Consider the following 94,523-nt stretch of genomic DNA (forward strand, 5'->3'; position numbering starts at 1 on the left):
CGTCAGGCCTTCGCGCCACAGCGAGGCGCGGGCGAGCTGGCAGATGCCGTTGCCGGTGCCGACCACGGCGATGCGGCCCTGCATCGCTTCGCCGATGCGCGACATCGCGGCGAGCGCGCTGAAGATCGCGGTGATGCGGTCGACCTCGACGAGGCCGGCGCGGCGGAACGCCGCCGACAGTACCGGATCGGTCGGCTGCGCGGCGTCGTCGTGCGCGTCCGGCGTCTGCAGCACGACGACCGGCTTGCTGCGCGCGCAGGCGCGCGCCGCCGACATGAACTTGCGCGGGCTGTGGATGTGCGAGAGCTGCAGGACCACGGCCTGCGTGCTCGGATCGAGCGCGGCGTAGTCGAGCAGGTCGGCGACGTCGACGTCGGCCTCGCCGCCGGTCACCGCGATCCACGAGAAGCCGAGCGCATGGCCGGCCGCCCAGTCGAGCGCGGCGGCGGCGATCGAGCGCGACTGCGCGATCAGCGCCGTCGTGCCGGCGGCCGGCAGGCCCCAGGCCGACAGGCTCAGCGTGCGCGCGTGCGCGGCGCCGGAGCTGCCGGGGCCGAGCACGCGCAGCGTCTCGTCGCGACCGGCGCGCAGGATCGCCTCGGGCACTGGCGTGTCCGGCAGCCAGATCAGCGCGCGGCAGCCCTGCTCGGTCAGGCCGCGCACCAGTGATGGCGTCATCTCGGCGGCGTCGAAGACGATGCCGAGTTCGTAGTTGGTGGCGTCGCGGATCTTGCCCAGCGTGCGCCAGCCGTCGAGCGTGTGCGCGTAGAGCGCGCGATACGCGTCGGGCAGCGCGGTCAGGCGGCGCAGCATTTCCTCGGCCGGCACGTCGGCCGGACGGCCGATGCCGAGCACCGCCTTCGGGCGGAAGAAGGATTCGACGTGGCGGATCGTCATGCGGGCAGCTCGTCTCCGCCGACGAACGGCGTCAGGAACGATTCGACGCTGCGCGCCAGCGCCGTCAGGTCGTAGCCACCCTCCAGCGTCGCCAGCACGCGTCCCTGGGCGGTGACCGCGGCGATGTCGCGGATCAGCGTGCCGAGCCACTGGAAGTCGCCGTACTGCAGGCGCAGGTCGCCGAGCGGGTCGGCGAGGTGCGCGTCGAAGCCGGCGGAGACCAGCAGCATCTGCGGGCGCTGCGCTTCGAGCGCCGGCAGCCAGTGCTCGACGACCTTGGCGCGGAACGCCGGGCCGTCGGTATACGGCTTGAGCGGCACGTCGACGAGGTTCTGCGCGTGCAGCACGCCGCTCCAGTACGGATAGAGCGGATGCTGGTAGGTCGACAGCAGCAGCGCGCGCGGCTCGTCGAGGAAGCAGTCGGCGGTGCCGTTGCCGTAATGCAGGTCGAAGTCGAGCACGGCGACGCGCTCCAGGCCGCGCGACAGCGCGTACTTGGCGGCGACCGCGACATTGTTGAAGTAGCAGAAGCCCATCGCGCGCGTGCGCTCGGCGTGATGGCCGGGCGGCCGCACCGCGCAGAACGCGAGGCTGGTGCGGCCCTCGAGCAGCAGGTCGACGCCGAGCACACCGGCGCCGGCGGCGCGCAGCGCGGCGGCGACGGTGTGTTCGGTGACCGCGGTGTCGCCGTCGATGTCGTGCCGCACCGTGCCGGTGTCGCGCAGCGACAGGATGTGGTGGATGTGGGCGCCGTTGTGGGCGCGCGCGAGATCGTCGTAGCGCGCTTCGGGAGCCTCGTGATGTTGCATGAAGTCGGCGTAGCCGCAGGCGATCATGCGGTCCTCGATCGCCGCCAGCCGCCGCGGCGACTCCGGGTGATCGGGCGCGATCTCGTGGCGCCGGCATTCGGCGTGCGTGATCCAGGCGACGGGCAGCGAAGCGGGCATGGCGGGGGCGAGCGGGCTCTCTGGGGGCGGCGAGTCGCCCCATTCTGCCGGACTCGCGCCGGCCCGGCACTCCGTACTGGCCGCAATTCATGCGCCGTTTGAGGGGCGGCTGAAGCCCCGGGGCCAAGCCTATGCTCGGATCGACCTATCGCCGGAGATGACGATGCCGTCCGCCACGCCGCCGCTGCAGCTCGATCCCTACGATCATCGCTTTCACTGGGACCCGTATCCCACGTACGCGGCGCTGCGCGAACACGATCCGGTGCATTACAACGCCGCGCTCGACCTGTGGTTCCTGACCAAGTGGGACGACGTCTACCAGGCCTTCCGCGATTTCAGGACCTTCATCAACACCGGCGCGACTTCGCTCGAGAAGGGCTCGACCGAGAAGCTGCCGTATCCGATGTTCATCTTCAGCGATCCGCCCGAGCACACGCGCGTGCGCAATCTGTTCATGCCGCTGATGACGCCGGCGGCGGTGCAGACGATGGAGGCGTACATCCGCGCGCAGGCGCGGCGGCTGCTGCAGCGGCACGCGCCGGGCGGCCGCTTCGATTTCGTCGCCGATCTCGGCTGCTATCTGCCGATGGACGTGATCTCGACGCTGACGGCGGTGCCGGTCGAGGATCAGGACCGGGTGCGCGGCTGGGCCGACGACCTGATCGCCCGCGAGGACAAGCAGCACGATCTGTCCGAGCGCAACGTGCAGGGCTTCATCAGCATGGCGACCTATTTCGAGGGCCATCGTGCCAAGCATCGGGCGCTGCCGCCGGGGCAGGATCTGCTCGGCGTGATGCTGCGCGCCGAGCAGGACGGCCGCCTCACGCAGGCGCAGGTGGTCGGCACGCTGATCCTGCTGGCGATCGCCGGCAACGAGACCACGACCAAGCTGATCGGCAACATGGCCTACCGCCTCTGGCAGCATCCCGAGCAGCGCCGGCTGCTGGTCGAGAACCCGGCGCTGATCGCCGGCGCGGTCGAGGAAACGCTGCGTTTCGACGGCTCCTCGCAGATCATCGTGCGCCGCGTCGGCCGGGACGTGACGCTGCGCGGCAAGCCGCTGCGCCAGGGCGACCGCGTCGGCCTGTGCATCATTTCCGCCAATCGCGACGCCGACAAATATCCGAACCCCGACGTCTACGACGTGCGCCGCGGCGCGCGCGATCATCTGGCGTTCGGCCTGGGCATCCATGCCTGTCTCGGCTCGGCGCTCGCGCGCCTGGAAGCGCGCGTGGTGTTCGAGGAAATCCTGAAAGTGATGCCCGACTACGAGATCGACGAGTCGGGCCTGCAGCGCGCGCACAATCCCAACGTTCGCGGCTTCACGCACGTGCCGGCGCGCTTCGCGCCGCGCTGAGCGCTCCGCACCGCAGGCGCCGCGGAACGCCGGGTCCGCTGCGGCCGCCGCGATCGGGGATGGCGGCGGCGTAAGATGGCGGGCAAGCGCCTCGCTCCACGACCCGGGATCCCGCCATGCCGACGTTTCCGTTTCGCGCCATCCTCGCCGCCGCCGGCCTCGCCACGCTGGTCGCCTGCGCGGCAGTGACGCCGTACCAGCCCGCGCGCAAGGGCTATGGATATTCGGCGCAGATGCTCGAGACCAACCGCTACCGCGTGAGCTTCACCGGCAGCTCCGAGACGCCGCGGCAGACCGTCGAGAACTACCTGCTGTACCAGGCAGCGGAAGTCACGCTGAACAGCGGCAACGACTACTTCATCGTCGCCGCCAGCTCGACCAGCGCCAAGCCCGGCAGCGGGCCGAGCTTCAGCGTCGGGGTCGGCGGTTTCGGCTTCGGTTCGCACAGCGGCGTCGGCGTCGGGGTCGGCACCGAGACCGGCGGCAGCCAGAAGGCCGAGTACAGCGCACAGGCCGAGATCCTGACGTTCAAGGGGGCCAAGCCCGCCGACAATCCTCAGGCCTTCGACGCGCGCGAGGTCAAGGCCAATCTTGAAGCGCAGATCGTGCGGCCGGCGACGCCCTGAGACGCCGCTGGCGGGGGCACTCAGCCGCCGAAGTCCGGGACGGCGGCGAAGGCGATCGGCACCTGCGGCGGTTCCGCCCAGGGCTCGGCGCGGGCCTCGGCGAGTATCCACTCGCGGAACGCGGCGACCGAAGGCTCGTCCTGGTTCTCGCGGCTGTAGACCAGGTAGTAGCTGGCGCCGGTCGGCAGGCTCAGCGGGAACGGCGCGACCAGACTGCCTTCGGCGAATTCTCCGACCGCCATGATCGGGATGCCGAGCACCACGCCGAGGCCGTCGGCCGCGGCCTGCATCGCCAGCGTCACGTGATTGAAAGTCGGGCCGCGCCGCGTGTTGACGCCGCGCACGCCGGCGGCCTTCAGCCACGAGGTCCAGTTCGGCCGGCCGACGTCGACCATCGCGATGTCGTTCTCGTAGTGCAGCAGCGTGTGGTGGCGCAGATCGTCCGGCGTGCGCAGCGGATTGGTCCCTTCGAGCAGGCGCGGACTGCACATCGGCAGGGCATACGAGTCGAACAGCTTGTGCACGACGTAGCCCGGATAGTCGCCGTCGCCGAAGCGGATCGCGACGTCGCCGCCCTCGAGCAGATTGGCGCCCTGGTCGAGCTCGCCGCGCGCGCGATCGACCAAGGTCTGTCGCGCCGAGATGCGCAGGTCGAGGTCCGGATTGCGATCGCGGAAGCCGGCCAGCTTGGGAATCAGCCACTTCGAGGCCAGCGCCGGCGGCACGCTCAGCATCAGGCGGCCGGCATGGGCCAGGTGCTGCGCCGCCGCGACCGCGTCGGCCATCTGCGCGAACGCGGCCGTCAGCTTGGGCAGGCAGGCTTCGCCGGCCGGCGTCAGGGCGATGCGGCGCGGCATGCGCTTGAACAGCGCCACGCCCAGGTGTTCCTCGAGCGCCTTGATCTGGTGGCTGATCGCCGCCGGCGTGACGTGCAGCTCCTGCGCCGCCTTGTACACGCTGCAGTGGCGTGCGGCGGCTTCGAAGGCACGAAGCGCATTGAGCGGCGGAAGGCGCATGACGGGCGGCGGATCTCGACAGACAGGCGGGAACGACGGGGAGGGTGCCGGTGCGGTCGTCCGGTCGTCCGACGCCAGCATCGCGCCGCCTCACCGCAGCCGGCGTGCATGATGACGGAAAGCCTGCGCCGCTGCACGCGGCACGCGCCGGCGTTCTGCGATGCGCTGCGCAGTCGCGCGCGGCGCTATGCGGCGTCGGCCAGCGCGCTCGCCATCAGCTCGAAGCGGTCGTTGCCCCAGAACATCGCATCGCCGATGAAGAAGGTCGGCGCGCCGAACGCGCCGCGCTGCACCGCCTCGTCGGTATAGGCCTTCAGCTGCTCCTTGGCTTCCGGCGTCTGCGCGCGGGCCAGCAGATCCGGGCCATCGAAGCCGAGTTCGGCGGCGAGCGCGGCCAGCACCGGCGGCTGGCTGATGTCGAGATTGCGCGTCCAGTAGGCGTCGAGGCTGGCGCGCGCCCAGCGCGCGCGGTCCTCGCCGCCGAGCGCGCTGGCGATGCGCTGGGCATTCAGCGTCGACACCGGGAACGGGCTCGGCACCTGCAGCGGCACGCCGTAATGGCGCGCCCAGCGCTGCAGGTCGGCGAACATGTACTGGCCCTTGGCCGGAACCGTCAGCGGCGCGCGGTTGCCGCAGGCTTCGAACAGCTTGCCGAGCAGCACCGGCTTCCAGACGAGCGCGGCGCCGTGCTCGGCAGCGAAGCGCTCGATCCGCGTCGCGGCGAGGTAGGTGTAGGGACTGACGGCGTCCCAGTAGAACTCGATCGTCGCCATCGCGGCGGGCTCCTCTGCGCTTGTTCTTCCGTGCAGGCCGGTTTCAGGCAGTCTGTCACGCGTCGCAGCGGCGGCACAACTTGTGCTTCAGCCGTCGGCGGACGGGGCGTGACGAAGCCCTGCGGGCTGCCTACACTGGCGCCCCTCTGCAAGGTAGGAATCATGACGTACTGTTGTGCGATCAAGGTGAACGACGGACTGGTGTTCGCGGGCGATACGCGGACCAGCGCCGGCGTCGACGACGTGCGGACGTATAACAAGGTCCACGTCTTCGAGTTCCCGGGCGACCGCGTCTTCGTGCTGCTGTCGGCCGGCAATCTGGCGACGACGCAGGCGGTGCTGGCCCACATCAGGCGCGATCTCGAAGAGCCGGTGGTGCCGATGAGCCTGCGCCTGGCGCGCTACATGTTTGACGCCGCCGAATACATTGGCTCGCTGTCGGTGAGTGCGCAGAAGCATGTCGCCCAGCAGACGCAGTACAGCAGCGTCGACCTGCGCACGACCTTCATCCTCGGTGGCCAGATCCAGGGCGAGGAGCCGGCGATCTACATGATCTATCCGGAAGGCAACTGCATCGCCTCGTCGCCGGAGACGCCGTTCCTGCAGATCGGCGAGAGCAAGTACGGCAAGCCGATCCTCGACCGCGTGATCCGTCCGCCGGTGCCGCTCGAGGACGCCGCCCGCTGCGCGCTGGTCTCGATCGACTCGACGATGCGCTCGAACATCTCGGTCGGTCCGCCGATCGATCTGGCGATCCTGCCGCGCGACGCGCTGCGCATCACGCACCGGCTGCGCCTCGACCTCGACACGCCGTTCTACGCGCAGCTGCGCGAGTCCTGGGGGCGACAGCTGGTCGCCGCGTTCCGCAATCTGCCGAAATTCGACTGGGAAACGCCGGACGCGCAGGGGCGGCTGCTCGACGCCAACGACTGAGGCCGGCGCCCGCCGCGGAGCGGCGGGGTGCCCGGCGTGCGCGGGCTCAGCTGTAGGCCAGCTGGCGCTGCGTAGGCGCGGTGCCGGGATCGAGCTGGAAGTAGCTCTTTGCCAGCGACTCGTGCACGGCGCCGATGCCGACCTGGATCTCGTCGATCCACTCGTGCAGACCCTGATCGAGCAGGCGCTCGAAATTGGCGTCCTGGATCAGCGCGCGGATGCGGTCGATCGAGCGCTCGCTGGCGCGGTTGTGCGGCAGGTTCGGCAGCGTCCGGCCGATGTGATTGAGGCAGAACATCACCGAACGCGGGAAGTCGCGGTTCTGCAGCAGGAAGCGCAGCACGGCAGGGCCGCTGACGCGGATCTTCTCGTGCCGGCGATAGGCCTGGTAGGCCATCAGCGAGCGCAGCACGCTCATCCACTGGATCTGCACGAACGGCCGCAATTCCTCGGCGGTGCGGGCACGGATCAGGTCGACGGTGCGAACGTCGACGATGCGCGTCGTCATGTCGGCCTGTTCGAGGCTGAGACCGATCTGCAGGAAGTGATAGCCGACATCGTGCGTCATGTTGGCGGCCAGCATGCCGCGCAGCAGCAGGATGCCGTCGATGACGCGGTCGAGGCCGGCCTGCCGGTGGGCACGCGGCAGATGCTTCTCGCCCTTCTCCTGCAGGAACAGGTGCAGGGCGTTGATCTGCTCCCAGGCGTCGCGCGGCGTGCTGTCGCGAACGGTGCGCAGGATCTCGCGGGCATGGCCGACCGAGGCGGCGATCGAGCTGCTGTTCTCGGGATCGGTGATCAGAAAGCGCACGACCTGCGCTTCGGAGTCGTCGGCGTAGAGACTCTCGAACGCGTGGTTGGCGCCGAGGATGTCGACCAGCGGCGACCAGCCGAGCGCCATGCCGCGCGGCAGGTCGAGCAGCAGGTGCGAGTGGACGCTGACGAGGCGTGCGGTGTTTTCGGCGCGAGCCAGGTAGCGGCCCAGCCAGTACAGGTTGTCGGCGACGCGGGATAACACTTAAGCGGCCTCCAGATCGACGATCCAGGTGTCCTTGGCGCCGCCGCCCTGCGAGCTGTTGACGACCAGCGAACCCTTGGTCATCGCCACGCGGGTCAGCCCGCCGGTGGTGACGTAGGTGCTGTCGCCGCGCGACAGGATGAACGGGCGCAGGTCGAGATGACGTGGCTCGATGCTGCCGTCGGCCAGCGTCGGCGCGGTCGACAGCGCCAGCGTCGGCTGTGCCATGTAGTTGCGCGGGTTGGCGACGATCAGCTCGCGGAACTTGTCGCGTTCCTTCTTCGTCGCCCGCGGTCCGATCAGCATGCCGTAGCCGCCGGACTCGTTGGCCGGCTTGACGACCAGCTGGTCGAGGTGGTCGAGCACGTAGCTGCGGTCATGCTCGTCCATGCACAGGTAGCTCGGCACGTTCGGCAGGATCGGTTCCTCGCCGAGGTAATAGCGGATCATCTTCGGCACGAAGGCGTAGACCACCTTGTCGTCGGCGACGCCGGCACCGGGCGCGTTGACCAGCGCGACCTTGCCGGCGATCCAGGCCCGCATCAGGCCCGGCACGCCGAGGATCGAGTCCGGGCGGAAGGCCTCGGGGTCGAGGAACAGGTCGTCGACGCGGCGGTAGATCACGTCGACGCGCTTCGGCCCGTAGACGGTGCGCATGTAGACGCAGTTGTCGTCGCCGACGAACAGGTCCTGGCCCTCGACCAGCTCGATGCCCATCTGCTGCGCCAGCCAGGAGTGCTCGAAGTAGGCCGAGTTGTAGATGCCCGGCGTCAGCAGCGCGATCGACGGCGTGTCGCCGGGCCGCGGCGACATCGCCGCCAGCATGTCGTAGAGCTGGGCGGGGTAGTCGTCGACCGGCAGGATCGCGCCGGTCTGGAACAGCTCCGGGAACACGCGCTTGGTGACCTGGCGGTTCTCGACCATGTAGCTCACGCCGGACGGCACGCGCAGGTTGTCCTCGAGCACGTACAGCGTGCCGTCGAGGTCACGGACCAGGTCCGAGCCGCAGATATGGGCCCAGACGCCGTGGCGCGGCCGGATGCCGACGCACTGTGGCCGGAAATTGACCGATTCGGCGAGCAGCTCGGCCGGGAAGATCTTGTCCCTGACGATCTTCTGCGCGCCGTAGATGTCCTGGATGAACAGGTTCAGTGCGCGCACCCGCTGCTGCAGGCCGGCCTCGGTCCTGCTCCATTCCGTCTTCGGCAGCGTGCGCGGGATGATGTCGAACGGCCACGAGCGGTCGACGTTGCGGCCTTCCGAGTACACGGTGAAGGTGATGCCCATTACCTTGATCGCCAGCTCCGCGGCCAGGCGCCGCTCGGCGAGCTCCTCGGGCGTCAGGCTGCCGAGGTAATGGACGAGATGCTGCGCGGCGGGACGGGGCTGGCCGGGCGCGGCCATCAACTCGTCGTAATAGTCCTTGCAGCGGTACTGACTCCAGTCGATGGCCATGCGGTGGCTGAGCGTTTCCGTATCGAGTCGTGATGACAGCGATGAAGCAAAACGCGAGCCAACGGCCGCGATACGGCTGGAGGCGATCCGAACTGTGTAGAATTCCGCAATCTCTCTTGCAAGATCATGACGTCCATCAAAGCGCTGGAATTCAAGGGCCGCATGCTGTCGCTGACGCGCGCCCGCGTGCTCGATCCCGACCTTGCGGCCATCGGCGCCCAGCTGCGCGATTTTGCCCGGCAGATGCCGCAGGCCGTGCAGGGCATGCCGATCATTCTCGAAGCCGACGCGCCGATGGACCTCGGCGGCGTGCTGGCGGCGCTGCGCGGGGTGGGCATGCAGCCGATCGGCGTCGGCGACGGCCCGCTCGCCGAATCGGCGCGCAGCTGGGGCCTCGCCGTGCTGCCGCCGGAAGGCGCCAAGTCGCGGCCGCTGCCGGCCGCCGTCGCGGCACCCGCTCCGGCGCCCGCTGCCGCCGAGCCGGCGCCGGCGCCGGCCGCCGGCGCCCGCAAGCCGACGCGCATCGTCACCGATCCGGTCCGTTCCGGGCAGCAGATTTATGCCGCCGACGGCGATCTGATCGTCACCTCGACGGTCAGTCCCGGCGCCGAGGTGGTGGCCGACGGCTGCGTCCATATCTACGGCGCGCTGCGCGGCCGGGCGATCGCCGGCGCCCGTGGCGAGACCACCGCGCGGGTGTTCTGCCGCCGCTTCGAGGCCGAGCTGGTGGCGGTGGCCGGCGTCTACGCCGTCGCCGAGCAGATGCAGGGCGATCTGCGCGGCAAGCCGGCGCAGGTGCTGCTGGCCGATGGCAAGCTTAAGATCGAACGACTGGACTGGTGAGCCCGTCTCGCCGGTCCGCAGAACCCAACCCTTAGGGAAGACCCCGTGGCAAAAATCGTCGTAGTGACCTCTGGCAAGGGCGGCGTCGGCAAGACGACGACCAGCGCGTCGTTCTCGACCGGCCTTGCGATGCGCGGCCACAAGACCGTCGTCATCGATTTCGACGTCGGCCTGCGCAATCTCGACCTCATCATGGGTTGCGAGCGCCGCGTCGTGTTCGACTTCGTCAACGTCATCAATGGCGAGGCGAACCTGCGCCAGGCCTTGATCAAGGACAAGATGCACGAGAACCTCTACATCCTCGCCGCCAGCCAGACGCGCGACAAGGATGCGCTGACCGAGGCCGGCGTCGAGCGCGTGCTCAATGAGCTCGCCAAGGAATTCGACTACATCGTCTGCGATTCGCCGGCCGGCATCGAGCGCGGCGCGCATCTGGCGATGTATTTCGCCGACGAGGCTCTGGTCGTCACCAATCCGGAAGTTTCCAGCGTGCGCGACTCCGATCGCGTGCTCGGCCTGCTGTCGAGCAAGACGCGCAAGGTCGAAAAGGGCGAGGGCCGCGTCAAGGAGCATCTGGTCCTGACGCGCTACAACCCGGCGCGCGTCGCCAAGGGCGAGATGCTGTCGGTCGACGACGTCCGGGAGATCCTCGCGATCCCGCTGCTCGGCGTGATTCCGGAATCGCCGGCAGTGCTGACTTCGTCGAACGCCGGCTCGCCGGTGATCGTCAACAAGGAAACCGACGCCGGCCGCGCCTACGATGATCTCGTCGCCCGCTTCCTCGGCGAGGCGCGCGAGCACCGTTTCATCACCGCCGAGAAGAAGGGTCTGCTCGGCCGCATCTTCGGGACCTGACGCAATGGCGATGGACTGGCTGAAATTTTTACGCGGCGAGCCGAAGAACACCGCTTCGGTCGCCAAGGAACGGCTCAAGGTCGTCGTCGCGCACCAGCGCGATGGTCGCGCCAACGGCCCGGTCTACCTGCCGATGCTGCGCGAGGAGCTGCTCAACGTCGTGCGCAAGTATGTGCAGGTGCCGGACAACGCCGTGCAGATCAATGTGCAGCGCGAGGATGGCCTCGAAGTGCTGGAGATGAACATCACGCTACCCGAGACCGGCTAGACGGCAGTTTTCCACGCCGTGCAGGATGCGCGGCCGATGTTGCAAGCCGATGCCCGCCGCGTGCGGGCATCGTTGTTTGCGGCCCGGCACATGGCAGGCGCAACGGCGCGCATAAGCTTAGAAGCAAACGTTCCTTGAGCGGTGCGTCGCCGGCCGGCAGACTCGCGCGCCGCCTGTTGCCGGCCGCCCCGGTGCGGGCCGGCACGCGAAAAAATTCGGCGCGACTCACCCGGACGCAGGAGTGCGCCCCCGGGGGATTTTTCTTAAACTGCGCCGCCTTTGGTCGGCTTCTCCCGGGATTTTCGTCGAATGGTTGCTCTCGCTACTGAAACCGTGCTGTCGGTCCGGCACTGGAACGACACGCTGTTCAGCTTCACTTGCACGCGCGATACCTCGCTGCGTTTCCGCAACGGTCAGTTCGTGATGATCGGGCTCGAAGTCAACGGCAAGCCGCTGATGCGCGCCTACAGCATCGCCAGCCCGAACTACGACGAGAATCTCGAGTTCTTCAGCATCAAGGTCGAGAACGGCCCGCTGACCTCGCGGCTGCAGCATCTCAAGGTCGGTGACCAGCTGATCGTCAGTCGCAAGCCGACCGGAACGCTGGTGGTCGACGACCTCAAGCCCGGCAAGCACCTGTTCCTGATCGGCACCGGCACCGGCCTCGCGCCGTTCATGAGCCTGGCGCGCGATCCGGACGTCTACGAGCGCTACGAGAAGATCGTGCTGTTCCACGGCGTGCGCCACGTCAATGACCTCGCGTACTACGAGTACATCACCGAGGAGCTGCCGAACCACGAGTTCCTCGGCGAGCTGGTGCGCGACAAGCTGATCTACTACCCGTCGGTGACGCGCGAGCCGTTCCGCAACCAGGGCCGCATCACCGACCTGATCGAAAGCGGCAAGCTCTGCCAGGACATCGGTCTGCCGCCGATGAATCCGCAGACCGACCGCGTGATGATCTGCGGCAGCCCGTCGCTGCTGACCGATCTCTGCGGCGTGCTCGACCGCCACGGTTTCGAGATCTCGCCGCACATCGGCACGCCGGGCGATTACGTCATCGAGCGCGCCTTCGTCGAGAAGTAAACTCCGTCGGGAAGCGGGCGCCGCCCCGAGCGTCGGCTCGGGGCGGCATTCGCTGTGGGCGTCACTTCACTTCCGCGGCGGGATCCCGGCGTCTTCGTTCTGCGCTTGCCGCCGCACCGATGTGACACCCTTGCGGAAGGTGACTGGCGCGCCATGCTCCGGCGCCTGCGCGGACGGCGCGCATCCGCCGCCGCCCCGCAGCGGCCGCCCTATCGGGCGGCCGGCGGCGACGAGGTATCGATCGAGCGGCTCATCCGCAGCGCGATCAGCGTGACGAGCGCGCCCGACAGCAGGTAGAGCCCGACGTAGCCGACGCCGAGATGCGTGGCGATCTGCAGCGCGACCAGCGGCGCAAAAGCCGCGCCGAGCAGCCAGCCGAAGTCCGAGGTCAGCACGGCGCCGCTGTAGCGGAAGCGGGTGGCGAAGCTCGAGTTGACGATGCCCGAGGCCTGGGCGTGCGTGAAGCCGAGCAGCGCGAAGCCGGCGAGGATGAAGATGTAGGCACCGGTGGTCGTGCCCCTGAGGAACAGCGGCATCAGGCCGGCGACGCTGAATACGGCGATCAGCGCGGCGCCGAAGCCGAAAGTCGTGCGCCGACCGTAGCGGTTGGCGAATTTGCCGGAGATCAGCATCGTCAGCACCGCGAGTCCGGCGCCGCAGATTTCCACGATCAGATATTCGGCGACCGATTCCTTGGTGAACAGCGTGACCCAGGACAGCGGGAAGATCGTCACCAGGTGGAACAGCGCGTAGCTGGCCAGCGGCGCCAGCGCGCCGAGCAGGACATTGCGCCCCTGCAGGCGGAACAGTTCGCCGAGCGGCGAGGGTTCCAGCGCACGGGTTTCGAGCAGGTGCGCGAATTCCGGCGTGACCACCAGGCGCAGGCGCGCGAACAGGGCGACGACGTTGATCGCGAAGGCGACGTAGAACGGGAAGCGCCAGCCCCAGTCGTAGAAATCGGCGTCGGCGAGGTTGACGCGCAGGTAGGCGAACACGGCGGCGGCGATGATGAAGCCGATCGGCGCGCCGAGCTGCGGGACCATCGCGTACCAGCCGCGCTGGCTGGCCGGTGCGTTCAGCGCCAGCAGCGACGGCAGGCCGTCCCAGCTGGCACCGAGGCCGATGCCCTGGGCGATGCGGAACAGCGCCAGCAGCAGGATCGCGGTGCCGCCGAGCACGGCGTAGCCCGGCAGGAAGGCGATGCCGGCGGTGGCGGTGCCGAGCACGAACAGCGCGAAGGTCAGCTTGGTGCCGCGGCCGTAGCGGCGGTGGATCAGGCGGGCGAGCAGCGAGCCGAACGGACGGGCGATGAACGCCAGCGCGAACAGCAGGAACGAGTACACGGTGCCCTGGGTCGGATCGGCGAACGAGAAGAAGACCTGCGGGAAGACCAGCGCCGCGGCGATGCCGAACACGAAAAAGTCGAAGAACTCGGAGGTCCGGCCGATGATGACGCCGATGGCGATGTCGCCGGGATGGATGTCGTGGGCGCCGTGCGGCTGCGCCTCGATGGTGTCGGTCAGCGCGCCAGCCGGTGTGGCGGTCTGAAGGTGTGCGTTCATGGTCCTCCTTCTCCGTGAGCCCTCGAGGGCGTCTGTGTTATGGCTCCACTATGAACCGCCGGCAGGCCTTTTGCCAGCGCGTTTCCGGGCCGTGCGGAGCGCTCGTCGGCCCGTTGCCGCCGTCCGGAAATCAATCGCTTGGCGACGCGCAATGGGACAAAACGTCCAATCGAGTTTCGTGTCGCGAAACCGTAAAGTCGCGCTCCCGAAATCTCCCCTGAAGTGCATATGCCATGCCTGTGCGTCTCTTTCGCGGCCTGATAGCGGTTAGCCTGCTGGCGGTTCTCGCCGGCTGTCATTCGGATGTGCTGCGGCCGGCCGGCGACATCGCCCTGCAGCAGCGCGATCTGATCTACCTGTCGACCTTCCTGATGCTGCTCATCATCGTGCCGGTGATGCTGCTGACGCTGCTGTTCGCCTGGCGCTACCGCCAGTCAAACCAGGACGCCACCTACGATCCGGAGTGGAGCCATTCGACCAAGCTCGAGCTGGTGATCTGGTCGGCGCCGCTGGCGATCATCATCGCGCTTGGCACGGTGACCTGGATCGCGACGCACAAGCTCGACCCGTATCGCCCGCTCGACCGCCTCGACGCAGCGCGTGCGCTGCCGGCCGACGTCCAGTACCTGGATGTCGAAGTCGTTGCGCTCGACTGGAAATGGCTGTTCATCCTGCCGGAGCAGGGCGTCGCCACGGTCAACGATCTGGCACTGCCGGTCGACCGGCCGGTCCGTTTCCGGATCACCGCCTCGACGGTCATGAATACCTTCTACGTGCCGACGCTGGCGGGCATGATCTACGCGATGCCGGGCATGCAGACCGAGCTGCACGCGGTCGTCAACCAGCCGGTCGACACCACCGGCGTCTCGGCGCACTACAGCGGCGCCGGCTTCACCGACATGCGCTTCCGTTTCCGCGGCCTGCCGCAGGCCGAGTTCGAGCAGTGGGTCGCGCAGCTGCGCGCCGATGGCGGCGAGCTGAACCGCGAGGTGTATCTGCAGCTCGAGCAGCCGACCCGGGCCGAGCCGGTGCGCCACTATGCGAAGGTCGATCCGGCGCTGTTCAAGGCCGTGCTCAACATGTGCGTCGATCCGAACAAGATGTGCATGAGCGACATGATGGCAATCGACGCCAAGGGCGGGCTCGGCAAGGCCGGCATCTTCAACGTCTCGCAGCTCTCCTACGACGCGCAGCGTGCGCGCGGCCTGGAGCGCCCGCGTCCGAACTACGTGCTCGCCATGTGCGACACCGACACGCCTTCCTATCTCGCACGCACCTCGCTGTCGGGCGAGGCTGCCCCCCGTGCCGCTGGTAACACGCCATGATTCATCAAAGCGCTGAAACGACGTCGAACTTCCTGACCGGCCGGCTCACCTGGGAGTCGATCCCGTTCCATGAGCCGATCCTGCTCGCGACCTTCATCGGCACCGCCCTCGTCGGCCTCGCCGTGTTCGCCTGGATCACGGCCAAGGGCAAGTGGGGCTATCTCTGGAACGAGTGGTTCACGTCGATCGACCACAAGAAGATCGGCATCATGTACATGGTGCTCGGCTTCGTCATGCTGCTGCGCGGCTTCGCCGACGCAATCATGATGCGCCTGCAGCAGTCGATGGCCTTCGGCGACAACATGGGCTATCTGCCGCCGCATCACTACGACCAGATCTTCACCGCGCACGGCGTGATCATGATCTTCTTCGTGGCGATGCCGTTCATCACCGGCCTGATGAACTTCGTCGTGCCCAAGCAGATCGGCGCGCGTGACGTTGCCTTCCCGTTCCTCAACAACTTCAGCTTCTGGATGACGACGGCCGGCGCGATGCTGGTGATGCTGTCGCTGTTCGTCGGCGAGTTCTCGAAGGCCGGCTGGCTGGCGTTCCCGCCGCTGTCGGGCATCGACTACAGCCCGGACGTCGGCGTCGACTACTACATCTGGGCGCTGCAGATCGCCGGCGTCGGCACCACGCTGTCCGGCATCAACTTCATGGTGACCATCATCAAGATGCGTTGCCCGGGCATGACGCTCATGAAGATGCCGGTCTTCACGTGGACCGCGCTGTGCGCCAACATCCTGATCGTCGCCTCGTTCCCGATCCTGACCGCGGCACTGGTGCTGCTGTCGCTGGACCGCTACGTCGGCACGCACTTCTTCACGAACGACTTCGGCGGCAACCCGATGATGTACGTGAACCTGATCTGGATCTGGGGCCACCCCGAGGTCTACATCCTGATCCTGCCGCTGTTCGGCGCGTTCTCGGAGATCGTCGCGACCTTCTCGCGCAAGAAGCTGTTCGGCTACACCTCGATGGTGTACGCGACGGTCTGCATCACCATCCTGTCGTATCTGGTGTGGCTGCACCACTTCTTCACGATGGGCTCGGGCGCGAGCGTGAATACCTTCTTCGGCATCACGACGATGATCATCTCGATTCCGACCGGCGCGAAGTTGTTCAACTGGCTGTTCACGATGTACCGCGGCCGCATCCGCTTCGAGGTGCCGATGCTGTGGACCGTCGGCTTCATGCTGACCTTCGTCATCGGCGGCATGACCGGCGTGCTGCTCGCGGTGCCGCCGGCGGACTTCGTGCTGCACAACTCGCTGTTCCTGATCGCGCACTTCCATAACGTGATCATCGGCGGCGTCGTGTTCGGCGTGTTCGCGGCGGTCAACTACTGGTGGCCGAAGGCGACCGGTTTCCGCCTCGATCCGTTCTGGGGCAAGGTCTCGTTCTGGTGCTGGCTGATCGGTTTCTGGGTCGCCTTCACGCCGCTGTACGTGCTCGGCCTGATGGGCGTCACCCGCCGTCTGTCGCACTTCGAGGACCCGAGCCTGCAGATCTGGTTCCAGATCGCGCTGGTCGGCGCGCTGATCATCGGCTGCGGCATTTTCGCCAACATCGCCCAGATCGTCGTGTCGATCCGCAAGCGCGACCAGCTGCGCGACGAGACCGGTGATCCGTGGGACGGCCGCACGCTGGAGTGGTCGAGCTCGTCGCCGCCGCCGGCCTACAACTTCGCGTTCACGCCGGTGGTCCACGAGCAGGACGCCTGGTGGGACATGAAGAAGAACGGCTACGTGCGCCCGACCGAGGGTTTCATCCCGATCCACATGCCCAAGGGCACGACCGCCGGCATGGCGCTCTCGGCGCTGGCGACGATCTCCGGCTTCGGTCTGATCTGGCACGTCTGGTGGCTGGCGCTCGCTTCGTTCGTCGGCATGGTCGCCTACGCGATCTACCACACGTTCAACTACGACCGCGATTTCCATCTGTCGGCCGAAGAGGTCACGGCGGTCGAGAACGCGCGTACCGCGCTGCTGGCCAAGGCCAAGGGTTAACCACATGAGTTCTCACGCAATCACCAATATCGACCGGAAGACCTTCTTCCTGCGCGAGGAGCATCACACCGAAAACGGCACGATGCTCGGCTTCTGGCTGTACCTGATGAGCGACTGCCTCATCTTCTGCAGCCTGTTCGCGATGTTCGCGCTGTTCGGTCACAGCTATGCGGCCGGCCCGAGCGGCAAGGACCTGTTCGATCTCGAACTGGTCGCCGTCAACACCGGCCTGCTGCTGCTGTCGTCGATCACCTACGGCTTCGCGATGCTGCAGATGGCCCAGGGCAAGAAGAGCGGCACGCTGATCTGGCTGTTCATCACGCTGATCTTCGGCGCCGGCTTCCTCGGCATCGAGCTTTACGAGTTCCACCACCTGATCCACGAAGGCGCCGGTCCGCAGCGCAGCGCGTTCCTGTCGTCGTTCTTCACGCTGGTCGGCACGCACGGCGCGCACGTGTTCTTCGGCAGCATCTGGCTGGTGGTGCTGATGGTGCAGGTCGCCAAGCGTGGCCTGACCGAGGCCAACTGCCGCCGCCTGTCTTGCCTGTCGCTGTTCTGGCACTTCCTCGACGTGGTCTGGATCGGCGTGTTCACCTTCGTCTACCTGATGGGAGTCCTCTGATGAGCGCAGCGCACGACACCGCGCACGACGCGCACGGCCACGGTCATGAGCACGGCCATGGCCACGGCGGCGCGGCGCACGGCTCGCTGAAGAGCTACCTGACCGGCTTCATCCTGTCGGTCATCCTCACCGCGATTCCGTTCTGGCTGGTGATGGGCCACGTCTTCGAATCGCGCGACACGACGATCTTCGTGATCGTCGGCTTCGCCGCGGTGCAGGTCGTGGTGCACATGATCTACTTCCTGCACATGAACACGTCGTCGGAAGGCGGCTGGAACATGATCGCGCTGATTTTCACCACGATGCTGCTGGTGATCATTCTGGCCGGCTCGCTGTGGGTCATGTACCACATGAACGCCAACATGATGCCGACCGCCTCGCACGACATGCGGGATATGCCCTGAGTCGCGGCGCCGTCAGTGATCGGCAGGACCCCGCCGCGAACGCGCCGGCGGGGCGCAGCGCCGGCAGCCTCGTGCTGCTGGCGCTGTTGGCGTTATTGCTGTTCGCATTGTTCGTCACGCTGGGCCAGTGGCAGGTGCGGCGTCTGGCCTGGAAGCTCGAGCTGATCGAGCGCGTCGAGCGCCATCTGCAGGCCGAACCGGTCGCGGCGCCCGGGCGCGACACCTGGCCGGCGATCGCCGGCGGCGCGGTCGACGAGTATCTGAAGGTTCAGGTCGACGGCGTGTTCCTGAACGAACACGAGACCTTCGTGCAGGCGGTGACCGAGCGGGGGCCGGGCTTCTGGGTGCTGACGCCGCTGCGCAGCGCGGACGGCGCGCTTTATCTCGTCAATCGCGGCTTCGTCGACGCCGCGCACCGCGAGCCGGCGACGCGCGCGGCCGGGCAGGAGCCGGGCGAGGTGACGGTTACCGGTCTGCTGCGACGCACCGAGCCGCGCGGCGGCTTCCTGCGCCGCAACGACTCGGCCGGCGGCCGCTGGTACTCGCGCGACGTCGCCGCGATCGCTGCCGCCGACGGCCTGCCGGCCGCCGACGTGGCCCCGTATTTCATCGATGCCGACGCGCAGCCGAACGCCGGCGGCTGGCCGCTCGGCGGCCTGACCGTGCTGCGTTTTCACAACAGCCATCTCGTCTACGCCATCACCTGGTATACGCTCGCGCTGATGGTGGCCGGCGCGGCGGGGCTGGTCGGTCGCCAGGAATGGACCCGGCGCCGCGCGCGGCGCGCCTGATACCGCGGCGGCAGCCCGCCTTGACCATGCAGATGCTTTCCTCCGCCGGCCGACGCTCGCTGTTCGCCTCGCCGCGCGAGACGGTCGGCCAGCAGAATATGATGCAGCTGATCCAGCTGCGCTGGATCGCCGTCACCGGCCAGATCCTGACGATCGCCTACGTCACGCTGGCGTTCGACGTGCGCCTGCCGCTGGCGGCGATGTCGGCGGTGATCGGCGGGCTGGTGGTGCTGAACCTGTTCAGCCTGTGCCGGCCGCGCAAGCTCGGCGAGGTGCGCAACGGCGATCTGCTGGTCGGGCTGCTGTTCGACGTCGCCGCGCTGACCGCGCTGCTGTATCTCAGCGGCGGCGCCACCAATCCGTTCGTGTTCCTCTATCCGCTGCAGGTCACCGTCGGTGCGGTGATGCTGGAGGCCTGGTCGACATGGACGCTGGTCGGCGTCACCACGGCCTGCTTCCTCGGCCTGACGCGCTGGTATCTGCCGCTGTCGCTGCCGTACGGCGGCGTCACCGAACTGTTCCGGCTGCACATCATCGGCATGCTGATCTGCTTCGTGCTCGACGCCGGCCTGCTGGTGATCTTCGTCACCCGTATCAACCGCATCCTGCGTGCCCGCGATGCGCGTCTGGCGGCGCTGCGCCAGCGCGCCGCCGAGGAGGACCACATCGTGCGCATGGGCCTGCTCGCGTCCGGCGCCGCGCACGAACTCGGCACGCCGCTGGCGACGCTGTCGGTGATCCTCGGCGACTGGCGGCGCATGCCAGTGTTCCGCGACGACGCCGAGCTGCGCGCCGAGCTGGAGGACATGCAGGCCGAGGTGCAGCGCTGCAAGACCATCGTCACCGGCATCCTGCTGTCGGCCGGCGAGGCGCGCGGCGAGACGCTGAAAGTGACGACGGCGGTGCGTTTCTTCGACGAACTGGTCGCCGACTGGCGCGCGACGCGATCCGCCGCCGCGCTCGAATACGACAACGAGATCGACGAGGACGCGCGCATCGTCTCCGATACGGCGCTGCGCCAGATCATCTACAACGTGCTCGACAACGCCTTCGAGGCCTCTCCGGCCTGGGTCGGCATGCAGGTCGTGCGCGACGGCGAGACGCTGACGCTGACCGTCAGCGATCGCGGTCCGGGATTCGCGCCGGAGATGCTGACCCAGTTCGGCAAGCCGTATCAGTCGAGCAAGGGACGTCCGGGCGGCGGGCTCGGCCTGTTCCTGGTCGTCAACGTGGTGCGCAAGCTCGGCGGCCGCGTGCTGGCCGACAATCGTCCCGAGGGCGGGGCGCGCGTAACACTGCAACTGCCGCTCGCGGCGCTGGCGATCGGGGAAGACGATGAGCGAATCGACTGAAACGGAACTTCTGATCGTCGAGGACGACGCCGCCTTCGCGCGTACGCTGAAGCGCTCGTTCGAGCGGCGCGGCTACCGCGTGCTGCTGGCGACCAGCCCGGCCGAGGCGCAGGCGCTGCTGCAGGATTACGCGCCGCAGCGGGCCGTGGTCGACCTCAAGCTCGGCACGGCCTCGGGCCTGAGCGTGGTGCAGGCGCTGCACGAACACGATGCCGCCATGCAGATCGTCGTGCTGACCGGCTTCGCGAGCATCGCCACCGCGGTCGAGGCGATCAAGCTCGGTGCCTGTAACTATCTGGTCAAGCCGTCGAACACCGACGACATCGAGGCGGCGTTCGTGCAGCAGGCCGGCAAGGTCGACGTGCCGGTCGCGGCGCGACCGACTTCGATCAAGACGCTGGAATGGGAGCGCATCCACGAGGTGCTCGCCGAAACCGGCTTCAACGTCTCCGAGGCGGCCCGGCGCCTCGGCATGCACCGCCGCACGCTGGCGCGCAAGCTCGGCAAGCGCTGGGTGCCGGAGTCCTGAGGCGCGCGCCGGTTCAGGCCGGCGCGACGATCACCGCACGCAGCGGCGCGGGCCAGTCGAGCTCGGCAAGCCGCGCGTACATCGGGCTGTGGCGGGCCGCCGCCGCCATGCGCTCGAGCAGGGCGATGTCCTGCACCAGCAGCGCCGCATGCAGGCGGCGCACCGCCTCGGGTTCGTCGATGCTGTCGGCGACCGGCAGCAGCGCCGGCCACAGCTGATGTGCGTCGCTGAGCTGCACGATCTGGCGGATGCTGGCCTCGGCGCGCGACAGCGCGAGCTCGCCGAACTTGCGCCGCCAGCGCGGCTCCAGCTCGGCGATCAGGGACAGCGCTTCCGGCCACAACTCGCCGCCGCCGTCGAGCGCGGCATCGATGATGCCGCCGAAGCGGGCCTCCGGCAGGCGCTCGATCACGCGATCCAGACGCGTGCGGTCCTCGGCGTAGAACGCGACCTTGAGCAGCACGGCGTCGTCCGTCAGTCGTGCGACCGTCGCCAGCAAGGCGTCGAGGCCGAGAATGTCGACGAAGCGGCCCATCGTCACGTATTCGCCGCGGCGTGCGAGTTCCAGCGAGACCGCGACGCAGCGCTCGATCGGCATGCGCTCGACGACGGCGCGCGCGCGACGCGGGTCGAGCTCGAGGCAGAGATCGGCGAGGAACGCGTCCGGCAGGCGCCGGGCGATATCGAGCGCGGTATCCGCCGGCAGCAGGCCGGCGATGCGTGCGCACAGCAAGGGGCCGAGACTTTTCTCGGCGATCAGCGCGGCGATCGCCGCTGGCAGCAGCCGGGTCGCCGCGGCGATGCGCTGCAGGTGCTCGCGGTCGGCGTCGTAGAGCATCGCCGTGGCCCGCTCGCGCAGCTGCGCGAGCGGGCCGTGACCGACCGCCGCCAGCGCGTGCAGGCGTTCGCCGGGCACGTCGAGCAGGCGGGCGAGGCGCTGCAGTTCGGCGCGGGTGCGCAGGGTACTCATGGCGATCGGCTCCGGCTGCTACCGGATGCCGAGGATCTTGCGGACGGCGCCGCGCAGCAGCAGCGGCACATGCTGCAGCGCGCTGTCGGTGGCGGCCGCCATCTGCGCGCGCTGGCGCCGGCGCGCGTCGCGCAGCGCGTCGGCGAGCTGCTGCAGCGCGGGCACGTCGAGCGCGGCGAGGGCGTCCGGCGCGGGTGCGCCGAGTTCGCGGCTGACGATCTGGAGTTTGCTGGCTTTGCTGCTCATGTCCGGTCCGTGGGGCTTAAAAGAAGGCGGCCTTGCGGCCGCCGAAGAACACACATCCCCAACCTTTCATACTGCTTATCTGCTGCGCGCTTTGCGCTTGAGATTCGCCGGATCGAAATAAGAATCCGGGAAACGGATCTCGAAATCCGTGATCGCGTCCTCGTTGGCCAGCGTCGTCGCGAAGTAGCGCGTCGACTGCAGGTCGTAGATCAGTTCCGGAATGCCCGTCGTCGTCGGAATGAACGGCACCGTCAGCAGGTGCGCTTCCTGGACTTTCCAGAGCTGGCCGCGGCCATCGTAGCAATCCTCGGCGGCGATCGCCCAGCTGTCCTCGTCGATATAGAAGGTGCGCCGCGCGAAATTGTGGCGCATGCCCGGCTTGAGCGTCGCATCGACGACCCAGACGCGGTGCAGTTCGTAGCGGGCGAGGTCCTGGTTGATGTGATGCGGGCGCAGGATGTCGGCGTACTTCACCTTCGGCGAATTGATCTGGTACGAGTTGTACGGAATGTACATCTCCTTGCGGCCGACCAGCTTCCAGGTGTAGCGGTCGAGCGCGCCGTTGAAGACGTCGATCTGGTCGTTGTACTGCTCGTTGTCGGTACCGACCGCCGGATTGTCGTAGCCGACGTCGGGCGCGCGGTTGACGCGGCCGAGCCCCGGCGAATAGATCCAGGCGAGACGGCCGCCGGTCGACTGGTCCAGCGTCTCGTGCACCAGCGTGATCTGGCCGGCGACGCGCGGCGGCGAGACGACGGTGGACAGATAGTAGGCGAGCAGCTTCTGCGTGTTGGTGTCGCCCGGCTCATCGAGGTTCGCGTACTTGAACTTCACGTCCTCGATGATCTTCGTGATGATGTAGCTGCCGTCCGGTTTGACGATCGCCTGGTTGTTGAAGCGCTTGGCGGCCGAGCCCTTGTACTTGAGCTTGTGGTTCCAGACGACCTCGGCGCCCGACTTCGGGATCGGAAACGGAAAGCCGAGCCGTGCGTTCTTGATCGTGTCGGTGCCTTCGAGGCTGGCGCGGGTGGCGTTGTCGATCGTCGCCCGGTAGACGGCGTCCGGATAGAACGCCGTGCGCACCGACTTGTAGACGTTCATCTTGTACGTCGGGTACTTCTTCAGCAGCGCCTTGTGACCTTCGGTCAGTTTGTCGGCGTACTGCGCCATGTTGGCGGCGGTGATCGTCGCGACCGGCTTCAGATAGTCCGGCGCCATCGTGCCCTTGAACTTCGCTTCGAGCTCGTCGGGCTTGTTCTTGCGCAGGTCTTCAAGCTGGGCGCGCGTGTAGTGCTTGGTCTCTTCGGGGAAGTTCTTCTCGCCGGTCCAGCCGGGGATCGAGCCGTCGGCATTGCCCTGGCGGATCGCGCCAACCGGCGTCAGATCCTTGCCCAGATGCGCGGCTTCGTCGGGCGTGGCGGTGGCCCACGCGCCGGCGTTCACGGTCAAGGCGACGGCGGCCGCGAGCGCGGCCCGGTGCATCGGCTTCATCCCTCTCTCCTCCTGGAGCCGCCCTTCCTGGGCTGGCAGGCGCGGCTCTTGGCAGTCCGCTTGTGCGACGCAAGGTAAGAGACGGGCGGGGAGGCGTCCTTGGCTGCTCGGCGCCGGCGCTTGGCGGCAGGGCCAGTCGCTCAGCGGGCCGAGGCGCGTGCCAGGCGGCGATGCGAGCGCTTCTGTTCGCGGTATTGCACCGGCGTCATGTTCGACCAGCGCTTGAAGGCGCGGTAGAAGGTGCTGGGCTCGGAGAAGCCGGTCAGGTAGACGATGTTCTCGATCGGCTCATCGGTGCCGGCGAGCAGGCGCTTGGCGAGCGCGAAGCGGAAATCCGACAGCAGCTCGGAGAAGCTGGTGCCGGCGCGCGACAGCTCGAAGCGCAGGCGCCGCGTCGGCACGCCGAGCTCCTCGGCGACGTCCTCGAGCGTCAGCTGGTCGAGTTCGAGGCGCTGCGCGAACAGCTTCTGGATGCGCTCGATGAGGTCGTGGCGGCGCAGCTTGGACAGGCGCCGTTCGGCGAGATCCTCGTGCAGCTTGAGCAGGTCCGGATCCCAGCGCGGCGAGCGGTATTCGAGGATCGCCGGATCGAACCAGATCTCGCTCTCCGGCGCGCCGAAGCTGACCGGGCAGCCGAAGGTCTGGTCGTACTCGGCCTGGCCGGCGCGCTGGCTGCAGTGCAGCGAGACCCGCAGCGGCGCGAAGCGTTGTTCGGTGACGCTCTTGAGGAACTGGATCAGCTCGTAGACCACGCAGATTTCGGTATGGCGCAGCTGCGGCGCATCGGCCGCGGTGCCCTTGACCAGCGCGCGCGCGCCGTCGCCGTCGTGGACGATGCGCACGTTCAGCGCGTCGGACAGCAGGCGCAGGTACTTGAGTGCGCGCTCGACGCCCTCGCCGAGCGTGGCGCTGCTGAAGATCAGGTATTCGAGCACTTCGCCGTGGAACACCGGCAGGTGCTTGCACAGGTGCAGGCCGATCTCGGCATCGCCGGTGACGGCTTCGACGGTTTCCCAGAAGTAGGCCTGCAGCTGGTGCGGCGTGCGCATCTCGCGCAGCGGCAGTTCTTCGGCGTTGTAGCCGAGCCGCTCGTAGATAGCGTTGACCTTCAGGCCGGCGTTGACCATGCCGGTGTGAATGATCTCCAGGAAGTAACCCGAATCCCGCATGCGCGTGGTCCTATGGAAATGGTCCGAGGCTGTGCTGCCGATGCGACAGTTTGCCGAAATGACAACGCCAGGTCACGCTCGGGCAATGCCGCCCGGCAGGGGCACTGCTAGCGTCCGTCGCCATTACCCGCCGGCAGAGCGGGGTCATGGACGGGAGGAGCAAGGATGCGTTTGGCACGACACGCGTGGGTGCTGGCGCTCGCGGCGCCGGCGGCCGGCGCCGCTGACTGGCAGCTCGGCGACGTCAACTTCATGCTGAACAACCGCTTCAGTGCCGGCGCCGCGATACGCATGCAGGACATCGACTACCGGCACCAGATCGGCAAGCTCAACGTGCCGGGCCAGCAGGATCTCTGCGCCGCCGACAACTGTCTGTCGCTGACCGGTGATCCGGCGCCGAACCAGCGCCTGATCGACGCCAAGGGCGCGTTCAGCGGCGTCAACGGCGACGACGGCGATCTCAACTACCGGCAGCACGACATCGTCGCCGCGACCACCAAGCTGTCGGTGGACCTGACGCTGACCTGGAACGACTGGACCGCGCGCGTGCGCGGCCTCGGCTTCTTCGATCCGGTCAACAACGATTTCGACGAGCGCCACAACGACACCACCTACCAGCCGCGCCGCACCGAGCGGCCGGAGCAGATCGACCGCCGCTACGCTGAGGGCGCGCGCCTCTACGATGCCTATGTGCAGTACGCCTTCACCTGGGGCGAGCGCCAGGGCACGGTGTCGGTCGGCAGCCAGACGGTGCGCTGGGGCGAGAGCACCTTCGTCGCGCTCAACAGCATCGCCGAGGTCAATCCGCCGGACTCGAACATCCTGCACATGCCGGGCTCCGAGTTCAGCGAGGTGTTCCAGCCGGTGCCGGTCGCGCTGCTGTCGTCGGATCTGTTCGACGGTGTTTCGGCGGAGGTCTTCTACCAGCTCGGCTGGCGGCGCACGCGGCCGGATGCGCGCGGCAGCTTCTACTCGGACAGCGATATTGCCGGCGGCGGCCGCTACGCGATGTTCAGCCTCGGCCAGCTCGGCGAGGACCCGGACGGTATCGGCCATCTGGCTGGTCCGCTCGGCCTGATCAGCGGCACCTCGGCGCGCATGCTCGCGCACGAGGGGCGCGCATCGAACGACGGCCAGTACGGCGTGCGCCTGAACTACTTCGCCGACTGGCTCAACGGCGGCACCGAGCTGAGCCTCTACTACCTGAACTATCACTCGCGCCTGCCGTACGCCTCGGCGTACGCCGCCGACGATTCCTGCACGCGCGACGAGAGCAACGTGGTCAGCGCGTACTTCGCCTGCAACGGTTTCAACGGCACGCTGCCGCTGCCGAGGCCGCGGCCCGGCGATCCGCGCGGCGAGCCGCTGCCGCTCGACACCATCCGCCTCGCGCTCGAGTATCCCGAGGACATCCACCTGTTCGGCGTCAGCTTCAACACCAATGTCGGTGCCTGGTCGCTGGCCGGCGAGTACGCGTTCCGCGACAACCTGCCGGTGCAGATCCAGCTGACCGACGTGATCTTCACCGCCGCGCAGCCGGCGTTTCCGGTGCAGCAGTACTCGGTGACGCCGAACGGCCTCAGCGATCTCATCAACCTGCTGCCGACCGGCAGCGGCGGCCTCGGCGACATCGTCGAGCTGCTCGGTTCGACCTTCCCGTCGGCTGATGTCGCGGTGCCGAGCTTCATCAAGTCCTATCGCCACCTCGGCCGCATCGAGGCCGGCCAGTACGTGCGCGGCTACGAGCGACTGAAGGTCGGCCAGCTCGACCTGACGGCGATCCGTGCGTTCTCGGAGAATCCGTTCGGCGCCGACCAGATCATCCTGATCAGCGAGCTCGGCCTGACGCATGTGGTCGACATGCCGCGGCACGGCCAGATCCAGTTCGAGGGCTCCGGCGCCAGCCGTACGCACCACAGCCCGGGCGCCGACGGCACTGGCACCGCCGACGGTGAACCGGACACGCGCCGCCTCAATCCGACGCAGCAGAACCGCGGCTTCGCCGATTCGTTCGCCTGGGGGCTGCGCTTCGCGCTGCGCGCCGAGTACAACGACCTGCTGTTCGGCTGGAACTTCAAGCCGACGCTCGGCTACTTCTGGGACATCGGCGGCATCGCGCCGTCGCCGATGCAGAACTTCGTCGAGGGCCGCAAGGAAATCGCCGCCGGCACCGACATCAATTTCACCGAGGGGCTCAGCGCCCGCGTGCTCTACCAGTGGTACACGGGCGGTGGCGGCTACAACACCCGCCGCGACCGCGACAATCTCGCGCTGAGCTTCAGCTACGCGTTCTGAGGCGTCGCCGGCGCTGCCGCGGGTGGTCCGCCGGTCACCGCGCAAAGAAAAAGGGGCCGCGCTGCGGCCCCTTTTCGTGCGGCTGGCGGCGCGCGCCGCCGGTTCTTACTCCATCACCTTCAGTTCGACGCGGCGGTTGTTCTCGCGGCCCTGCTCGGTGTCGTTGCTCTCGATCGGCTGGCTCTCGCCGTAGCCGACCGGCGACATGCGCGCGACGGCGACGCCGTGCTCGGCGAGGAAGGCCTTGACCACGCGCGCGCGGCGCTCGGAGAGGCCCTGGTTGTAGGCGTCCGAGCCGATGTTGTCGGTGTGGCCCTGGATCTCGACCTTGACGTCCGGATAGGCCTGCAGCGTCTCGGCGACCTGCGCGAGCACGGTCTTGGCGTCGTCGGTCAGGCGGTCGGAGTCGAACTCGAATTTCACGCCCTTGAGCACGAAGCGCTTGTCGACCGCGCAGCCGTTTTCGTCGACCTGTTCGCCGGCCTTCGGCGTGCGGCAGTCGCCGACCAGCGCGCAGCCGTTGGCGAGCACCTTGGCGCCGGCCGGGGTGTGCGGGCATTCGTCGACCGTGTCGAGCACGCCGTCGCCGTCACCGTCGAGCGGGCAGCCCTTGTCGTCGACCTGCAGGCCGGCCGGCGTGTCCGGGCACTGGTCGGCGCGGTCCGCCACGCCGTCGCCGTCGGCATCGGCCTCGCAGCCGTTGGCGTCGACCACGGCGCCGGCCGGCGTGCTCGGGCACTGGTCGGCGTCGTTCGGCACGCCGTCGTTGTCATCGTCCGCGGACGTGGTCGCCGCGATCTCGGTGCCGCTGTCCTGCGCCTGTTCCTCGGGCAGACCGAACGGGAACAGCAGGCCGAGGTTGTAGACGCCCTCGGCGAAGTTCGAATCCTTGCCCTTGGCGCCGGTCGGCTCGCTGCCCTTGGCGTCGGTCCGGTAGCGCGCCTCGGCGCGGATCATGATGTGGCGCGTGACCGGCTGCAGGTAGCCGAGGCCGACGTCGAACACGGTCGAGTCGTAGTTGGCGCGCGGTCCGGGCAGGTCGCTGGTGTGGCCGACCATCAGCGACACCACGCCGAACAGGTTCGGCAGCGTCTGCGACGGGAAGAACAGCGCGCTGGCGCCGTAGCCGTTGAGCTCGGCGCTGCCGCCGCCGCTCTTGGCGTCCATCGTCGAATAGAAGCCGGTCGCTTCGAGCGTCAGGCCCCAGGTCAGCTTCTTGCCGACCGAGAGGATGCCGCCGAGGCCGCCGTCGGTGCCGCGGTCGCTGTCCGAGTCGGTGTACGAGAACATCGGCGAGACGTACCACGGCGTGCCTTCGAGCCCGCGCGGGCCCTTTTCGGTGCTTTCGTCCTGCGCCCAGCCCTGGCCGGCGCCGAGCAGCGCGCACAGCAGGCCGATTACCTTGAGTCCCTTCATGGCATCCCCCAGTGGATTTGTTTTGAGAATCGCTCCGCTCGACTATAGCAGCGCCTCCAGCGGGCCGCCGCGCTGCGCGCGGACCACGCGACGGGCGTGGCGGCAACGTATAATCTCGGCCCTTTTCCCCTTGAAGACATCGCATCCGCAATGGAAGCGCATCAGTTACGCAATGAGGTGACGGCCCTGCAAGCGCGTTTCGACGCGCTGCGGGGCTATCTTTGACTACGAAACCAAGCGGGACCGCCTGGTCGAAGTCAACGCCGAGCTCGAGCGCGGCGAGGTCTGGAACAATCCGGAGTACGCCCAGAACCTGGGCCGCGAGCGCGCCAAGCTCGAGGACGTGATCCAGCCGATCGAGTCGGCCGACAACGGCCTCAAGGACGCGCTCGACCTGCTCGACCTCGCCGAGGCCGAGAACGACCAGGCCACCGTCGACGAGGTCGCCCGCGACGTCGCCCGCTTCGAGAAGATGGCGGCCGACATGGAGTTCCGCCGCATGTTCAGCGGCGAGCTCGACAACGCCAACGCCTATCTCGACGTGCAGGCCGGCTCCGGCGGCACCGAAGCCCAGGATTGGGCCGAGATACTGGCGCGCATGTACATCCGCTGGGCCGAGGCCAAGGGCTTCAAGGTCGAGCTGATGGAGCGCTCGGACGGCGAAGTCGCCGGCATCAAGTCGGCGACGCTCTACATCCAGGGCCCGTACGCCTACGGCTGGCTGCGTACCGAAACCGGCGTGCATCGCCTGGTGCGCAAATCGCCGTTCGACTCGGGCAACCGCCGCCACACCTCGTTCGCCGGCGTGTTCGTCGCGCCGGAAGTCGATGACGACATCGACATCGAGATCAATCCGGCGGACCTGGAAGTCGCGACCTACCGCTCGTCCGGTGCCGGCGGCCAGCACGTCAACAAGACCGAGTCGGCGATCCGCATCAAGCACGTGCCGAGCGGCATCGTCGTCGCCTGCCAGACCGAGCGCAGCCAGCACGCCAACCGCGATCGCGCGATGAAGATGCTCAAGGCGCGTCTGTACGAGCAGGAAATCCAGAAGCGCAACGCGCAGAAGCAGGCGCTCGAGGATTCCAAGAGCGACATCGAGTGGGGCAGCCAGATCCGCTCGTACGTGCTCGATCAGTCGCGCATCAAGGATCTGCGCACCGGCGTCGAGATCGCCGACACGCAGAAAGTGCTGGACGGTCACCTCGACCCGTTCATCGAGGCGAGCCTCAAGCAAGGATTGTGAGAATGAGCGAAGAACAGAAGCCCGCGACCGCGGCCGCCGAGGGCGCCGCGCCCGTCGACGAGAACTACGTCATCGCCGCCCGCCGCGACAAGCTCGACAAGCTGCGCGCCGCCGGCAGCGCTTACCCGAACACCTTCCGCCGCGACACGCTGGCCGAGTACCTGCACGGCTGCTACGGCGAGCGCGACGCGGCGGCGCTGGAGACCGAGACGCAGGTCTTCGCGCTCGCCGGCCGCCTGATCGCCAAGCGCGTGATGGGCAAGGCCAGCTTCGGCCAGCTGCAGGACATGTCCGGCCGCATCCAGATCTTCGTGCAGCAGAACGCGGTCGGCGCCGAGGCCTACGACGCCTTCAAGCACTACGACGTCGGCGACATCCTCGGCGTGCGCGGCACGGTGTTCAAGACCAAGACCGGCGAACTGTCGGTCAAGGCGCAGACGGTGGAGCTGCTGGTCAAGGGCATCCGGCCGCTGCCGGAGAAGTGGGCCGGCCTCACCGATACCGAGATCCGCTACCGCCAGCGCTATGTCGACCTGATCGTCAATCCGGAGGTGAAGCGCACCTTCGAGAAGCGCGGCCAGACGGTGCGCTTCATCCGCAACTTTCTCGACACGCTCGGCTTCATCGAAGTCGAGACGCCGATGCTGCAGCCGATTCCCGGCGGTGCGACGGCGCGGCCGTTCATCACCCATCACAACGCGCTCGACCGCGATCTCTACCTGCGCATTGCGCCGGAGCTGTTCCTCAAGCGCCTCGTGGTCGGCGGCTTCGAGAAGGTCTACGAGATCAACCGCAACTTCCGCAACGAGGGGCTGTCGACGCGACACAACCCCGAGTTCACGATGCTGGAGTTCTACCAGGCCTACGCCGACTACAAGGACGCGATGGATCTGGTCGAGACGCTGATCCGCGATCTGACGCTGACGGTGAACGGCAGTGGCAAGCTCAGCTATCAGGGTCGCGACTACGACCTCGAGCAGCCGTTCCGGCGCATTTCGATGCTCGACGCCGTGATCGCATACAACACGCCGATCGCGGACGAATCGCGGACGCCGAGCGGCTACGAGCCGCTCGACGCCGAGCAGCTGCGCAACATGAACGAGGTCTACATGCAGCAGGTGCTCGGCGCCTGGGGCGTGAAGACCAAGGGCATGGGCCCGGGCAAGCTGCTGACGGAAATCTTCGAGAAGACGGTCGAGCCGAACCTGTTCGATCCGACCTTCATCACCGAATACCCGACCGAGGTGTCGCCGCTGGCGCGCCGCAACGACGAGAATCCGGACGTCACCGACCGCTTCGAGTTCTTCATCGGCGGCCGCGAAGTCGCCAACGGCTTCTCGGAGCTCAACGACGCCGACGATCAGGCCGCGCGCTTCAAGGCGCAGGTCGCCGCCAAAGATGCCGGCGACGACGAGGCGATGGTCTACGACGCCGACTACATCCGCGCGCTCGAATACGGCCTGCCGCCGACCGCCGGCGTCGGCATCGGCATCGATCGCCTGGTGATGTTCCTGACCGACTCGCCGAGCATTCGCGACGTGCTGCTGTTTCCGCAGATGCGGCCCGAGGCATAAGGGCTTCGCGGCGGCAGCCGCGTTCGCTGCCTGGCATCGACCGGCGGCGCGCGGCGTGAGCAGGCGGGGTCCCGGCCCGGCCGGTTCCCCGGGCAGACCCGACGGGCAGGGGCTGCCTCTGACGCGCGGCCGCCGCGGCGGCCCGCGCCCGGCCGGACCCAGCGCGGCGCGCGCCCGGCGTCGCCCGCCGCCGCGGCGGAGCGCGGTGAACGAAGCGGCGCCGCGCCACGGCCCCGCAAGCGAACGAGGAGCGGATGGATCGTCAGCTGCGCATCTGGATCGTCGCCGCCGCCGCGATCATCGCGATCGGGCCGTTCTCGATCGACATGTACCTGCCGAGCTTCCCGGCGCTGCAGGCGCACTTCGGCGCCGACGCGGCCGCCGTGCAGGCGACGCTGTCGACCTTCTTCGCCGGACTGGCGATCGGCCAGCTCGTCTACGGTCCGCTCGCCGACCGCTACGGGCGACGCAAGCCGCTGCTGTTCGGCCTGGCGCTTTACGCGCTGGCCTCGGCCGGCTGCATCTTCGCGCCGAGCATCGAGGGCCTGGCGCTGCTGCGCTTCATGCAGGCGCTCGGCGGCTCGGCCGGCATGGTCATCGTCCGTGCGATGGTGCGCGACCGCTTCCCGCCGCAGCAGATGGCGCAGGTGCTGTCGGCAATGATGGCGGTGATGGGCATCGCCCCGGTGCTGGCGCCGACCATCGGCGGACAGGTCTTCCACGCCTTCGGCTGGCAGGGCATCTTCGCGGCGCTGACGCTGTTCGGCGCGTTCTGCATGCTGCTTGCCGCGCGCGTGCTGCCGGAGACCATCGCCCAGCGTCGCGCGCATGGCGTCGCCGAGGTCGCGCGCAGCTACCTGCACCTGCTCGGCCATCGCCGCTTCATGGGCTATGCGCTGGCCGGCGGTACTGCGCAGGGGGCAATGTTCGCGTACATCTCGGTCGCCGCCTTCGTCTTCATCGACGCCTACCAGCTGAGTCCGCTGCATTTCTCCTGGCTGTTCGGCATGAACGCCGCGGGCCTGATCGTCGCCTCGCAGCTCAATGCGCTGGCGCTGCGGCGCCTGCCGGCGCAGCGCGTGATGCGGCGCGCGCTGGCGAGCAGCGCCGGCGCCAGCTGCGTGCTGCTGCTCGACGCCGTGACCGGCTTCGGCGGCCTCGCCGGCATCGTCGTGCCGCTGTTCTTCGCCATCGCCAGCCTCGGCTTCTCGTTCCCGAACGCGACCGCGGCGGCGATGGCGCCGTTCGGCGATCGCGCCGGCATCGCCTCGGCGCTGCTCGGCACGCTGCAGTTCACGATCGCCGCCGCCACCGGCGCGATCGCCGGCGCGCTGCATGACGGCACGCCGGTGCCGATGGGCGCGGTGATGGCCGCCTGCGGCATCACCGCGGTGACGTTGCTGCACCTGCTGGTGCCGAAGGTTTCGGCCGAGTTGTAGGGCGCTCTGCTACGGCACCGCGATGCGGCGCTCGTAGCCGTTGCGGCGCGCCTGCAGTTGACGTGTGCGCTCGGCAGCGCTGACGCGGCGGGTGCCGGCCGGCAGCACGCTGTCGAGATCGGCCAGCTTGACCACCCGGGCTTCAACCGCCGGGCCGCCGCGCGCGGGCGCTTCGGCTGGCAGGTTCTGCCAGCGGACCATGATCGTGCCCTCGTGCAGGCCGACCGGGTCGAGCCAGTTCTGCACGCCGGGATCGGCGATCGAGACGACGAAGGTGTAGCGACCGTCAAGGTCGGCGACAGCCTGGCGGTTGTTCAGGCTCGACTGATGGCCGACCGGATCGGCGGTGACCAGCCACGGGTCGGTGACCGGCACCACGAAGTAGCCGGCGCCGCCGTCCTGCAGGGTGATCACCAGCGCCTCGTCGTCGTCGAGTGAGAAGTGTCCGAACGAGCTGGCCTGCGTCACCAGCGTGCCGAGCGTCGACGACTGTTGCGGCGACGGCAGCGTGTTGACGGGGTTGACCATCGTCTTGATGCCGAGCGCGCCGATGCCGTAGAAGAAGCCGCTCTCGAGCAGATTCTGCGTCGCGGTGGCGCGAATGTCGTCGTCGCTCGGCGCTGCCGCGCCCGGTGCCGGGCCAAGGCGCTCGACGGTCAGCGTGTCCGGCGTGTCGCGCGACCAGTCGCCGAGGTTGTTGCGCACGAACAGTTGCCGGGCGCTGGCGTCGGACTGAATGTGGTTGACGCAGCCGTTCGCCGGATCGGCGTCGATCGTGATCGTGTAGTCGCCGTCGGCGTCGATCGCCAGATCCGGCCCGTTGATGTAATCGATCGTGTTCTGCGAGTTCGGATTGCTGATCAGCGAGAAAGTGACGTCGGCCGGGCCGTGCGCGTGGCGGTGGCCGCGAAGCACGTAGCGCTCGCCGCCGTCGATCGGGATCGTCCGGTAGATGTTGTCCGGATTGTCGTAGGAGTAGCGGCCGCCCGGCACCTGCAGTCCGAACCATGTCTTCGGCGCGGCGTTATTGACCCAGTAGACCTGCGGCCGCAGCGCGTCGTCGTTGACCGCCTTCTGGATCGCGCTGAAGGCCAGCTCGTCGATCGCGGCGTCGAGCCGGGCGGCAGCTTCGTCGCTGATCGGCAGGCCATGCGCGATCTGGTACTGGCTCTTGGCCAGGCCCTTGGCGACCGCGAAGTCGCTGCTGTCGCGGATTGCGATCGCACGGGCGTCGAGCGCGCGCTGTGCATCCGCCGCCAGCGGATTGTCTTCCGTGGCCGGATCGCTACCGCTGCCGCAGGCGGCCAGGACGGCGGCGAGCAGGACGGTGGCCGCGAAGTGGATGCGCGGCGCAAAAGAACCCCGTGCCGGCGCGCGGCCGGCATTCGAAAACACTGGCATCGGATATCTCCGTCAGCCGCTGCGGCTGCGCTTGCGGTACTCGGCCGGCGCGTTCGGCACCACGTCCGGCAGCGTGCCGTCGCCGCTGCGCGCCTGCCGCGGGAAAACGCTGAACTGGTTGAGGCGCAGGCGCACGTGCTGCTGCGGACGCAGCGTCTGCGTGTCGTAGTGCAGATGTGGCACCTCGATCTCGATCGCCTGGCCGGATGCGGTCACCGCCTCGCAGCGCAGGATCGGTCCGGTGCGCTGCGTGCTGCGGATGACCGCGTCGAAGCCGGGCGCGCCCGCGTCGGTGACGCGCAGGTCGCCGGGCCGCACGTAGACGTCGACCGGGCCGGAGCCGTGCAGGCTGGCGGTGACGATCGGCGTGTCCTGGCCGTCGACGTAGACCTCGCGGCCGCGCACTTCGCCCGGCAGCACGTTGGTGTTGCCGAGGAAGTCGAACACGAACGGCGTCGCCGGCTGCTCGTAGACCTCGTCGGTGGTGCCGACCTGCTCGATGCGGCCGCGGTTCATGACGACGACGCGGTCGGCGAGTTCGAGCGCCTCTTCCTGGTCATGCGTGACGAAGATCGTGGTCACGCCGGTCTTGTCGTGCAGCTGGCGCAGCCAGCGCCTCAGGTCCTTGCGCACCTTGGCGTCGAGCGCGCCGAACGGCTCGTCGAGCAGCAGCACGCGCGGCTCGATCGCCAGCGCGCGAGCGAGCGCCACGCGCTGACGCTGGCCGCCGGACAGCTGCGCCGGATAGCGCTTTTCGAGGCCGGCGAGCTGTACGAGCTCGATCAGTTCGCGGGCCCGTTCGCGGATGATCGCTTCCGGCGGCCGCTCGCGGCGTTCGCGTACGCGCAGGCCGAAGGCGACGTTGTCGAGCACGGTCATGTGCTTGAACAGCGCGTAGTGCTGGAACACGAAACCGACGCGGCGCTCGCGGATCGGGCGGCCGGCCATGTCCTCCTCGCCGAACACGATCGCGCCGCGGTCGGGAAATTCCAGGCCGGCGATCACGCGCAGCAGCGTGGTCTTGCCCGAGCCCGACGGGCCGAGCAGGGCGACCAGCTCGCCGGAGGCGATGTCGAGATCGACGCCGCCGAGCGCGGGGAAGCTGCCGAAAGCCTTGTGGATGCCGCGAATCTTGATGTCCATGTTGCTTCTCAGTGTTTGCGCGTGGCGGCGAGTTCATCGCCGTGCCGCCATTCGAGATAGGTCTTGACGCCGAGCGTCACCAGCGCCAGCAGCGCCAGCAGCGAGGCCACGGCGAACGCGGCCGAGAACTGGTATTCGTTGTAGAGGATCTCGACGTGCAGCGGCATGGTGTTGGTCTGGCCGCGGATATGGCCGGAGATCACGCTGACCGCGCCGAACTCGCCCATTGCCCGCGCGTTGCAGAGCAGCACGCCATAGAGCAGGCCCCAGCGGATGTTCGGCACGGTGACGCGCCAGAAGGTCTGCCAGCCGCTGGCGCCGAGCGACAGCGCCGCCTGCTCGTATTCCGTGCCCTGTTCCTGCATCAGCGGGATCAGCTCGCGGGCGATGAACGGGAAGGTCACGAAGATCGTCGCCAGCACGATGCCCGGCACCGCGAACGCGACCTTGATGCCGTGGTCCATCAGCCACGGCCCGGCCCAGCCCTGCGCGCCGAAGATCAGGATGTAGATCAGGCCGGCGACCACCGGCGACACCGAGAACGGCAGGTCGATCAGCGAGATCAGGAAGGATTTGCCGCGGAATTCGAATTTGGTGATCGCCCAGGCCGCGGCGACGCCGAACACCAGGTTCAGCGGCACGGTGATCGCGGCGATCAGCAGGGTCAGCCGGATCGCCGCCAGCGCGTCGGGTTCGACGAGCGCGGCGAAGTAGGCGGACACGCCGTTGCGCAGCGCCTCGACGAACACCGCGAGCAGCGGCAGAAACAGGAAGCCGAGCAGGAACAGCAGCGCCACCGCGGTCAGCGTCCAGCGCACCCACGGCGCCTCGGTGACCGCCGCGTTGCGCCGCATCAGCGGCCCCCGGTCGAACTCCGGCGGCAGGCGCGGCGGATCCTGCAGCGTCGAATCAGTGATGGCGCTCATGCGGGCGAACTCGAAGCGTGGGTGTTGCCGTCCGTGGCGCGACGGCGATTCTTGTCATGGCCGGGCGCTCGGCGGCGCGAAGCTTCAGCGCACATGCGCATGTCTCCGCCTCGCCCAGGCCTGCAGACCGTTGATGACGAGCAGCAGCGCGAACGACAGGATCAGCATCGCGCTCGCCACTGCCGTGGCGCCGGCGTAGTCGAATTCTTCGAGCTTGATGATGATCAGCAGCGGCGCGATCTCCGACACCATCGGCAGGTTGCCGGCGATGAAGATGATCGAGCCGTACTCGCCGACCGCGCGCGCGAAGGCGAGCGCGAAGCCGGTCAGTGCGGCGGGCAGCACAGTCGGCAGGATCACGCGCGTGACGGTCTGCCAGCGATTGGCGCCGAGCGAGGCGGCGGCTTCCTCCAGCTCCTTCTCGGCGTCCTGCAGGACCGGCTGCACGGTGCGCACGACGAACGGCAGGCCGATGAAGGTGCAGGCGACGATGATGCCGAGCGGCGTGTAGGCGACCTTGATGCCGAGCGGTTCGAGATACTGGCCGATCCAGCCGTTGCCGGCGTAAAGCGCCGTCAGGGCGATGCCGGCGACCGCGGTCGGCAGCGCGAACGGCAGATCGATGACGGCGTCGAAGAAGCGCTTGCCGGGGAACTCGTAGCGTACGAATACCCAGGCGATCAGCGGTCCGAACACGGCGTTGATCGCCGCGCCGGCCAGCGCCGCGCCGAAGCTGAGTTTCAGCGCGGCGAGCACGCGCGGCGAGCTGACGACCTGCCAATACCCCTCGGCACCGAGCCCGGCGGCGTGGACGAACACGCCGGCGAGCGGGATCAGGACCAGCAGGCTCAGGTACAGCAGGGTGTAGCCGAGCGTCAGGCCGAAGCCGGGAATCACGGTTCGGGGACGAGGGCGGGGGCCGGGGACGGCGCTCATGAGATGGAACTCGTGACGGATGGAACGAAGGCGGCGCATGGCGATGCGCCGCCGCGGAACGCTGCTAGTGTCGGCCCGGCCGGCGCCGGCCGCCATCGGACAATGCCGATGGCGGTGTCCGGCGGATCAGCGCTTCGCATAAATCTGGTCGAACACGCCGCCGTCGGCGAAGTGCGTGGCCTGGGTCTTCGGCCAGCCGCCGAAGGCTTCGGCGACGGTGAAGGCCTGCACCGCCGGGAAGCGCTCGGCGTGCTTCTGCAGCACCGCCTCGTCGACCGGGCGCAGGTCGTTGCGGGCGATGATCTCCTGGCCGGCCGGGCTGAAGTGGAATTGCAGATAGGCGCGTGCCAGCTTCTCGTGTCCCTTCTTGGCGGCGACTTTGTCGACCACGGCGACGGGATTGTCGGCACGCACGGTGAGCGACGGCACGACGACCTCGAAGCGGTCGGCACCGAGCTCCTTCTGGATCAGGCGGATTTCGTTCTCGAAGGTCAGCAGCACGTCGCCGATGCCGCGCTGGGCGAAGGTCGTGGTCGCGCCGCGGCCGCCGGTGTCGAGCACCGGCACGTTGCCGAACAGCTTGGCGACGAAGGCCTGCGCGCCGGCGTCGCTGCCGCCCGGCTGCTGGCGCGCGTACTGCCACGCCGCGAGATAGCTGTAGCGGCCGTTGCCGGAGGTTTTCGGATTCGGGATCACCACCTGCACGCCAGGCCTGACGAGATCGTTCCAGTCGCGGATGCCCTTCGGATTGCCCTTGCGCACGAGGAACAGGATCGGCGACCACGACGGGCTGGCGCCGTGCGGGAACTGGTTCGCCCAGTCGCGCGACAGCACGCCGGCCTTGGCGATCGCGTCGATGTCGAGCGGGTTGTTCATCGTCACCACATCGGCTTCCAGGCCGTCGATCACCGAGCGCGCCTGCTTGCTGGAGCCGCCGTGCGACTGGTCGATGCCGACGCTCGTGCCGGTCTTGGCTTTCCAGTCGGCGACGAAGGCCGGATTGAAGTCGCGGTAGAAGTTGCGGGCGACGTCGTAGGACACGTTGAGCAGCGGCGTGTCGGCCTGCGCGAACGGTGCGGCAAGGCCGAGCGCGGCGGCGGCGAGGGTGCGGGTCCAGGATTTCATGGCGGGGGTTCGGGAGGTTCGGATCGGTTCAGACGAAGCGCAGCTCGTGGGCGCCGTACTGGCGCTCCTGCGGCTGCAGCGGCTGGGCCAGCGGATAGCGGTGACGATCCAGCCAGCGGGTGTTGCTGAGCCAGAGCCCGTCGACCTCGGCGCCGTGCGCGCGGTTGACGAGCACGATGCGGCGCAGGCGCTGGTCGAGCAGCGCCAGCTTGTTCTCGGCCTTGAGGCCGTGTTCGAGCACCTGGATGAACGCGTAGTCGCTGAGCAGGCCGGGGTGACGCTGCGCCAGCGGGCGCAGCACGTCGGTGACGAAGTGCCAGGTATCCGACTTGCCGGCGACGCGCGTTTCGAGCTTGAGCGTGCCGTTGTGCATCAGCCAGACGCCGTCGACGATCTTGAACGGATGCACGTTGTCGATGCCGCTGCCGCCGCGGGTCTGGCGGCGCAGATGCAGGACGTACTCGGCGCTGCGGTAGGCGCGCTCGACGTCGACCAACTCGTCGACGTTGACCAGCGCGCGCTTCTCGATCAGCACGCGGCCCCCGTCGTCGAAGCCCATCAGGCCCCAGCCTTCGCCGTTGTGCACGGCGGCGGCGGCGAGCAGGTCGGCGGGAATCTCGGCGCCGGCCGGTTTGTGGATGATCAGGCACATCGGCGTCAGCCCAGTTTCGCCACCAGCACTTCGGTGGCCTTGAAGATCGCCAGCACGTCGCTGCCGATGCGCAGCGGCAGGCGGTCGACCGAGCTGGTGGTGACGACCGCGCTGATGATGCCGGCCGGGGTCTCGACCTCGATCTCCGACATCACCGGGCTGCGATGGATCGCGACGATGCTGCCCTTGAACTGGTTGCGGGTGTTGATGGCGGTGACGCTCACGGACGGACTCCGGTCGGGGGATGCGAAAAAAGGCTGGCGGCTACGCGGCCTGGTCGCCGATCTTGGCGATCAGCACCTCGGTGGCCTTGAACAGCGCCAGCGCGCTGTCGCCGATGCGCAGCTTGAGGCGGTCGATCGAACTGGTGGTGATGACGGCGCTGATGATGCCGGCCGGCGTTTCGATTTCGACTTCGGACACGACCGGGCCTCGGTTGATCGAGACGACGCTGCCCTTGAACTGGTTGCGGGTGTTGATGGCGGTGACGGACATGGGGGAATTCTCCGTGGCGGCTAAAAAGGGTGGCGGGGCGGTCGCGTGCGTGCGACCGTCCCGCCCACCACCGGGATGCGCTAGTTCTTCAGATAGATCTGGTCGAAGACGCCGCCGTCGGCGAAGTGCGTCGCCTGCGCCTGGGTCCAGCCGCCGAAGTCGGCGATCGTGACCAGGCTCAGCTTCGGGAATTTGTCGGCGTAGCGGGCCGCCACCGCCGGATTGATCGGGCGGTAATGGTTCCTGGCGATGATCTCCTGCGCCGCGTCGGTGTACAGGTACTGCAGATACGCCTCGGCGACCTTGCGTGTGCCCTTCTTGTCGACGTTCTTGTCGACCACCGTGACTGGCGGCTCGGCGAGGATCGACAGCGACGGGGCGACGATCTCGAACTTGTCGGCGCCGAACTCCTCGAGCGACAGGAAGGCCTCGTTCTCCCAGGCCAGCAGCACGTCGCCGATGCCGCGCTGCACGAAGGTCGTGGTCGCGCCGCGGGCGCCGGTATCGAGCACCGGCGCGTTCTTGAACAGCGCCTTGATGTACTCGCGCGCCTTGGCGTCGTCGCCGTTGTGCTTCTTCAGCGCATAGGCGTAGGCGGCTAGGTAGTTCCAGCGCGCGCCGCCGGAGGTCTTCGGGTTCGGCGTGACGACGCTGACGCCCGGCTTCACGAGATCGTCCCAGTCCTTGATCTTCTTCGGGTTGCCCTTGCGCACGAGGAAGACGATCGTCGAGGTGTACGGCGACGAGTTGTTCGGCAGCCGCGACTGCCAGTTCGCCGGCAAGGTCTTGGCGTTCCTGGCGATCGCGTCGATGTCGGCGGCCAGCGCCAGCGTCACGACGTCGGCGTCGAGGCCGTCGATGACGGCGCGCGCCTGCTTGCCCGAGCCGCCGTGCGACTGCTGGATCGTCACCGTGTCGCCGGTCCTGGCCTTGTAGTCGGCGGCGAACGCGGCATTGACGGCCTTGTACAGCTCGCGGGTCGGATCGTAGGAAACGTTCAGCAGGTTGTAGCTGGCGGCGAACGAAGTCGCCGGCACGGCGACGGCCAGCGCGGCCGCGGCGAGAATCTTCTTGATCATGACAAGCTCCTGGCGTTCGTCGGTGTTCAGAACGCGATCTGGAAACGGGTGAGCAGCAGTTTTTCGTCTTCGCGGTCGCCGCTCGCGGCACCGCCGTCGAAGCCGGTCTGCGCGTAGCTCAGGGCAACCTTCAGGTTGTTGACCGGATACCAGTTGGCGCCGGCCGCCCAGGTCGTGGCCTTGCTCGCCGACTTGGCCGGATCGGCGAAGATCGGGAAGGCGTCGTCGTCGATGTCGAGCACGCCGTAGCGCGCCACCAGTTCCCAGGCGCCGAAGCCGCCCTTGTCGATCGGGTTCTTCGGCTTGCTCAGGCCCGAGAAGCTGGCGTCCTCGCCGGTCAGGACGTAGTTGGCGACCGCCTGCCAGGCCTTGTTGTCGAGCTTCTCGCGGCTGGCGCCGAGCACCACTTCCTGGCGCGCGACGATGTATTCGGCGAGCAGACCGAAACCGTTGCGGTAGAAGTACGCCTGCGGGCTGATGCGCGTTTCGGCGCCGTCATAGCCGACCGTGCTGCCGGTCGCCGCCAGATAGTTGAAGAAGGTGCTCTGGCCCGGCGTGCGGTATTTGACCTGCGTCGCGTCGGCGCTGCCCTGCTTGTCGCCATGCGAGGCGCCGACGCCGAAGCCCAGCCCCTGGAAGAAGCCCGGATCGTTCTTGAACGGCTCGGCGAACAGGCGCGCGGCCAGCTCCTTGCGATTGTCGCTGTCCGGCTGCTGCTTGCCGTCGCGGCCGTCCGGCGCGCCGTTGAACACGCCGATCGCGTAGTTCGTGGTGCCTGACAGGAACGTGCCGCCGAGCTGCACGCCGTAGTCGCGGTTCGGGCCGAGCTCGTTCGGGAAGCCGCGTTCGTTGAACTCGATCGCGGCGCTGGCCTGCAAATTCTCGAGCACGACCGGCGCCTTGAACTTGCCGGCGCGGATGTTGAAGGCCGGCGACAGGCGCAGTTCGCCGTAGACGTCGGAGACCGTCGCGCTGTCCGGCGCGAAGTTCGGCTGGATGCGGAAGAACAGCGACTTGCCGAGCGTGAGCTCGAAGGTCGGCTCGACGCGGCGCAGCAGGAAGCCGTCGTTGCTGCGCGGCGCCTGATCGTCGAAGTACCAGCGGCTGTCGGCCTGCAGCAGGCCGCGGAACTTGAATTCGTAGTCGCCCTTGGCCGACTTGATGCTGAAGCCTTTCTCGCCGGCCGACACGGTCGCCGCGTCCTTGGCCTTGGCGTCGCTTTCTTCCTTCTGGATCTCGAGCTGGCGCTCGAGCACGCGGATGCGCTGATCGAGCTGTTCGGTGCTCGGCGCCTCCTGGGCCTGGGCGCCGACCGCCGCCGCCAGCAGCGGCAGGACGCTCAGCCGCTGAATGCTCCCCTTGATGCGCTTGTTGATGTGCTTCGGCATGAACGCGACTCCCTGGTCACGAGGTCTGAAAGTGCGCACATGCTGCCGGGCCAAGGACGGCCAGTAAAAGAATATATGGAGACTTTTATAGTTCTGAAAGTTTTAATCACGCCGACAGAAAAGCCGTGCCGGGCATCCGGTGCGGCTTTCGCTTGCAGCGTGGGGGTGATCAAGCGACGGTTCGGCCGCAGGTCCGGCTCGCGGCTTGCCGGGCGGCCGGCTGCCGCTTGGGGATGGATGGCGTCGTCGTGGCGCGCCGACCACGTCGGTCGTGTCGCGCGTGCCGACCTGCCGGTCGGTTTCGCGGGCGGACGCGTCGCCGCGGCGAGGGGGCTCAGTAGCGCGGCACGCCGGGATCGACGTCGGTCGACCACGCGTCGATGCCGCCGGCGACGCTGGCGACATCGGCGAAGCCGTTCTTCTCCAGGAAGCGGCCGGCCATTTCCGAGCGCACGCCGTGATGGCACAGCACGGCGATCGGCGCCGCCGGATCGAGCTCGCCGAGCCGCTGCGGCAGTTCGTGCATCGGCATGTGCCGCGCGCCGGCGATCGCGGCGAGGGCGAGTTCGTCGGCGCTGCGCACGTCGATCAGCGTGACGGCCTGCGCCGCCAGCTGCTCCTGGAGTTCGGTGACGGAAATGATCTTCATGGCGGCAGTGTAGGGCGGGCGCGGGCGATGCCGGTAGAGGGCGCGCGGCGCGGCCGTGCCGCTACTCGACGCGGAAGCGCACGACGCCGATCAGCTGGTCGCTCTGCGTGACCACGCGTACCTCCCAGCGGCCGCGCGGATCGGGCGGGAACGCGGTCTTGTGCGTCCAGGTCCGGTAGCCGGATTCGCGGCTGCCACGGATCTCGATCGGAATGCTGTCGATCAGCCGGCCTTCGTGCCACCACTGATGGACGATGCGTTCCTCGACGCCGCGCGGTGCGTGGATCGGCGTCCACACGTAGAGGCCGCCGTCACGCAGCGCGTCGGCGCCGAGGCGTTCGACGCTGGGGCCGGCGCTGCGCCGCTCGACGTCGAGCGTCTGCGTGGCGTGCGCGTCGTAGACGCGCAGCGTCGACGGCGGGATCGCGAAGCGCAGCGCGCTGAGCGTGCCGGCGAGCAGCAGCGCGCCGGCGAGCGCCGCCGGCCAGCGCAGCCAGCGCCCGCACGGCAGCGCCGCGGCGAAGGCCGGCAGCGACAGCAGTGCGGCGGCGCCGATCGCCAGCCACAGGCTGGTCGCGGTGGTGATCTGCCACAGCATCGGCGCCGCCGTCAGCACGGTCGTGAAGCCGGCCGCGGCATGAAAGCTCCACAGCAAGGGCCGGCTGACGACGACGCGGCCGAAGTACAGCGGGTCGATCATCGACACCAGCGAGAAGGCGGCGAGCAGCAGCACGAACAGCGGCTGCGTGCTGGTCCAGGTGGTCGTTGCCAGGAAGAACGGCAGCGTGAAGAAGAAGGATTCCTGATGCAGCCCCTGCAGCAGGTAGCGCAGCAGCGCCGGCGAATAGCGCAGCCAGCGACCGCGTTCGGCGAAGCGCATCCAGTACGGCTCGCTCAGCGCCGCCAGCCATGACAGCGGCAGCAGGATCACCAGCGTCTGCGCGACTTTCTCCTGGCGCTGGATCAGCAGCAGGCTGGCGACGCCGGCAAGGAAGCTGCCGAGCGCGACGAGATGCTTGTAGCGCGCCCACAGTGCGGCGAGCCGCGTGCGGGCGTCGAGGCGGCCGTTCATGGGTCCTGCGTCGGCGCCGCCTGCGGGTGCACCAGATTGGCCAGCTCGGTGCGGCTGTAGACGCCGAGCTTGCGGTAGACGCGGTACAGGTGATTGGCGACCGTCGACGGCGCCACGCCGATCTTCTTCGCCGCCTGCTTGAACGACAGGCCCTGCGCGACGCAGTAGACGATCTCGCGCTCGCGTGCGGTCAGGCGGTCGAGCGGTCCGGCCGGCCACATGATGATCAGGTAGAGATCGCTGAGTCGCTCGCAGCGCACCATCAGGTCCGCGTACGGCGCGATCTCGCCGGGCGCCGGCAGCGCGAACGGCAGGCGTTGCGGTTCGCGGTTCGGCAGGCGCTCGTCGAGCAGGTCGAGGAAGCGCGGCTGCGCCTCGTGGAAAATGCCGGCGCCGTCGACCACCGCGCCGGCGGCGCCCGGCGGACGATCCGCGTGCGTGCGCGCCAGATGCAGGAAGAACGAATGCGAGGCGGCGTTGAACAGGTGATAGATGACGCGCTTCTGGCGCTGCCGGTCGACGTCGCTGAACGGCGCGTCGCGGTCGCGCCGGTACAGCGTCAGCAGCGAATACAGGCCGCTGCGCCGATCGAGATGGCCGGTCGACAGGATGCGGTGGATGCCGTACGGCGCGAAGGTGCTCGCGTACAGCTCGGAGGCGAAGAACTCGGCGTCCGGGAACACGTCGCGCATGTCGACCGGCGTGTCGAGGTTCTGCAGGATCTCGGCGATGATCGGGTTGATCGCCGTGGTCGACTGCAGCTGCCGCGGAAATTCCACCGGCAGGCCGTGCACGGTGACGGTATGAAAGCGCATCTGCGAGACGCTGCCGCTGCCCCACAGCGCCCCGTCGCAGGGCACGACGCGTGCGAGCTGCGACAAGGCCCACTCGCGGAATTGACCGGCCGGTACCTGCAGGCCGGAACGGTAAGCGCGGGCGATCAGTCGATCGACCGGATCGATGGCGTCGACGGGGGAGGGCTTTTGCATGCCGGCTTCGAGCGCTTCCTGCTTATTTTTCGGACGACGGGCCTGTCCGATTTCCGTGGGCGGTTTTTACTATCGGGCAGTGCGTGGGCACTGCCCATACTAACAGCATAGGAGACGCGCACTCATGCGCGAGAAGCCAGAACAATGAGAACGCTCGGTCAATGGCTGGACGAGTACAACGTCAGCCACCGCAATCCGGTCAACAAGACGCTGCACTGGATCTGCGTGCCGCTGATCGCCTTCACGATCGCCTGCGCGCTGAAGCTGATTCCGGTCGGCCACGGCTACCTCAACGCCCTGAGCGTGGTCGGCGTGCTGGTGTTGCTCTACTACTTCCGCCTGTCGTGGCAGCTCGCGCTCGGCATGAGCGCGGTGTTCCTCGTCGGTTACCGCCTGGTGCTCGCCGCCGAGGCGGCGTTCGGCGCGCAGCTGATCTGGGTCGCGCTGGCGATCTTCGTCGTCGCCTGGATCGGCCAGTTCATCGGCCACCACGTCGAGCGGGCGCGGCCGTCGTTCTTCAAGGACCTGCAGTTCCTGCTGATCGGGCCGCTGTGGCTGCTCGATGCGGTCTACCGGCGCATGGCGATTCCGACCGGGCGCCGGTTCGCCGCCGGCTGATCGCCGTACGCTGCACGCCCGTGACGGCCCGCTCCGGCGGGCCGTTTGCGTTGTTGCAGCCGCCGCGCTTGCGGGCGCGTGCGCCGAACTGAAAGAATCCTGTCACGCCTGTCACGTTCGGAGCCCATGCACAAGAAGCGCTGCCGCGGCGGGCAGGCCGTGACGATCCGCGAAGTCGCTGCGCGTGCCGGCGTTTCGCCGATGACCGTGTCGCGCGTCATCAACCACGGCGCCAACGTCACCGACGCGACGCGCGCCGCCGTCACCGCGGCGATCCGGGAACTGCGCTATGCGCCGAATCCGGCCGCGCGCCGCCTGGCCGGCGCGCAGGCCCACCGCATCGGCCTGCTCTACAGCAATCCCAGCAGCGCGTTTCTCAGCGAGTTCCTGCTCGGCGCGCTCGACGCGAGCAGCCGCGGCGGCTGCCAGATCGTCGTCGAGAAATGCGGCACGACGGCGGCGGCCGAGCGCGCCGCGGTGCAGAAGCTGCTGAACGACGGCATTCGCGGCGTGATCCTGCCGCCGCCGTTGTGCGAGGCGGCCGCCGTGCTCGACGCGATCCGCGCCGCCGGCGCGATCGCCGTCGAAGTCGGCGCCGGCCACGCCGGCGCGAGCTTTCCGAGCGTGCGCATGGACAACTACAAGGCCGCGCGCGAGATGGCCGCGTACCTGCTCGGGCTCGGCCATCGCCGCATCGGCTTCATCCGCGGCCATCCGAACCAGTCGGTCAGTGCGCAGCGGCTGCAGGGCTTTGTCGACGCGCTTGCCGCGGCCGGCCTCGATGCCGCCCATGCGCCGGTCGAGGCCGGCCTGTTCAGCTACCGCTCCGGACTCGCCGCCGCCGAGAAGCTGCTGGCGCGTCGGCCGCGGCCGACGGCGATCTTCGCCGCCAACGACGACATGGCGGCGGCGGCGCTCAGCGTCGCGCATCGCATGGGGCTGCAGGTACCGGCCGAGCTGTCGATCGCCGGTTTCGACGACAGTCCGATCGCCGCGACGGTGTGGCCGGCGCTGACGACGGTGCGCCAGCCGATCGCGGCGATGGCGCGCGCCGCCGTCGAGCTGCTGGTCGATGAGCTGCGGCGGCGGCCGCGCGTCGGCGCCAGCGGACCGGCGCAGCGCCTGCTGCGCCACACGCTGGTGCGCCGCGAATCGACGGCGGCGCCCTGAAGCGTCGCGCGCTGGCGCAAACCAGGACGGCGCCTTGCGGCGCCGTCTGCAGATCGCCCCGCGAGGTGCCTACTTGCTCGCGTTGGCTTCCAGCACCGTCAGCGCCGTCATGTTGACGATGCGCCGCACCGTCGCCGACGGCGTCAGGATGTGCACCGGCAGCGCGGCGCCGAGCAGGATCGGGCCGATCGCGACATTGTTGCCGGCGGCGGTCTTCAGCAGGTTGTAGGCGATGTTGGCGGCATCGAGGTTGGGCAGCACCAGCAGGTTGGCGTCGCCGTGCAGCGTCGTCGCCGGCAGGATGCTCCGGCGCATGTCCTCGTCGAGCGCGCAGTCACCGTGCATCTCGCCGTCGACTTCGAGGCCCGGGGCGCGCTCGCGCAGCAGCGCCAGCGTCTCGCGCATCTTCACCGCCGACGGCGCGTCGGAGGTGCCGAAGTTCGAGTGCGAGACCAGCGCCGCCTTCGGCTCGATGCCGAAGCGGCGGATCACGTCGGCCGCCATGATGGTGATCTCGGCCAGCTGCGTCGCGCTCGGATCGAGGTTGACGTGCGTGTCGACGAGGAAGACCTGGCGGTCCGGCAGGATCAGCGCGTTCATCGCGCCGTAGGTGCAGGCGCCGGCACGGCGGCCGATGACCTGGTCGATGTAGTGCAGATGGCGGCCGGTCGTCGAGATCGTGCCGCAGATCATGCCGTCGCCTTCGCCCTTCTTGAGCAGCATCGACGCGATCAGCGTGGTGCGCCGGCGCATTTCGAGGCGCGCGTACTGCTCGGTGATGCCGCGGCGCTGCATCAGCTCGTGGTAGGACTGCCAGTACTCGCGGTAGCGGACGTCGTGGTCGGGATTGACGACCTCGTAGTGCTGGCCGGCCTTCAGGCGCAGGCCGAAGTGGGCGATGCGGCTCTCGATGACCGACGGGCGGCCGACCAGGATCGGCCTGGCGAGCTTTTCGTCGACGGCGATCTGCACGGCGCGCAGCACGCGCTCTTCCTCGCCCTCGGCGAAGATGATGCGGCTCTTTTCCGGGGCCAGCTTGCGCGCCGCCGAGAAGATCGGCTTCATCAGCGTGCCGCTGTGGTAGACGAACTGCTGCAGCTTCTGGCGATAGGCGTCGAAGTCCTCGATCGGCCGCGTCGCGACGCCGGCATCCATCGCCGCTTTCGCCACCGCCGGCGCGATCTGTACGATCAGGCGCGGATCGAAGGGCTTCGGAATGATGTACTCGGGACCGAACGACAGGTCCTCGATGCCGTAGGCCTGGGCGACGACGTCGCTCTGCTCCTGGCGCGCCAGCTCGGCGATCGCGTGCACCACGGCGATCTCCATCGAGCGCGTGATCGTCGTCGCGCCGACGTCGAGCGCGCCGCGGAAGATGAACGGGAAGCAGAGAACGTTGTTGACCTGGTTCGGATAGTCGGTGCGGCCAGTGGCGATGATCGCGTCGTCGCGCACGGACTTGACCTCTTCCGGCCTGATCTCCGGCGTCGGGTTGGCGAGCGCGAGGATCAGCGGCTGCGCCGCCATCTTCGCGACCATCTCCGGCTTGAGCACGCCGCCGGCCGAAAGCCCCAGGAAGAGGTCGGCGCCGCCGATCACTTCGGCCAGCGTGCGCGCGGCGGTTGGCTGCGCGTACTGCGCCTTGTTCGGATCCATCAGCTCGGTGCGGCCTTCGTAGACCACGCCGGCGAGGTCGGTCAGCCAGATGTTCTTCTTCGGCAGGCCGAGGTCGACCAGCAGCTCGACGCAGGCCAGCGCCGCGGCGCCGGCGCCGGACACCACCAGCTTCACTTCGTCGATCTTCTTGCCGACCACCTTCAGGCCGTTGGTGACGGCGGCGCCGACGATGATCGCGGTGCCGTGCTGGTCGTCGTGGAAGACCGGGATCTTCATGCGCTTGCGCAGCTCGCGCTCGATGTAGAAGCACTCCGGCGCCTTGATGTCTTCGAGGTTGATGCCGCCGAAGGTCGGTTCGAGCGCGGCGACGATCTCGATCAGCTTGTCCGGATCGCGCTGGTCGAGCTCGATGTCGAACACGTCGATGCCGGCGAACTTCTTGAACAGCACCGCCTTGCCTTCCATCACCGGCTTGGCGGCGAGCGGGCCGATCGCGCCGAGGCCGAGCACGGCGGTGCCGTTGCTGATGACGGCGACCAGATTGCCGCGCGCGGTGTAGCGGAAGGCGTTGACCGGATCGGCGACGATCTCCTCGCAGGCGGCCGCGACGCCCGGCGAGTAGGCGAGCGCCAGATCGCTCTGGTTGGTCATCTGCTTGGTCGGCGTCACCGACAGCTTTCCGGGCGTCGGGAACTCGTGGTAGTCGAGGGCGGCTTTGCGTAGGGCTTTGAGATCGCGCATGGGTTCTGGGGGAGGGTCTGCGGTAAGGTGGACGCGTGCGGCGCCCATCGCGGGGATCGGGGTGGGCGGATTATAGGCAAGCGGCAGGCATGGGGAGGCTTGCATGACGCAGGACACAGCGGCCGGCGCGCCGCCGCGCACGGCGGCATGGCGCATCCGCTCGATCTTCAGCGGCTCGATCGGCAATCTGGTCGAGTGGTACGACTGGTACGTCTATTCGGCGTTCTCGCTGTACTTCGCCAAGGCCTTCTTTCCGGCCGGCGACCGCACCACGCAGCTGCTCAACACCGCGGCGATCTTCGCCGTCGGCTTTCTGATGCGTCCGCTCGGCGGCTGGCTGATGGGCTGGTACGCCGACCGCCACGGCCGCCGGGCGGCGCTGCTGCTGTCGGTGACGATGATGTGCGCCGGCTCGCTGGCGATCGCCTGCACGCCCGGCTATGAAACCATCGGCGTCGCCGCGCCGATCCTGCTGCTGGTCGCGCGGCTGGTGCAGGGTCTGTCGCTCGGCGGCGAATACGGCACTTCGGCGACCTATCTGTCGGAAATGGCGACGCGCGAGCATCGCGGCTTCTATTCGAGCTTCCAGTACGTGACGCTGATCGCCGGCCAGCTGCTGGCGATCGGCGTGCTGCTGCTCCTGCAGTTCGTGCTGCTGACGCCCGAGCAGCTGGAGCACTGGGGCTGGCGGGTGCCGTTCGCGATCGGCGCGCTGTTCGCCCTGGTCGCGCTGGTGCTGCGCCGGAACATGGCCGAGACCGAGTCGTTCCGGCGCCGGGCGCCGTCGCGCGGCCGCAGCCTGATGCGCGAGCTGCTGCGCCATCCGCGCGAGCTGGCGACCGTCGTCGGTCTGACCATGGGCGGCACGCTGGCCTTCTACACCTACACCACCTACATGCAGAAATACCTCGTCAACAGCGCCGGCTTCTCGAAGACCGACTCGACGCTGGTCTCGGCGGCGACGCTGTTCTGCTACATGCTGCTGCAGCCGCTGGTCGGCGCGCTGTCCGACCGCATCGGCCGGCGGCCGATCCTGATCGCCTTCGGCGTGCTCGGCACGGTCGGTACGGTGCCGATCCTCGGCGCGCTGCAGAACGTGCACGACGTGGCCGGCGCGTTCTGGCTGATCATGGCCGCGCTCGTCATCGTCAGCGGCTACACGGCGATCAACGCGGTGGTCAAGGCGGAGCTGTTCCCGACCGAAATCCGCGCGCTCGGCGTCGGCCTGCCGTACGCGGTGACGGTATCGGTGTTCGGCGGCACGGCCGAATACCTGGCGCTGTGGTTCAAGCACATCGGCCATGAGAGCGGCTACTACTGGTACGTCAGCGCCTGCATCGCGATTTCGCTGCTGGTCTACGCGACCATGCCGGACACCCGCCGGCATTCGCGCATCGTCGAGCACTGAGCGCCGAACGAGCGCGCTCAGGGCCCGGCCGGCGCGGCGGCCGGATAGTTGTTGCCGCCCGAACCGTGGCCGTCGAGTTCGCGGCGCAGATGGGCGACGTCGAGTTCCTTTTCCCAGCGCGACACGACGATGGTGGCGACGCCGTTGCCGATGATGTTGGTGATCGCGCGCGCCTCGCTCATGAAGCGGTCGATGCCGAGGATCAGCGCCAGACCGGCCACCGGCACCGTCGGCACCACGGCCAGCGTCGCCGCCAGCGTGATGAAGCCGGCGCCGGTGACGCCGGAGGCGCCCTTCGAGGTCAGCATCGCCACCGCCAGCAGCGTGATCTCCTGCGTCAGCGTCAGGTCGACGTTGAGCGCCTGGGCGACGAAGATCGCCGCCATCGTCAGATAGATGTTGGTGCCGTCGAGATTGAACGAGTAGCCGCTCGGCACGACCAGGCCGACGACGGCCTTCGGGCAGCCGAGCTTCTCGAGCTTCTGCATCAGCGGCACCAGCGCCGATTCCGACGACGAGGTGCCGAGCACCAGCAGCAGCTCCTCGCGGATGTAGCGCAGGAACTTGAGGATCGAGAAACCGGTGAGGCGGGCGATCGTGCCGAGCACGATCAGCACGAACAGCGCGCAGGTCAGATAGAAGCTGCCCATCAGCTTCAGCAGCGGGCCAAGGCTGTCGAGGCCGTACTTGCCGATCGTGAACGCCATCGCGCCGCCGGCGCCGAGCGGCGCCAGCTTCATGACCATCGCGATCATGCGGAAGAAGGCCTGCGACAGCGAGTCGAGCACGACGACGACCGGCTTGGCCTTCTCGCCGATGTGCATCAGCGCGAAGCCGAACATCAGCGCCAGCAGCAGCACCTGCAGCAGATCGCCGTTGCCGGTGAAGGCGTCGACGAAGGTCTTCGGGATGATGTGCAGCAGGAAGGCGACGGTCGACTGCTCGTGCGCGGCCTGCGCGTACTTGGCGACGGCGCCGGCATCGAGCGTGGCCGGATCGACGTCGAAGCCGTGGCCGGGCTTGAGCGTGTTGGCGACGATCAGGCCGATGACCAGCGCCACCGACGACACCACTTCGAAGTAGAGGATCGCCTTGGCGCCGACGCGGCCGACCTTCTTGACGTCGGCGACGCCGGCGACGCCGAGCACGACGGTCAGGAAGATCACCGGCGCGATCAGCATCTTGACCAGCGCGATGAAGGCATCGCCGAGCGGCTTGAGCTGGACCGCGACATCGGGCGCGAAATGGCCGAGCAGGCCGCCGGCGACGATCGCCGCCAGCACCAGCAGGTAGAAACGAGAGGCTTTCGAGCTCATGTCGGCGGCGTTCCTCGGCGCGCTTGCAGAAGTCCGGAGCATGTCAGCCCGGCGCCGGCCTGCCTATAACACCTTCGCGCTACGCCGCCGGTCCGCGGCCGGGCAGGCCCTAGAATGCGGCGATGGGCATCGGCAGGCGAGCGGGACGGTGGCGGGCGCGGCTGCGCGCGATGCGCTCGCGCGCCGTCCTCGGCCTGATCGCGCTCGGCGCCGGCGGCACTTTGCTGGCGGCGTTCGCCGCCGGGCAGCTGGCGACGCAGCGCGCGCTGCACCAGGACGGCGCCGAGGCCCGCGAACAGCTCGGCCTGTACGCCGACCCGCTGCAGCGCTACATCGACCGCTACCGCACGCTGCCGGCGGTGCTCGCGCTCGATCCCGAGCTGCGCGCCGCGCTGGCGGCGCCGGTCGACGCGGCCGCGCAGGCCCGTCTCAACGCGCGCCTCGAAGAAGTCAACGGCGTGACGCGCTCATCGACGCTGACGCTGCTCGACCGCCGCGGCATCAGCGTCGCCGCCAGCAACTGGCGCGAGCCGGCGAGCAACGTCGGCCACGACTACGCGTTCCGCCCGTATTTCCAGCGCGCCGCGGCGCAGGGCAGCGGCCGTTTCTACGGCGTCGGCGCGACCACCAACGTGCCGGGCTACTTCCTGTCCGAGGCGATCCGCGCCGACGGCGGCGGCCTGCTCGGCGTGATCGTCATCAAGCTCGATCTGCAGGAGCTGGAGGCGCAGTGGGCGGCGGCGCGCGACACGGTGCTGGTCAGCGACGAGCACGGCGTGGTGATCCTCGCCAACCGTCCGCACTGGCGCTATCGCGAGCTGCGCCCGCTGGCCGCCGCCGAGGCGCAGGAGATCGCGCGTACGCGCCAGTACGCCGGCCGCGCGCTGGAGCCGCTGCGCATCGGCGCGCAGGACTCGCTTGGCGACGACGGCCGCCGCGTGCGGCTCGACGATCCGGCCCGGCCCGGCGCGGGCCGCGAGCTGCTCTGGCAGACGCTGCCGCTGCCCGGCGAGACCTGGACGCTGCACCTGCTGCGCGATCCGGCGCCGGCCCTCGGCGCCGGCCGCGTCGCCGCGCTGGCCGCCGCCGGCGGCTGGCTGGCGCTGCTGTTCCTGGCCCTGTTCGCGCAGGGCCGCGTGCGCCTCGCGCGCCTGCGCAGGCGCAGCCGCGAGGAGCTGGAGCAGATGGTCAAGCAGCACGCCGCGGCGCTGCGCACCGCGCAGGACAGCGTGGTCGAGGCGGCGCGCCGCGCGGCGCTCGGCCAGAGCGCCAGCCTGGAGCACCTGCCGCAGGGCGTCAGCGTGGTCGACGCCGAGCTGCGTCTGGTCGCCTGGAACCGGCGCTACGTCGAAATCTTCCGCTACCCGCCCGAGCTGATGCAGGTCGGCCGTCCGATCGAGGATCTGTTCCGCCACAACGCGCGGCGCGGCCTGCTGGTCGCCGGCGGCAACGAGGAGGAGGCGATCCGCCGCCGTCTCGATCACCTGCGCGCCGGCACCGCCTATCTGCACGAGCGCGAGCGTCCGGACGGCTCGGTCATCGAGATTCGCGGCAATCCGCTGCCGGGCGGCGGCTTCGTCACCAGCTACGCCGACATCACCCAGTACAAGAACGCCGCGCGCGATCTGCGCACGCTGGCCGGCACGCTGGAGCGCCGCATCGAGGCGCGCACCCAGGACCTCGAACTGGCCAAGGGCGAGGCCGAGCGCGCCAACCGCTACAAGACGCGTTTCGTCGCTGCCGCCGTGCACGACCTGCTGCAGCCGCTCAATGCCGCGCGCATGTTCGTCTCGGCGCTGCGTGGGCGCGGCGCCGACGCCGAGTCGCGCGCGCTGCTCGACAGCATCGACGGTGCGCTGGCCGCGCAGGACGCGATCCTCGGCGGCCTGCTCGACATCTCGCGGCTCGAATCCGGCGCGCTCGAAGTGCGGCGCCGCGACGTCGCGCTCGGCCCGCTGCTCGGCGCGCTGGCGCGCGAGTTCGGCGTGCTGGCGCAGGCGCGCGGCCTGACGCTGCGCGCGGTGCCGACGCGCGCCGTCGTGCACACCGATCCGGACCTGCTGCGCCGCATCGTGCAGAACTTCCTGTCGAACGCGATCCGCTACACGCCGGCCGGACGCATCCTGCTCGGCGCGCGCCGCGCCGGCGGCGCCGTGCGCATCGAGGTCTGGGATACCGGCATCGGCATTCCGGAGGCGCAGCGCGCGGCGATCTTCGAGGAGTTCCGCCGCCTCGACACCGGGCGCAACGCGCAGGACCGCGGCGCCGGCCTGGGCCTGGCGATCGTCGAGCGCGTCGCGCGCCTGCTCGGCCATCCGGTCGGTCTGCGCTCCTGGCCGGGCCGCGGCAGCGTGTTCTCGGTGACGGTGCCGCGCGGCAGCGTCGCGCAGCTTGCCGCCGCCGAGGCGGCGCCGGGCGCCGGCGACGATTCGCCGCTGCACGGCCGGCATCTCTGGTGTCTCGACGACGATCCGGCGGTGCGCGCGGCGACGCGCGCGCTGCTGCAGGGCTGGGGCTGCACGGTGACGCTCGCGGCCGGCGGCGACGAGGCCCTGGCCCAGGCCGCGCCGGCGACGGCGCCGGATCTGCTGCTGCTCGACTACCGGCTCGGCGACACGGTCGGCCCCGACGTGCTGCCGGCCCTGTTCGCGCGCTGGCAGCGCGAACCGCCGGTGATCGTGGTGTCGGCCGAGCGCGAGGCCGCGCAGGCGGCGGCACGCGCCGGCGGTTGGAGCTTTCTGGCCAAGCCGATCCGCCCGGCGGCGCTACGCGCGCTCGTCAGCCGGCTGCTCGTCGCCGGCGCCTGAGCCGCCGCTTTCGCGTTCCGGCGGCGGGTCCGGCTCCAGTGCCTTGACCAGCAGCGCCGCCTGCGTGCGGCTGTGGCAGTCGAGCTTGCGCAGGATCGCGGTGACGTGGACCTTCACGGTGTTCTCGGCCAGACCCAGCTCATAGGCGATCTGCTTGTTGAGCAGGCCGTCGGCCAGGCACATCAGCACGCGCACCTGCTGCGGCGTCAGCTGCGCGAGGCGCGCGGCGAGGCGGGCGTCGTCCTCGCTCTTCTCGGCGGCCAGCGGCGGGAACCAGACGCCGCCGTCGAGCACGGTGCGCACCGCTTCCAGCATGCGCCCGACCGGCGCCGACTTCGGAATGAAGCCGGCGGCGCCGAACTGCTGGGCGCGGCGGATCGTGCGCGGGTGGTCGTTCGAGGAGATGACGATCACCGGCACCTCCGGCCGCTCGCTGCGCAGGAAGATCAGCGACGAGAAGCCGCGCGCGCCCGGCATGTGCAGATCGAGCAGCACCAGATCGAGCTCGGCCTGCGCGTGCACGGCGTCCTCCAGCGTGCGCAGGCTCGACGCTTCGAGCGGCGCGAGCGCGCCGGTGATCTCGCGCAGCGCATGCGCGACGGCGGAGCGGAACAGCGGGTGGTCGTCGGCGATGACGATCTTCATGGCGGCCTCGTCGCCCTACCTTGTGGCAGCCGCGGCGACGATGCAAGCCGGCCGCGCCGGCGCGCGCGCCCTCAGCGCTACCTTCAGCGGCGCAGGCCCAGCGTCAGCGCCGCGCCGCTGCCGTCGGCCGGCACGAAGCCGTAGACGCCGCTGCCGTACAGCAGCCAGCCGGCCGGCGCGCCGCTGGCCTGCACGACGCCGGCGACCGGCGTGTCGTAGGCCAGCGTCGCGCTGCCGCTGCCGTCGCTGAACGTGCTGTCGCTCCAGCTCGCGCTGCCGCTGGCGCCGTCGCTGTCGAGGCTCGCGTAGTCGCCGTCGGCGCTGCCGGCGGCGAGCGCCGCCTGCGGCGCGTAGAGACGCAGGCCGACTTCGCTCGCCGAGGTGCGCAGCAGCTGCAGCGGCAGCGCCGCGCCGTCGACCAGGCCGATCACCATCGAGCCGGCCAGCGTGCCGCCGCTGGTGCTGGCGCCGCCGGCGGGGTCGGTGGCGTAGAGATCGAAGGCGCCGCGTGTGGCGTTGTAGTTCAGATAGCCCTTGGCGGTGTTCGCGCAGCCGGTGTCGTAGCTCATGAAGCCGCCGTTGGCGGTGTCGACGCAGAGCTGGAAGGTGCCGGCGTTGCGGATCCGGCCGGCGCCGCCGTAGGGCGTGTCGCTGGCGCCGCTGCGCGTCACGCCGATGACGTCGTAGATCGCCGCGACCGGGTTGAACACGGTCGGCGTGTCGGCATTGCTGAAGCTCGTCGCGAACGCCAGCAGCGGCGTCGCCGCCGTGCCCTGCGGGGCCGCGATGCCGCCGAGCAGCACGCCGCCGGCGCCGATCGTGAAGCGCGCGCCGTTCTCGGCGCTTTCGTAGGTGCAGCCGTCGACCGCGACCAGCGTGCCGCTGCGCTGCGTGCCGGCGCTGCGCTGCAGGCTGGCGTCGACGGTGATGGTGTAGGCGAGCGTCGCCGGGTCGAGCGCGACGCTCAGCTCCTCGCCGAGCGCATCGCCGCCCTTGTAGGTGGTGGCCGCGGCCGGCAGCGCGGCGCAGACGCCCGGGTCGGGCGTGCCGCCGCCGGTCGTTTCGCCGCCGGTGCTGCCGCCGTCGCTGCCGGCCGGGCCGTCGCGCTCGATGCAGCCGTGCAGGCCGAGGCAGAGGCCGGCGAGCGCGGCGATCGGCAGCAGGCGGGTCCGCAGGGGGTTCTTGTCCATCATCGTTGTGCTCCTCGTGCCGCTGCTCACCAGACGACCTGCGCGCGCACGCCGATCGATTGGCCGGAATCCGGCCCCTTGTAGTCGCCGACGCGGTTGTCGGTGCTCCAGTCGACGTAGTCGAACATCAGGCGCGACCAGTCGTTGAGATACCAGTTGACGCCGATCGTGCTGCCGCGGCCGTTGCCGCCCTTGGGCAGATCGCGGAAGTCGTAGCGGTCGAAGCGCGCGGCCAGCTCCCAGGCGCCCCAGCCGCCGGAGGTCACCGGGTTCAGCACCTTGGTGCCGGCCCAGATGCCGGAGCGGCGCGAGAAGCCGGGCTTCTCGCCGGTCAGCAGCCAGCCGGCCGAGACCGAGGTGGCGACGCGCTCGCTGACGTCGGTGCTCGCCGAATCGATGGTGCGCTTGGTGTATTCGCCGAAGGTCCAGAAGCTGCGCCACACGCCGCCGAGTTCGTAGCCGTAGGCCTCGTCCTGGGTCGGGCTGGCGATCGAGCTGGCCGAGACGCGCAGGTTGTCGTTGAAGTCCTGGCCGATGCGCGGCGTGTTGTTGATCGAGGTGACGTCGTCGGCGAGCTTTTCGTACCAGTACCAGCTGCCGACGTGCACGAAGCCCTGCGCGCCCTTGAGCGGGTTCCAGTGGGCGCGCACGGCGTACATGATCGAATCGCTGTCGGTGCCGGTGTTGTCGAGATCGTCGCCGGTGATGCTGGCGCCGAGGTGCCAGCCGTCGCCGTAGAGCTTCACGAAACCGCCGACGCCGTAGTAGCCGTTGACGCCCTGGCCGACCGAGGCGACCGCGTTGCGCTCCATGAACGGCTGCCGCGACAGCGTGCCGGAGCCGTCGATGCTTCGGTCCTTGAGACGATTGCCGAGCGTGAACGTCGCCGGGATGCCGAGCAGGCGCGTGTCGTAGGCGATCCAGGCGTCCTTGACCGAAGTCGCCTGGTCGGAGAAGTCGACGTCGATCTTGTAGTCGAGCGCGCCCATCGAGCCTTCGGCGCCGAGGCGCAGGTCGCGCGCCTCGGTGCCGCTGATGTTGCGCGCGGCGTAGGCCGAGCCGTCGGTATGCGAGAAGTCGAGCAGCACGCGGCCGCGCGGATGGAAGCTGAAGAAGCCGTCGGCGCTGCGGAACTCGGGGCCGCCGTCGGTCCAGCGCACGTTGCCGCCGCCGCTGACGCCGCCGGCGGCGAGCTGCGCGAGCTGCGCCTGCAGCGCGTCGAGCTGGGTCTGCTGGGTGTCGGCGATCGCCGCGTCGATCTGCGCCTGCGTGCTCGCGGCCTGCGCCGCCGGTGCATCAGCACCTGGCGCTGCAGCGCCGGCGGTCGCGGCGCCGTGCGCCTGGGCTTCGACGGCGGCGAGCCGCGCTTCGAGCTGCTGGATCTGTTCGGCCTGCTGCCGGACCAGCCGGAGCAGTTCGGCGTTGCTGACGTCGGCGGCCTGCGCCGGCAGCGTGCACGCCAGCAGCGTGCCGCCGATCGTCGCGGCCAGCGCGGTCTTGCGAAAGGGAATCATCGGAATGCCTGGTCTGGTGAATGCGGTCGATGTGCGGACGAGCGTCACTCGTCGCGCGGCGCACTGCGGTCGTCGTTGTGCTGCGCCCTGGCCGGCGCAGGCAGGGGCACGGCGTAGCCGGTGCCGGACATGAAGCCGTGGCTGCGCGCCCAGGTCGCGAACAGGCGCGGCCATTGCGCGACCAGCGTGCTCGGCGCGCCGAGCCCCCAGCCGTGGCCGCCGGCTTCGAACACGTGCAGCTCGGCCGGCACTGATGCCGCGTGCAGCGCGTTGAACATCGCCAGGCTGTGGCCGACGTCGGCGATCGGATCGTCGGCGGCGTGGGCGAGGAAGGTCGGCGGCGTGTCGTGGCTGACGTGCATCTCGGCCGAGTACGCCTCGACGGCGTCCTTCTGCGTCGACAGCTCGCGCTTGCTGCGCGTGGTGTCGAGCGGTGCCTGCAGCGAGATCACCGGGAAGATCAGCGCCGCGAAGTCGGGCCGCGCCGAAACCTGGTCGATCGCATCGAGCGGTTCATGGAAGGCGTCGGCGTAGCGCGTCTCGGTGATCGCCGCGAGGTGGCCGCCGGCCGACATGCCGAGCACGCCGATCTGCCGCGGATCGATGCCGAGTTCGCCGGCGCGGCTGCGCAGGATGCGCATCGCGCGCTGCGCATCGGCGAACGGCGCGCTGGCCGGCCAGCCGTCGGCGGGCAGACGGTAATAGAGCACCGCGGCGGTGACGCCGAGCGCCGCCAGCCACTTCGCGGTCGGCACCGCTTCGTTGCCGATCTGGATGCGGAAGTACCCGCCGCCGCCGGCGATCAGCACCGCCGTGCCGTTCGGTGTGGCCGGGCGGTAGAGCTCCAGGCGCGGCGTGCGGATGTTGGAAATGGCGCCGGTGCCCTTGCCGTCGCGGCCGACGCGCTCGGGGCCGCGCACCGGCGCATCGGCGAGCACCGCGTCCGGCCACAGCGGGATGAGCGTCGGCGCGGCGCCGGCTGCGGCGACGGCCGGGCCGGCGCCGCACGCGAGCACGAGGATCGCGAACGCGCGGCAGGCACGGGAAATCGAAGCCATGGTGACGCTCCTCCTGCGCCGCGGACGGCGCGCTTGTGGTTCTTGTCGCCGCCGCGGGGCGGGGGCCGCGCGTGGCGCGCAGCGCGCCCGATCGGCATGCGGCTTTGTAACGCGCGCGTCGCTGCCGACCCAATAACACCTTGGTGTTAGGGCCTTGGTCTTAGGGACGGTCTGAAGCAGCCCTGTTCTGTCATGGCGAGGCGCCGCAGGCGACGAAGCCATCCAGTAGCGCCCTGCGCAAGCGATGTATCTGGATCGCCGCGACCGCTGCGCGGCCTCGCGATAACGGCGTTATTCAGCGGTTCCTTGGGCCTTGGCGCCAGGGGCCGGCGGCGACGCCGGCGTGGGGGCTGCGGCGCGGCCGGCTGCGGCGCGGGCCCGGCGCGGTCTTCAGGTCTGGCGTTGCCAGAACGCGCGCAGGCGCGGCAGGTCGAGGATCTCGATGCGGTTGTACGACAGCGCCAGCAGGCCCTGTGCTTCGAGCGCGCGCAGCGCGCGGTTGACGCGCTGCCGCGACAGGCCGGTCAGCAGGCCGAGTTCTTCCTGCGACAGTTCCAGCACCGTCGCGGTGAACGGATACAACTGCGGATTGAACAGCTGCGCGAGCGCGCCGGCGACCTGGCCTTCGACCGACAGCAGACGCTGGTTCTGGATCGCGGCGATGAATTCGCCCATGCGTTCGTTGAGCTGGCGGATCACGAAACCCGAGAACGGCAGGCTGGCGGCGAGCAGCTGGTGGAAAGTTTCGGTCGGCACCAGGATCACGTCGGACGGCCGCACGGCGATGACGTCGTAGCGGCGCAGCTCGCGCTTGAGCACGCTGCCTTCGCCGAACCAGCCGCCGGCCGGCACGCCAGAGAACGTGCAGCTGTCGCCGGCGGCGTTGTAGACGGCGAGCTTGACGAGGCCGCGATGCACGCCGATCCAGTCGGCCGACGGTGCGTTGCGGCGCGCGACGAACTCGCCGGCGTCGAAGTGCACGAGCCGCGCCGTGTCCAGGACCAGCGCGCGGTGCGCGTCGGCCAGCTCGCCGAACCACGGATGGGTCCGGAGGGCGGCGGACAGGCTGGCGGGGGACGCTTCGGACATGGACCGGATCGGCGCTCGGGGGCTTCGATTGTCGTCCAGATGACAGAGCAGGGGCTAGCCTTGTCGCTAAGCTCGCCGCGCCCGGCGCGCCGCACGCAGCGGCGACGGGCCATGACATCGAAACCGTTCCCGCGTCCGCGGGCATGCCAAAGCGCCGGCCGCGGCCGGGGAGAGAGACGCAGATGACCACTGCCTACGAACAGGGGCTCGCGCGCAGCGAAGCCAACTATGCGGCGCTGACGCCGATCGATTTCATCGCCCGCGCCGCCGCCGTCTACGGCGAACGCACGGCCGTCGTCTACGGCGCCGAGCGGCGCAGCTGGGCCGAGACCTACGTCCGCGCGCGGCGTCTGGCGAGCGCGCTGCAGAAGGCCGGCATCGCCCGCGGCGAGACTGTCGCCGTGCTGCTGCCGAACACGCCGCCGATGGTCGAGGCGCATTTCGGCGTGCCGATGGCCGGCGCCGTGCTCAACACCCTCAATACGCGCCTCGACGAGGCCAGCCTGCGCTTCATGCTGAGCCACGGCGAGGCGCGCGCGCTGATCGTCGACACCGAATTCGCGCCGCAGGTGCGGCGCATGCTCGGCGAGCTGCGCGGCCTGCAGATCATCGCCGTGCACGACGCCGAATCCGGCGCCGCGCCGGTGCCGGAATGGACGCAGTACGAAGATTTCCTCGCCGGCGGCGATCCGGCGTTCGCCTGGCAGCTGCCGGCCGACGAGTGGGACGCGATCGCGCTGAACTACACCTCGGGCACCACCGGCGACCCGAAGGGCGTCGTCTACCATCATCGCGGCGCGGCGCTGAACGCGGTCAGCAACGTGCTCGAGTGGGACATGGGCAAGCACCCGGTCTACCTGTGGACGCTGCCGATGTTCCACTGCAACGGCTGGTGCTTTCCGTGGACGGTCGCGGCGCGCGCCGGCGTCAACGTCTGCCTGCGCAAGTTCGACGCCAGGAAAGTCTTCGAGCTGATCCGCGACGAGCGCGTCACGCATTACTGCGGCGCGCCGATCGTGCAGAGCGCGCTCGCCAACGCCCCGGCCGAATGGCGCGAGGGCATCACGCACACGGTGCGCACGATGGTCGCCGGCGCGCCGCCGTCGCCGTCGGTGATCGCGCAGATGGCGGCGATGGGCTTCGAGCTGACGCACGTCTACGGCCTCACCGAGGTCTACGGACCGGCCGCGGTCTGCGCGCAGCAGGAGCAGTGGCAGGCGCTCGACGGCGAGGAACGCGCGCGTCTCAACGCCCGCCAGGGCGTGCGTTACCACCTGCAGCGCGAAGTCAGCGTGCTCGACCCGACCACCCTGCAGCCGGTGCCGGCCGACGGCCGCACGATGGGCGAGATCGTGTTCCGCGGCAACATCTGCATGAAGGGCTACCTGAAGAACCCGCGCGCGACCGAGGAAGCGTTCCGCGGCGGCTGGTTCCATACCGGCGACCTCGGCGTGATGGCGCCGGACGGCTACGTGCAGATCCGCGACCGCAGCAAGGACATCATCATCTCCGGCGGCGAGAACATCTCCAGCATCGAGGTCGAGGACGCGCTGTACCGCCATCCGGCGGTGTCGGCGGTCGCCGTGGTGGCGATGCCGGACCCGAAGTGGGGCGAGGCGCCGTGCGCGTTCGTCGAGCTCAAGCCCGGTGCTGAAGTCACTGCCGAGGCGCTGATCGCGCACTGCCGCGAGTGGCTGGCCGGCTACAAGCTGCCGCGCGCGGTGCGCTTCGGCGAGCTGCCGAAGACCTCGACCGGCAAGATCCAGAAGTTCGAGCTGCGCAAGCTGGCCGGCTCGCAGCAGGCGATCGACCTCGCCAGCAAGCCTCAGTCCTGAGCGTCGCGCCGCGCCGCCGCCGCCCCCTGCACGCGGGCGTCGCGGCGGGCCAGCCAGCGGCCGATCGCGACCACCAGCAGCGCCCCGGCCGGCGACGACACGTAGTGCGTCCACGCCGGCAGCGCGGCGGCGTGCGTCGCCAGCGCGCGGTCGCCGAGCCACATCTCGCCGGCGATCCAGCCGAGCAGCGCGGCGCCGAGCGTGATGACGACCGGGAAGCGGTCCATCAGGCGCAGCACCAGCTTGCTGCCCCAGACGATGATCGGCACGCTGATCAGGATGCCGGCGGCGACCAGCGCGATGTGACCGTCGGCGGCGCCGGCGATCGCGACCACGTTGTCGAGGCTCATCACCGCGTCGGCGACGATGATGGTGCGGATCGCGCCGAGCAGATGCGTGCTCGCCGGCACCTCGGCGTGGTCTTCGTCCTGCGGGCGCAGCAGCTTGACGCCGATCCACAGCAGCAGCAGCGCGCCGGCGATGCGCAGGAACGGCAGCGCCAGCAGTTCGAGCGCGAAGAACACCAGCAGCGTGCGCAGGCCGATCGCGCCGAACACGCCCCAGAAGATGCCGCGGTTGCGCAGCTCGGGCGGCAGCTTGCGGCAGGCCAGCGCGATGACGACGGCGTTGTCGCCGCCGAGCAGGACGTCGATGGCGATGATCTGCAGGATCGTGACCAGCAGTTCGCTGTCGAGGACGATGTCGTGCATGGCGCTCGCGGCGCGCCGGGCGGCGTGACCGCGTGTGGAAATGTCGGCGGATTGTACGGGAGCGCCGCGGCGCCCGGTGTTCTCGGTCCGCGGTTCTCAGCCCGGCGTTCTCAGGCGAACAGCCGCCCGGCGTAGACGCCGAGGCCGCGCGCGACGCTCGCGAACTTGTCGCCGTTGACCAGCGCGCTCGACGGGAAGGCCGCGGCGATCGCCTCGCGCAGTGCGCGCACGCCGGTCGAGCCGCCGGTGAAGTAGATCGCGTCGACCGCCGCCGGCGCGACGCCGGCGCGGCGCGCGGTCTGCAGGCCGGCGTCGACGATGCGCGCGACGCCGGCGGCGATCGCGTCGCCGAGGCACGCGGCGTCGACCGGCGCCGTCAGCGCTGCGGCGATGAAGCCGAGATCGATCGTCGTGCGGCCGCCGTCGGCGACCTCGACCTTGGCGTCCTCGACGAGGCCGGCGAGGCGATGGCCCTCGCGCTCGCGCAGGACGCGCATCAGGCGCTCGTGCAGCGCGGCGTCGGCGAAGAAGGGGCGCAGCGTCTGCGCTTCCGACAAGGCGCGCGGCGTGTAGAGGAAGTTGATGCGGTGCCAGGTCGCCAGTTCGAAATAGACGTGCGAGGGCACCGGCTTGCCGCTGGCGGCGACGTGGCCGAGGCCGAGCACCGGCATCACGCTGGCGAGACTCAGCTGCTGGTCGAAGTCGGTGCCGGCGATGTGCACGCCGCCGCTGGCGAGCACGTCGGCGCTGCGCTCGTCGCGCTGCGCGCGCGTCGGGCCGAGGCGGACCAGCGAGAAGTCCGAGGTGCCGCCGCCGATGTCGGCGACCAGCACCAGCGCCTCGCGATCAAGGGCGCGTTCGTAGTCCATCGCCGCGGCGATCGGTTCGTACTGGAAGTGCACCTCGCCGAAGCCGGCCTCGCGCGCGATCGCGGCGAGCGTGCTTTCGGCGAGGCGGTCGCGTTCGGCGTTGTCGTCGACGAAGTGCACCGGGCGGCCGAGCACCAGCCGCTCCGGCGCCGCCGCGCTCTCGGCCTGCGCGGCTTCGCGCAGGTGGCGCAGGAAGCCGGCGATGATCTCGCGGTAGGCGACCGCCTTGCCGTTGATCTGCGTCGTTTCGTCGATCAGCTCGCTGCCGAGCAGGCTCTTCAGCGAGCGCATCAGGCGGCCGGCGTAGCCGGCCTGGTACTCGTGGATCGCCTGGCGGCCGAACGCGGCGCGGCGCTCGTCGGCGTTGTAGAACACCGCGGTCGGCATCGTCTCGCGGCCCTGTTCGAGCGCGACCAGCTGGCCGTGCGGACCGCTGCCGACGCAGACGGCGGAGTTGGAAGTGCCGAAGTCGATCGCGGTGTAGGCGCGCATGGGCAAAAGAAGGCGCGCGGGGCGCGGCGGCGAAAATGGGGGCGCGAGTCTACTGGCTGGCGCGGCCGGCACAAGGGGGCCGGGCCGCGAGGCATAATGGCGCATGCCGATCCGTACGCTGTTCCTGTCGCTGGGGCTGTTGCTGTCGTCCGCTGCCTGGTGCGCCGATCCGCCGCCCGCGGCCCCCGCCGCGCCGGCGACCGAACCCGCTTTGGCACAGGAGCCGGCTCCGGCCCCGGCGCCGCAACCGGTGTTTCCCCGTCTGATGAGCGAGCGCGAGGCTGCGCAGCCGCCGGCACCGCCGGCGCGGGTCGACGAGTCGGCGGCGCTGCGCGAGCGAGTGCTGGCGGCGGCGCGCTCGCTGCGCAACATGGGCATGCTGACGCTGTCGGCGGTACTCGGCCTGTTCGGTTCGGCGCTGGCCGGCGTGCTGATCGCGCTCGCCGTGCACCTGACGCGCGAGCGGCGCGCGGCCCGCAAGGCCGCTGGCTGAGCGCGCGCCGGAACGTCCGTATGGTCCGCCAGATCGCGCGACGCCACACGGGCGGCGAGCCCGGCGCCGCGGCGGATCGCCGCTTGCTCGGCGCCGCGCCGTGCGCGATGCCGCCCCGGCCGCTCGCCCTTTCCCTGGAGTCCGCATGAACGATGCAAGCCTCTCCGCGCCGGCCGTCAGCGCCGGCACGCTGTCCGCCCTGTTCGCGGCGCGCGTCGCGGCGACGCCGGACACGCCGGCCTATCGGCAGTTCGACGCTGCGCGCGGGCAGTGGCAGGCGCTGAGCTGGTCGACGATGGCGGCGCGCGTTGACGCCTGGCGCCGCGCGCTCGGCGGCCTGCAGCTGGCGGCGGGCGCACGCGTCGCGATCCTGCTGCCGAACGGCCTCGACGCGGTCGCCGTCGATCAGGCCTGCCTGGCCTGCGGCTACGTGCCGGTGCCGATGCACGCGATCGACAACCCGGCGAGCATCGCCTACATCCTCGGCGACAGCGATGCGTCGGTGCTGATCGTCGCCGGCGCCGCGCAATGGGCGGCGATCGCCGCCGCCGGCGGGGCGACGCCGCAGCTGCGCCAAGTCGTGCTGGCCGGCGCCGATGAGACCGTGCCGGACGGCGCCACGGTGCCGGTCGCGCGCGCCGCCGAGTGGCTGGCGGCGGCCGCCGCGCTGCCGCTGCCGCCGGCGCCGGCGCAGCCCGACGATCTGGCGGCGATCGTCTACACCTCCGGCACCACCGGCCGGCCGAAGGGCGTGATGCTGACGCACCGCAACGTCGTGGCGAACGTCGAGGCGGTGATGGCGCATTTCCGTGTCGAGGCCGGCGACGTGTTCCTGTCGATCCTGCCGCTGTCGCACACCTTCGAGCGCACGATCGGCTACTACCTCGCGGTCGCGGCCGGCGCCGAAGTGGTCTACGTGCGTTCGATCGCCAAAATCGCCGAGGATCTGAGGACCGTGCGGCCGACGATCGTCGTCGCCGTGCCGCGCATCTACGAGCGTCTCTACGCCGCGGTGCAGGACGCGCAGGCGCGTTCGAGCGCGCTGGCGCGCTGGCTGTTCGCGCGCGCCGAGGCGATCGGCTGGCGCCGCCACGCGCCGAACACCGCCGGCATCGCGCAGCGCATGCTCGACGCCGCGCTGTGGCCGCTGCTCGACCGTCTGGTCGCACGCAAGCTGCGCGCCGTGCTCGGCGGCCGCGTGCGCATCGCCGTCAGCGGCGGCGCGCCGCTGGCGCCGGCCGTCGAGCGCTGCTTCGTCGGCATGGGCGTGCCGCTGCGCCAGGGCTACGGCATGACCGAGAGCAGTCCGGTGGTCGCCGCGAACACCGTCGACGACTACCGGCCGGGCACGGTCGGTCGGCCGCTCGCCGGCGTCGAGGTCCGCCTCGGCGAACGCGACGAGCTGCAGGTGCGCGGGCCGAACGTGATGCGCGGCTACTGGAAGCGGCCGGAGGACACGCAGCGCACGCTGCTCGACGGCGGCTGGCTGCGCACCGGCGATCAGGCGGCGCTCGAGGACGGCCGCGTGCGCATCATCGGCCGCATCAAGGAAATCATCGTCACCTCGACCGGCGAGAAGATCGCGCCCGGCGATCTGGAGACGGCGATCATCGCCGACCCGCTGTTCGAGCAGGCCTTCGTGATCGGCGACAACCGACCGTTCATCGCTGCGTTCGTGGTGCTCGAGCCGGGCCGCTGGCAGGCGCTCGCCGCCCAGCTCGGCGTGCCGGCCGACGCGAGCGGGCTGGCGTCGAAGGCGGCGCGCGACGCGGCGCTGCAGCGCATTCACGCGGCGACGGCATCGTTCCCGCGCTACGCGATGCCGCGCCAGGTGCGCCTGACGCTCGACAAGTGGACGATCGAAAACGGCCTGATGACGCCGACGCTCAAGCTCAAGCGCAACGCGCTCGAAGCGCGGCTCGCCGACGCGGTCGCCGAGGTCTACCGCGCCGGCTGAGCGCGCGCCTCAGCTCACCGACACGCCGAACAGCATGCCGGCGCCGTAGGTCACGGCCGCCGCCGCGCAGCCGATCAGCACCTGGCGCAGCGCCGAGTACAGCGGCGTGCGGCCGCTGAACAGCGAGGTGACGAAGCCGATGCCGGCGAGCGCGACGGCGCTGAGCGCGATGCTGATGCCGATCGCCGTCGTGCCGCCGCTCCACAGGAACGGCAGCACCGGGCAGATCGCGCCGGCCGCGAACAGCGCGAACGAGGTGATCGCCGCGCGCCACGGACTGCCGCCGCGCTCGGCCGGATCGATGCCGAGTTCCTCGCGTGCCAGCGTGTCGAGCGCGACGTCCTTGTCGCGCATCAGCTCGGCGGCGATGCGCTGGGCGTCGGCGCGGTCGATGCCCTTGGCCTGGAAGATCAGCGCCAGTTCCTTCTGCTCGGCTTCCGGCGTCTGTTCGATCTCCTCGCGCTCGCGGGCGATCTGCGTTTCGGCGAGTTCGCGCGCGTTGGTGACCGACAGCCATTCGCCGAGCGCCATCGAGCAGGCGCCTGCGGCGAGCCCGGCGAGGCCGGTCAGCAGGATCTCGCGGCCGCCGGTGCCGGCGCCGGCGACGCCCATCACCAGGCAGAAGTTCGAGACGAGGCCGTCGTTGGCGCCGAGCACGGCGGCGCGCAGATCGTTGCCCGAGCCGCCGCGATGCCAGCGCTCGGCGCGCGCGATCTCGCTGCCGGCGACGCCCTTGCCGCCGGTACCGGCAGCCGCGGCCTGGACCACGGCGGCGTGGCCGCGCTCCTCGCTCGACAGCGCCGCGGCGTCGGCCTGACCGGCGTACTTGTCGCGGTCGGCGAATTCGGCGGCGGCGATCGACGGCAGCACGAAGCGCGGTCCGAAGCGGCGCGCCAGCCGCATCAGCAGGCGCGTGCGCAGGCTCGGCGCGTAGGCCGGGTCACGGATGCCGAGCGCGGCGAGCTTGGCGTGCCAGACCTGGGCGTGTTCGGCCTCGGCCTGCGACAGCTGGGTGAACAGATCCTTGCGCACCGGATCGGATTCGGCGGCGGCCAGCGCCGCGTACAGGCTCGCGCCGTCGCGTTCGTCCTGAAGATTGCGCCGGTACCGTTCGACCTCGCTTTCGCTCACGCTCGTGCTCCCGGATGATGGCTGCGGCGTCGGGCCAGGGCCGCAGGCGGTGATGCCATAATGTCGCATGCCGATGCTTTCCGTCGCTCTTTCCGTTCTGCAGCCCTGCGTGCGCCTGCGCGCTGCTGGCAGCCGGCGTCGCTGAGCGAGGCGGGCGATGCCGCTGGCGCTGGCACCGATGGAAGGCTTCGTCGACGATCTGCTGCGCGACGTGCTGACGCGCGTCGGCGGCATCGACTGGTGCGTCAGCGAATTCATCCGCGTCAACGACCGTCGCCTGCCGGCCTCGGTGTTCCGCCGCTATGCGCCGGAACTCGCGCACGGCGCGCGCACGCCGGCCGGCACGCCGATGCGCGTGCAGCTGCTCGGCTCCGATCCCGGCTGCCTCGCCGACAACGCGGCGCTCGCGTGCACGCTCGGCGCGCCGGTCATCGATCTCAACTTCGGCTGCCCGGCCAAGACCGTCAACCGCTCGCGCGGCGGCGCGGTGCTGCTCAAGGAGCCGGAGCTCATGGGCCGCATCGTCGGCGCCGTGCGCGCCGCGGTGCCGGCGGCGATTCCGGTGACGGCGAAGATGCGGCTTGGTTATGAGAACGCCGACGCCGCGCTCGACTGCGCGCGCGCACTGGTCGACGGCGGCGTCGCGCAGATCGTCGTGCACGCGCGCACCAAGGTCGACGGTTACCGGCCGCCGGCGCACTGGGAATGGGTCGCGCGCGTGCGCGAGTGCGTGCCGGCGGCGATCGACGTCTACGCCAACGGCGAGATCTGGTCGGTCGAGGACTGGCAGCGCTGCCGCGCGGCGAGCGGTGTCGAGCACTTCATGCTCGGCCGCGGGCTGGTCGCGCGGCCGGATCTGGCGCGGCAGATCGCCGAAGCGCGCGCCGGCCGTGCGCCGCAGCCCATGGCCTGGAGCGAGGTGCTGGCGCTGCTGCAGGATTTCTGGCGGCAGCTGCGCCGCCGCGCACCGCCGCGTTTCGCGGCCGGACGGCTCAAGCAATGGCTGGTCTGGCTGGCGCGCAGCTATCCGGCCGCCGATGCGCTGTGGCAGCGCGTGCGCGCCGAAGCGGACTGCCGCGCGCTCGACACGCTGCTCGGCGTCAGCCTGGATCGCCCGGAGCGCTCGGCGTCGACGGCGCAACGGCATGCGCTGCCGCCCACGCCAGCTTCTGCGCTCGACGCAGCTGCTTGAGCCGGTACTCGGCGCTCGACGCCTGCGCCCTTGAGGCATGCGCCTGCTGTGCAAGCAGCCGCAGTGGCCGGTGCGCACGCGTGTAACGGGCGCCGCGGCCGTCGAGGTGCTGCTGCAGGCGGCGCTGCGGATCGGGGCTGATGCCCGCGTAAAGGCTGCCGTCCTCGCATTCGAGCAGGTACAGGAACCAGGCGACGGTTTCGGGCGAGACGGCCATGGGTGGCGGCGGGGCGGGCGACGCGCAGTATGCCGCCTGGCATCGTCGCGGGGAGGTTTTTCCTACGCGCGAATCGGATTTTCCGGCGTTGCCCGGCCGCCCGCGCGGCGGGCAGGCTGATCCGTCCGCGGCGTCGAACGCCCGTTCGCCTGTCACGGACGATCCATCACGACAGGAGAGCAGGCATGGACGCGAGAAAACTCGTGGCACGCGGTAGCGGTATTGCGCTGGCGCTGGCACTGGTGGTCGGCAGTTCTGCCGTCCAGGCGGGTCTGCTGAAGACGACGGTCGGCACGCTGCTGCGCACGCTGGCTGACATTTCCGGCACGGTCACGAGCCCGATCGGCGACGTGCTGGTCAACCTCACGCAGAACGCCGGCCCCCTGGTCGCGCATACCATCGTCCGCATCCAGGGACGCTACCTGCTGCTGACGCGCGGCACTTCGGCTTTCGACATGACCTTCACGCACGACGGCCAGATGCGCCGCGTGCTGGTCGTGCGCCCGCAGAACCCGGTCGCCGGCGCGCCGGTGCTGATGATGCTGCACGGCAACGGCGGCACCGCGGAGAACCAGTCCAATCTCAGCGAGGCGCCGGATCTGGTCGCCGCCAAGGGCGTCTGGGTGGTGCTGCCCGAGGCGCTGAACGGCACCTGGAACGACGATCCGGCCAACTCGATCGGCATCGACGACGTCGGCTTCCTGTCCGATGTCGTTTCGGTCATGACCAACATCTTCCAGGTCGACGCGTCGCGCATTTCGGTCAGCGGTCTGTCGAACGGCGCGTTCATGGCCGAGCGCTTCGCCTGCGAGCGTTCCGACCTGATCGCCGCCGCGGCGCTGATCTCCGGCACCATCAGCGGCGGCCTGATGAACGCCTGTGCGCCGGCGACGCCGCGGCCGATCATGTTCATGGACGGCACCGCCGACCCGATCGTGCCGTACGACGGCAGCCGCCTCGGCGTGCGTTCGGCGCCGGACACGTTCAACTTCTGGCTCGGCCGTCTCAACTGCAGCGCCTCGGCGACGCTGACGACGGCGCTGCCGGACTCGACCGCGGACGGCACGACCGTCAGTCTGGCGCGCAACACCGGCTGCGGCAGCGGCGGCGAGGTCCGGCTCTACACCGTCCAGGGCGGCGGCCACGCCTGGCCGGGCGGCTGGCAGTACCTGCCGGTGCCGATCATCGGCACGACCAGCACCGACGTCGATGCGACCACGGAGATCTGGAACTTCGCGAGCCTGTACCACCGCTGAGTGCGGCGCCGCGCGGACTCAGCGCGTCATCGCAAGGCGCGCAGCGACGAGACTGTCCCGCCGCAGCGCCGGATCGGTGCTGCGGCGGGGAGGGCTCGGTCGGTCTTGAGCAGGCCTTAGCCTGCTCCGCCGACCCGTTCCAGGATTCGCAGCAGCTGGGCGAGATCCTCTGCCGGCAGGCTGGCCAAGCTGGGCGGCGGCTCGTCGGCGATCTTGCGCAGTGCGGCAACGCGCTTGCGCCCTTCGGCGGTGAGGGAGACGAGCTTGGAGCGGCGATCTTCCGGGTGCGCGCGGCGCTCCACGAGTCCGCGTTCCTCGAGATCGTTGATGATCACCGTCGCGGCCGGCGCGTCGGTGCCCATCTCCCAGGCGAGATCGCGCAGGCTGCGATCCTGATCCTTCAAGCGCCGCAGGGCGCGCACGCGACTGAACGGCAGGCCGGTGGCTTCGGCGGCTTTGCGGCGCCAGTCGCCGCGCGACTCCATGACCAGCGCGACGAGAATCTGCCAGATGCGCTCGGCATCACGCTGTGCGGGTTTCACTTGGGCTCCTCCAGCAGGTGTGCAACGCGTTCGGCGCTGGCGCGTCCGCGCGCGCCGGTCGCGAGCAGGGCGAGGCCGACGATGAGCGCGCCGCTGCCCGCTAGTATCCACCACACGCGGTGCGTCGCGGCCGCGAAATCGGCCACGCGATCGCCGGTCAGCGATCCGGCGAGCGCGACGCCCAGCGACACGCCGATCTGCCGGCTGGTGCTGGCGATGGCCGAGGCGAGGCCGGCCTGCGCACGTGGCAGACCGGACACGGCGGCATAAGTGATCGGCGCATTGACCATGCCGAAGCCGCAGCCGAAAACGAAGAACGCGGCCAGCACCATCGGCAGCGGCGTGTCGGCGGCGAGTCGCGTCAGCATCAACGTGCTGAGCACCAGCGCGGCGCCGCTGATCAGCAGCGAGGGTCGCGCGCCGCGCACGGCGACCATGCGGCCCGACAGCGGCGACAGGCCGATCACCGCAACCGCCATCGGCAGTAGGCACAGGCCCGCGAGCGGCGCCGACAGGCCTCGCGTTTCCTGCAGATAGATCGAGCCGAGGAACAGGAATGCGCCCATCGCCGCGAACATGCTGATCGCGATCAGCGTGGCAGTACTGAACGGCAGGCTCCTGAAGAAGCGCAGATCGAGCAGCGGCTCGTGCCGGCGCGGTTCGTAGATCAGCAGGGCGATGAAGGCCGCCGCCGCGAGCAGCGCCGCGCCGCCGGCTTCGACGCCGTTGGCCCGCGGGGCTTCGATCAGCGTGTAGATCAGTGCCGCGAGGCCGGTCAGCAGCAGGATCTGGCCGACCGTGTCGGGCCGTCGCGGCGTCGGCGCGCGCGACTCGGGGATGTAGCGCGAGGTGAGCCACAGTGCGAGCAGGCCGATCGGCAGATTGATCCAGAACACCGATCGCCAGCCAAAGGCCTGCGTGAGCACGCCGCCGGCCAGCGGGCCCAGGGCCATCGCGATGCCGGCGACCGCGCCCCAGATGCCGATGGCGCGCGCGCGATCGGCTGGCGCAGGGAAGGTGTGCACGACGATCGCCATCGCGACCGGATTGAGCATCGAGCCGCCCAGTGCCTGCACGATGCGCGCCATCACCAGGACGGTGGTGCTGTCGGCAAAGCTGCATAGCACGGAGCCGAAAGTGAACAGCGCCATGCCCCACCGGAAGACCCGCCGCCGTCCGAGCCGATCGGCCGTCGCGCCGCCCAGCATCAGAAAGCTGGCGAGGACGATCGTGTACGCATCCACCACCCACTGCAGATCGGCAACAGACGCGCCGAGCTCGCGCCGGATGGCCGGCAGCGCGACATTGACGATGGTGACGTCCATCGATACCACCAGCAGACTCAGGCAGCAGGTGGCGAGGATGAGCTTGCTTCGCGCGGGTGGCGAAGGATGATTAGTTGTAATCATGCAATAATTGTATAAATGCAACTAAATGAGGTCAAGGGGACGGCGCGCGGCTGCGCGCCAACGAAGAAGGGCCGCTGGCGCGGCCCTTCTTCGCTGCGTGCGGCGAGGGTTCTACAGGCCCCAGGCTTTCAGCTTCATCTTGACCATCAGCACGATGAAGTGCCAGGCGGTCTTGATCTTCTCCCAGGCCGTCGGCTGGTAGCGCGCGCGCTCGCGGATGTAGTGCTGCAGCGCGAGCAGTTGCTCGTCGGACAGTTCGCCGAACGCGGGCATGCCGCGCGCGAGCAGGCCGCCGTCGCGGACGATCGCCGTGAACGCCGGCGTCGACAGCGGAATCTGCGAAGCGCGCAGGTCCGGGGCGTAGCCGCCGGCGACGGCGGAGACGCCGTGGCAGATCACGCAGCGGTTGTAGATCAGCTTGCCCTGCTCGGCGAGCGCCATGTCGAGCTTGAACTCGGGCGCGGCGAGCGGCGTCACCTGCGACGGCGGCGCCGTCGGCGGCAGCGCCGCCTGGCCGTCGAGCACGAAGGTCAGCAGCCGCCGCGGATGCTGGCGGCCGACCCAGCCGTGCTGCGCGGACAGCGAGCCGAGCAGCATCTGTCCGCCGGCCCAGCCGGCCGGCACGGTGATGTACTGCTTGCCGTCGACCGCGTAGCTGATCGGCGCGCCCATCGAGCCGACGCCCATGTCGAAGCTCCAGACGATCTTGCCGGTCTGCGCATCGTGCGCGACGAACCGGCCGTCTGCCTGGCCCTGGAAGACGAGGCCGCCGGCGGTCGCCATCACGCCGCCATTGTTGGCGCCGGGTACCGGTTCCTCCCAGGCTTTCTTCTGCGCGGCCGGATTCCAGGCGATCAGCGACGAGGTGCCGGCGTTCTTCGGCACGTCGTCGAAGAAACCGCGCAGGCCCATGACGTCGTCCGGCGTCATCGTCCAGGTCTTCGGATCGCGGCCCTCGTCGTTGTAGTAGCCGGCCATTTCGTGCGCCGGGATGTAGACCAGTCCGGTCTTCGGGCTGTACGACATCGGCGGCCAGTTGTGCAGGCCGGCGGAGCCCGGCCAGGTCAGCGCCTCGCCGTCCTCGTAGCGCGCGCCCGGCACTTCGACCGGACGGCCGGTGTTGAGGTCGATGTATTTCGCCCAGGTGACCTTGCCGAGTTTCTCGGCGGAGATCAGCTTGCCGGTCGCGCGATCGATGACGTAGAAGAAACCGTTCTTCGGCGCGTGCAGGATGACGTCGCGCGGCTGGCCATCGATGGCAATCGTCGCCAGCGTGATGTCCATCGTCGAGTTGAAGTCCCAGGTCTCTCCCGGCGTGGTCTGGTAATGCCAGACGTACTCGCCGGTGTCGGCGTCGAGCGCGACCACCGAGCACAGGAACAGGTTGTCGCCGCCGCCCGGCGAGCGCAGCTTGGCGTTCCACGGGCCGCCGTTGCCGGTGCCGATGTAGACGCGGTTGTACTTAGGGTCGTAGGTCATCGCGTTCCACGCGGTGCCGCCGCCGCCGTACTTCCACCATTCGCCGCTCCAGGTCTTCGCAGCCATTTCCATGGCCTTGTTCTCGAAGCCGTCGGCCGGATTGCCAGGCACGATCCACCAGCGCCAGATCGGCGCGCCGGTCTCGGCGTCGTAGGTCGTCACGTAGCCGCGCACGTGGCCGAAGTCGGCGCCGCCGTGGCCGATGATCACGCGCGCGCGGCCGTCGCTGCCTTGCCAGACGCGCGGCGCGCCGGTGATGTAGCGGTTGTCACCGGGCTCGGTGGTCTGCGTTTCCCAGACCAGCCGGCCGGTCTTCGCGTCGAGCGCGAACAGGCGGCCGTCCTGCACGCCGGCGTAGACCTTGCCGTTCCAGTACGTGAGGCCGCGGATGCCCCAGGCCATGCGCATCTTCTGCACATCGACCTTGGGGTCGTACTTCCACAGCAGCTGGCCGCTGCGCGCGTCGATGGCGTGGATCACCGAATAGCCGGCGGCGACGTAGACGACGCCGTCGACCGCGACCGGCATCGTCGCCAGGTTCCAGACGTCGTCGAAATCCAGCGCCCAGGCCAGGCCGAGGCGTCCGACGTTCTGCGTATTGATCTGCTCGAGCGGGCTGTAGTGCTGCTCGCTGAAGGTGCGGCCGTTGGCGGCCCAGTTGGTGCCATCGGTCTCGTTCGACAGTGCCGCGTTGTCGATCTGCGCCGCCGCCTGTGCAGCGAGGCCGAGGCTGACGGCCGCAACGAGGCCCGCGAGTGCGCGGCGGCCCAGCGCCGCCATGCCCGACTGCTTCATGGATCTCCTCCCGTGGATGGCCGGCCCGCGCCCCGCGGCCGGCTTTGCGCGGACTCTAGCGGCTCGGGGCCGGCGCGACCGTCATCCGGACAGACGAGGGATGCACGTGCGGACGCCGGTGTGTGCGATCTGCGATGCTGGCCGGCCTCATCCACCGTCCGTCGCGCCCATGTCGATCGCTGATTTCCGCCCCGGCGTCTACCGTCACTACAAGGGCCGCTACTACCTCGCGCTGGGTCTGGCGCGTGAGGACGAGAGCAACGAAACCGTGGTCGTCTACACGCGCCTGTATCCGCGCGACGGTCTGCCGATGAGCACGCGCCGCTTGTCGGTCTGGAACGAGACGGTGGTCGTCGCGCCGGGCGCGGCGCCGGTGCCGCGCTTCGCCTACGTCGGCCACGAACAGCCGGCCGACTGATCCCGGAGCGGCCGAGCGCCGGTCGCCGCGCGCGCCTGCCGGCGTGGCGACGTCGGCGCCGGCCGGCGCGCCGCTATCCGCCGGTGGCGTCGAGGCGATCGCGCAACGCGATCAGCTCGTCCTTGAGCTTCAGCAGCGTCGGTGCCGACAGGCCGCAGGCGGCGAAGATGCCTTGCGGCACCGCCTTGGCGCGTTCGCGCAGCGCGCGGCCGGCCTCGGTCAGCGTGATCCGCACCTGGCGCTCGTCGCGGGCGCTGCGCTGGCGCGAAACCAGACCGGCGCTTTCGAGCCGCTTGAGCAGCGGCGTCAGCGTGCCGGAATCCAGGTGCAGCAGCTGACCGATGTCCTTGACCGGCACATCGTCGCGCTCCCACAGCACCAGCATCACCAGGTACTGCGGGTAGGTGAGGCCCAGTCCGTCGAGCAGCGGCTTGTAGACGCCATTGAAGGCCAGGGCCGTCGAATAGACGGCGAAGCACAGCTGATTCGACAGCGCGAGCAGGGCGTCGTCGTCGGCATTCCGGTTCGGCATGACGGGCTCTCCGTGGCCAGAGGGTTCTGACGCCAGCTCTGTGGAGTCCTGGCGGCGCAATTCAATTGTACGCAATCAAAGCGCATAAGCGCTGACTTTCTAATTTCGAACAAATATTTTGTAAGCAATTTAATTGTTCGTAATATTCATTCCGTCGACTCCAAACGGGTCGCCTCTCCACCCCCGACAGAAGGACCTTACGTCATGAATCCCATCGCCAGAACCGCCAGGATCGCTGCCGTCGCCGCCGCGCTGGGCGCCGCCTCGACCAGCTTCGCCGCTGCCGTCGAACCCGGCACGCAGGCGTTCCTCGATGCCGTCGCCGCCCAGGGCGGCAAGCCGATCTACACCCTGTCGCCAGCCGAGGCGCGGCAGGTGCTGTCCGGCGCCCAGGCCGGCGCGGTTGCCACGCTGCCGGCCGAGATCGAGGACCGCGTGCTGAAAACCGGGCCGACCGGCCAGGTGCGCGTGCGCATCGTGCGCCCCGCGGGCAACAAGACCGAGCTGCTGCCGGTCATCGTCTACTTCCATGGCGGCGGCTGGGTGCTCGGCGGCACCGATACGCACGATCGTCTGATCCGCGAGCTCGCCAACGGCGCGCAGGCGGCGGTGGTGTTCGTCGACTACGACCGCTCGCCGGAAGCGCAGTATCCGGTGCCGCTGGAGCAGGGCTATGCGGCGCTGAAATACGTCGCCGAGCACGCTGCCGAGCTTAAGGTCGACGCCTCGCGGCTGGCCGTCGCCGGCGACAGCGTCGGCGGCAACATGGCGGCGGCGAACACCTTGCTCGCCAAGCAGCGCGGCGGTCCGCAGATCGATTTCCAGCTGCTGTTCTATCCGGTCACCGACGCCGATTTCGACAACGGCTCGTACCGCGAATTCGCCAATGGTCCGTGGCTGACCCGGCCGGCGATGGCGTGGTTCTGGGACGCCTACCTGCCCGACGTCGCCAAGCGCCGCGAGCCGACGGCCTCGCCGCTGCGGGCCTCGTTGGAGCAGCTCAAGGGCCTGCCGCCGGCGCTCGTCATCACCGACGAGAACGACGTGCTGCGCGACGAGGGCGAGGCCTATGCCGCCAAGCTGGCGCGCGCCGGCGTCCCGGTCACGCAGGTCCGCTATCTCGGCACGATTCACGATTTCGTGATGCTCAACGGCCTCGCCGCAACGCCGGCGACGCGCGCCGCGATCAAGCAGGCCAATGCCGCGTTGCGCCGGGCGCTGGCCCGCTGAGCCGCCGTCCCGCGCTTTTCGAATGCCTCAACCCGACTTTTATCCAATCCCAACAGGAGTGATCCCATGAGCACCCAGGTTCTTTATCGCACCAGCGCCACCGCCACCGGCGGCCGTGACGGCCGCAGCGTCGTCGAGGACGGCAGCCTCGACATCAAGCTGACGACGCCCCGCGAGCTGGGCGGCGCCGGCGGCGCCGGCAACAACCCGGAGCAGCTGTTCGCCGCCGGCTACTCGGCCTGCTTCATCGGCGCCATGAAGTTCGTCGCCTCGCAGGGCGGCCCGAAGGTGCCGGCCGACACCACGGTCAAGGCGATCGTCGGCATCGGCCCGCGCTCGGAAGGCGGCTTCGGGCTCGACATCGAGCTGCAGGTGGCGCTGCCGGGCCTGGCCCGCGCCGATGCCGAGGCGCTGGTCGCCAAGGCCCATCAGGTCTGCCCGTACTCGAATGCGACGCGCGGCAACATCGATGTGCGGCTGACGGTGGTCTGAATCGACTGCCGACGTAAAGGCCCCGGTCCCGCGCAGGCGGGCCGGGGTCTCTGTCGTCCGTGTGGCGTTCGCTCTGACGACGCTTCAGGGCCGCGGCGCGGTGTCCTGCCAGTAGCCCGGATCGCCGAAGGTTTTCTTCAGATGTTCGACGAACAGCCGCGTCCGCAGCGGCAGGTGGCGGCGTTCGAGGAACAGCGCGTAGATGCCGTTCGCGGGTGCGGCGTAGTCGGCGAGCACTTCGACGAGACGGCCCTGTGCGAGGTCGTCGCCGACCTCCCACATCGAACGCCAGGCGAGGCCGCGACCGGCTAGCGCCCACTCATGCAGCACCGCACCGTCGTTGCAGTCGAAGCGGCCGCGCGGGCGGACGCTGCGCAGTTCGCCGTCGACGATGAAGCTCCAGCCGCGCGCCTGGCCGCCGGTCTCGCCGAGACTCAGGCCGTCGTGCTGGGCCAGCTCGTCGGGATGGCGCGGTTCGCCGCGCCGCGCCAGATAGGCGGGGCTCGCTACCACGACACGGCGGTTCTCGGCGAGGCGCACGCGCACCAGACGCGAATCGGTCAGCTCGCCGACGCGGATCGCGCAATCGATGTTCTCGTTGGCGAGATCGACGATGCGATCGGACAGGTCGAGCGAGACGGCTAGCTCCGGATGCTGGTCGAGGAAGTCGGCGACCGCCGGCGCGACATGGCGCCGGCCGAAGCCGGCCGGCGCGGTGATGCGCAGATGGCCGCTGGCGCTGCGGCCGCCGTGGCTGACCGCGGCCTCGGCGGTGGCGAGGTCATCGAGGATGCGCTGGCAGTCCTCGAGAAAGGCGCTGCCCTCCGCGGTCAGCGTCAGGCTGCGCGTGGTCCGCGTCATCAGGCGCACGCCGAGCCGCCCTTCGAGCGCATCGATGCGACGGCCGATCATCGCCGGGGTCAGATCGAGCGCGCGGGCGGCGGCTGAGAGGCTGCCGCGCTGTGCCACCTGCACGAAGGTCTCGATCTCACGTAAAGGGTTCACGGTGAGGGCGGCCTTATTTCATACATAAAGTAAAAGATGATTTGCAGTGTAGTGCATTCAAGCGCGCAGCGCGGAGGCCTATCATGCGCGGCATTCGAAACCCCACCGGAGCCTTCCCATGACGCTCAAACTGCCTGCCGGCATGCAGATCAATGCCCCGATCGAAGCGCGCTTCGACGAGATCCTGACGCCGGAGGCGCTGGAGTTCGTCGCCAAGCTGCATCGCGCCTTCGAACCGCGCCGCCAGGAGCTGCTGAAGAAGCGCGTCGAGCGCCAGGCGCGCATCGACGCCGGCGAGCTGCCGGACTTCCTGCCGGAAACGAAGCACGTCCGCGAGGGCGACTGGAAGGTGGCGCCGCTGCCGAAGGCACTGGAGAACCGCCGTGTCGAAATCACCGGCCCGGTCGAACGCAAGATGATCATCAATGCGTTCAACTCGGGTGCCGACTCGTACATGACGGACTTCGAGGACTCGAACAGCCCGAACTGGTTCAACCAGATCCAGGGCCAGGTGAACCTGTACGACGCGATCCGCCGTCAGATCAGCTTCACCAACGAGAAGGGCAAGGAATACCGGCTCAACGACAAGATCGCGACGCTGCAGATCCGTCCGCGCGGCTGGCATCTCGACGAGAAGCACGTGCTGGTCGACGGCGCGCGCGTGTCCGGAGGCATCTTCGATTTCGCGCTGGTGTTCTTCCACAACGCCAAGGAGCAGATCGCGCGCGGCGCCGGTCCGTTCTACTACCTGCCGAAGATGGAGAGCCATCTCGAAGCACGCCTGTGGAACGACATCTTCGTGATGGCGCAGGAGCACATCGGTCTGCCGAAGGGCACGATCAAGGCGACGGTGCTGGTCGAGACCATTCTCGCCACGTTCGAGATGGAAGAGATCCTGTATGAACTGCGCGACCACAGCGCCGGCCTCAATGCCGGCCGCTGGGACTACATCTTCTCGTGCATCAAGAAGTTCAAGCGCAACCGCGATTTCTGCCTCGCGCAGCGCAGCGTCATCACCATGGAAGTGCCGTTCATGCGCGCCTACGCGCTGGCGCTGGTCAAGGCCTGCCACAAGCGCGGTGCGCCGGCGATGGGCGGCATGAGCGCGCTGATTCCGATCAAGAACGATCCGGCTGCCAACGACAAGGCGATGGCCGGCATCCGCAACGACAAGGCGCGCGATGCACGTGACGGCTTCGACGGCGGCTGGGTCGCGCACCCGGGCCTCGTGTCGCTGGCCCAGGAGGAATTCCAGAAGGTGCTCGGCGACCGCCCGAACCAGTGGGACAAGCAGCGCGACGATACCTATGGCCCGAAGGACTGGCTGAACTTCCAGCCGGAGCAGCCGATCACCGAGGCCGGCGTGCGCAACAACATCAACGTTGGTATCCACTACCTCGGTGCCTGGCTCGCCGGCAACGGGTGCGTGCCGATCCACAACCTGATGGAAGACGCCGCTACCGCCGAGATCAGCCGCTCGCAGATCTGGCAGTGGGTGGTGAGCCCGAAGGGCAAGCTCGACGACGGCCGCAAGGTCGACGCGGCGATGGTCCGCGCGATCATTCCGGAAGAGCTCGCCAAGGTGAAGGCGACCGTTGCCGCCGGCGGCGAAGACACCGCGACCTACGATCAGGCCGCCAAGATCTTCGAGGAGATGTCGCTGTCGGAGAACTTCCCGGAGTTCCTGACACTGCCGCTGTACGAGGCGATGGCGTAAGGCGCGACGCGCCGATCAGCCTGCCGAATGAAAAGGCCGCGCGGAGCACCGCGCGGCCTTTTTCGTTGCCGGCGCCTTGATCGCGCCGGGGGCTTCAGAGCGGCTGCAGTTGCTCGGCGAAGCGCCGGGCATTGTCGACGTAGTGCAGCGCCTGCATCTTGAGGATCTGCACTTCCTGATCGGACAGCGTGCGCACGACCTTGGCCGGCGAGCCGACGATCAGTGAATTGTCCGGAAAGCTCTTGCCCTCGGTGACCAGCGATTGCGCGCCGACGATGCAGTTGCGGCCGATCTTGGCGCGATTCAGGACCACGGCGCCGATGCCGATCAGCGTGTTGTCGCCAATCTCGCAGCCGTGCAGCATCACCATGTGGCCGATCGTGCAGTTGGCGCCGACCACGAGCTTCAGTCCGGGATCGGTATGCAGCACCGAGCCTTCCTGGATGTTGCTGTTCTCGCCGATGCGAACCTCGTCGTTATCGCCGCGGATCGTCACGTTGAACCAGATGCTGACGTTGGCGGCGCAGTGCACCGAGCCGATGACGGTGGCATTCGGCGCGATCCAGTGCGGACCCTCGAACTGCGGATGGCGGTCGCCGAGGCGGTAAAGCATGCAGGTCTCCAGCAAAAGAGGGCAGGCGCGCATTGTCGGCGAAGCCGCCGGCGTTTGCCCTCCGCCTTGACCTTTCAGAACTCGACGACGGCGGGCTCGCGCAGCAGCGCGGCGAGGTGCTCGGACGGGATTGCCGGATAGAACAGAAAGCCTTGCGCGTAGTCGACGCCGATGCGCCGCAGCAGCGCGAGCTTGCGCGGGTCGTCGACGAACTCGGCGACGGTCTTCTTGCCGGCGGCGTGGGCGACCTGGCGGATCGCGCGCACGATCTCCTGGGCGAGCGGATCGTCGACGATGTCGCGCACGAAGCGGCCGTCGATCTTCACCTCGCTGACCGGCAGGCGGTGCAGGTAGCCGAACGAACACAGGCCGGAGCCGAAGTCATCGAGGCTGAAGGTGCAGCCGATCGCACGGAAGTCGGCGATGATGTCGGCGGCGACATCGAGCTGCTCGATCGCGGCGGTCTCGGTGATCTCGAAGCCGAGCTTGCCGGGCGGCGGATGCAGCGCGCGCACGTCGGCGAACAGCTTCTGCATGAAGCGCGCGTCGGCGACCGAGCGTGCCGACAGGTTCATGGTCAGGCCGTCGAGCCGACGCACCAGATCCGCATGCTGGTCGATCCAGCCGAGCACGGACTGCGCGGTGAAGGCGTCGAGTTCCGGCGTCAGGCCGAAGTATTCGAGCGTCTCGATCGTGCCCGCCGGCAGCGGCAGGAACTCGCCGCGCTGTTCCATGCGCAGCAGGAACTCGGCCTTGGCGAGGCGCGGCTTGGCGCCGCGGATGTCCATGATCGGTTGCGGCAGCAGGGTCAGGCGCTGTTCCTGTCGCAGGCGCCGGAAATTCAGGACGGCGCCGGCATCACGATATGCGGCGACGGGCGTGGCCAGGCCGCGATTGCCGCTGACGATCTGGTTCAGGCCGCGGCGCTTGGCCTCCTGGCAGGCATCGCTGGCCTGCATGAGCAGCTGGCGCCAGTCCGGCTTGCTGATCTGGGTAGTGACCAGGCCGATCGACACGCTCAGCGCGCTTTCGCCGAGGATCGATGGATAGCGGATCGCGCAAAGGCGCTCGCGTAGTGCGTGGCTCTCGTCGATCGCGGTCTGGCCATGGTCGATCGGCTTGGCGGCGACGAACTCGTTGCTCCACAGGCGGCTCGCCAGGCCGTGACAGCCGGCCCAGTCGCCGAGCTCGGCCAGCGTGCGCTCGATCAGCTCGTCGCCGATGCCGGGCGCCGCCCACTGGTTGATGCTGCGCATCTGGCGGATGTCGACGTGCACCAGCACGGCACCGGGGAAGGCGTTCCATTCGCTGAGCTGACGGCAGAACCGTTCGAAGTTGGAGTTGGACATGGCGGGGCCATCGACGGTTTACGTTCCCTTAGCGGCAGCCATGAGGGCTTCCTGAAGGCGCTGCCGTTGGTCGGGGCCGAACGGCGCCCCCCCGGGCGTGCCCGCGCACAAAAGAAAAGCCCCGCCGGAGCGGGGCTTTCGAAGTGCTTCGCAGCGCGTCTTATTCGACGACGTGGAGCTCGACGCGGCGGTTGTTCTCGCGGCCGGTCTCGGTCTCGTTCGAGTCGATCGGGCGCGTCTCGCCGTAGCCCACCGGCGTCATGCGCTTGGCAATGACGGCGTGATCGCTCAGATACTTCTTGACCGCGATCGCACGGCGCTCGGACAGGCCGAGGTTGTACGAATCCGAGCCGATGCTGTCGGTATGGCCTTCGACCTCGACGTTGACGTTCGGGTAGGCCTGCAGCGTCGTGGCCACCTGCTCGAGGATGCGCTTGGCTTCCTCGGTCAGACGATCCGAGTCGAACTCGAACTTCACGCCCTTGAGGACGAAGTTCTTGTCGATCGCGCAGCCGTTGGCGTCGACTTGCTCGCCCGGACGCGGCTTGCGGCAGTCGCCGACCAGCGCGCAGCCGTTCGGCAGCACCTTGGCACCCGGCGGCGAGTGCGGGCACTCGTCGAGGTAGTCGGGGATGCCGTCGCCGTCGGAATCGAGCGGGCAGCCATCCGGACCGACGGCGACGCCCTTCGGCGTGTTCGCGCAGCGGTCGAGGTCGTCCGGGATGCCGTCGCCGTCCGAGTCGTTCGACGAGCAGCCGTCGGCGTTGACCTTGGTGCCGGGCGGCGTGTTCGGGCACTTGTCGAGGTAGTCCGGGACGCCGTCGCCGTCGGAGTCGAGCGGGCAGCCGTTGACGTCGACCTGCACACCCTTCGGCGTGTTCGGGCAGCGGTCACGGACGTCCGGCACGCCGTCGGCGTCGGAGTCGAGCTCGCAGCCGTCGGCGCCGACCTGCACGCCCTTCGGCGTGTTCGGGCACTTGTCGAGATAATCCGGCACGCCGTCGCCGTCGAGGTCGGTCGGGCAGCCGTCCGAGTACACGGTCACGCCCTTGGGCGTGCCCGGGCACTTGTCGCGCGAGTTGGGCACGCCGTCGCCGTCGTCGTCGTTCGGATCGGCGCCGAACTTCCAGCGCAGGCCGACGCCGGCGGTCCACACGTAGAACGTGTCGTCCTGGACGGCGCCCTTGCCGCTGATGAAGTCGAGGTTGTAACGGCCCTCGAGGCGCAGGTCGAGATTCTGCGTCAGGTTGAAGAACGTGCCGAGGCCGACGCCGACGCCGGCGCCGCCGATGTTCTCATCGAGGAAATTGATGTAGTGGCCGTTGAGGTTGCCGAGCAGGTACGGACGCACCGTCGCCTTCTCGTCGGCCAGGTACTGCATGACGTTGAAGCCGAGCACGGCGCGGCTGTAGTCGTTGCTCGACGACAGGTCGGACACGTCGAGCTTGCTGTAGCCGCCCTCGATTTCGACGCCGAGCCAGGGCGCGATCGAGCGACCGACGGCAATCGAGCCCATCGGCCCGACGTCGACGTCGTTCTTGTCAGAGAAGATCACGCCGACGGACGGCGATACGTACCAGCGCCCGTCGTACTCCACCTCTGCCGCCGCAGCGCCCGACCACAGCGCGCCGGCCAGCATGAGCCATCCGAACTTCCGCATTAGTTGTCTCCCATCCCTAGAACCGCTCTCGGCATCCCTGCACGCGTCTTCTACCCGATTTGAAAAGACGCCATCGCGACGAATCGCACACCGCGATTTCGTTGTCTACGCTCTCTTTCGTGAGCCGTTCTCGATTATGATTGCGAAAAGGAATGCAGTAAACATGGGGCGGGCCGGGGGATCACCGCCCGGACACGGAAGTTGTAGGAAGAGGGAGTTTCGAAATGAAGGCAGTTCGCTTACTGGCCGCGCTGTTCGCGCTCGCGTTGGCGGCTTGCGGGGATGGCAGCATCAAGAGTCCCGATTTCACCGCGGAGCTCGAATCGATTTCGATCGAGCCGGCGACGGGATCAGTCGCCCTTGGCGAGACCGTGCAATTCCGCGCCTATGGGCTCTATTCGGCGCCCCCGGGACAGACCGCCGAGACGCGCGAGATCACCTCGTCCGTGACCTGGGCGAGCAACGAACCCAGCGTTGCGACGATCAACGCCAACGGCGTGGCGACCGGCACGCAGGTCGGCACCGCCGGCATCACGGCCAGCCTCGGCGACCATCAGGCCAGCGCCCAGCTGAACGTCGGCGCGGCAGTGATCCGCAACATGGTGGTGCGCACGATCGCCGGCGCGACGCAGGCGTCGGTCGCGGTCGGCCAGTCCGTACAGATCTATGCCTACGGCGTCTATTCGGATGGTTCCGAGCGGCTGATCTCCAGCGCCGACAATCTGGTGCCGTGGACCTCCGGCAACGACGCGAGCGTTGCCGTGGCGCCGACCGAAGGTCCGACGACCACGGCTTCGGCCCTGCAGGTCAGCGCCGCGCCGGTGCTGGTAACGGCGGCGCTCAAGACGCTCGGCGGCGAGCCGGTGCTGCAGCGTGACGGCTCGACGCCGATCACCGCCAGTTTCGCGGTGACGGTCAGCAGTGCCGCGATCGTCAGTCTCAAGCAGGTGCAGTGGGAGAGCGATGCGGTGCCGGCGGCCGCCGATCCGGCGCCGACCACGGCGCTGAAGCTGACTCAGGGCGCGACGCTGAAGGCGGTGGCGATCGCCGTCTACACGGATGGCACGACCGGCATCGTCGCCGACGACAAGCTGAACTGGACCAAGGAGCCAGCCGACAGCACGCTGGCCGACATCGACGCCAGCGGCAATGTCAGCGGTACGGCCAAGGGCACGCTGAAGATTCGCGCCACGCTGAAGACCGCGCCGGCCGGCGGCGGCAGCGCGACGGCGGCGCGTGACGTGAGCGTCGTCGACGCCAGCTGCACGAACCCGGCGCGTGACGATCAGTTCGTCGCTCGCGGCTGGTTTGTGCCGGTGCTGTGCCTGATCTGCTCGGCGAACGGCGCCGGCAACGTGATCGATGCCGACGACAGCAACTACGCGACGCTGACCAATAATGTGGCGCTGCTCGGCGGCGAGACGGCGATCAACGTTGCCCTGAAGGACGACGCGGCGCCGGCGCTGAACACCGGTCCGGCGCCGAAGGAAGTCAGCTTCCTGATCGCGATCGATCAGGGCACCTTCCCGGTGCTGAACCTCGGCCTGTTCAACATCCTCTATATCTCGCTGCACTCGGATGCCGGCGGTGACGATTCGCTGACCGGTCGTGTTGCGGCTTCGAATGGCGATATCAACGCGCTGGATCTGACGCTGCTCGGTCTGAATCTGGTGCCGGGCTACGACACGGTGCAGGTGTCCTATGTGCCGCCGGCCAACGTCGAATACCGCCGCTTCCGTCTCGGCAACAACGCCGGCGTCGCGCAGGTGAACCTGAGCGGCAAGGCGATCCGGGTGTCGAACGCCTGTCTGCCGGAATAAGGCGGCGTCAGCTGCGGATGTGAAAAGGGCGCCGGAAGGCGCCCTTTTCGTTTGCAGCGGAAGGCCGCGGCCCCATCGGGCCGGGTGTCCGAAGCGCGAGCTCAGTTGCGGACGACGAGATTGTCGCGGTGGACCAGTTCGGGCTCGCCGACGTGGCCGAGCCGTTCGGCGATCTCGCTGCCCTTGGCGCCGGCGATGCGGGCTGCGTCATTGGCGTCGTAGTTGCTGAGTCCGCGCGCGACCTCGTGCCCGTCCGGATCGAGCAGCGCGACCAGGTCGCCGCGCGAGAAGTGCCCTTCGATCCTGCGGACGCCGACCGGCAGCAGGCTGCGGCCCTGCTCGCGCAGCACGCGCGCAGCGCCCGCATCGAGATGAAGCCGGCCGCGCACCTGCAGCTGGCCAGCGATCCAGCGCTTGCGCGCCGTCATCACGCCCTGCGCCGGCGTCAGCAGCGTGCCGATCATCGCGCCCTGCGCGATCTGCAGCAGCGCATCCGGCTTGCGGCCGTGGGCGATCACCGTCGCGGCACCGGAACGCGCGGCCGTGTACGCGGCGTTGAGCTTGGTGCGCATGCCGCCACGGCCGAGCACGCCCTTGCTGTCGCCCGCCATGTCGACGAGGCGCGGGTCGGTCAGTGAGGCCTCACTGACCAGGGGGGCGTCGGGTTGTACCCGGGGATCGGCTTCGAACAGGCCTTCCTGGTCGGTCAGCAAGACCAGCAGATCGGCTTCGATCAGGTTGACGGTCAGGGCGCCGAGCGTGTCGTTGTCGCCGAGGCGGATCTCGTCGGTGGCGACGGTGTCGTTCTCGTTGACGACCGGCACCACGCCGAATTCCAGCAGCGTGTTCAGCGTGCCGCGGGCATTGAGGTAGCGGCCGCGGTCGGCAACGTCCTCGTGGGTCAGCAGAATCTGCGCAGCTTCGATGCCGTGGCGGTGGAACTCGGCCTCGTAGGCCCGCACCAGCCCCATCTGGCCGACTGCGGCCGTGGCCTGCAGCTCATGCAGCGCGCCTGGCCGTTTCTTGATGCCGAGCCGCGCCATGCCTTCGGCGACCGCGCCGGACGACACCAGCACGATCTGCTTGCCGGCGGCGCGAAGCGCGGCGATTTGCGAGCACCAGTCGCGGATGGCGTCGTGGTCGAGGCCGCGGCCCTTGGCGGTCACCAACGAGCTGCCAACCTTGATGACCCAACGATGCGTTTCGACGAGCTTGCCGCGGGCGACGCCGGCGGCGGGGGCGGGGGAGACCGTCATGGCTGAGCGGGGAAGCGAAAATTCAGTCGAGAGGGCGCTTGCTCGCCTTCGAGCGGCGGGCGCGCGTGCTGCGCGTGACGTTGCGGCCGAGGTCCTTGTTCGGCACCGGCTCCGTGCTCGTGCGGCGCGGCGCCGCGCGGTTGCGCTTGACCGGGGTGACGGCCACGGACGTCGGCGCTTCGGCGGACAGCGCCGGCGTCGCCGACGGGGCGCGCGTTTCGACCCACTGCATCGCGGCTTCGGCCAGCTCATCACAGCCGGCGTGCGACGCGGCCGAGATCGCGAACCAGCGACCTTTCCAGCGCAGTTTCTTCAGGGCCTGCTTGACGAGTGTCTGCCACTCGGCTTCCGGCATCACGTCGATCTTGTTGAACACCAGCCACTGTTCGCGGGCGGCGAGCTCGTCGCTGAAGGCTTTGAGTTCGGCGTTGATGGTGCGGATGTTGGCGACGATGTCCGAGCCGTCCGGCGGCATGACGTCGACCAGATGCAGCATCAGGCGCGTGCGCTGCAGATGTTTCAGGAAGCGGATGCCGAGGCCGGCGCCTTCGGCGGCGCCCTCGATGAGGCCCGGGATGTCGACCATCACGAACGAGCGCGAGGGGCCGACCGCGACCACGCCCGGCTGCGGATACAGCGTCGTGAACGGATAGTCGGCGATCTTCGGGCGCGCCGCTGACACCGAGGCGAGCAGCGTCGACTTGCCGGCGTTCGGCAGGCCGAGCAGGCCGACGTCGGCCATCAGCGACAGTTCGAGGCGCAGCTCGCGGACATCGCCGGGCGAGCCCTTCGTGGCCTTGTACGGCGTGCGGTTGACCGACGACTTGAAGTGCGGATTGCCGAGGCCGCGGCTGCCGCCCTGGGCGACCTTTACGCGCTGGCCATCGCGGGTCAGCTCGCCGATCAGCTCCTCGGTACCGTCGTCGAAGATGCGCGTGCCGAGCGGCACGCGGATGTCGAGATCGGCGCCGGCAGCGCCGGTGCAGTTCGAGCCCTGGCCGTTGACACCCGGCTGCGCCTTGAACAGACGCGTGTAGCGGAAATCGGCGAGGGTGTTCAGATTGGCGTCGGCCACGGCCCAGACGCTGCCGCCGTCGCCGCCGTCGCCGCCGTCGGGCCCGCCGAACGGCATGTACTTGAGGCGCAGGAAGCTGATGCAGCCATTGCCACCTTTGCCGCCTTCGACGCGGATCCTGGCCTCATCAACAAACTTCATCGTTCAGTTCCTGCTGGATGCGCAAGAGAGTAGCGCACAAAAAAGCCCCGTTTCCGGGGCTCTTCTGCGAAAAAGCGCAATGTATCAGGCCGGAACGATGTCGACGTGGAGCTTGCCGGCCGGACCGCGCGGACGGAACTGCACCTTGCCCTCGACCAGCGCGAAGATCGTGTGATCCTTGCCGAGGCCGGCGCCGACGCCGGCGTGGTACTGCGTGCCGCGCTGGCGGATGATGATGTTGCCCGCGACGACGTTCTCGCCGCCGAACTTCTTGACGCCGAGTCGCTTGGCCTCGGAGTCGCGGCCGTTGCGAGTGCTGCCGCCTGCCTTTTTATGTGCCATGTTGGGTGCTCCTGAATCCTGGAAAGGGTGGCCGGCTTAGGCGCCGACGATCTCGGTGATCTTCACTTCGGTGAAGTTCTGACGATGGCCCTGTTCCTTGTGATAATGCTTGCGGCGGCGGTGCTTGACGATGCGGATCTTGTCGCCGCGGCCGTGGCCGAGCACTTCCGCCTTGACGGCGCTGCCGGCGACGGTCGGCGTGCCGACCTTGATCTGCTCGCCTTCGCCGACCATCAGCACTTCGTCGAACGACACGACGCTGCCGACTTCCGCCGTCAGCGATTCGATCTTCAGCGTATCGCCCTGGGCGACCTTGTACTGCTTGCCACCCGTCTTGATCACGGCGTACATCGTTGACTCCAAATCTAATTTTGATTGTAAGCCGCGGCGATTACGCTGCCCGGCCCGAATGAAGCGCGTGATTGTAGGGATGCCCCCTTGAAACGTCAACAGATTCTCACGTCGCGGTACGCTGCCGCGCGATCCCGGCGCCCCTCTCGCGGAGATTCCTAAGTCGTTGACGGCCAAGCGTAACTCCGCCTAGCATCGCGCCGCCCCTATGGACCTCAAGACCATCCTAGCTCCCATCGCCGACGACATGCGGCAGGTGGACGAGACGATACACGCCCGGCTGCGCTCGGAAGTCGCGCTCATCAGCGAAATCGGCCATTACATCACCTCGGCCGGCGGCAAGCGGCTGCGCCCGGCGCTCGTGCTGATGGCGGCGCGCGCGCTCGGCTGCAGGACCGACGAGCCGGTGCTGCACGCGGCGATGATCGAGTTCATCCACACCTCGACGCTGCTGCATGACGACGTCGTTGATGAATCCGGCCTGCGCCGCGGCCGCAAGACGGCCAATGCCGTGTGGGGTAACGCCGGCGCCGTGCTGTCCGGCGACTTCCTCTATTCGCGCGCCTTCCAGATGATGGTGGAGTCGCGGCGCATGCAGGTCATGGACGTCATGGCCAACGCCACCAATGCGATCGCCGAAGGCGAGGTCCTGCAGCTGCTGAACTGCGGAGACCCGGATACCGACGAGGCTCGCTATATGCGCGTGATTGAATTGAAGACCGCGCGACTGTTCGAAGCCGGCTGCCGTCTCGGCGCGATCGCTGCCGGGCAGGATGAAGGCGTGCAGCAGCAGCTGCACGACTACGGCCACCATCTGGGACTGGCTTTCCAGCTGGTTGACGACGTGCTCGATTACACCGCCGACGCCGCCGTCAGCGGTAAGAACGTCGGCACCGACCTCGCCGAAGGCAAGCCGACGCTGCCGCTGATCCATGCGATGAAGAACGGCAGCGCCGGGCAACGCTCGCTGATCCGGGATGCGATCGCGCATGGCCGGGACGACCAGCTCGCGGATGTGTTGAAAGCAGTTGAATCCACCGGAGCGATTCCTTACACTCGCGCCCTCGCTGAACGGCACGGCCGAAAAGCGATCGATTCGCTCGGTGATCTTCCCGACTCACCTCACAAAGCGGCGATGATCGAGTTGGCCCGGTTCAATACGAACCGCGCCGCCTGATCTGAAAGAACGGGGTGTAGCTCAGCTTGGTAGAGCGCTTGCTTCGGGAGCAAGAGGTCGCAGGTTCGAATCCTGTCACCCCGACCAGATGTTCGAAAAACCGCCTGCCAGGCGGTTTTTTTGTGCCTCGCGATTTCTGCGCGCCGGCCGCCTTCGCCTATTTTCGCGCCGTGCGTCCGTGGCGGTTCGCGCCGCGGCGAGGGTTGGCTCGGCCGCTGTTCGTGATGCTCTGGCGCCGAGCATGGCATCGCAGCAGGCAGACGACATCACGTTCGGCCTTGCGAGGGGCGCGATGCACATCGATGCAGGGCCCTGCTCCGGCTCATGCGGTGGCATGAACCGGGTAAAGATCGAGCGCGCGTCCTTGGCGCGGCTCAGCGCCGCGACATGGGCAACACGCGTTGCAGCCAGGGCGTGTGCTAGGGCGTGTCGAGCGCGAAGGCCTGGTGCATGTGACGCAAAGCCGAATTCGCGCGATGGCGGCGGACCTTTGCTACAGGCTCGGGCCGACGGTCGGCATGTGCAGCTGCTCGTAGCGTTCCTGGCAGCGCTCGCAGCGCTGCGCTGCGGGATTGGCTCGCAGCCGTGCCACGTCGATGCTCTTGCCGCAGTCTGCGCAGGCGCCGTAGCGGCCTTCCATCAGACGGTGGATGGCGGCTTCGACTTCGCGCATTTCGACGACATCGCGATGAATGTCGGCGAGATTGAGATCCGCAACCAGATCGGCAGTGGCCTCGTCGGCGAGGTCATGGGTTTCGCCTGCGGTGTCCTGATAGGTCTCCAGGTCCGCACGCGAGATCTCGCGGCGGATATCCATCCACAGGTCGCGATAACGCCGGCGGAGCTGGAGCATGAACGCGGCACGCTGTGCTTCGGCTAGAGCGGTGCTCATCGTCGGTTCCCGGTTTTTCGAATATGGGAGACAACGTAAACCAGGGATGGTGCGGTGGCGCTGACATGCATCAATGATCGAATGGATTCGGCGCTCCAGGCCTGCCGGGTGGTCCGCCAGCAGTTCAGGGACGTCGTTTGAATCTGGTTCGGGCGATGCTGTTCAATCGCTGCGCGCGGGCCTGGGAGCCAGGACCGCCGCTTGCGCGTAAGATCGAAATGCGTTGCATTAAGCCCGCTGGCGGTTGGTCAGGAGATCCGGATCAGATGAAGAGGATCAGAGGTCGCTGATGGAAAAGCTCGCGCTCGATGCTATTCGCGGCGCGGGTGTCGCGGGTTGGGAATACGTTCGGGCCGACGAACTGCCGACCGCGAGCGGCTGGCGTTTCCACGCCATGCCCGAGCTCAAGGCGCTGGTCGGATATGCCGAGCATGAAATCGGTGACAGTCCCGAGGACTGGCAGGCGCTCATCCTGGCCGACGATATTCCGGGCTTTCGTGCGGCCCTTGGTCGTTGCTTCTATGGACTGGCGGATCGCCTCGATATCCGCTTCCGTGTCCGCCACCGCGATGGACGGGTGTTGAGCGTGCGGCATGCCGGACATGTCGAGCGCAATGCCGACGGACGTCCGCGCCGCCTTTGCGGACTGACGTGGGACATCTCGCAAGACCTCGCTGGGCATGCGCGCGCCGACCTGATCGCTAGCGCGTTCGATTCAGCCATCGGCGGGGTGGCGATTTGCGATGCAGAGTTCAACGTCATCGAGGTGAATCGGGCCCTTTGTGAGATCAGCGGATGGGCCGAGGCACAGCTGCGCGGCGCTTCGCTATGCGAGTCGATTCTCGGTTCGGGCGGTGAGCCACACGCTGTGCGTGCCTGCAAGGTGGCGCGGCGCCGCGGAACGTGGATCGGTCAGCTGAAACTCAAGCGCCGCGACGGTTCTTCTTACCAAGCGGAGATTCGACTCAGCGCGATCTGCGACGCCGGCGGTGTGGCTACTCACTATGCAGCGGTGGTCTTCGATCTGCGCGCCATGAATCGAACTTTGGCCGGTGCGGCCGTCGAGCCGGTGCGGCGCGCCGATGCCGAGGCGCTGCTGCCGCGCCTCGAGTGGGCCATCAAGGAAGCCATCGCCATGCGCAATGGCCTTGCCGTCTTCATGCTGTCCATCGATCGTCTGATGTCGATGATCGAAACCTATGGCCGGGCGCGGATCGAGCGCATTCTTGAAGTGTGCGAGAGAAATCTGAAGGAGCTGAGCGACGACGTCGTGGTGGCCGCGCGGACCGATGGCGACCATTTCGTCGTCGCGATCTCCGATCTCATGGAGGAGCGCGCGGCGGCGGAGGCTTTTGCGCAGATCCAGCGCGCGTTCGACGAGGTGCAGATCGACGACAGGATCTTTCATCTTTCGGTCAGTGCGGGGGTTGCGGTCTTTCCGCTCGACGGCACCACAGCGGAGGTGCTCTTCCAGCGCGCGGGTGGTGCTCTGGAAGAGACGCTGCGCCGCGGGCGCGGCGGAGGACGACTGGAGATGTACAAGCCGCAGCTCAGTGACTACGCGTCGGATCGCGTCCATATCGAAGCGAGTCTGCGCAAATCGCTCAAGCTCGGCGCTTTCGAGTGTCATCTGCAGCCGAAAGTGCGGCTGGAGGATGGCCACTGGATCGGCGCGGAAGCCTTGATGCGCTGGCGGATCGGCGATACCTGGATCTCGCCGGCGCGCTTTATCCCGATCGCCGAGGAAAGCGGGCTGATCAAGGATATCGGCCGCTGGATCTTGTGGGAGGCCGTCTCGCTCGTCGCGCAGTGGCGACGCGACGGTCTCATCGGCGATCAGTTCAGGGTGGCTGTCAACCTTGCCGGCGCGCAACTTGAAGGGGAGTTGATGCGCACCGTTCGCGCCGTGCTGAACTACAACCAGCTGCCGGGCGACGCGCTGATGCTGGAGCTGACGGAGACCATCATCGTCAACGACCCGGATCGGGCGCATGCGCTGCTCGCGGAGTTGCGCAACCTCGGCGTCCGTATTGCATTGGACGATTTCGGGACCGGCTACACCTCGATGGGCCAGCTGCAGACTTTGCCGCTCGACGAGATCAAGGTGGATCGCTCGTTCGTGCGCGGCTTGCCAGCAGACGATGCTTCCTGTGCCATCGTGCGCTCGGTCGCGACCCTTGCCCAAGGGCTCAAGCTTGATGCGGTCGCCGAAGGCGTAGAGACCGAGGAGCAGCGTGCGGCCTTGATGAAGCTGGGATATCGCTATGGCCAAGGCTTTCTCTTCGCCAAGGCAATGGCACCTCATGAGTTCGAGAAGGGGCTGCGCGCGGCCCAGCTCAGCGCTGCAAGCCAGGGCCCGCTTCCCTCCGGCCGAAAGAAGCCGGAGTCGCAATAGCCGTTCAGCCATGAAGGGCTGCGTGCGCGGTGCTCGGCCGGGATGCCGATGAAGTTTCCTTCGCGTGATTTCGGCAGGAGCCGTGGAGTGGCCGCCATGGTCGCCCATTTCAGATGTCGAAGCGCGATCGCGGGGATTCGACCGCGAAACGCGGGAGCAAAAGGCCCCCGCAATGCGCAATGCCAGCGTCCTCCGTCGGTGAATTCCGGCTGAGAGCAGGTCGCTGGCGCTACGCGGTGCAAGGCGTGGACACTTTCTATCCGGAAAGAGTATATAAAATTACAATAAAGTCAAAGACTTAAAAAAAAATAGAAAAGAAAGCTTGCGGTACTCTCAAAAAACCCTATTATTCGCCTCCCCGCTGACCGGCGACGCAGTAACGAGACGCCGGGTTGGCCAGATCTTTAAGAACAAGCAAGTGATTTGTGTGGGTGCTCCCATGAGCGTGGCGAAGCCACGTGACATGAGAGTATCAACGTAGCCAAGTTAATTGAGTTACGAAGATGACTCTTCGACGCCGAAGACGTTTAGCCACGTCGAGGCGTAATTGGATCTAAGCTTTACACTTTAAAGTGGAGAGTTTGATCCTGGCTCAGATTGAACGCTGGCGGCATGCCTAACACATGCAAGTCGCGCGGGCAGTAGCAATACTGTTAGCGGCGGACGGGTGAGGAACACATAGGAATCTGCCTCAGAGCGGGGGATAGCCCAGGGAAACTTGGAGTAATACCGCATGATGTCGCAAGACCAAAGCTGGGGACCGCAAGGCCTAGCACTCTGAGAGGAGCCTATGTCTGATTAGCTAGTTGGTAGGGTAAAGGCCTACCAAGGCGACGATCAGTAACTGGTCTGAGAGGACGATCAGTCACACCGGAACTGAGACACGGTCCGGACTCCTACGGGAGGCAGCAGTGGGGAATATTGGACAATGGGCGCAAGCCTGATCCAGCAATGCCGCGTGTGTGAAGAAGGCCTTCGGGTTGTAAAGCACTTTAAGCAGGGAAGAAAAAACTCGGTCTAATACATCGAGTCTTGACGGTACCTGAAGAATAAGCACCGGCTAACTCTGTGCCAGCAGCCGCGGTAATACAGAGGGTGCTAGCGTTAATCGGATTTACTGGGCGTAAAGCGTGTGTAGGTGGTTATTCAAGTCAGTTGTGAAATCCCTGGGCTTAACCTGGGAACTGCTTCTGAGACTGAATGACTAGAGTACGGTAGAGGGTGGTGGAATTTCCGGTGTAGCGGTGAAATGCGTAGATATCGGAAGGAACATCAATGGCGAAGGCAGCCACCTGGGCCTGTACTGACACTGAGACACGAAAGCGTGGGGATCAAACAGGATTAGATACCCTGGTAGTCCACGCCGTAAACGATGAGAACTTGACGTCGGTTTGCTCTGCAAGTCGGTGTCGTAGCTAACGCGATAAGTTCTCCGCCTGGGGAGTACGGCCGCAAGGTTGAAACTCAAAGGAATTGACGGGGGCCCGCACAAGCGGTGGAGTATGTGGTTTAATTCGATGCAACGCGAAGAACCTTACCTGGGCTTGACATGCTAGGAATCCTGCAGAGATGTGGGAGTGCCCGCAAGGGAACCTAGACACAGGTGCTGCATGGCTGTCGTCAGCTCGTGTCGTGAGATGTTGGGTTAAGTCCCGCAACGAGCGCAACCCTTGCCCTTAGTTGCCACCATTTAGTTGAGCACTCTAAGGGGACCGCCAGTGACAAACTGGAGGAAGGTGGGGATGACGTCAAGTCATCATGGCCCTTATGCCCAGGGCTACACACGTACTACAATGGACAGTACAGAGGGTCGCCAAGCCGCAAGGTGGAGCTAATCCCAAAAAGCTGTTCGTAGTCCGGATCGAGGTCTGCAACTCGACCTCGTGAAGTCGGAATCGCTAGTAATCGCCGATCAGCATTTGCGGCGGTGAATACGTTCCCGGGCCTTGCACACACCGCCCGTCACACCATGGAAGTCTGTTGCACCAGAAGTAGGTAGTCTAACCGCAAGGGGGGCGCTTACCACGGTGTGGCCGATGACTGGGGTGAAGTCGTAACAAGGTAGCCGTAGGGGAACCTGCGGCTGGATCACCTCCTTTCAAGAATGCTTCCAAGCGCAATTGGGAGCGCCCACACAAG

At 68.5% G+C, this 94,523-nt stretch carries 83 protein-coding genes, 1 tRNA gene and 1 rRNA gene (1 of these 85 cut by a window edge); 36 read left to right on the forward strand and 49 right to left on the reverse strand.

Translation table 11 applies throughout. The annotated features are described in order from the left end of the window. Both H149_RS0107290 and H149_RS0107295 read right to left on the reverse strand, forming a co-directional pair. Positions 1-897: the 5' end (the start) of a bifunctional acetate--CoA ligase family protein/GNAT family N-acetyltransferase gene (locus tag H149_RS0107290; RefSeq protein ID WP_020649089.1), read on the reverse strand. Its footprint begins 1,476 nt before the window's first position; only the first 897 of its 2,373 coding nucleotides appear in the window; it begins with the start codon at positions 895-897; its stop codon lies off the left edge, out of view. Continuing rightward, complete coding sequence (locus H149_RS0107295; RefSeq protein ID WP_020649090.1) at positions 894-1,844, reverse strand: histone deacetylase family protein; 951 nt, start codon at positions 1,842-1,844, stop codon at positions 894-896. The genes H149_RS0107290 and H149_RS0107295 overlap by 4 nt, the downstream gene beginning before the upstream one ends. Positions 1,845-2,007: 163 nt before the next feature. On the opposite strand from H149_RS0107295, the gene H149_RS0107300 reads away from it, so the two are divergent. Beyond that, positions 2,008-3,201, forward strand: a complete 1,194-nt coding sequence (locus H149_RS0107300) for a cytochrome P450 (RefSeq protein ID WP_026352960.1) — start codon at positions 2,008-2,010, stop codon at positions 3,199-3,201. Positions 3,202-3,317: 116 nt separating this feature from the next. Next, positions 3,318-3,827, forward strand: a complete 510-nt coding sequence (locus tag H149_RS0107305) for a CC0125/CC1285 family lipoprotein (RefSeq protein WP_020649092.1) — start codon at positions 3,318-3,320, stop codon at positions 3,825-3,827. A 20-nt stretch (positions 3,828-3,847) separates the two neighbouring features. On the opposite strand, the gene gcvA is transcribed toward H149_RS0107305, so the two are convergent. Both gcvA and H149_RS0107315 read right to left on the reverse strand, forming a co-directional pair. Then, the gene (gene gcvA, locus H149_RS20115; protein ID WP_020649093.1) at positions 3,848-4,843 is read right to left on the reverse strand and encodes a transcriptional regulator GcvA; all 996 of its coding nucleotides are present in this window, start codon (positions 4,841-4,843) and stop codon (positions 3,848-3,850) included. Between the two features lie 185 nt (positions 4,844-5,028). Continuing rightward, complete coding sequence (locus H149_RS0107315; protein ID WP_020649094.1) at positions 5,029-5,616, reverse strand: 2-hydroxychromene-2-carboxylate isomerase; 588 nt, start codon at positions 5,614-5,616, stop codon at positions 5,029-5,031. Between the two features lie 162 nt (positions 5,617-5,778). Between H149_RS0107315 and H149_RS0107320 the strand changes: the two genes are divergently transcribed. Further along, positions 5,779-6,549 (forward strand): proteasome-type protease, encoded by a 771-nt coding sequence (locus H149_RS0107320; RefSeq protein ID WP_020649095.1) that lies wholly within the window; start codon positions 5,779-5,781, stop codon positions 6,547-6,549. A gap of 46 nt (positions 6,550-6,595) precedes the next feature. On the opposite strand, the gene H149_RS0107325 is transcribed toward H149_RS0107320, so the two are convergent. Together H149_RS0107325 and H149_RS0107330 are read right to left on the reverse strand one after the other, a co-directional pair. Beyond that, entirely contained in the window at positions 6,596-7,567 is a 972-nt protein-coding gene (locus H149_RS0107325; protein ID WP_020649096.1) for an alpha-E domain-containing protein, read from the reverse strand. Further along, positions 7,568-9,022 (reverse strand): circularly permuted type 2 ATP-grasp protein, encoded by a 1,455-nt coding sequence (locus tag H149_RS0107330; protein ID WP_020649097.1) that lies wholly within the window; start codon positions 9,020-9,022, stop codon positions 7,568-7,570. Positions 9,023-9,148: 126 nt separating this feature from the next. Here H149_RS0107330 and minC point away from each other — a divergent pair, with 126 nt between their 5' ends. From minC to H149_RS0107350, 4 genes are all read left to right on the forward strand, one after another. Continuing rightward, positions 9,149-9,865 (forward strand): septum site-determining protein MinC, encoded by a 717-nt coding sequence (minC, locus tag H149_RS0107335; protein ID WP_020649098.1) that lies wholly within the window; start codon positions 9,149-9,151, stop codon positions 9,863-9,865. 45 nt (positions 9,866-9,910) lie between these two features. Then, a complete protein-coding gene (minD, locus tag H149_RS0107340; RefSeq protein WP_026352962.1) occupies positions 9,911-10,720 on the forward strand; it encodes a septum site-determining protein MinD in 810 nt (269 codons plus the stop codon). A gap of 10 nt (positions 10,721-10,730) precedes the next feature. Next, on the forward strand, positions 10,731-10,988 hold the full coding sequence (minE, locus tag H149_RS0107345) for a cell division topological specificity factor MinE (protein WP_026352963.1): 258 nt from the start codon (positions 10,731-10,733) through the stop codon (positions 10,986-10,988). A gap of 309 nt (positions 10,989-11,297) precedes the next feature. Beyond that, a complete protein-coding gene (locus H149_RS0107350) occupies positions 11,298-12,074 on the forward strand; it encodes a ferredoxin--NADP reductase (protein ID WP_026352964.1) in 777 nt (258 codons plus the stop codon). A gap of 209 nt (positions 12,075-12,283) precedes the next feature. Here H149_RS0107350 and H149_RS0107355 read toward each other — a convergent pair whose 3' ends face one another. Further along, the gene (locus tag H149_RS0107355; protein WP_020649102.1) at positions 12,284-13,636 is read right to left on the reverse strand and encodes an MFS transporter; all 1,353 of its coding nucleotides are present in this window, start codon (positions 13,634-13,636) and stop codon (positions 12,284-12,286) included. Between the two features lie 233 nt (positions 13,637-13,869). Here H149_RS0107355 and cyoA point away from each other — a divergent pair, with 233 nt between their 5' ends. The 7 genes from cyoA (at position 13,870) to H149_RS0107390 (ending at position 20,668) form a co-directional block, all read left to right on the forward strand. Then, the gene (cyoA, locus tag H149_RS20120; RefSeq protein WP_039748297.1) at positions 13,870-14,961 is read left to right on the forward strand and encodes a ubiquinol oxidase subunit II; all 1,092 of its coding nucleotides are present in this window, start codon (positions 13,870-13,872) and stop codon (positions 14,959-14,961) included. Continuing rightward, positions 14,958-16,970, forward strand: a complete 2,013-nt coding sequence (gene cyoB / locus H149_RS0107365; RefSeq protein WP_020649104.1) for a cytochrome o ubiquinol oxidase subunit I — start codon at positions 14,958-14,960, stop codon at positions 16,968-16,970. The genes cyoA and cyoB overlap by 4 nt, the downstream gene beginning before the upstream one ends. A 4-nt stretch (positions 16,971-16,974) precedes the next feature. Then, a complete protein-coding gene (cyoC, locus tag H149_RS0107370) occupies positions 16,975-17,592 on the forward strand; it encodes a cytochrome o ubiquinol oxidase subunit III (protein WP_020649105.1) in 618 nt (205 codons plus the stop codon). Continuing rightward, on the forward strand, positions 17,592-17,996 hold the full coding sequence (gene cyoD, locus H149_RS0107375; RefSeq protein ID WP_020649106.1) for a cytochrome o ubiquinol oxidase subunit IV: 405 nt from the start codon (positions 17,592-17,594) through the stop codon (positions 17,994-17,996). Before cyoC ends, cyoD begins: the two co-directional genes overlap by 1 nt. A 74-nt stretch (positions 17,997-18,070) precedes the next feature. Beyond that, positions 18,071-18,787, forward strand: a complete 717-nt coding sequence (locus tag H149_RS0107380) for an SURF1 family protein (RefSeq protein ID WP_154654690.1) — start codon at positions 18,071-18,073, stop codon at positions 18,785-18,787. Between the two features lie 26 nt (positions 18,788-18,813). Further along, entirely contained in the window at positions 18,814-20,139 is a 1,326-nt protein-coding gene (locus tag H149_RS0107385) for an ATP-binding protein (RefSeq protein WP_436278842.1), read from the forward strand. Beyond that, complete coding sequence (locus H149_RS0107390; protein ID WP_020649109.1) at positions 20,123-20,668, forward strand: response regulator transcription factor; 546 nt, start codon at positions 20,123-20,125, stop codon at positions 20,666-20,668. The genes H149_RS0107385 and H149_RS0107390 overlap by 17 nt, the downstream gene beginning before the upstream one ends. Before the next feature lie 13 nt (positions 20,669-20,681). On the opposite strand, the gene H149_RS22070 is transcribed toward H149_RS0107390, so the two are convergent. The 4 genes from H149_RS22070 to H149_RS0107410 all read right to left on the reverse strand — a co-directional run bounded on the left by H149_RS22070 (position 20,682) and on the right by H149_RS0107410 (position 24,544). Continuing rightward, positions 20,682-21,638, reverse strand: a complete 957-nt coding sequence (locus H149_RS22070) for a hypothetical protein (protein WP_020649110.1) — start codon at positions 21,636-21,638, stop codon at positions 20,682-20,684. Between the two features lie 18 nt (positions 21,639-21,656). Continuing rightward, the gene (locus H149_RS0107400) at positions 21,657-21,884 is read right to left on the reverse strand and encodes a hypothetical protein (protein ID WP_020649111.1); all 228 of its coding nucleotides are present in this window, start codon (positions 21,882-21,884) and stop codon (positions 21,657-21,659) included. Positions 21,885-21,959: 75 nt separating this feature from the next. Beyond that, entirely contained in the window at positions 21,960-23,375 is a 1,416-nt protein-coding gene (locus tag H149_RS0107405; protein WP_020649112.1) for a DUF1329 domain-containing protein, read from the reverse strand. A 140-nt stretch (positions 23,376-23,515) separates the two neighbouring features. Beyond that, positions 23,516-24,544, reverse strand: coding sequence for an AraC family transcriptional regulator (locus H149_RS0107410; RefSeq protein ID WP_020649113.1), 1,029 nt, complete (start codon positions 24,542-24,544; stop codon positions 23,516-23,518). Positions 24,545-24,709: 165 nt separating this feature from the next. Between H149_RS0107410 and H149_RS0107415 the strand changes: the two genes are divergently transcribed. Further along, positions 24,710-26,839, forward strand: a complete 2,130-nt coding sequence (locus H149_RS0107415) for a DUF1302 domain-containing protein (protein ID WP_083930867.1) — start codon at positions 24,710-24,712, stop codon at positions 26,837-26,839. Between the two features lie 105 nt (positions 26,840-26,944). Here H149_RS0107415 and H149_RS24200 read toward each other — a convergent pair whose 3' ends face one another. After that, positions 26,945-28,255, reverse strand: coding sequence for an OmpA family protein (locus H149_RS24200; protein ID WP_020649115.1), 1,311 nt, complete (start codon positions 28,253-28,255; stop codon positions 26,945-26,947). A 150-nt stretch (positions 28,256-28,405) separates the two neighbouring features. Here H149_RS24200 and prfB point away from each other — a divergent pair. The 3 genes from prfB to H149_RS0107435 all read left to right on the forward strand — a co-directional run bounded on the left by prfB (position 28,406) and on the right by H149_RS0107435 (position 32,514). After that, a protein-coding gene (gene prfB / locus H149_RS0107425) for a peptide chain release factor 2 (RefSeq protein WP_154654684.1) occupies positions 28,406-29,501 on the forward strand; the annotation gives its coding sequence in 2 pieces (ribosomal slippage) (positions 28,406-28,477 and positions 28,479-29,501; 1,095 coding nt in all). A 2-nt stretch (positions 29,502-29,503) separates the two neighbouring features. Further along, positions 29,504-31,075: a lysine--tRNA ligase gene (gene lysS, locus H149_RS0107430; protein ID WP_020649117.1), complete on the forward strand. Its 1,572-nt coding sequence runs from the start codon at positions 29,504-29,506 to the stop codon at positions 31,073-31,075. A gap of 254 nt (positions 31,076-31,329) precedes the next feature. Beyond that, entirely contained in the window at positions 31,330-32,514 is a 1,185-nt protein-coding gene (locus H149_RS0107435) for a multidrug effflux MFS transporter (RefSeq protein WP_020649118.1), read from the forward strand. A 9-nt stretch (positions 32,515-32,523) separates the two neighbouring features. On the opposite strand, the gene H149_RS0107440 is transcribed toward H149_RS0107435, so the two are convergent. The 13 genes from H149_RS0107440 to H149_RS0107500 all read right to left on the reverse strand — a co-directional run bounded on the left by H149_RS0107440 (position 32,524) and on the right by H149_RS0107500 (position 44,369). Beyond that, positions 32,524-33,915, reverse strand: a complete 1,392-nt coding sequence (locus tag H149_RS0107440; protein ID WP_020649119.1) for a hypothetical protein — start codon at positions 33,913-33,915, stop codon at positions 32,524-32,526. A 12-nt stretch (positions 33,916-33,927) separates the two neighbouring features. Continuing rightward, positions 33,928-35,058, reverse strand: coding sequence for a sulfate/molybdate ABC transporter ATP-binding protein (locus H149_RS0107445; protein ID WP_020649120.1), 1,131 nt, complete (start codon positions 35,056-35,058; stop codon positions 33,928-33,930). 8 nt (positions 35,059-35,066) lie between these two features. Then, positions 35,067-35,912: a sulfate ABC transporter permease subunit CysW gene (gene cysW / locus H149_RS0107450; protein WP_039748436.1), complete on the reverse strand. Its 846-nt coding sequence runs from the start codon at positions 35,910-35,912 to the stop codon at positions 35,067-35,069. 156 nt (positions 35,913-36,068) lie between these two features. Then, a complete protein-coding gene (cysT, locus tag H149_RS0107455; RefSeq protein ID WP_039748438.1) occupies positions 36,069-36,920 on the reverse strand; it encodes a sulfate ABC transporter permease subunit CysT in 852 nt (283 codons plus the stop codon). A 126-nt stretch (positions 36,921-37,046) separates the two neighbouring features. Continuing rightward, positions 37,047-38,045 carry a sulfate ABC transporter substrate-binding protein gene (locus tag H149_RS0107460; RefSeq protein WP_020649123.1) on the reverse strand — a complete coding sequence of 333 codons (999 nt, stop codon included), beginning with the start codon at positions 38,043-38,045 and terminating at the stop codon, positions 37,047-37,049. A 28-nt stretch (positions 38,046-38,073) separates the two neighbouring features. Continuing rightward, a complete protein-coding gene (locus tag H149_RS0107465; RefSeq protein WP_020649124.1) occupies positions 38,074-38,697 on the reverse strand; it encodes a class II glutamine amidotransferase in 624 nt (207 codons plus the stop codon). Between the two features lie 5 nt (positions 38,698-38,702). Continuing rightward, positions 38,703-38,921, reverse strand: coding sequence for a TOBE domain-containing protein (locus tag H149_RS0107470; protein ID WP_020649125.1), 219 nt, complete (start codon positions 38,919-38,921; stop codon positions 38,703-38,705). A 40-nt stretch (positions 38,922-38,961) separates the two neighbouring features. Beyond that, complete coding sequence (locus tag H149_RS0107475; protein WP_020649126.1) at positions 38,962-39,192, reverse strand: TOBE domain-containing protein; 231 nt, start codon at positions 39,190-39,192, stop codon at positions 38,962-38,964. Between the two features lie 80 nt (positions 39,193-39,272). Then, positions 39,273-40,271 (reverse strand): sulfate ABC transporter substrate-binding protein, encoded by a 999-nt coding sequence (locus H149_RS0107480; protein WP_020649127.1) that lies wholly within the window; start codon positions 40,269-40,271, stop codon positions 39,273-39,275. Between the two features lie 26 nt (positions 40,272-40,297). Beyond that, positions 40,298-41,659, reverse strand: a complete 1,362-nt coding sequence (locus tag H149_RS0107485; protein WP_020649128.1) for an OprO/OprP family phosphate-selective porin — start codon at positions 41,657-41,659, stop codon at positions 40,298-40,300. Positions 41,660-41,993: 334 nt separating this feature from the next. Further along, positions 41,994-42,308: a rhodanese-like domain-containing protein gene (locus H149_RS0107490; RefSeq protein WP_020649129.1), complete on the reverse strand. Its 315-nt coding sequence runs from the start codon at positions 42,306-42,308 to the stop codon at positions 41,994-41,996. Positions 42,309-42,369: 61 nt separating this feature from the next. After that, positions 42,370-43,380 carry a DUF5924 family protein gene (locus tag H149_RS0107495; protein ID WP_020649130.1) on the reverse strand — a complete coding sequence of 337 codons (1,011 nt, stop codon included), beginning with the start codon at positions 43,378-43,380 and terminating at the stop codon, positions 42,370-42,372. Continuing rightward, positions 43,377-44,369 carry a helix-turn-helix transcriptional regulator gene (locus H149_RS0107500; RefSeq protein WP_020649131.1) on the reverse strand — a complete coding sequence of 331 codons (993 nt, stop codon included), beginning with the start codon at positions 44,367-44,369 and terminating at the stop codon, positions 43,377-43,379. Before H149_RS0107500 ends, H149_RS0107495 begins: the two co-directional genes overlap by 4 nt. A gap of 144 nt (positions 44,370-44,513) precedes the next feature. Here H149_RS0107500 and H149_RS0107505 point away from each other — a divergent pair, with 144 nt between their 5' ends. Together H149_RS0107505 and H149_RS0107510 are read left to right on the forward strand one after the other, a co-directional pair. After that, complete coding sequence (locus H149_RS0107505; protein WP_020649132.1) at positions 44,514-44,987, forward strand: Mpo1 family 2-hydroxy fatty acid dioxygenase; 474 nt, start codon at positions 44,514-44,516, stop codon at positions 44,985-44,987. Positions 44,988-45,113: 126 nt separating this feature from the next. Beyond that, positions 45,114-46,157 (forward strand): LacI family DNA-binding transcriptional regulator, encoded by a 1,044-nt coding sequence (locus tag H149_RS0107510; RefSeq protein WP_020649133.1) that lies wholly within the window; start codon positions 45,114-45,116, stop codon positions 46,155-46,157. Positions 46,158-46,226: 69 nt separating this feature from the next. Here the strand turns inward: H149_RS0107510 and H149_RS0107515 are convergent, their stop codons facing one another. After that, on the reverse strand, positions 46,227-48,515 hold the full coding sequence (locus H149_RS0107515; RefSeq protein ID WP_020649134.1) for an NADP-dependent malic enzyme: 2,289 nt from the start codon (positions 48,513-48,515) through the stop codon (positions 46,227-46,229). A 103-nt stretch (positions 48,516-48,618) separates the two neighbouring features. On the opposite strand from H149_RS0107515, the gene H149_RS0107520 reads away from it, so the two are divergent. After that, the gene (locus H149_RS0107520; RefSeq protein WP_020649135.1) at positions 48,619-49,923 is read left to right on the forward strand and encodes an MFS transporter; all 1,305 of its coding nucleotides are present in this window, start codon (positions 48,619-48,621) and stop codon (positions 49,921-49,923) included. 17 nt (positions 49,924-49,940) lie between these two features. On the opposite strand, the gene H149_RS0107525 is transcribed toward H149_RS0107520, so the two are convergent. After that, positions 49,941-51,239 (reverse strand): dicarboxylate/amino acid:cation symporter, encoded by a 1,299-nt coding sequence (locus H149_RS0107525; protein ID WP_020649136.1) that lies wholly within the window; start codon positions 51,237-51,239, stop codon positions 49,941-49,943. 170 nt (positions 51,240-51,409) lie between these two features. On the opposite strand from H149_RS0107525, the gene H149_RS0107530 reads away from it, so the two are divergent. Then, positions 51,410-54,046 (forward strand): hybrid sensor histidine kinase/response regulator, encoded by a 2,637-nt coding sequence (locus H149_RS0107530; protein WP_020649137.1) that lies wholly within the window; start codon positions 51,410-51,412, stop codon positions 54,044-54,046. Here the strand turns inward: H149_RS0107530 and H149_RS0107535 are convergent. From H149_RS0107535 to H149_RS0107555, 5 genes are all read right to left on the reverse strand, one after another. Beyond that, the gene (locus H149_RS0107535) at positions 54,005-54,691 is read right to left on the reverse strand and encodes a LuxR C-terminal-related transcriptional regulator (RefSeq protein ID WP_020649138.1); all 687 of its coding nucleotides are present in this window, start codon (positions 54,689-54,691) and stop codon (positions 54,005-54,007) included. The genes H149_RS0107530 and H149_RS0107535 overlap by 42 nt on opposite strands. An 83-nt stretch (positions 54,692-54,774) precedes the next feature. Further along, positions 54,775-55,881: a hypothetical protein gene (locus tag H149_RS0107540; RefSeq protein ID WP_020649139.1), complete on the reverse strand. Its 1,107-nt coding sequence runs from the start codon at positions 55,879-55,881 to the stop codon at positions 54,775-54,777. A 26-nt stretch (positions 55,882-55,907) separates the two neighbouring features. Beyond that, a complete protein-coding gene (locus H149_RS0107545; protein WP_020649140.1) occupies positions 55,908-57,395 on the reverse strand; it encodes an OprO/OprP family phosphate-selective porin in 1,488 nt (495 codons plus the stop codon). A 44-nt stretch (positions 57,396-57,439) separates the two neighbouring features. After that, positions 57,440-58,453, reverse strand: coding sequence for an alpha/beta hydrolase (locus H149_RS20135; protein WP_083930869.1), 1,014 nt, complete (start codon positions 58,451-58,453; stop codon positions 57,440-57,442). 390 nt (positions 58,454-58,843) lie between these two features. Continuing rightward, complete coding sequence (locus tag H149_RS0107555) at positions 58,844-59,542, reverse strand: Crp/Fnr family transcriptional regulator (RefSeq protein ID WP_020649141.1); 699 nt, start codon at positions 59,540-59,542, stop codon at positions 58,844-58,846. 182 nt (positions 59,543-59,724) lie between these two features. Between H149_RS0107555 and H149_RS0107560 the strand changes: the two genes are divergently transcribed. Next, positions 59,725-61,377 (forward strand): acyl-CoA synthetase, encoded by a 1,653-nt coding sequence (locus H149_RS0107560; RefSeq protein ID WP_020649142.1) that lies wholly within the window; start codon positions 59,725-59,727, stop codon positions 61,375-61,377. Here H149_RS0107560 and H149_RS0107565 read toward each other — a convergent pair. Together H149_RS0107565 and H149_RS0107570 are read right to left on the reverse strand one after the other, a co-directional pair. Continuing rightward, the gene (locus tag H149_RS0107565) at positions 61,368-62,087 is read right to left on the reverse strand and encodes a TerC family protein (protein WP_020649143.1); all 720 of its coding nucleotides are present in this window, start codon (positions 62,085-62,087) and stop codon (positions 61,368-61,370) included. The two genes, H149_RS0107560 and H149_RS0107565, sit on opposite strands and share 10 nt — an antisense overlap. Positions 62,088-62,197: 110 nt before the next feature. Then, positions 62,198-63,448: an Hsp70 family protein gene (locus H149_RS0107570; RefSeq protein ID WP_020649144.1), complete on the reverse strand. Its 1,251-nt coding sequence runs from the start codon at positions 63,446-63,448 to the stop codon at positions 62,198-62,200. Positions 63,449-63,551: 103 nt separating this feature from the next. Here H149_RS0107570 and H149_RS22650 point away from each other — a divergent pair, with 103 nt between their 5' ends. Together H149_RS22650 and H149_RS0107580 are read left to right on the forward strand one after the other, a co-directional pair. Continuing rightward, positions 63,552-63,941, forward strand: a complete 390-nt coding sequence (locus H149_RS22650) for a hypothetical protein (RefSeq protein ID WP_083930870.1) — start codon at positions 63,552-63,554, stop codon at positions 63,939-63,941. Positions 63,942-64,086: 145 nt separating this feature from the next. Beyond that, positions 64,087-65,898, forward strand: a complete 1,812-nt coding sequence (locus H149_RS0107580) for an AMP-dependent synthetase/ligase (RefSeq protein WP_020649146.1) — start codon at positions 64,087-64,089, stop codon at positions 65,896-65,898. 9 nt (positions 65,899-65,907) lie between these two features. Here H149_RS0107580 and H149_RS0107585 read toward each other — a convergent pair whose 3' ends face one another. Continuing rightward, a complete protein-coding gene (locus tag H149_RS0107585) occupies positions 65,908-67,029 on the reverse strand; it encodes a VIT1/CCC1 transporter family protein (RefSeq protein WP_020649147.1) in 1,122 nt (373 codons plus the stop codon). 157 nt (positions 67,030-67,186) lie between these two features. On the opposite strand from H149_RS0107585, the gene H149_RS0107590 reads away from it, so the two are divergent. Further along, a complete protein-coding gene (locus tag H149_RS0107590) occupies positions 67,187-68,221 on the forward strand; it encodes a tRNA dihydrouridine synthase (protein ID WP_020649148.1) in 1,035 nt (344 codons plus the stop codon). Here the strand turns inward: H149_RS0107590 and H149_RS0107595 are convergent. Further along, entirely contained in the window at positions 68,130-68,438 is a 309-nt protein-coding gene (locus tag H149_RS0107595; protein ID WP_020649149.1) for a GIY-YIG nuclease family protein, read from the reverse strand. The genes H149_RS0107590 and H149_RS0107595 overlap by 92 nt on opposite strands. Before the next feature lie 185 nt (positions 68,439-68,623). On the opposite strand from H149_RS0107595, the gene H149_RS0107600 reads away from it, so the two are divergent. Then, positions 68,624-69,694, forward strand: a complete 1,071-nt coding sequence (locus tag H149_RS0107600) for a CE1 family esterase (protein ID WP_154654686.1) — start codon at positions 68,624-68,626, stop codon at positions 69,692-69,694. 116 nt (positions 69,695-69,810) lie between these two features. Here the strand turns inward: H149_RS0107600 and H149_RS0107605 are convergent, their stop codons facing one another. The 3 genes from H149_RS0107605 to H149_RS0107615 all read right to left on the reverse strand — a co-directional run bounded on the left by H149_RS0107605 (position 69,811) and on the right by H149_RS0107615 (position 73,919). Further along, complete coding sequence (locus H149_RS0107605; RefSeq protein WP_020649151.1) at positions 69,811-70,236, reverse strand: MarR family winged helix-turn-helix transcriptional regulator; 426 nt, start codon at positions 70,234-70,236, stop codon at positions 69,811-69,813. Further along, complete coding sequence (locus tag H149_RS0107610) at positions 70,233-71,645, reverse strand: MFS transporter (RefSeq protein WP_051101815.1); 1,413 nt, start codon at positions 71,643-71,645, stop codon at positions 70,233-70,235. Before H149_RS0107610 ends, H149_RS0107605 begins: the two co-directional genes overlap by 4 nt. Positions 71,646-71,756: 111 nt before the next feature. Then, positions 71,757-73,919 (reverse strand): PQQ-dependent dehydrogenase, methanol/ethanol family, encoded by a 2,163-nt coding sequence (locus tag H149_RS0107615; protein ID WP_020649153.1) that lies wholly within the window; start codon positions 73,917-73,919, stop codon positions 71,757-71,759. Between the two features lie 169 nt (positions 73,920-74,088). Here H149_RS0107615 and H149_RS0107620 point away from each other — a divergent pair, with 169 nt between their 5' ends. Next, the gene (locus H149_RS0107620) at positions 74,089-74,337 is read left to right on the forward strand and encodes a DUF1653 domain-containing protein (protein ID WP_020649154.1); all 249 of its coding nucleotides are present in this window, start codon (positions 74,089-74,091) and stop codon (positions 74,335-74,337) included. 73 nt (positions 74,338-74,410) lie between these two features. Here H149_RS0107620 and H149_RS0107625 read toward each other — a convergent pair whose 3' ends face one another. Next, the gene (locus H149_RS0107625) at positions 74,411-74,869 is read right to left on the reverse strand and encodes a MarR family winged helix-turn-helix transcriptional regulator (RefSeq protein WP_020649155.1); all 459 of its coding nucleotides are present in this window, start codon (positions 74,867-74,869) and stop codon (positions 74,411-74,413) included. Positions 74,870-75,073: 204 nt separating this feature from the next. On the opposite strand from H149_RS0107625, the gene H149_RS0107630 reads away from it, so the two are divergent. Together H149_RS0107630 and H149_RS0107635 are read left to right on the forward strand one after the other, a co-directional pair. After that, entirely contained in the window at positions 75,074-76,099 is a 1,026-nt protein-coding gene (locus H149_RS0107630) for an alpha/beta hydrolase (RefSeq protein WP_020649156.1), read from the forward strand. Positions 76,100-76,165: 66 nt separating this feature from the next. After that, positions 76,166-76,591, forward strand: coding sequence for an organic hydroperoxide resistance protein (locus tag H149_RS0107635; RefSeq protein WP_020649157.1), 426 nt, complete (start codon positions 76,166-76,168; stop codon positions 76,589-76,591). 84 nt (positions 76,592-76,675) lie between these two features. Here the strand turns inward: H149_RS0107635 and H149_RS0107640 are convergent, their stop codons facing one another. Further along, positions 76,676-77,596, reverse strand: coding sequence for a LysR family transcriptional regulator (locus H149_RS0107640; RefSeq protein ID WP_026352971.1), 921 nt, complete (start codon positions 77,594-77,596; stop codon positions 76,676-76,678). A gap of 118 nt (positions 77,597-77,714) precedes the next feature. On the opposite strand from H149_RS0107640, the gene aceB reads away from it, so the two are divergent. Beyond that, complete coding sequence (gene aceB, locus H149_RS0107645) at positions 77,715-79,313, forward strand: malate synthase A (RefSeq protein WP_020649159.1); 1,599 nt, start codon at positions 77,715-77,717, stop codon at positions 79,311-79,313. A gap of 94 nt (positions 79,314-79,407) precedes the next feature. Here aceB and H149_RS0107650 read toward each other — a convergent pair whose 3' ends face one another. The 3 genes from H149_RS0107650 to H149_RS24205 all read right to left on the reverse strand — a co-directional run bounded on the left by H149_RS0107650 (position 79,408) and on the right by H149_RS24205 (position 82,935). After that, positions 79,408-79,926, reverse strand: a complete 519-nt coding sequence (locus H149_RS0107650; RefSeq protein WP_039748445.1) for a gamma carbonic anhydrase family protein — start codon at positions 79,924-79,926, stop codon at positions 79,408-79,410. A gap of 74 nt (positions 79,927-80,000) precedes the next feature. Further along, positions 80,001-81,275: an EAL domain-containing protein gene (locus H149_RS0107655; RefSeq protein ID WP_020649161.1), complete on the reverse strand. Its 1,275-nt coding sequence runs from the start codon at positions 81,273-81,275 to the stop codon at positions 80,001-80,003. Between the two features lie 160 nt (positions 81,276-81,435). Further along, positions 81,436-82,935: an OmpA family protein gene (locus H149_RS24205; RefSeq protein WP_020649162.1), complete on the reverse strand. Its 1,500-nt coding sequence runs from the start codon at positions 82,933-82,935 to the stop codon at positions 81,436-81,438. A gap of 224 nt (positions 82,936-83,159) precedes the next feature. On the opposite strand from H149_RS24205, the gene H149_RS0107665 reads away from it, so the two are divergent. Next, a complete protein-coding gene (locus H149_RS0107665) occupies positions 83,160-84,755 on the forward strand; it encodes an Ig-like domain-containing protein (protein WP_020649163.1) in 1,596 nt (531 codons plus the stop codon). 101 nt (positions 84,756-84,856) lie between these two features. On the opposite strand, the gene proB is transcribed toward H149_RS0107665, so the two are convergent. The 4 genes from proB to rplU form a co-directional block, all read right to left on the reverse strand. Further along, a complete protein-coding gene (gene proB, locus H149_RS0107670; protein WP_020649164.1) occupies positions 84,857-86,011 on the reverse strand; it encodes a glutamate 5-kinase in 1,155 nt (384 codons plus the stop codon). A 22-nt stretch (positions 86,012-86,033) separates the two neighbouring features. Then, positions 86,034-87,227, reverse strand: coding sequence for an Obg family GTPase CgtA (gene cgtA / locus H149_RS0107675; protein WP_020649165.1), 1,194 nt, complete (start codon positions 87,225-87,227; stop codon positions 86,034-86,036). An 84-nt stretch (positions 87,228-87,311) separates the two neighbouring features. Next, entirely contained in the window at positions 87,312-87,569 is a 258-nt protein-coding gene (gene rpmA, locus H149_RS0107680; protein ID WP_020649166.1) for a 50S ribosomal protein L27, read from the reverse strand. A gap of 36 nt (positions 87,570-87,605) precedes the next feature. Next, positions 87,606-87,920, reverse strand: coding sequence for a 50S ribosomal protein L21 (gene rplU / locus H149_RS0107685; protein WP_020649167.1), 315 nt, complete (start codon positions 87,918-87,920; stop codon positions 87,606-87,608). Between the two features lie 208 nt (positions 87,921-88,128). Between rplU and H149_RS0107690 the strand changes: the two genes are divergently transcribed. Continuing rightward, positions 88,129-89,097 (forward strand): polyprenyl synthetase family protein, encoded by a 969-nt coding sequence (locus H149_RS0107690; RefSeq protein ID WP_020649168.1) that lies wholly within the window; start codon positions 88,129-88,131, stop codon positions 89,095-89,097. Positions 89,098-89,107: 10 nt separating this feature from the next. After that, positions 89,108-89,184 (forward strand) — tRNA-Pro (locus H149_RS0107695). A 406-nt stretch (positions 89,185-89,590) separates the two neighbouring features. Here the strand turns inward: H149_RS0107695 and H149_RS0107700 are convergent. Next, a complete protein-coding gene (locus tag H149_RS0107700) occupies positions 89,591-89,989 on the reverse strand; it encodes a TraR/DksA family transcriptional regulator (protein WP_020649169.1) in 399 nt (132 codons plus the stop codon). A gap of 289 nt (positions 89,990-90,278) precedes the next feature. Between H149_RS0107700 and H149_RS22655 the strand changes: the two genes are divergently transcribed. Then, positions 90,279-92,384: a putative bifunctional diguanylate cyclase/phosphodiesterase gene (locus H149_RS22655; RefSeq protein ID WP_083930872.1), complete on the forward strand. Its 2,106-nt coding sequence runs from the start codon at positions 90,279-90,281 to the stop codon at positions 92,382-92,384. A gap of 569 nt (positions 92,385-92,953) precedes the next feature. Beyond that, a 16S ribosomal RNA gene (locus tag H149_RS0107715) occupies positions 92,954-94,483 on the forward strand. Positions 94,484-94,523 lie beyond the last annotated feature (40 nt).

This window comes from Solimonas variicoloris DSM 15731 (genome assembly GCF_000382285.1).
Taxonomy (GTDB): domain Bacteria; phylum Pseudomonadota; class Gammaproteobacteria; order Nevskiales; family Nevskiaceae; genus Solimonas; species Solimonas variicoloris.

Excerpts from the sequence above, each read along its gene's own strand:
- H149_RS0107295 (WP_020649090.1), bottom strand. The coding sequence starts at position 1,844 with ATGCCCGCTTCGCTGCCCGTCGCCTGGATCACGCACGCCGAATGCCGG.
- H149_RS0107300 (WP_026352960.1), top strand. The coding sequence starts at position 2,008 with ATGCCGTCCGCCACGCCGCCGCTGCAGCTCGATCCCTACGATCATCGC.
- H149_RS0107305 (WP_020649092.1), top strand. The coding sequence starts at position 3,318 with ATGCCGACGTTTCCGTTTCGCGCCATCCTCGCCGCCGCCGGCCTCGCC.
- gcvA (WP_020649093.1), bottom strand. The coding sequence starts at position 4,843 with ATGCGCCTTCCGCCGCTCAATGCGCTTCGTGCCTTCGAAGCCGCCGCA.
- H149_RS0107315 (WP_020649094.1), bottom strand. The coding sequence starts at position 5,616 with ATGGCGACGATCGAGTTCTACTGGGACGCCGTCAGTCCCTACACCTAC.
- H149_RS0107320 (WP_020649095.1), top strand. The coding sequence starts at position 5,779 with ATGACGTACTGTTGTGCGATCAAGGTGAACGACGGACTGGTGTTCGCG.
- H149_RS0107330 (WP_020649097.1), bottom strand. The coding sequence starts at position 9,022 with ATGGCCATCGACTGGAGTCAGTACCGCTGCAAGGACTATTACGACGAG.
- minC (WP_020649098.1), top strand. The coding sequence starts at position 9,149 with ATGACGTCCATCAAAGCGCTGGAATTCAAGGGCCGCATGCTGTCGCTG.
- minE (WP_026352963.1), top strand. The coding sequence starts at position 10,731 with ATGGACTGGCTGAAATTTTTACGCGGCGAGCCGAAGAACACCGCTTCG.
- H149_RS0107350 (WP_026352964.1), top strand. The coding sequence starts at position 11,298 with ATGGTTGCTCTCGCTACTGAAACCGTGCTGTCGGTCCGGCACTGGAAC.
- H149_RS0107355 (WP_020649102.1), bottom strand. The coding sequence starts at position 13,636 with ATGAACGCACACCTTCAGACCGCCACACCGGCTGGCGCGCTGACCGAC.
- cyoA (WP_039748297.1), top strand. The coding sequence starts at position 13,870 with ATGCCTGTGCGTCTCTTTCGCGGCCTGATAGCGGTTAGCCTGCTGGCG.
- cyoB (WP_020649104.1), top strand. The coding sequence starts at position 14,958 with ATGATTCATCAAAGCGCTGAAACGACGTCGAACTTCCTGACCGGCCGG.
- cyoC (WP_020649105.1), top strand. The coding sequence starts at position 16,975 with ATGAGTTCTCACGCAATCACCAATATCGACCGGAAGACCTTCTTCCTG.
- cyoD (WP_020649106.1), top strand. The coding sequence starts at position 17,592 with ATGAGCGCAGCGCACGACACCGCGCACGACGCGCACGGCCACGGTCAT.
- H149_RS0107385 (WP_436278842.1), top strand. The coding sequence starts at position 18,814 with ATGCAGATGCTTTCCTCCGCCGGCCGACGCTCGCTGTTCGCCTCGCCG.
- H149_RS0107390 (WP_020649109.1), top strand. The coding sequence starts at position 20,123 with ATGAGCGAATCGACTGAAACGGAACTTCTGATCGTCGAGGACGACGCC.
- H149_RS22070 (WP_020649110.1), bottom strand. The coding sequence starts at position 21,638 with ATGAGTACCCTGCGCACCCGCGCCGAACTGCAGCGCCTCGCCCGCCTG.
- H149_RS0107400 (WP_020649111.1), bottom strand. The coding sequence starts at position 21,884 with ATGAGCAGCAAAGCCAGCAAACTCCAGATCGTCAGCCGCGAACTCGGC.
- H149_RS0107405 (WP_020649112.1), bottom strand. The coding sequence starts at position 23,375 with ATGAAGCCGATGCACCGGGCCGCGCTCGCGGCCGCCGTCGCCTTGACC.
- H149_RS0107410 (WP_020649113.1), bottom strand. The coding sequence starts at position 24,544 with ATGCGGGATTCGGGTTACTTCCTGGAGATCATTCACACCGGCATGGTC.
- H149_RS0107415 (WP_083930867.1), top strand. The coding sequence starts at position 24,710 with ATGCGTTTGGCACGACACGCGTGGGTGCTGGCGCTCGCGGCGCCGGCG.
- H149_RS24200 (WP_020649115.1), bottom strand. The coding sequence starts at position 28,255 with ATGAAGGGACTCAAGGTAATCGGCCTGCTGTGCGCGCTGCTCGGCGCC.
- lysS (WP_020649117.1), top strand. The coding sequence starts at position 29,504 with ATGAGCGAAGAACAGAAGCCCGCGACCGCGGCCGCCGAGGGCGCCGCG.
- H149_RS0107435 (WP_020649118.1), top strand. The coding sequence starts at position 31,330 with ATGGATCGTCAGCTGCGCATCTGGATCGTCGCCGCCGCCGCGATCATC.
- H149_RS0107440 (WP_020649119.1), bottom strand. The coding sequence starts at position 33,915 with ATGCCAGTGTTTTCGAATGCCGGCCGCGCGCCGGCACGGGGTTCTTTT.
- H149_RS0107445 (WP_020649120.1), bottom strand. The coding sequence starts at position 35,058 with ATGGACATCAAGATTCGCGGCATCCACAAGGCTTTCGGCAGCTTCCCC.
- cysW (WP_039748436.1), bottom strand. The coding sequence starts at position 35,912 with ATGCGGCGCAACGCGGCGGTCACCGAGGCGCCGTGGGTGCGCTGGACG.
- cysT (WP_039748438.1), bottom strand. The coding sequence starts at position 36,920 with ATGAGCGCCGTCCCCGGCCCCCGCCCTCGTCCCCGAACCGTGATTCCC.
- H149_RS0107460 (WP_020649123.1), bottom strand. The coding sequence starts at position 38,045 with ATGAAATCCTGGACCCGCACCCTCGCCGCCGCCGCGCTCGGCCTTGCC.
- H149_RS0107465 (WP_020649124.1), bottom strand. The coding sequence starts at position 38,697 with ATGTGCCTGATCATCCACAAACCGGCCGGCGCCGAGATTCCCGCCGAC.
- H149_RS0107475 (WP_020649126.1), bottom strand. The coding sequence starts at position 39,192 with ATGTCCGTCACCGCCATCAACACCCGCAACCAGTTCAAGGGCAGCGTC.
- H149_RS0107480 (WP_020649127.1), bottom strand. The coding sequence starts at position 40,271 with ATGATCAAGAAGATTCTCGCCGCGGCCGCGCTGGCCGTCGCCGTGCCG.
- H149_RS0107485 (WP_020649128.1), bottom strand. The coding sequence starts at position 41,659 with ATGCCGAAGCACATCAACAAGCGCATCAAGGGGAGCATTCAGCGGCTG.
- H149_RS0107490 (WP_020649129.1), bottom strand. The coding sequence starts at position 42,308 with ATGAAGATCATTTCCGTCACCGAACTCCAGGAGCAGCTGGCGGCGCAG.
- H149_RS0107495 (WP_020649130.1), bottom strand. The coding sequence starts at position 43,380 with ATGAACGGCCGCCTCGACGCCCGCACGCGGCTCGCCGCACTGTGGGCG.
- H149_RS0107500 (WP_020649131.1), bottom strand. The coding sequence starts at position 44,369 with ATGCAAAAGCCCTCCCCCGTCGACGCCATCGATCCGGTCGATCGACTG.
- H149_RS0107505 (WP_020649132.1), top strand. The coding sequence starts at position 44,514 with ATGAGAACGCTCGGTCAATGGCTGGACGAGTACAACGTCAGCCACCGC.
- H149_RS0107510 (WP_020649133.1), top strand. The coding sequence starts at position 45,114 with ATGCACAAGAAGCGCTGCCGCGGCGGGCAGGCCGTGACGATCCGCGAA.
- H149_RS0107515 (WP_020649134.1), bottom strand. The coding sequence starts at position 48,515 with ATGCGCGATCTCAAAGCCCTACGCAAAGCCGCCCTCGACTACCACGAG.
- H149_RS0107520 (WP_020649135.1), top strand. The coding sequence starts at position 48,619 with ATGACGCAGGACACAGCGGCCGGCGCGCCGCCGCGCACGGCGGCATGG.
- H149_RS0107525 (WP_020649136.1), bottom strand. The coding sequence starts at position 51,239 with ATGAGCTCGAAAGCCTCTCGTTTCTACCTGCTGGTGCTGGCGGCGATC.
- H149_RS0107530 (WP_020649137.1), top strand. The coding sequence starts at position 51,410 with ATGCGCTCGCGCGCCGTCCTCGGCCTGATCGCGCTCGGCGCCGGCGGC.
- H149_RS0107535 (WP_020649138.1), bottom strand. The coding sequence starts at position 54,691 with ATGAAGATCGTCATCGCCGACGACCACCCGCTGTTCCGCTCCGCCGTC.
- H149_RS0107540 (WP_020649139.1), bottom strand. The coding sequence starts at position 55,881 with ATGGACAAGAACCCCCTGCGGACCCGCCTGCTGCCGATCGCCGCGCTC.
- H149_RS0107545 (WP_020649140.1), bottom strand. The coding sequence starts at position 57,395 with ATGATTCCCTTTCGCAAGACCGCGCTGGCCGCGACGATCGGCGGCACG.
- H149_RS20135 (WP_083930869.1), bottom strand. The coding sequence starts at position 58,453 with ATGGCTTCGATTTCCCGTGCCTGCCGCGCGTTCGCGATCCTCGTGCTC.
- H149_RS0107555 (WP_020649141.1), bottom strand. The coding sequence starts at position 59,542 with ATGTCCGAAGCGTCCCCCGCCAGCCTGTCCGCCGCCCTCCGGACCCAT.
- H149_RS0107560 (WP_020649142.1), top strand. The coding sequence starts at position 59,725 with ATGACCACTGCCTACGAACAGGGGCTCGCGCGCAGCGAAGCCAACTAT.
- H149_RS0107565 (WP_020649143.1), bottom strand. The coding sequence starts at position 62,087 with ATGCACGACATCGTCCTCGACAGCGAACTGCTGGTCACGATCCTGCAG.
- H149_RS0107570 (WP_020649144.1), bottom strand. The coding sequence starts at position 63,448 with ATGCGCGCCTACACCGCGATCGACTTCGGCACTTCCAACTCCGCCGTC.
- H149_RS22650 (WP_083930870.1), top strand. The coding sequence starts at position 63,552 with ATGCCGATCCGTACGCTGTTCCTGTCGCTGGGGCTGTTGCTGTCGTCC.
- H149_RS0107580 (WP_020649146.1), top strand. The coding sequence starts at position 64,087 with ATGAACGATGCAAGCCTCTCCGCGCCGGCCGTCAGCGCCGGCACGCTG.
- H149_RS0107590 (WP_020649148.1), top strand. The coding sequence starts at position 67,187 with ATGCCGCTGGCGCTGGCACCGATGGAAGGCTTCGTCGACGATCTGCTG.
- H149_RS0107595 (WP_020649149.1), bottom strand. The coding sequence starts at position 68,438 with ATGGCCGTCTCGCCCGAAACCGTCGCCTGGTTCCTGTACCTGCTCGAA.
- H149_RS0107600 (WP_154654686.1), top strand. The coding sequence starts at position 68,624 with ATGGACGCGAGAAAACTCGTGGCACGCGGTAGCGGTATTGCGCTGGCG.
- H149_RS0107610 (WP_051101815.1), bottom strand. The coding sequence starts at position 71,645 with ATGATTACAACTAATCATCCTTCGCCACCCGCGCGAAGCAAGCTCATC.
- H149_RS0107615 (WP_020649153.1), bottom strand. The coding sequence starts at position 73,919 with ATGAAGCAGTCGGGCATGGCGGCGCTGGGCCGCCGCGCACTCGCGGGC.
- H149_RS0107620 (WP_020649154.1), top strand. The coding sequence starts at position 74,089 with ATGTCGATCGCTGATTTCCGCCCCGGCGTCTACCGTCACTACAAGGGC.
- H149_RS0107625 (WP_020649155.1), bottom strand. The coding sequence starts at position 74,869 with ATGCCGAACCGGAATGCCGACGACGACGCCCTGCTCGCGCTGTCGAAT.
- H149_RS0107630 (WP_020649156.1), top strand. The coding sequence starts at position 75,074 with ATGAATCCCATCGCCAGAACCGCCAGGATCGCTGCCGTCGCCGCCGCG.
- H149_RS0107635 (WP_020649157.1), top strand. The coding sequence starts at position 76,166 with ATGAGCACCCAGGTTCTTTATCGCACCAGCGCCACCGCCACCGGCGGC.
- aceB (WP_020649159.1), top strand. The coding sequence starts at position 77,715 with ATGACGCTCAAACTGCCTGCCGGCATGCAGATCAATGCCCCGATCGAA.
- H149_RS0107650 (WP_039748445.1), bottom strand. The coding sequence starts at position 79,926 with ATGCTTTACCGCCTCGGCGACCGCCATCCGCAGTTCGAGGGTCCGCAC.
- H149_RS0107655 (WP_020649161.1), bottom strand. The coding sequence starts at position 81,275 with ATGTCCAACTCCAACTTCGAACGGTTCTGCCGTCAGCTCAGCGAATGG.
- H149_RS24205 (WP_020649162.1), bottom strand. The coding sequence starts at position 82,935 with ATGCGGAAGTTCGGATGGCTCATGCTGGCCGGCGCGCTGTGGTCGGGC.
- H149_RS0107665 (WP_020649163.1), top strand. The coding sequence starts at position 83,160 with ATGAAGGCAGTTCGCTTACTGGCCGCGCTGTTCGCGCTCGCGTTGGCG.
- proB (WP_020649164.1), bottom strand. The coding sequence starts at position 86,011 with ATGACGGTCTCCCCCGCCCCCGCCGCCGGCGTCGCCCGCGGCAAGCTC.
- cgtA (WP_020649165.1), bottom strand. The coding sequence starts at position 87,227 with ATGAAGTTTGTTGATGAGGCCAGGATCCGCGTCGAAGGCGGCAAAGGT.
- rpmA (WP_020649166.1), bottom strand. The coding sequence starts at position 87,569 with ATGGCACATAAAAAGGCAGGCGGCAGCACTCGCAACGGCCGCGACTCC.
- rplU (WP_020649167.1), bottom strand. The coding sequence starts at position 87,920 with ATGTACGCCGTGATCAAGACGGGTGGCAAGCAGTACAAGGTCGCCCAG.
- H149_RS0107690 (WP_020649168.1), top strand. The coding sequence starts at position 88,129 with ATGGACCTCAAGACCATCCTAGCTCCCATCGCCGACGACATGCGGCAG.
- H149_RS0107700 (WP_020649169.1), bottom strand. The coding sequence starts at position 89,989 with ATGAGCACCGCTCTAGCCGAAGCACAGCGTGCCGCGTTCATGCTCCAG.
- H149_RS22655 (WP_083930872.1), top strand. The coding sequence starts at position 90,279 with ATGGAAAAGCTCGCGCTCGATGCTATTCGCGGCGCGGGTGTCGCGGGT.